This is a genomic window from Streptomyces sp. bgisy159 (assembly GCF_965341775.1).
Classification (GTDB): Bacteria; Actinomycetota; Actinomycetes; order Streptomycetales; family Streptomycetaceae; genus Streptomyces.
Genome location: NZ_CBDQZH010000006.1, coordinates 53,430 through 165,925, shown reverse-complemented (window position 1 = coordinate 165,925; position 112,496 = coordinate 53,430). Strand labels below are relative to the sequence as shown.

At 74.5% G+C, this 112,496-nt stretch carries 101 protein-coding genes, 2 pseudogenes and 1 riboswitch (1 of these 104 only partly in view); of the genes and pseudogenes, 59 read left to right on the top strand and 44 right to left on the bottom strand.

Annotation, left to right across the window (positions count from 1 at the left end; all coding sequences use genetic code 11):
* Nucleotides 1-301 precede the first annotated feature (301 nt).
* Complete coding sequence (locus ACSLTV_RS08995) at nt 302-532, top strand: hypothetical protein (protein ID WP_432138406.1); 231 nt, start codon at nt 302-304, stop codon at nt 530-532.
* A 133-nt stretch (nt 533-665) separates the two neighbouring features.
* Here the strand turns inward: ACSLTV_RS08995 and ACSLTV_RS08990 are convergent, their stop codons facing one another.
* The 4 genes from ACSLTV_RS08990 to ACSLTV_RS08975 all read right to left on the bottom strand — a co-directional run bounded on the left by ACSLTV_RS08990 (nt 666) and on the right by ACSLTV_RS08975 (nt 2,797).
* Nucleotides 666-1,184: a flavodoxin domain-containing protein gene (locus ACSLTV_RS08990; protein ID WP_432138407.1), complete on the bottom strand. Its 519-nt coding sequence runs from the start codon at nt 1,182-1,184 to the stop codon at nt 666-668.
* A gap of 38 nt (nt 1,185-1,222) precedes the next feature.
* Nucleotides 1,223-1,750, bottom strand: coding sequence for a universal stress protein (locus ACSLTV_RS08985; RefSeq protein WP_432138408.1), 528 nt, complete (start codon nt 1,748-1,750; stop codon nt 1,223-1,225).
* Between the two features lie 118 nt (nt 1,751-1,868).
* Nucleotides 1,869-2,492, bottom strand: coding sequence for a DUF4389 domain-containing protein (locus tag ACSLTV_RS08980; protein ID WP_432138452.1), 624 nt, complete (start codon nt 2,490-2,492; stop codon nt 1,869-1,871).
* A gap of 77 nt (nt 2,493-2,569) precedes the next feature.
* Nucleotides 2,570-2,797: a hypothetical protein gene (locus ACSLTV_RS08975; RefSeq protein WP_432138409.1), complete on the bottom strand. Its 228-nt coding sequence runs from the start codon at nt 2,795-2,797 to the stop codon at nt 2,570-2,572.
* A gap of 195 nt (nt 2,798-2,992) precedes the next feature.
* Between ACSLTV_RS08975 and ACSLTV_RS08970 the strand changes: the two genes are divergently transcribed.
* From ACSLTV_RS08970 to ACSLTV_RS08960, 3 genes are all read left to right on the top strand, one after another.
* Entirely contained in the window at nt 2,993-3,868 is an 876-nt protein-coding gene (locus ACSLTV_RS08970; protein ID WP_432138410.1) for a universal stress protein, read from the top strand.
* Nucleotides 3,869-3,943: 75 nt separating this feature from the next.
* A complete protein-coding gene (locus ACSLTV_RS08965; RefSeq protein ID WP_435611938.1) occupies nt 3,944-6,313 on the top strand; it encodes a glycoside hydrolase family 65 protein in 2,370 nt (789 codons plus the stop codon).
* A gap of 126 nt (nt 6,314-6,439) precedes the next feature.
* Entirely contained in the window at nt 6,440-7,429 is a 990-nt protein-coding gene (locus ACSLTV_RS08960; RefSeq protein ID WP_432138412.1) for an Acg family FMN-binding oxidoreductase, read from the top strand.
* Between the two features lie 73 nt (nt 7,430-7,502).
* Here the strand turns inward: ACSLTV_RS08960 and ACSLTV_RS08955 are convergent, their stop codons facing one another.
* Together ACSLTV_RS08955 and ACSLTV_RS08950 are read right to left on the bottom strand one after the other, a co-directional pair.
* Entirely contained in the window at nt 7,503-9,848 is a 2,346-nt protein-coding gene (locus tag ACSLTV_RS08955; protein WP_432138413.1) for a heavy metal translocating P-type ATPase, read from the bottom strand.
* A 19-nt stretch (nt 9,849-9,867) separates the two neighbouring features.
* On the bottom strand, nt 9,868-10,737 hold the full coding sequence (locus ACSLTV_RS08950) for a universal stress protein (RefSeq protein WP_432138414.1): 870 nt from the start codon (nt 10,735-10,737) through the stop codon (nt 9,868-9,870).
* A 261-nt stretch (nt 10,738-10,998) separates the two neighbouring features.
* Between ACSLTV_RS08950 and ACSLTV_RS08945 the strand changes: the two genes are divergently transcribed.
* Nucleotides 10,999-13,731 (top strand): cation-translocating P-type ATPase, encoded by a 2,733-nt coding sequence (locus ACSLTV_RS08945; protein ID WP_435611937.1) that lies wholly within the window; start codon nt 10,999-11,001, stop codon nt 13,729-13,731.
* Nucleotides 13,732-13,977: 246 nt separating this feature from the next.
* Here the strand turns inward: ACSLTV_RS08945 and ACSLTV_RS08940 are convergent, their stop codons facing one another.
* The 4 genes from ACSLTV_RS08940 to ACSLTV_RS08925 all read right to left on the bottom strand — a co-directional run bounded on the left by ACSLTV_RS08940 (nt 13,978) and on the right by ACSLTV_RS08925 (nt 17,059).
* The gene (locus ACSLTV_RS08940; RefSeq protein ID WP_435611957.1) at nt 13,978-14,976 is read right to left on the bottom strand and encodes an Acg family FMN-binding oxidoreductase; all 999 of its coding nucleotides are present in this window, start codon (nt 14,974-14,976) and stop codon (nt 13,978-13,980) included.
* A gap of 116 nt (nt 14,977-15,092) precedes the next feature.
* Nucleotides 15,093-15,803 carry a response regulator gene (locus tag ACSLTV_RS08935; RefSeq protein WP_432138416.1) on the bottom strand — a complete coding sequence of 237 codons (711 nt, stop codon included), beginning with the start codon at nt 15,801-15,803 and terminating at the stop codon, nt 15,093-15,095.
* 81 nt (nt 15,804-15,884) lie between these two features.
* On the bottom strand, nt 15,885-16,598 hold the full coding sequence (locus ACSLTV_RS08930) for a CBS domain-containing protein (protein ID WP_432138417.1): 714 nt from the start codon (nt 16,596-16,598) through the stop codon (nt 15,885-15,887).
* Nucleotides 16,595-17,059, bottom strand: coding sequence for a cyclic nucleotide-binding domain-containing protein (locus ACSLTV_RS08925; RefSeq protein ID WP_432138418.1), 465 nt, complete (start codon nt 17,057-17,059; stop codon nt 16,595-16,597). The genes ACSLTV_RS08930 and ACSLTV_RS08925 overlap by 4 nt, the downstream gene beginning before the upstream one ends.
* A 404-nt stretch (nt 17,060-17,463) precedes the next feature.
* On the opposite strand from ACSLTV_RS08925, the gene ACSLTV_RS08920 reads away from it, so the two are divergent.
* From ACSLTV_RS08920 to ACSLTV_RS08905, 4 genes are all read left to right on the top strand, one after another.
* Nucleotides 17,464-18,078: a hypothetical protein gene (locus tag ACSLTV_RS08920; protein ID WP_432138419.1), complete on the top strand. Its 615-nt coding sequence runs from the start codon at nt 17,464-17,466 to the stop codon at nt 18,076-18,078.
* A 121-nt stretch (nt 18,079-18,199) separates the two neighbouring features.
* On the top strand, nt 18,200-19,105 hold the full coding sequence (locus ACSLTV_RS08915; protein ID WP_432138420.1) for a universal stress protein: 906 nt from the start codon (nt 18,200-18,202) through the stop codon (nt 19,103-19,105).
* A gap of 69 nt (nt 19,106-19,174) precedes the next feature.
* Nucleotides 19,175-20,197 carry an alcohol dehydrogenase AdhP gene (gene adhP, locus ACSLTV_RS08910; RefSeq protein ID WP_435611936.1) on the top strand — a complete coding sequence of 341 codons (1,023 nt, stop codon included), beginning with the start codon at nt 19,175-19,177 and terminating at the stop codon, nt 20,195-20,197.
* Complete coding sequence (locus ACSLTV_RS08905) at nt 20,194-21,075, top strand: universal stress protein (protein ID WP_432138422.1); 882 nt, start codon at nt 20,194-20,196, stop codon at nt 21,073-21,075. The genes adhP and ACSLTV_RS08905 overlap by 4 nt, the downstream gene beginning before the upstream one ends.
* Before the next feature lie 10 nt (nt 21,076-21,085).
* On the opposite strand, the gene ppk2 is transcribed toward ACSLTV_RS08905, so the two are convergent.
* On the bottom strand, nt 21,086-21,889 hold the full coding sequence (gene ppk2, locus ACSLTV_RS08900) for a polyphosphate kinase 2 (protein ID WP_432138423.1): 804 nt from the start codon (nt 21,887-21,889) through the stop codon (nt 21,086-21,088).
* A gap of 134 nt (nt 21,890-22,023) precedes the next feature.
* Between ppk2 and ACSLTV_RS08895 the strand changes: the two genes are divergently transcribed.
* The 9 genes from ACSLTV_RS08895 to ACSLTV_RS08855 all read left to right on the top strand — a co-directional run bounded on the left by ACSLTV_RS08895 (nt 22,024) and on the right by ACSLTV_RS08855 (nt 36,100).
* A complete protein-coding gene (locus ACSLTV_RS08895; protein WP_432138424.1) occupies nt 22,024-24,765 on the top strand; it encodes a GNAT family N-acetyltransferase in 2,742 nt (913 codons plus the stop codon).
* Nucleotides 24,766-24,796: 31 nt separating this feature from the next.
* Nucleotides 24,797-25,528 carry a CBS domain-containing protein gene (locus ACSLTV_RS08890; protein WP_432138425.1) on the top strand — a complete coding sequence of 244 codons (732 nt, stop codon included), beginning with the start codon at nt 24,797-24,799 and terminating at the stop codon, nt 25,526-25,528.
* Nucleotides 25,529-25,550: 22 nt separating this feature from the next.
* The gene (locus ACSLTV_RS08885) at nt 25,551-26,078 is read left to right on the top strand and encodes a flavodoxin domain-containing protein (RefSeq protein ID WP_432138426.1); all 528 of its coding nucleotides are present in this window, start codon (nt 25,551-25,553) and stop codon (nt 26,076-26,078) included.
* Nucleotides 26,079-26,801: 723 nt separating this feature from the next.
* Nucleotides 26,802-30,512, top strand: a complete 3,711-nt coding sequence (locus ACSLTV_RS08880) for a nitrate reductase subunit alpha (protein ID WP_435611935.1) — start codon at nt 26,802-26,804, stop codon at nt 30,510-30,512.
* A 1-nt stretch (nt 30,513) separates the two neighbouring features.
* Entirely contained in the window at nt 30,514-32,061 is a 1,548-nt protein-coding gene (narH, locus tag ACSLTV_RS08875; RefSeq protein WP_432138428.1) for a nitrate reductase subunit beta, read from the top strand.
* Nucleotides 32,058-32,825, top strand: a complete 768-nt coding sequence (gene narJ / locus ACSLTV_RS08870; protein ID WP_432138429.1) for a nitrate reductase molybdenum cofactor assembly chaperone — start codon at nt 32,058-32,060, stop codon at nt 32,823-32,825. The genes narH and narJ overlap by 4 nt, the downstream gene beginning before the upstream one ends.
* Nucleotides 32,822-33,541 (top strand): respiratory nitrate reductase subunit gamma, encoded by a 720-nt coding sequence (gene narI, locus ACSLTV_RS08865; protein ID WP_432138430.1) that lies wholly within the window; start codon nt 32,822-32,824, stop codon nt 33,539-33,541. Before narJ ends, narI begins: the two co-directional genes overlap by 4 nt.
* A gap of 328 nt (nt 33,542-33,869) precedes the next feature.
* On the top strand, nt 33,870-35,537 hold the full coding sequence (gene ctaD, locus ACSLTV_RS08860) for an aa3-type cytochrome oxidase subunit I (protein ID WP_432138431.1): 1,668 nt from the start codon (nt 33,870-33,872) through the stop codon (nt 35,535-35,537).
* Between the two features lie 2 nt (nt 35,538-35,539).
* Nucleotides 35,540-36,100, top strand: a complete 561-nt coding sequence (locus ACSLTV_RS08855) for a hypothetical protein (protein WP_432138432.1) — start codon at nt 35,540-35,542, stop codon at nt 36,098-36,100.
* 263 nt (nt 36,101-36,363) lie between these two features.
* Here the strand turns inward: ACSLTV_RS08855 and hypE (ACSLTV_RS08850) are convergent, their stop codons facing one another.
* The 11 genes from hypE (ACSLTV_RS08850) to ACSLTV_RS08800 all read right to left on the bottom strand — a co-directional run bounded on the left by hypE (ACSLTV_RS08850) (nt 36,364) and on the right by ACSLTV_RS08800 (nt 46,994).
* On the bottom strand, nt 36,364-37,398 hold the full coding sequence (gene hypE, locus ACSLTV_RS08850) for a hydrogenase expression/formation protein HypE (RefSeq protein ID WP_435611934.1): 1,035 nt from the start codon (nt 37,396-37,398) through the stop codon (nt 36,364-36,366).
* On the bottom strand, nt 37,395-38,510 hold the full coding sequence (gene hypD / locus ACSLTV_RS08845) for a hydrogenase formation protein HypD (RefSeq protein WP_432138434.1): 1,116 nt from the start codon (nt 38,508-38,510) through the stop codon (nt 37,395-37,397). The genes hypE (ACSLTV_RS08850) and hypD (ACSLTV_RS08845) overlap by 4 nt, the downstream gene beginning before the upstream one ends.
* Entirely contained in the window at nt 38,507-39,145 is a 639-nt protein-coding gene (locus ACSLTV_RS08840) for a CBS domain-containing protein (protein WP_432138435.1), read from the bottom strand. Before ACSLTV_RS08840 ends, hypD (ACSLTV_RS08845) begins: the two co-directional genes overlap by 4 nt.
* Nucleotides 39,138-40,508 (bottom strand): Ni/Fe hydrogenase subunit alpha, encoded by a 1,371-nt coding sequence (locus ACSLTV_RS08835; protein ID WP_432138436.1) that lies wholly within the window; start codon nt 40,506-40,508, stop codon nt 39,138-39,140. The genes ACSLTV_RS08840 and ACSLTV_RS08835 overlap by 8 nt, the downstream gene beginning before the upstream one ends.
* Nucleotides 40,505-41,260, bottom strand: coding sequence for an oxidoreductase (locus ACSLTV_RS08830; protein ID WP_432138437.1), 756 nt, complete (start codon nt 41,258-41,260; stop codon nt 40,505-40,507). Before ACSLTV_RS08830 ends, ACSLTV_RS08835 begins: the two co-directional genes overlap by 4 nt.
* 1 nt (nt 41,261) lies before the next feature.
* Nucleotides 41,262-42,068 carry an FAD/NAD(P)-binding protein gene (locus ACSLTV_RS08825; protein WP_432138438.1) on the bottom strand — a complete coding sequence of 269 codons (807 nt, stop codon included), beginning with the start codon at nt 42,066-42,068 and terminating at the stop codon, nt 41,262-41,264.
* Nucleotides 42,065-42,529 (bottom strand): Crp/Fnr family transcriptional regulator, encoded by a 465-nt coding sequence (locus tag ACSLTV_RS08820; protein WP_432138439.1) that lies wholly within the window; start codon nt 42,527-42,529, stop codon nt 42,065-42,067. Before ACSLTV_RS08820 ends, ACSLTV_RS08825 begins: the two co-directional genes overlap by 4 nt.
* Entirely contained in the window at nt 42,526-43,671 is a 1,146-nt protein-coding gene (locus ACSLTV_RS08815) for a 4Fe-4S dicluster domain-containing protein (RefSeq protein WP_432157722.1), read from the bottom strand. Before ACSLTV_RS08815 ends, ACSLTV_RS08820 begins: the two co-directional genes overlap by 4 nt.
* 253 nt (nt 43,672-43,924) lie before the next feature.
* Nucleotides 43,925-44,182, bottom strand: coding sequence for a HypC/HybG/HupF family hydrogenase formation chaperone (locus tag ACSLTV_RS08810; protein WP_432138441.1), 258 nt, complete (start codon nt 44,180-44,182; stop codon nt 43,925-43,927).
* Between the two features lie 5 nt (nt 44,183-44,187).
* Nucleotides 44,188-46,494 (bottom strand): carbamoyltransferase HypF, encoded by a 2,307-nt coding sequence (hypF, locus tag ACSLTV_RS08805; RefSeq protein ID WP_432138442.1) that lies wholly within the window; start codon nt 46,492-46,494, stop codon nt 44,188-44,190.
* Nucleotides 46,491-46,994 (bottom strand): hydrogenase maturation protease, encoded by a 504-nt coding sequence (locus ACSLTV_RS08800; RefSeq protein ID WP_435611933.1) that lies wholly within the window; start codon nt 46,992-46,994, stop codon nt 46,491-46,493. Before ACSLTV_RS08800 ends, hypF (ACSLTV_RS08805) begins: the two co-directional genes overlap by 4 nt.
* A gap of 245 nt (nt 46,995-47,239) precedes the next feature.
* Here ACSLTV_RS08800 and ACSLTV_RS08795 point away from each other — a divergent pair, with 245 nt between their 5' ends.
* From ACSLTV_RS08795 to ppdK, 3 genes are all read left to right on the top strand, one after another.
* The gene (locus ACSLTV_RS08795; RefSeq protein WP_435611956.1) at nt 47,240-48,121 is read left to right on the top strand and encodes a fructosamine kinase family protein; all 882 of its coding nucleotides are present in this window, start codon (nt 47,240-47,242) and stop codon (nt 48,119-48,121) included.
* Between the two features lie 222 nt (nt 48,122-48,343).
* Nucleotides 48,344-49,267 carry a universal stress protein gene (locus ACSLTV_RS08790; RefSeq protein WP_432157724.1) on the top strand — a complete coding sequence of 308 codons (924 nt, stop codon included), beginning with the start codon at nt 48,344-48,346 and terminating at the stop codon, nt 49,265-49,267.
* 131 nt (nt 49,268-49,398) lie between these two features.
* Nucleotides 49,399-52,086 (top strand): pyruvate, phosphate dikinase, encoded by a 2,688-nt coding sequence (gene ppdK, locus ACSLTV_RS08785; RefSeq protein WP_432138445.1) that lies wholly within the window; start codon nt 49,399-49,401, stop codon nt 52,084-52,086.
* Nucleotides 52,087-52,194: 108 nt separating this feature from the next.
* On the opposite strand, the gene ACSLTV_RS08780 is transcribed toward ppdK, so the two are convergent.
* Together ACSLTV_RS08780 and ACSLTV_RS08775 are read right to left on the bottom strand one after the other, a co-directional pair.
* Entirely contained in the window at nt 52,195-52,545 is a 351-nt protein-coding gene (locus tag ACSLTV_RS08780) for a hypothetical protein (protein WP_435611932.1), read from the bottom strand.
* Between the two features lie 62 nt (nt 52,546-52,607).
* Nucleotides 52,608-52,973, bottom strand: coding sequence for a DUF6479 family protein (locus ACSLTV_RS08775; RefSeq protein ID WP_432138447.1), 366 nt, complete (start codon nt 52,971-52,973; stop codon nt 52,608-52,610).
* Nucleotides 52,974-53,109: 136 nt separating this feature from the next.
* Here ACSLTV_RS08775 and ACSLTV_RS08770 point away from each other — a divergent pair, with 136 nt between their 5' ends.
* Nucleotides 53,110-53,484, top strand: coding sequence for a ferredoxin (locus ACSLTV_RS08770; protein WP_432138448.1), 375 nt, complete (start codon nt 53,110-53,112; stop codon nt 53,482-53,484).
* A gap of 56 nt (nt 53,485-53,540) precedes the next feature.
* Here the strand turns inward: ACSLTV_RS08770 and ACSLTV_RS08765 are convergent, their stop codons facing one another.
* Nucleotides 53,541-54,125 (bottom strand): histidine phosphatase family protein, encoded by a 585-nt coding sequence (locus tag ACSLTV_RS08765; RefSeq protein WP_435611931.1) that lies wholly within the window; start codon nt 54,123-54,125, stop codon nt 53,541-53,543.
* Between the two features lie 538 nt (nt 54,126-54,663).
* Nucleotides 54,664-54,820, top strand: a riboswitch (cobalamin riboswitch).
* Between the two features lie 35 nt (nt 54,821-54,855).
* On the opposite strand from ACSLTV_RS08765, the gene ACSLTV_RS08760 reads away from it, so the two are divergent.
* The 5 genes and pseudogenes from ACSLTV_RS08760 to ACSLTV_RS08740 all read left to right on the top strand — a co-directional run bounded on the left by ACSLTV_RS08760 (nt 54,856) and on the right by ACSLTV_RS08740 (nt 57,618).
* Nucleotides 54,856-55,083, top strand: coding sequence for a CbtB domain-containing protein (locus tag ACSLTV_RS08760; protein WP_432138450.1), 228 nt, complete (start codon nt 54,856-54,858; stop codon nt 55,081-55,083).
* 26 nt (nt 55,084-55,109) lie between these two features.
* Nucleotides 55,110-55,868, top strand: coding sequence for a CbtA family protein (locus ACSLTV_RS08755; RefSeq protein ID WP_432157727.1), 759 nt, complete (start codon nt 55,110-55,112; stop codon nt 55,866-55,868).
* 164 nt (nt 55,869-56,032) lie between these two features.
* Complete coding sequence (locus ACSLTV_RS08750; RefSeq protein ID WP_432157729.1) at nt 56,033-57,211, top strand: acyl-CoA dehydrogenase family protein; 1,179 nt, start codon at nt 56,033-56,035, stop codon at nt 57,209-57,211.
* Nucleotides 57,212-57,333: 122 nt separating this feature from the next.
* Nucleotides 57,334-57,462: pseudogene (locus ACSLTV_RS08745) on the top strand (carbohydrate ABC transporter permease); the annotation flags it as partial.
* Nucleotides 57,457-57,618: an alcohol dehydrogenase catalytic domain-containing protein gene (locus tag ACSLTV_RS08740; protein WP_435611955.1), complete on the top strand. Its 162-nt coding sequence runs from the start codon at nt 57,457-57,459 to the stop codon at nt 57,616-57,618. The pseudogene ACSLTV_RS08745 and the gene ACSLTV_RS08740, both read left to right, overlap by 6 nt.
* 95 nt (nt 57,619-57,713) lie before the next feature.
* Here the strand turns inward: ACSLTV_RS08740 and ACSLTV_RS08735 are convergent, their stop codons facing one another.
* Nucleotides 57,714-59,387: a glycoside hydrolase family 13 protein gene (locus ACSLTV_RS08735; RefSeq protein WP_432138000.1), complete on the bottom strand. Its 1,674-nt coding sequence runs from the start codon at nt 59,385-59,387 to the stop codon at nt 57,714-57,716.
* Nucleotides 59,388-59,751: 364 nt separating this feature from the next.
* On the opposite strand from ACSLTV_RS08735, the gene ACSLTV_RS08730 reads away from it, so the two are divergent.
* From ACSLTV_RS08730 to hypA, 12 genes are all read left to right on the top strand, one after another.
* Nucleotides 59,752-61,320 carry a phytoene desaturase family protein gene (locus ACSLTV_RS08730; protein WP_432138001.1) on the top strand — a complete coding sequence of 523 codons (1,569 nt, stop codon included), beginning with the start codon at nt 59,752-59,754 and terminating at the stop codon, nt 61,318-61,320.
* Between the two features lie 164 nt (nt 61,321-61,484).
* On the top strand, nt 61,485-62,594 hold the full coding sequence (locus tag ACSLTV_RS08725; protein ID WP_432138002.1) for an NAD(P)H-dependent flavin oxidoreductase: 1,110 nt from the start codon (nt 61,485-61,487) through the stop codon (nt 62,592-62,594).
* Entirely contained in the window at nt 62,591-64,159 is a 1,569-nt protein-coding gene (locus tag ACSLTV_RS08720; RefSeq protein ID WP_432138003.1) for an acyl-CoA synthetase, read from the top strand. Before ACSLTV_RS08725 ends, ACSLTV_RS08720 begins: the two co-directional genes overlap by 4 nt.
* Before the next feature lie 912 nt (nt 64,160-65,071).
* Nucleotides 65,072-66,661: a hypothetical protein gene (locus ACSLTV_RS08715; RefSeq protein ID WP_435611930.1), complete on the top strand. Its 1,590-nt coding sequence runs from the start codon at nt 65,072-65,074 to the stop codon at nt 66,659-66,661.
* Nucleotides 66,662-66,685: 24 nt separating this feature from the next.
* Nucleotides 66,686-67,231: a hemerythrin domain-containing protein gene (locus ACSLTV_RS08710; RefSeq protein WP_432138005.1), complete on the top strand. Its 546-nt coding sequence runs from the start codon at nt 66,686-66,688 to the stop codon at nt 67,229-67,231.
* The gene (locus ACSLTV_RS08705) at nt 67,228-68,316 is read left to right on the top strand and encodes a hydrogenase expression protein HypE (RefSeq protein ID WP_432138006.1); all 1,089 of its coding nucleotides are present in this window, start codon (nt 67,228-67,230) and stop codon (nt 68,314-68,316) included. Before ACSLTV_RS08710 ends, ACSLTV_RS08705 begins: the two co-directional genes overlap by 4 nt.
* A 33-nt stretch (nt 68,317-68,349) precedes the next feature.
* Nucleotides 68,350-70,152, top strand: a complete 1,803-nt coding sequence (locus ACSLTV_RS08700; RefSeq protein WP_432138007.1) for a nickel-dependent hydrogenase large subunit — start codon at nt 68,350-68,352, stop codon at nt 70,150-70,152.
* Nucleotides 70,142-70,738 carry a NifU family protein gene (locus ACSLTV_RS08695; RefSeq protein ID WP_435611929.1) on the top strand — a complete coding sequence of 199 codons (597 nt, stop codon included), beginning with the start codon at nt 70,142-70,144 and terminating at the stop codon, nt 70,736-70,738. Before ACSLTV_RS08700 ends, ACSLTV_RS08695 begins: the two co-directional genes overlap by 11 nt.
* Entirely contained in the window at nt 70,735-71,373 is a 639-nt protein-coding gene (locus tag ACSLTV_RS08690) for a DUF5947 family protein (protein WP_432138009.1), read from the top strand. Before ACSLTV_RS08695 ends, ACSLTV_RS08690 begins: the two co-directional genes overlap by 4 nt.
* Nucleotides 71,340-71,546: a hypothetical protein gene (locus ACSLTV_RS08685; protein WP_432138010.1), complete on the top strand. Its 207-nt coding sequence runs from the start codon at nt 71,340-71,342 to the stop codon at nt 71,544-71,546. Before ACSLTV_RS08690 ends, ACSLTV_RS08685 begins: the two co-directional genes overlap by 34 nt.
* A gap of 47 nt (nt 71,547-71,593) precedes the next feature.
* Nucleotides 71,594-71,752 carry a hypothetical protein gene (locus ACSLTV_RS08680; protein ID WP_432138011.1) on the top strand — a complete coding sequence of 53 codons (159 nt, stop codon included), beginning with the start codon at nt 71,594-71,596 and terminating at the stop codon, nt 71,750-71,752.
* A gap of 5 nt (nt 71,753-71,757) precedes the next feature.
* Nucleotides 71,758-72,117 (top strand): hydrogenase maturation nickel metallochaperone HypA, encoded by a 360-nt coding sequence (gene hypA, locus ACSLTV_RS08675; protein WP_432138012.1) that lies wholly within the window; start codon nt 71,758-71,760, stop codon nt 72,115-72,117.
* Between the two features lie 118 nt (nt 72,118-72,235).
* Here hypA and hypE (ACSLTV_RS08670) read toward each other — a convergent pair whose 3' ends face one another.
* From hypE (ACSLTV_RS08670) to ACSLTV_RS08635, 8 genes are all read right to left on the bottom strand, one after another.
* Nucleotides 72,236-73,309 (bottom strand): hydrogenase expression/formation protein HypE, encoded by a 1,074-nt coding sequence (hypE, locus tag ACSLTV_RS08670; RefSeq protein WP_432157363.1) that lies wholly within the window; start codon nt 73,307-73,309, stop codon nt 72,236-72,238.
* Complete coding sequence (gene hypD, locus ACSLTV_RS08665; RefSeq protein WP_432157364.1) at nt 73,302-74,438, bottom strand: hydrogenase formation protein HypD; 1,137 nt, start codon at nt 74,436-74,438, stop codon at nt 73,302-73,304. Before hypD (ACSLTV_RS08665) ends, hypE (ACSLTV_RS08670) begins: the two co-directional genes overlap by 8 nt.
* Complete coding sequence (locus ACSLTV_RS08660; RefSeq protein WP_432138015.1) at nt 74,435-74,743, bottom strand: HypC/HybG/HupF family hydrogenase formation chaperone; 309 nt, start codon at nt 74,741-74,743, stop codon at nt 74,435-74,437. Before ACSLTV_RS08660 ends, hypD (ACSLTV_RS08665) begins: the two co-directional genes overlap by 4 nt.
* Before the next feature lie 3 nt (nt 74,744-74,746).
* Nucleotides 74,747-77,149: a carbamoyltransferase HypF gene (gene hypF, locus ACSLTV_RS08655; RefSeq protein WP_435611928.1), complete on the bottom strand. Its 2,403-nt coding sequence runs from the start codon at nt 77,147-77,149 to the stop codon at nt 74,747-74,749.
* On the bottom strand, nt 77,146-77,856 hold the full coding sequence (gene hypB, locus ACSLTV_RS08650) for a hydrogenase nickel incorporation protein HypB (protein ID WP_432138103.1): 711 nt from the start codon (nt 77,854-77,856) through the stop codon (nt 77,146-77,148). Before hypB ends, hypF (ACSLTV_RS08655) begins: the two co-directional genes overlap by 4 nt.
* Entirely contained in the window at nt 77,856-78,512 is a 657-nt protein-coding gene (locus tag ACSLTV_RS08645) for a hydrogenase maturation protease (protein WP_432138017.1), read from the bottom strand. Before ACSLTV_RS08645 ends, hypB begins: the two co-directional genes overlap by 1 nt.
* Before the next feature lie 51 nt (nt 78,513-78,563).
* A complete protein-coding gene (locus ACSLTV_RS08640; protein WP_435611927.1) occupies nt 78,564-80,279 on the bottom strand; it encodes an enoyl-CoA hydratase-related protein in 1,716 nt (571 codons plus the stop codon).
* Nucleotides 80,280-80,415: 136 nt separating this feature from the next.
* The gene (locus ACSLTV_RS08635) at nt 80,416-80,790 is read right to left on the bottom strand and encodes a low affinity iron permease family protein (protein ID WP_432138019.1); all 375 of its coding nucleotides are present in this window, start codon (nt 80,788-80,790) and stop codon (nt 80,416-80,418) included.
* A 315-nt stretch (nt 80,791-81,105) separates the two neighbouring features.
* Between ACSLTV_RS08635 and ACSLTV_RS08630 the strand changes: the two genes are divergently transcribed.
* Complete coding sequence (locus ACSLTV_RS08630) at nt 81,106-82,599, top strand: fatty acyl-CoA synthetase (RefSeq protein WP_432157368.1); 1,494 nt, start codon at nt 81,106-81,108, stop codon at nt 82,597-82,599.
* Nucleotides 82,600-82,625: 26 nt separating this feature from the next.
* Here ACSLTV_RS08630 and paaK read toward each other — a convergent pair whose 3' ends face one another.
* Nucleotides 82,626-83,921: a phenylacetate--CoA ligase PaaK gene (paaK, locus tag ACSLTV_RS08625; RefSeq protein WP_432138021.1), complete on the bottom strand. Its 1,296-nt coding sequence runs from the start codon at nt 83,919-83,921 to the stop codon at nt 82,626-82,628.
* A 181-nt stretch (nt 83,922-84,102) separates the two neighbouring features.
* Here paaK and ACSLTV_RS08620 point away from each other — a divergent pair, with 181 nt between their 5' ends.
* Nucleotides 84,103-84,966 (top strand): alpha/beta fold hydrolase, encoded by an 864-nt coding sequence (locus ACSLTV_RS08620; protein WP_432157369.1) that lies wholly within the window; start codon nt 84,103-84,105, stop codon nt 84,964-84,966.
* A gap of 153 nt (nt 84,967-85,119) precedes the next feature.
* On the opposite strand, the gene ACSLTV_RS08615 is transcribed toward ACSLTV_RS08620, so the two are convergent.
* On the bottom strand, nt 85,120-86,733 hold the full coding sequence (locus ACSLTV_RS08615) for an acyl-CoA synthetase (protein WP_432138023.1): 1,614 nt from the start codon (nt 86,731-86,733) through the stop codon (nt 85,120-85,122).
* A 210-nt stretch (nt 86,734-86,943) separates the two neighbouring features.
* Here ACSLTV_RS08615 and ACSLTV_RS08610 point away from each other — a divergent pair, with 210 nt between their 5' ends.
* The 8 genes and pseudogenes from ACSLTV_RS08610 (at nt 86,944) to ACSLTV_RS08575 (ending at nt 93,931) form a co-directional block, all read left to right on the top strand.
* The gene (locus ACSLTV_RS08610; protein ID WP_432138024.1) at nt 86,944-87,744 is read left to right on the top strand and encodes a crotonase/enoyl-CoA hydratase family protein; all 801 of its coding nucleotides are present in this window, start codon (nt 86,944-86,946) and stop codon (nt 87,742-87,744) included.
* Between the two features lie 121 nt (nt 87,745-87,865).
* The gene (locus ACSLTV_RS08605) at nt 87,866-88,807 is read left to right on the top strand and encodes a Zn-ribbon domain-containing OB-fold protein (protein ID WP_435611926.1); all 942 of its coding nucleotides are present in this window, start codon (nt 87,866-87,868) and stop codon (nt 88,805-88,807) included.
* On the top strand, nt 88,804-89,853 hold the full coding sequence (locus ACSLTV_RS08600) for a thiolase domain-containing protein (RefSeq protein WP_432138026.1): 1,050 nt from the start codon (nt 88,804-88,806) through the stop codon (nt 89,851-89,853). Before ACSLTV_RS08605 ends, ACSLTV_RS08600 begins: the two co-directional genes overlap by 4 nt.
* A complete protein-coding gene (locus tag ACSLTV_RS08595; RefSeq protein ID WP_432138027.1) occupies nt 89,850-91,016 on the top strand; it encodes a thiolase domain-containing protein in 1,167 nt (388 codons plus the stop codon). Before ACSLTV_RS08600 ends, ACSLTV_RS08595 begins: the two co-directional genes overlap by 4 nt.
* Nucleotides 91,017-91,122: 106 nt before the next feature.
* Complete coding sequence (locus ACSLTV_RS08590; RefSeq protein WP_432138028.1) at nt 91,123-91,365, top strand: DUF397 domain-containing protein; 243 nt, start codon at nt 91,123-91,125, stop codon at nt 91,363-91,365.
* Nucleotides 91,366-91,520: 155 nt separating this feature from the next.
* Nucleotides 91,521-92,423: a universal stress protein gene (locus ACSLTV_RS08585; protein WP_432157371.1), complete on the top strand. Its 903-nt coding sequence runs from the start codon at nt 91,521-91,523 to the stop codon at nt 92,421-92,423.
* 312 nt (nt 92,424-92,735) lie between these two features.
* A pseudogene (locus ACSLTV_RS08580) lies at nt 92,736-93,354 on the top strand (ABATE domain-containing protein).
* Nucleotides 93,355-93,433: 79 nt separating this feature from the next.
* Nucleotides 93,434-93,931: a hypothetical protein gene (locus ACSLTV_RS08575; RefSeq protein WP_432138030.1), complete on the top strand. Its 498-nt coding sequence runs from the start codon at nt 93,434-93,436 to the stop codon at nt 93,929-93,931.
* Between the two features lie 7 nt (nt 93,932-93,938).
* Here the strand turns inward: ACSLTV_RS08575 and ACSLTV_RS08570 are convergent, their stop codons facing one another.
* Nucleotides 93,939-95,885: an N-acetylmuramoyl-L-alanine amidase gene (locus tag ACSLTV_RS08570; protein WP_435611925.1), complete on the bottom strand. Its 1,947-nt coding sequence runs from the start codon at nt 95,883-95,885 to the stop codon at nt 93,939-93,941.
* 205 nt (nt 95,886-96,090) lie between these two features.
* Entirely contained in the window at nt 96,091-97,230 is a 1,140-nt protein-coding gene (locus ACSLTV_RS08565) for an aminoglycoside phosphotransferase family protein (protein ID WP_432157373.1), read from the bottom strand.
* A 269-nt stretch (nt 97,231-97,499) separates the two neighbouring features.
* Here ACSLTV_RS08565 and ACSLTV_RS08560 point away from each other — a divergent pair, with 269 nt between their 5' ends.
* Nucleotides 97,500-98,993, top strand: coding sequence for a DNA-binding protein NsdB (locus ACSLTV_RS08560; RefSeq protein ID WP_432157374.1), 1,494 nt, complete (start codon nt 97,500-97,502; stop codon nt 98,991-98,993).
* Nucleotides 98,994-99,017: 24 nt separating this feature from the next.
* Here the strand turns inward: ACSLTV_RS08560 and ACSLTV_RS08555 are convergent, their stop codons facing one another.
* Nucleotides 99,018-100,466 carry a PP2C family protein-serine/threonine phosphatase gene (locus ACSLTV_RS08555; RefSeq protein WP_435611924.1) on the bottom strand — a complete coding sequence of 483 codons (1,449 nt, stop codon included), beginning with the start codon at nt 100,464-100,466 and terminating at the stop codon, nt 99,018-99,020.
* 301 nt (nt 100,467-100,767) lie between these two features.
* Nucleotides 100,768-101,799, bottom strand: coding sequence for a Gfo/Idh/MocA family protein (locus ACSLTV_RS08550; protein ID WP_432157376.1), 1,032 nt, complete (start codon nt 101,797-101,799; stop codon nt 100,768-100,770).
* 146 nt (nt 101,800-101,945) lie between these two features.
* Between ACSLTV_RS08550 and ACSLTV_RS08545 the strand changes: the two genes are divergently transcribed.
* Complete coding sequence (locus ACSLTV_RS08545) at nt 101,946-102,719, top strand: alpha/beta fold hydrolase (RefSeq protein WP_432138036.1); 774 nt, start codon at nt 101,946-101,948, stop codon at nt 102,717-102,719.
* A 16-nt stretch (nt 102,720-102,735) separates the two neighbouring features.
* Here the strand turns inward: ACSLTV_RS08545 and ACSLTV_RS08540 are convergent, their stop codons facing one another.
* Nucleotides 102,736-104,370, bottom strand: coding sequence for an alpha/beta fold hydrolase (locus tag ACSLTV_RS08540; protein ID WP_435611923.1), 1,635 nt, complete (start codon nt 104,368-104,370; stop codon nt 102,736-102,738).
* A 197-nt stretch (nt 104,371-104,567) separates the two neighbouring features.
* Here ACSLTV_RS08540 and ACSLTV_RS08535 point away from each other — a divergent pair, with 197 nt between their 5' ends.
* Nucleotides 104,568-105,344 (top strand): GNAT family N-acetyltransferase, encoded by a 777-nt coding sequence (locus ACSLTV_RS08535; RefSeq protein ID WP_432138038.1) that lies wholly within the window; start codon nt 104,568-104,570, stop codon nt 105,342-105,344.
* 81 nt (nt 105,345-105,425) lie between these two features.
* Here ACSLTV_RS08535 and ACSLTV_RS08530 read toward each other — a convergent pair whose 3' ends face one another.
* The gene (locus ACSLTV_RS08530) at nt 105,426-105,866 is read right to left on the bottom strand and encodes an SPW repeat protein (RefSeq protein ID WP_432138039.1); all 441 of its coding nucleotides are present in this window, start codon (nt 105,864-105,866) and stop codon (nt 105,426-105,428) included.
* A 144-nt stretch (nt 105,867-106,010) separates the two neighbouring features.
* Entirely contained in the window at nt 106,011-106,706 is a 696-nt protein-coding gene (locus ACSLTV_RS08525) for a type 1 glutamine amidotransferase domain-containing protein (protein ID WP_435611922.1), read from the bottom strand.
* A 96-nt stretch (nt 106,707-106,802) separates the two neighbouring features.
* Here ACSLTV_RS08525 and ACSLTV_RS08520 point away from each other — a divergent pair, with 96 nt between their 5' ends.
* The 5 genes from ACSLTV_RS08520 (at nt 106,803) to ACSLTV_RS08500 (ending at nt 109,983) form a co-directional block, all read left to right on the top strand.
* On the top strand, nt 106,803-107,714 hold the full coding sequence (locus tag ACSLTV_RS08520; RefSeq protein ID WP_435611921.1) for a LysR family transcriptional regulator: 912 nt from the start codon (nt 106,803-106,805) through the stop codon (nt 107,712-107,714).
* Nucleotides 107,715-107,817: 103 nt separating this feature from the next.
* A complete protein-coding gene (locus tag ACSLTV_RS08515; protein WP_432138042.1) occupies nt 107,818-107,985 on the top strand; it encodes a hypothetical protein in 168 nt (55 codons plus the stop codon).
* A gap of 401 nt (nt 107,986-108,386) precedes the next feature.
* Nucleotides 108,387-108,551 (top strand): hypothetical protein, encoded by a 165-nt coding sequence (locus tag ACSLTV_RS08510; protein ID WP_432138043.1) that lies wholly within the window; start codon nt 108,387-108,389, stop codon nt 108,549-108,551.
* A complete protein-coding gene (locus tag ACSLTV_RS08505) occupies nt 108,548-109,120 on the top strand; it encodes a sigma-70 family RNA polymerase sigma factor (protein WP_432138044.1) in 573 nt (190 codons plus the stop codon). The genes ACSLTV_RS08510 and ACSLTV_RS08505 overlap by 4 nt, the downstream gene beginning before the upstream one ends.
* Nucleotides 109,117-109,983: a hypothetical protein gene (locus ACSLTV_RS08500; protein ID WP_432157378.1), complete on the top strand. Its 867-nt coding sequence runs from the start codon at nt 109,117-109,119 to the stop codon at nt 109,981-109,983. Before ACSLTV_RS08505 ends, ACSLTV_RS08500 begins: the two co-directional genes overlap by 4 nt.
* A 178-nt stretch (nt 109,984-110,161) precedes the next feature.
* Here ACSLTV_RS08500 and sph read toward each other — a convergent pair whose 3' ends face one another.
* On the bottom strand, nt 110,162-111,187 hold the full coding sequence (gene sph, locus ACSLTV_RS08495) for a sphingomyelin phosphodiesterase (RefSeq protein ID WP_432138046.1): 1,026 nt from the start codon (nt 111,185-111,187) through the stop codon (nt 110,162-110,164).
* 420 nt (nt 111,188-111,607) lie between these two features.
* On the opposite strand from sph, the gene ACSLTV_RS08490 reads away from it, so the two are divergent.
* Both ACSLTV_RS08490 and ACSLTV_RS08485 read left to right on the top strand, forming a co-directional pair.
* On the top strand, nt 111,608-111,991 hold the full coding sequence (locus tag ACSLTV_RS08490; RefSeq protein ID WP_432138047.1) for a VOC family protein: 384 nt from the start codon (nt 111,608-111,610) through the stop codon (nt 111,989-111,991).
* A 66-nt stretch (nt 111,992-112,057) separates the two neighbouring features.
* Nucleotides 112,058-112,496 carry the 5' portion of an adenosine deaminase gene (locus tag ACSLTV_RS08485; protein ID WP_432157379.1) on the top strand. 641 nt of this gene lie beyond the right edge of the window, so the window shows 439 of its 1,080 coding nt (coding positions 1-439); the start codon lies at nt 112,058-112,060; its stop codon lies off the right edge, out of view.

The window sequence follows — 112,496 nt, the reverse complement described above, 5'->3', positions numbered from 1 at the left end:
AGGTCGCTTCCCCGCGTCGTTCCGATCGGTCCTTCCCGTCGCTCCCAGCACACCACACAGACCCCCCGCGCGCCAGGGCCGAGCGGCCTCAACCGGAAAGGCGCCCGCCACGGCCACCGGCGGACACCTCCCGCACCCGTGTTCCGGTCGGCACGGGACCCCCGGCCCCGCTGCCGGGACCTGCGGCGGGCCGGTCGGCTCAAGTGCCGCCCCTCGGTGAGGAGTTCTATGGAAACGGGAAGACCGCACCGTTCTCCGCGCCATGTCGACCGGCCGGGAGGGCCGGGAAGGAGCGAGGACCATGGGCACGAGCCTCACACCGGAGTTCTGGGAGCGCCTCGCCGTGCTGCTGCTGGCGGCAACGGGCGTGACCTTCGTCCTGACCGCCGTGCTGGACGCCCTCGCCCTGCGCGTGGCCCGCCGGCGCGCCGCCCAGCTGCCGCCCACACCCCCGCCGCCCCTGCCGGACGCCCGGGCACCCCGCCCGCACCCGCGTGCCCCCTCGGACCGTCGCCCGCCGGTGCCGTGCTGACCCCGGCCGGTGCGCGGGACGCGGCGAGGACCGCCGCGCGGGGGCCGCGTCTTCTCCCGGCTCACCGACGGCGGCACCGTGACACCGGCCGAGCTGCGGCGGGCCCCCGGTCCACGGCGGCACCCCGTCGGCATCAGTGCCGTGTCCGGCCCGTCAGCTCCTCGGCTATCGCGTCGGCCCAGCGGTCCAGGGCGTCCCAGTCGCGGTAGTCGCCGTACCGTCCGCAGAACAGGTGGAACACGAACCGTCCGGTCAGCGAGAGGTGGGCGGGGCGGACGACGCCGGAGAACAGCCGGTGCTCCCGGAGGGGCAGCCCGCCGGGCAGGCTCTCCACGATCACCGGGGCCTCCTTGGGGCCCATCCGCCGCCAGGGTCCCCGCAACGCGTCCGGCATGCCCACGCTGAACAGCCACACGGGCCGCTCGCGCAGGACGTCCGCGCCACGCCGCAGGAACTCCTTCGCCGGATCGAGCCAGGTCTGCCCGTGCACGGCGCTGCCCAGGACGAACGCCGCGTACGCGCCCGCGTCGGGCACGCTCTCCATCGGTCTGGCCTCGGCCGTCAGGCCCGCCGCGCCGAGCCGGGCGGCGAGGCTGCGGGCGATCTCCGCCGTCGATCCGTGCGCGGTCGCGTATCCCACCAGGACGTCCATGGGATCACCTCCACGGGTCAGGTCCGGGCCGGGTGAGGTCACGCCACGCCCGCGCCGCTGGGCAGCCGCGCCGGTGGCGCCTGCACGATCCGCAGGTCCGGTTCCGCGCGGTCGGGGTCCGGGGCCGGGACGGTGACCACCGGCACCGCGGCGTGACGCAGGCACTCGCGGCTCACCGGCCCGACGGCCGGGAGGTCCTCCCGGCCGCGGGCGCTGTGGCCGAGGGCCAGCAGCAACGCGCCGTCGGTGTGGCGCAGCAGGACCCGGGCGGGCGGCCCCTCGGCCAGGACGGCGTGCACCGCGGGGTCCACGCGGGGGCCGAAGACCTCGCGGACGGAGTCGGCGAGCAGCGCGGCGGCCCGCTCGCGCTGCTGCGCGCGGGTCGGCCGGCCGGCGACGGGGGCGTACGGCGCGGCGTGCAGGGGGGCCGGTTCCCAGGCGTGCACGGCGAGGACCCGCGTGCCGAGCACGTGGGCCTGCCGCGCTGCCCAGCGCAGCGCGGCGCGCGACGCGTCGGAGCCGTCCACACCCACCACGATGCCGTTGCTGTCGGTGCGCTGGGTCATGGCTGCCTCCTTCGACGGTCCCTGTCTCCACCGTGCCCCGGCGCGGGCCCTGCCCGCGTGGGCCGCCCGGCACCCGTGCGGTGCCGGGCGGCCCCTGCGACGGGCCCGGCCCGCGTGCTCACGCATCGGGCTCGCGGCCGCCCTGGTCCAGGCGGAACGGCGGGTAGACGTCCGTCATCAGCGCCGCGTACGCCGCGACGCGCAGCACCCAGCGGTTCAACCCGACGACCAGGTCGAAGATGCCGCGCGGATAGCGCCCGGTGGCCGCCAGGGCCACCCCGGCGAACAGGACGAACAGGGCGATCAGCCCCACGTCCGCCCACGGCACGCGCGCCCCGCCGAGGAGGACGGCCAGCACCATGTAGTGGGGGATCGCCAGCAGCCACCACTTGACCAGGACCAGCCCCCGGGACAGCTCGTCCGGGTAGTCGAGTTCGAAGCGGGCCGGGTAGTCGGGCACGTCCGCCAGGGTGAACGGCGGATAGCGGTCGGTGCCGAGCCCGCCGTAGGCGTAGTACGACACCCGCCAGCTCCAGCGCAGCACGCCGGTGTTGAACTCGAACAGGGCGCGCGGGTAGCGGCCCGTGAAGAGGATGGCGAAGAAGGCCACCACGCTCACCACCACGAACGCCACCCACAGGAAGCACAGGACGACGTAGTGGGGGAGGGCGAGCAGCCACTTCACCAGCCACAGCCAGCGCGACAGCGGCCGGTCCAGCTCGGCTGTCACGCGTACCGGCATGTCCGGCGCGCGGGGCCCGCCGGTGCCGGTGTCGGTCTCGGTGTACGGGGCGGTCTTCACAGCGCCTCCTTCGTCCGTCAGCCACGGAATCGGCGATGGTCGTCGTCGCTGCGGCCGATGTAGTGCCGTTCCTCGATGACGGTCTCGTTCTCGCCGGGACGCTGGTGACCGGCGACCGTACCCATGAACATCAGCAGGCCCAGCAGCCCGGCGGCCATCAGGACGAGTCCGAGGACGACCGTGTTCTGGAACACCAGCCAGGTCCCGAGCCCGAGCGCGATCAGAAGCAGGAACGGAGCGGTCATGGCCGGTCCTCCCTAACCATTTGTCCTGTCTCAAGCGTCTGCCCGGCAGGCCACCCGCCCCAGGGGCCGTTCGGCCCGTCCGGGGGCCGGTGCACCCCTGTCCCGCGCCGGTACCCGGTGGCAGAGTGACGATGGAGTGAGGGGTGCCCGCCCGGCCCGGTGCCGCGCGGACGAGCCTGGGAGGCGGTGAGGAGCATGAACCTGCCCGTGGTCGTGGGCGTCGACGGATCCCCGGACGCCCTCACGGCGGTCGAGTGGGCGGCCGACGAGGCCGCCCGGCACGGCCTGCCGCTGCGCCTGCTGTACGCCTCCCTGTGGGAGCGCTACGAGGGCGACCGGTCCCCCGAGGAGCCCGGCCCGGCTTCGGAGCAGGTGATGGCCGACACCGTCGTCGCGACCGCGGCGGACCACGCCCGCCGGCGGGCCCCCGGCCTGAAGGTCCTGACGGACATCGTCCCGGAGGAGGCGGTGCAGGCGCTGCTGTACGCCGGCCACAACGCCACGCTGCTGGTCACCGGTTCCCGCGGCCGCGGCGGACTGCGCGGCCTGCTGCTCGGCTCGGTCGGCCTGGCCGTCGCCGGGCGCGCCCACTGCCCCGTCGTCGTGGTCCGCGGCGACCGGGCCGCGCTGGCGGGCACCCACGAGCGGATCCTGCTCGGCGCGGGCGACCCCGACAGCTGTGAGGAGGCCGTCCGGTTCGCGTTCGGCGAGGCCAGGGCGCGCGGCTGCGTCCTCGACGTCGTGCGCGCCTGGCGTCGGCCCCTGCACGACCCCGCCGGTCATCCGCTGCTCATCGGCGACCCGGCCCACGAGCAGGAACTGCAGGCCTCCGAACAGCTCGACGCGGTGCTGCGGGAGGCGGCCGAGGACCATCCGGAGATCCGGCTGCGCCGTGCCACCGCCGAGGGACCCGCCCGGCGGGTGCTCCTCGATCGCTCGGCCGCCGCCGACCTGGTGATCGTCGGAGCCCGGCGTCGCACCGGTCTCGTCGGCCTGCAACTGGGCCGGGTCGCCCACACCCTGCTGCACCACGCCCCCTGCCCGGTGGCGATCGTGCCGCAGCGGGTATGAGTGGCCGCAGGGCTACGGCGTAGCGCGGCGGAGCCGGGGAACCCGGACCCACCGCCGACGGGAGGGAGTGCCGCAGTGACGGGCTGGACCTGGGAGTACGAGGGTTACGAACCCGAGGACGAACGCCTGCGCGAGTCACTGTGCACGCTGGGCAACGGCTGCTTCGCCACCCGGGGAGCGCTGCCCGAGTGCGCCGCCGACGACGTCCACTACCCCGGCACCTATGTCGCCGGCTGCTTCAACCGGCTCACCTCGGACGTCTCGGGCCACGAGGTCGAGAACGAGGACATGGTCAACATGCCGAACTGGCTGCCGCTGCGCTTCCGGCTGCCCGGCGGCGAGTGGCTCACCCCGGACACCGCGCCCGTCCTCGAACACCGCCTGAGACTGCAGCTGTCCGCCGGTCTGCTGGAACGGCACACCCGCTACGGCCTCGGCGACGGACGGGAACTGACGGTGCGCCAGGAACGCCTGGTGCACATGGCCGATCCCCATCTGGCAGCGCTGCGCACCCAGTTCACCGCCACCGGCTTCTCCGGCACCGTGGAGGTGGAGGCCGCGCTGGACGGCGGGGTTGTCAACGCCGGCGTGGCCCGCTACCGCCGGCTGGACGGCCGTCACCTCGAACACGTGCACACCGGCGACACCGGACCGGACACCGTGTGGCTGCGCTGCCGCACCCGCACCTCGGGCATCCGCGTCGGCCTGACCGCCCGGCTCACCGCCGACGCGCCCGTCACCGCACGGCACGAGAGGACGCGCGTCCTGCAGCGGCTGGACCTGGAACTGACCGAGGGCCGCCCGGCCGTCGTCGACAAGACGGTCGCCGTGCACACCTCGCGCGACCCCGCCATCAGTGACCCCCTGCACGCCGCACTGCACCGGGTCGAACGCGCCCCGGCCTACGACGACCTGCTGGAGTCCCACCTGACGGCCTGGGACCAGCTGTGGCGCCGCGCCGACCTCGACGTGCCCGGTGAGTCCGGCCCCATCCTGCGCCTGCACCACTTCCACGTCCTGCAGACCCTCTCCCCGCACACCGCCGACCTCGACGTCGGCGTGCCCGCCCGGGGACTGCACGGCGAGGCCTACCGGGGCCATGTCTTCTGGGACGAGCTGTTCGTCCTGCCCTACCTCAACCTGCACTTCCCGGAGGTGTCCCGGGCCCTGCTGCGCTACCGCCACCGCCGTCTGGAACAGGCCTGCGTCGCCGCCCGGGAGGCCGGCCGGCGCGGCGCGATGTACCCGTGGCAGAGCGGCAGCGACGGCCGCGAGGAGACCCAGCAGCTCCACCTCAACCCCAACTCCGGACGCTGGCTGCCCGATCACTCCCGCCTGCAGCACCACGTCGGCTCCGCCATCGCGTACAACGTCTGGCAGTACTGCGAGGCCAGCGGCGACAGCGAGTTCATGCACACCAAGGGCGCCGAGATGCTGCTGCGGATCGCCCGGTTCTGGGCGGACAGCGCGGTCTGGGACGACACCCTCGGCCGGCACCGTATCAAGGGCGTGGTCGGCCCCGACGAGTACCACGACGCCTACCCCGACGCCGCCGAGCCGGGCCTGGACGACAACGCCTACACCAACGTCACCGCCGCCTGGGTGCTCACCCGCACGCTGGAGCTGCTGCGCTCGCTGCCCGAGCCGCGCCGCCGCGAACTCGTCGAGCGCACCGCGCTGGACGGCGGCGAACTCGAACAGTGGGAGGACGTCTCCCGCACCCTGCACGTGCCCTTCCACGAGGGCGTCGTCAGCCAGTTCGACGGATACGGCGACCTCGCCGAGCTGGACTGGGAGGGCTATCGGGAGCGGTACGGCGACATCCGGCGGCTGGACCGGATCCTGGAGGCCGAGGGCGACACCGTCAACCGCTACCGGGCCTCCAAACAGGCCGACGTCCTCATGCTCGGCTACCTGTTCTCCCCGGCCGAGCTCACCGGCCTCTTCCGCCGCCTGGGCGTGCGCCTGGACGACGACACCTGGCGCCGCACCGTCGACTACTACCTGCACCGCACCAGCCACGGCTCCACCCTCAGCGGCCTGGTGCACGGCTGGGTACTGGCCCGCGCCCGCCGCGCCGAGGCCTGGACGTTCTGCCAGGAGGCCCTGCAGGGCGACATCGCCGACGTCCAGGGCGGCACCACCGGCGAGGGCATCCACCTCGGCGCCATGGCCGGCACCCTCGACCTGGTGCAGCGCGGCCTGACCGGCCTGGAGACCCGCGGCGGAGCCCTCTGGCTCGACCCGGTCCCGCTGCCCGAGCTGTCCTCCTACGGGTTCTCCCTGCGCTACCAGGGCCACTGGGGCATCCGGCTGCGCCTGGAGCGCGGCTGGCTGGAGATCGCCGTACCGTCCTCCGACGAGTCCCCCATCGATGTGCGCCTCCCCGACCGGGCGGTGTGCCTCCAGCCGGGCGAGACCGTGAAGCTGGCGCTCCCCGACTGAGGCCCGCGCCGGCCCGGGGGCCGGACGGCCCCCGGCGCCGGCCCGACGGCCCCTGGCATCCGCCGCCGCACCGAGGGACGCTGGCTGCGAGGAACCCTGCCGTCCGCCTCCGAGGGGAGGTGCGCCATGCCGGCGCGACCACTCGACCCGATGACCGTGCGGGCCCTGGTGGCGGCCGCCACGGCCGCTCCCTCGCTGCACAACGCCCAGCCCTGGCGCTTCCGCTACCGCAGCGCCGACCACGTCCTGGAACTGCGCGCCGACTTCGAGCGCGCCATGCCGTACACCGACCCCGACCACCGCGCCCTGCACATCGGCTGCGGCGCCGCCCTGTTCAACCTGAGGGTCGCCGCCGCCCACCACGGACTGGGCGCCCCCGTGCGGCTGCTGCCCGACGCCGCCGAACCCGGACTGCTCGCCGCCGTCCGCCCGGCCGCCACCGACCAGCCCGACCACTCGCTCGCCGTGCTGCACCCGGCGATCCCGCGCCGGCACACCAGCCGCCACCCGTTCCGCGACGAACCCGTGCCGTTCGACGTACGGGACGAACTGTCCGCCGCCGCCCGCGCGGAGGGCGCCCAGCTCTTCTTCCCCGACCCCTGGCACGTGGCGGCGCTGCTGAACCAGATCCACGACGCCGAGGGCCGCGACCTGGCGGACCCGGAGCGGACCGATGAGGTACGGCGGTGGACCCGGGTCGGCCCCGAGGCCGCCGACGCGGCCGTCGACGGGATCCCCGAGTACGCCTTCGGACCGTCCAAGTACGACGGCGGCGCCCCGGTCCGGGACTTCGCCGGCCGACGGCACCTGGCCGACCGCACCTGGGCGACCTTCGAACCGGCTCCCAACATGGTCCTCCTCGGCACCCGCCACGACCGCGCGGCCGACTGGCTGACGGCCGGGCAGGCCCTGGAGCGCGTCCTGCTCCTGGCCACGCTGCACGGCCTGGCCACGGCCCTCGCCTCCCACTCCCTGGAACGCTCCGACCTGCGCGAACTCGCCCGCGACCCCGCGTCCGACATGGGCTACGTCCACATGATCCTGCGCATCGGGCACGGCCCGGCGGGTACGGCGTCACCGCGCAGGCCGGTGCCGGACGTCCTGGACATCGTCTGACCGGCACCGGCACCCGCCCTGGACCTTCCGGACCACCGGCCCGGACCGTCCGGCCCACCTGCCCGCGCCTTCCCTACGCCGACGGGCCGGGGGCCGGGTCAGGGGCCAGGGAGAAGTAGCTCTCCTCCTCCTGCACGAAGTGCAGGCGCAGCACCGTGTGCAGCCCGTACAGGCAGGCGCGCAGGTCGTCGAGCTGCTCGGGGGCCAGGCCGGCCGGTCCGGCGAGCGCCAGATGGGTGGCGACACGCCGGGCCAGCCGGTCGATCTCCGCGTGGGCGCGGCTCATCGTCGCCGTCGCCTCGGGGCCGCCCAGGGCCGGTGCCAGCGCCGGGTAGAGCTCGTGCTCCTCGGCGTGCTCGTGCGGCAGCAGCCGCTCGGTCAGCAGCCGGTGGACGCCCGCCACCGCCGCCAGGGCCTCGTCCGGGTCCGCGTCGGCGGAGAGGCGGTCGGCGGCGTCCCGGACGGCGTCGAGGACGTCCCGCAGATCGTCGTGCTCGGCGGCGAACCGGCGGACCAGCTCCGCCGCGCGCGGCTGGAGCGCCGGCCCCACCGCGCGGTCCGCGCCGAGGGCCCGCAGCGCGTTGAGGATCACCGCCGCGTCGATGCCCTCCTGCAGCAGCGCCCCGGCCGCCGGGGGCAGCAGCCCGAAGGCCGCCGCGACCATCGCGGCCAGCGACAGCGCCATCCCGCCGAGCGCGCTCTGCACGGCGATCCGCCGCGCCCGCACGGCGATCTGGACGGCGTCGGCCAAGCGGTCCACGCGGTCGGTGGTGAGCACCACGTCGGCCGCCTCCGAGGACGCCGTGGAACCGTGCGCGCCCATCGCCACGCCGACGTCGGCGGCGGCCAGCGCGGGCGCGTCGTTCACCCCGTCGCCCACCATCACGGTGACCGCCCGCTCGCGCTCGGCACGCACCTCGGCGACCTTGCCGGCCGGGGAAAGCCCGGCGCGCACCGCGTCCAGCCCGAGCACGGCGCCGACCTCGCGGGCGGGCTCCGCCCGGTCCCCGGTGAGCATCACCAGACGCCCGAACCCCGCCGTCCGCAGCCTGCGCAGCGCCCGCGGCGCGTCCGGCCGTACGGGGTCGCGCAGCAGTACGGCCCCCACCGCCCGCCCGGCAACGGTCAGCCACGCCACCGCCGCCCCGTCCAGCAGCGCCCGGTTGTCCACGGCCCGCACCCAGGCCGGGAGCGGCGATCCCGGGGCCGCCGAAGCGCCCGGCTCCTCGGCGAGGCGGCCGACCGTGACCCGCCGGCCCTCGACGACACCGGTGGCGCCCCGGCCGGGCTCCTCGGTCACTCCGTCCGGCGCCGACAGCTCCAGGCCGCGTTCCCGTGCCGCCTCCACCAGCGCCCGGGCCAGCACGTGCGGGGAGTACTGGTCGACGGAGGCGGCCAGCCGCAGCACCTCGCCCGGCGGTGTGCCCGGCGCGGCGAACACGTCCAGGACACGGGGCCGGCCCCCGGTGAGCGTTCCCGTCTTGTCCAGCAGCAGGGTGCGGGCCCGGCCCAGCGTCTCCAGCGCGCCGCCGTCCCGGACCACCACCCCGAGCCGCGACGTCCGTGACAGACCCGACACCACGGCCACCGGAGCCGCCAGCAACAGCGGGCAGGGCGTCGCGACGACCAGCACGGCCACCGCCCGCACCGGGTCGCCGCTCAGCAGCCAGGCGATTCCGGCCACGGCGAGGGACAGCGGCAGGAACCAGGCCGCGTACCGGTCGGCCAGCCGCACCACGGGCGCCGACCGCTCCCCGGCCTCCCGGGCCAGCCGGACGATCCCGGCGTAGGTGCTGTCCGCCTCGGTCGCGCTGGCCCGCAGGTCGAAGACGCCGCCCGCGTTGACGACACCGCTGCGCACCGCTTCTCCCGGCGCCCGCCGCACCGCGAGCGGCTCCCCGGTGAGCGCCGACTCGTCCAGCACGGCCGTGCCGCCGGTCAGCCGCCCGTCCACCGGGACCACCTCGCCCGGCCCGACGACCACCGTGTCCCCGACGCCGATCTGGTCGCACGGCACCGTACGCACCTCGGCGCCCGCACGCAGCCGGGCGGTGCGCGGCGCGCGCTCCAGCAGCGCCCGCAGGTCACGCGTCGCCCGCCGCCGAGCCGCCGCCTCCAGCGTTCGGCCGGTGGCCAGCATCAGCGCGATCAGCGCCCCCGCCAGGTACTCGCCCACGGCGAGCGTCCCGCCGAGGGCCAGTACGGCGATCAGGTCCACGCCGGCCTGCCCGCGCCGCAGCGCCGACAGCACCCAGCCGAGCGCGGGCACCACGGCGATCCCCGCGCAGGCCCCCCACAGCAGGTCCGCGAGGCCGGCGGCGCCGGCCCAGCGGGCCACGCCGCCGGCCGCCACCAGAACCGCCGTCACCACCAGCAGCACGGGCTCCAGCCGTGCCGTGCGGGAACGCAGCACCTCCATGGCGGCACCCGGCCGGTGTTCAGTCGTGCGGTACGACGGCGACGGGGCAGGGCAGGTGGTGCAGGGCCGCGTGCGCGACCGGCCCGAGCTTCCACATCAGCGGCGACGGGTGCCGGCGGCGGCCCACCAAGGCCAGCCGGGCGTGTGCCGACGCGGTCAGCAGTACCTGGGAGGCGGAGCCGTGCGCGGTCTGCTGCACGACGTCGACGCCCGGGAACTTGTCCTGCCACGGCGCGAGAACGGCGGCGAGCCGCTCCCGCTCGCGCTCCAGTTGCCCGTCGGTGCCCGGGTCCCCGGCCAGAGTGGACAGCGCCAGCGCCCGCACGGCGCGCAGCGCCACCCCGTGGACGTCGGCGGTGGCGAAGGCGAACTCCAGCAGCGGATCGACGGCCGGGGCGACATCCTGCACACCGACGACGACCTCGTCGCGGCCGGTGACCGCCGGACGGCCGAAGCCGGTCTCCACGGCCGGGTCACCGGCCCGCACGGTCACGGCGGGGCAGTGGCTCAGTCCCAGCACGTGCAGACTGATGGAGCCGAGCAGGAAGCTCGACACCGAGCCGTACCCGCGCGAGCCCAGCACCAGCAGCTCGGCGCTCTCGCTCAGGTCCACCAGGGCCTGGGAGGCCGGCGCCGAGACCAGCTCCGCGGTGACGGCCAGCGTGTCGTAGCGGTGGAGCAGCTCCGCCTCCGTCCGCCGCAGCACCTGCTCGCCGTAGCGTCGCTTGCTGTGCGCGGCCTGCGCGATGGGTACGTTGAGGGGCTGCGTGGTCCACGAGTGGAGCAGCAACAGGGGCAGTCGCCGGTCCACCGCCTCGCGGGCGGCCCACCACGCGGCCGTCACGCTGGCGGGGGAGCCGTCGAGCCCGACGACGACGGGTCCGGTCATGGCGCACCTCCGGGGTCGGCACGGCGACGGGGCGGGGAGTCCCCGCCGCGCGTCTTTTCCTCCCACCTCCAGACTGGCCGCCCCGCCCCCGCCGGGGGAGGGCCGGACGGTGCGGGCTTGAGGCCCGGACGGCCCACTGCGGCGGCTCCCGGCCCGGCCGAGGCTGGGAAGCGGGCAGCGGACGGGCGGCTGCCCGCCGCGCCGCGCCGCCCACGGCACCGGCGCTCCCGGACGCCCGGGGAACCCGGAACAGGAGAGGCCATGACGGTACCGAGGACGGTCGAGGAGACCGCCGCTCGTCTCGGAGTCGACCCGCGCACCGGACTGACCGCCCGGGAGGCCGCCGAACGCGCCGCCGCGCACGGGCCGAACCGGCTCGCACAGCCCGCCCGGCGGCCGGAGTGGCTCAGGTTCCTCGACCAGTTCCGCAACTGGCTCATCGGCATCCTGCTGATCGCCGCCGTCGTCGCCGCCGCGATCGGCGAGGTGCGGGACGCCGTCGTGATCACCGTCGTGCTGCAGATCAACGCCGTCCTCGGCTACCTCCAGGAACGGCGTGCCGAGCGCAGCCTGGAGGCGCTGCGCCGCATGCTCGTCCCGACGGCCCGGGTCCGCCGCGACGGCACCGAACGCGAGGTCGCCGCCGAGGCCCTGGTCCCCGGCGACGTGGTCCTGCTGGAGGCCGGTGACCGTGTCCCCGCCGACGGACGGCTCCTGGTCGCGGAGTCCGTCGAGGTCGCCGAAGCGGCCCTGACCGGCGAGTCCCAGCCCGTCCCCAAGACGGCGGACCCGCCACCCGCGCCCGCCGGAACCGGTCCCGTTCCCCTTGCCGAGCGGACCGGCGAGCTGTTCATGAACACCGCCCTGACGCGCGGGCGGGCCGAGCTGGTCGTCACCGCGATCGGCATGGACACCGAACTCGGCGCGATCGCCGAGGCGCTGCGCTCGGGCGGCGAGCCGCCGAGCCCGCTCCAGGTGCAGCTGGACAGCCTGGGGCGGCGGCTCGCGGTGCTCAGCGGCGTCGCGGTGGGCCTGTACGCGGTGCTCGCGCTGCTGCGCGGCGAGGCGCCCTCCGACATCGCCCTGCGGGCGGTCGCGCTCGCCGTCGCGGCGATCCCCGAGGGACTGCCCGCCGTCCTGGCGCTGACCCTGGCCCTCGGCGTGCACCGTATGGCCCGCCGGGGCGCCGTAGTCCGGCGCCTGGCCTCGGTGGAGGCGCTGGGCTCGGCGACGGTGGTGTGCAGCGACAAGACCGGCACCCTCACCCTCAACGAGATGACCGTGCGGTCCGTGTGGACCGCCGGCCGCCGCTACGCGGTCACCGGCGAGGGCTACGGCACCCGCGGCACCGTCGTCCGCGCCGACGGCAGCCCGGCGGACTCGGCCGAAGTGCGCGCCGGGGTCCTGCCGTTCGCGCTGTGCAACGACGCCCGCCTGACCGGGGACGGCTTCGTCGGCGACCCCACCGAGGCCGCCCTGCTCGTCCTCGCGGCGAAGGCGGGCACCGACCCCGACGCCCTGCGCGCCGAGCGGCCCCGCACCGGCGAGCTCCCCTTCGACGCGGCGACCAAGTACATGGCGACCTTCCACACCGAACCCGGCGGCCGCACCCGCGCCTACGTCAAGGGAGCCGCCGACGTCCTGCTCGACCGCTGCGCCACCGTGCTCACCGAAGACGGTGTGCGGCCCCTCGACGAGCCACGCCGCGCCGCCGTCCGCGCGGTCACCGCCGGACTGGGCCGCTCGGGACTGCGGGTGCTCGCGGCGGCCACCGCCCTCGTGGACGGCCCTGCCGGCCCCGTCGGCCAGGGCGGCGTGGACGGCCACGAGGGCCCGACCGGACTGACCCTGGTGGCCGTCGCCGGCCTCGCCGATCCGCCCCGCCCGCAGGCCCGCGCCGCGATGGACCTGTGCCGCACGGCCGGCGTCGCCGTCAAGATGATCACCGGGGACCACGCGGACACCGCGGCCGCCGTCGCCCGCGAGGTCGGCATCACCGGCGAGGTGGTGACCGGCGCGGACCTCGACCGGATGCCGGAGGGGGAACTGACCCGCCGCGTCGAGGGGATCGGCGTCTTCGCCCGCGTCGCCCCCGAGCACAAGGTGGCCGTCGTCCGCGCACTCACCGCCCGCGGCCACGTCGTGGCGATGACCGGCGACGGCGTGAACGACGCGGCCGCGCTGCGCGCCGCCCACATCGGCGTCGCCATGGGCCGCACCGGGACCGACGTGGCCAAGGAGGCCGCCGACCTGGTCCTCACCGACGACGACTTCTCCACCATCGTGCGGGCGGTGCGCGAGGGACGCGCCATCTACGCCAACATCGTGAAGTTCGTCCGCTTCCAGCTCGCCACCAACATCGGCGCCCTGCTCACCCTGCTCGGCGCCTCCGCCGCCGGGCTGCCCGCGCCGCTGACCGCGACCCAGCTGCTGTGGGTCAACATCATCATGGACGGGCCGCCCGCGATGGCCCTGGCCGTCGACCCGGCCGGCGAGGACATCATGCGCCGCCCGCCCCGCGACCCCGCCGAGCGGATCCTGAACGCCCGCCGCCTGCTCGCCGTCGGCCGGGCCGGCGCGGTCATGGCCGTCGGTACCGTCACCCTGTTCGCCCTCGCCCGCCCCCGGACCGGCGACGCCACGGCGGCCACCATGGCGTTCACCGCGTTCGTCCTGTTCCAGCTGGTCAACTCGCTCTGCGCCCGCGCGGAGGACAGCCCCCTGCTGGGCCGCCACCAACTGACCAACCGCACCCTGTGGCTGTGCCTGGCGGGCGTGCTGGCCGTCCAGGTGGCCGCCGTGCACCTGCCGTGGGCGCGCTCCGTGTTCGGCACCGTCCCGCTCACCGCCGCCCAGTGGGCGGTGTGCACGGCCGTCGCCTCGACGGTCCTGCTGGCGGAGGCAGCGGTCCGCGCGGCGACGGCCGTCCGGGGCCGACGGCACGTCCCGGACGGGCAGCCGTCGGGTGGTGCGGGTGCAGCAGCGGCGCGGTGACAGGGTGGCGGAGGGTGGTGCGGGTGCGGGTGCGGGTGCGGGTGCCTTGGGGAGTCCCTGAACCGTCGCGGTGAGCGCGGGCGGGGCCCGGGCGGGCAACCGTCGGTGCGGGTGCGGGTGCGGGTGCGGGTGCGGGTGCGGGTGCAGGCCGGTGCTGGTGGGGGGGCGGGTGCGGATGGATGCGGGTGCGGCGCCGATGTGGTGGCCGGGTACGGGCCTGGCACGGGCTTCGGGGGCCGCGAGCGGTCAGGGCTGCGGGCGGGGCGGGGAGCCCTGGGCGGGCAGCCGCCAGACGGTGCGGCGTGGCGTCGCGGCGCCTTCGGGGCCGTAGCCGAGCCGCAGCACCATCTGCACGTGGCGACGGCCCTGCTCCGGCGGGGACGTGAGTTCCGTGCGCAGGTCAGGCCACTCCAGCGCCTGGTGCAGCAGCGAGGCCCGCAGACCGTGCGCGGTGGCCACCAGCAGGACCCGCTCCAGGGCCTGCCCGGCCCGCAGCCAGTCCGCGCGGCGGTCGTGCTGCGTGGTCAGCACCGCCAGCCGGGGCCGGACCTCGAAGGAGCGGGCGGGCAGCGCCGCCGTACGGCGGTGGGCGCCGAAGTCACGCATCGGGAGCCGTTCGCGGTAGTCCTGCGGTCCGACCGCCGTCGGCGGGATGCCGAGCGCGGAGACGTACGGTGCCCGCAGCCAGCGGCGGCTCTCCTCCGCCCGGTCGGCGTCCACCCGGTTGCGCTGCTCGCCCTCCCAGGTCAGCCGCAGCAGCCGGTCGGTGCCGTCGGCGTCGGGCAGGACCAGCCCGGCCCCTTCCGTGAGGGCGGCCTCGACGAGCTCGGCGGGCAGCCCGGTGGGCAGCCGGCGGTCCGTGTACGGCAGCCGGCTGCTGCGCCGGCGCCACAGCGCGTCGTACAGCCCGGTCGGCTCCGGCGAGTGCGGCGGCCCGCCCAGCCGCACCCGGGCCAGCAGGCCGGGATCGTCCGGGCGGGGCAGCAGCCGGACCGCCGGCTCCCGGCCGCTGTGCGCGGCGGCGATCCTCAGATTGAGCAGCGCACACCCCACCGACAGGTGCAGGGCGCGCCCCGCAGGGTCGATGTGGCGCAGTCCGCGGTCGGCCGCCGCCCGGATCTCCAGCGCGGGGGCGTGCGGGTCGAAACGGAACCGCCAGGGCTGGGTGTTGTGGATCGAGGGAGCGGCCGCGGCCGCCGACAGCAGCGTCCGCAGCGTCGTGACGTCGAGCACCGCCGTGACCATCGAGGACTCCTCCCCGCCCGGCACCGGGACGACGCCGGGCTGTTCGCAGCCCATGATCGTCCGGGCGCGGCGCCCAGCCCAGGGGCCGTACGTCCTTGGGGCCCGCCGGAGGGCCCTCAGCGCACCAGCGGGGCGCGGGGCGCGGGCTCGGGCTGCTGGTCCAGCTGGGAGGCGAGGACCGCCGCCTGCACCCGGCGCTGGACGCCCAGCTTCGACAGGAGCCGGGAGATGTGGTTCTTGACGGTCTTCTCCGACAGGTACAGCTGCTTGCCGATCTCCCGGTTGGTCAGCCCGTCACCGATCAGCGCCAGGATCTCCCGCTCGCGCGGCGACAGGCTCGCCAGCTCGGGCGCGCCCTCCGGCGCCTCGGCGGGCTCGGTGCGCAGTGAGCGCATCAGCCGGGCGGTGGTGGCCGGGTCGAGCATCGACTGCCCGGAGGCGACCGTACGCACCGCCGAGACCAGGTCGGAGCCGCGGATCTGCTTCAGCACGTAGCCGGACGCGCCGGCCATGATCGCGTCCAGCAGGGCGTCCTCGTCGTCGAACGACGTCAGCATGAGGACGGACAGCTCGGGCATCCGGCTGCGCAGCTCACGGCAGACGGAGATGCCGTCGCCGTCGGGCAGGCGGACGTCGAGGACGGCCACGTGCGGCCGGACCGCGGGGGCGCGCACCAGGGCGTGCGCCACGTTCTCGGCGTCACCGACCACGGTGATGTCCGGCTCGGCGTCCAGCAGGTCCGCCAGTCCGCGCCGGACGACCTCGTGGTCGTCGAGCAGGAAGACGCGGATCGGGTCCTGCGTCGAAAAGGTGCGTGCGTCGGTCATGTGGACCCCTTGTCGTTCCCCGGTGGTGGCGGACTGCGGGCCGCCCCTGCCGACGATCCTGAGCCAGCGCCGACCCGCGCACTAGGGCCGACCGGCCCCTTCCGCCCCCGGGCCCGGCTCCGCGTCGCCCGTCAGCTCGAACCGGACGTCCACCACCCCTTCGACGGACCGCACCAGCCGCGCGGCCACCGGCACCAGGGAGCGGTCCCGGACCCGGCCGGACAGCACCACGACCCCCTCCTGGACCGCCACCCGCACCGACGACGCGGGAGCGGGCAGCAGGTAGGCCACCACCTCGCGGCGCACCTCCTCGGCGATGTCCTCGTCCTCGCGCAGGAACACCTTCAGCAGATCGGCCCGGCTGACCACCCCCACGAGCAGGCCCGCCCCGTCGACGACGGGCAGCCGCTTGACCCGGGCCCGCGCCATGGTCCGCGCGGCCTGCGCCAGAGTGGTGCCGGCGGTGACGGTCAGCGCCGGTGACGTCATCAGCTCGGCCGCCGTCAGCGAGCCCGCCTTGGCGAGGTCGGACAGCCGGCGCAGCTGCGTGTACCGGTCGGGGTCGCTGTCGCGGAACTCCTCCTTGGGCAGCAGATCGGCCTCGGAGACCACCCCGACGACACGACCCTCCCGGTCCACGACGGGCAGCGCGCTCACCTTGCGGCCGTGCAGGACCCGCACGATCTCCTTGAACGCGGCGCGGCGGCCGACGCGGGCCACCGAGCGCGTCATCACGTCCGCCACGATGTGCGGCGCCGCGGGCCGGCCCGTCGCCGCCTCGGGGGCGGTGCTCATCGCCCGGCCCCGCTGCCGTAGGGACCGTACAGGTCGAGCAGGCGGGTGCGTGCCGCGTGCAGCCGGTGGGCCACGACGCCGCCCACCCATTCGGCGACCGCCCGGCCGAACAGCGGGTCGCTCTCGCACAGCGACCGCACCGCGTCCGCGTCGAACTCGTACGCCCGGACCGGGCTCGCCGCCTCGGCGCCCAGGTGCCAGGTGTGCGGCGGGAACAGCCAGGACCAGCCGACCAGGTCGTTGTGGCCCAGGGACTCGATCACCGCGGCGCGGCGGCCGGGTACCCGCATGTCCAGATCGACCGTGCCGGTGCGCACGATCCAGAACCGGTCGGCGCGGCCGCCCTCCTCGAAGAGACGGGCGCCCGGGGGGAACGCCACCTCGTGGGCGATCCCCATGAGCCGCTGCCGCTGTTCGGGGGACAACGCCCGCGGCATGCTCGTGGTGGCGGGAGCGTTCATGGCGTGCCTCCAGGAAGGCGCGTACGGAAGGACACCTCCAGCGTGTGCGGGCACCCGCCCACGGGCCATGGGCCACCCGGCCCCGGCGGCGGGCCGCCCGGCTGCGCCGGCGAGCCCTCGCGGCCCCGTACCGGCGGCCCCGCGAGCGCACCGGCCCCGACACGGCGCGCGGCATTCCGTACGGCCGTACGGGCACCCGTGCCCCCCGGACCGGACGGGGCCCGACCGCCGTCGGTCGGCCCGCGGCCCGGTCGGTCCCGCGGAAGGGGCCGTTCAGCCCCCTGGACGCCGACTTTCGGCATCCGGCGCGCCACGCTCGGTGAGACCAGATTGGGCGGTGCGAGAACAGCACGGAACGAGCCGCAGACAACCACTGACGCACCACTCCCGAAGGGAACACGACCATGGCCGTTCACGACCACCCGCACCGCCACACGGGGTTCCGCCTTCCGTCCCTGCGCCGGACGCACACGGACGGCACCGTCACCGACACGGCCACCACCGCGGTGAGCGCCTACGCCTTCGCCGCACTGCGGCTGCTGACCGGGTTCGTCTTCCTGTGGGCGTTCCTGGACAAGACCTTCGGTCTCGGATACGCCACCCAGTCGGGCAAGGGCTGGATCGACGGCGGTTCGCCCACCCAGGGCTTCCTCAGCCACGTCGCGGCCGGCCCGATGGAGTCCACGTTCCACGCCTGGGCCGGGGACGCCTGGGCGGACTGGCTGTTCATGCTCGGCCTGCTCGGCATCGGCGTCGCCGTGATGAGCGGCGTCGCGCTGCGGCTGGCCGCCGTCGCCGGCACCGCCATGATGGCGCTGATGTGGATCGCCGAGTGGCCGCCCGCCAAGCACCTGTCCGACGGCGCGCTCAGCATGTCGACGAACCCGTTCGTCGACTACCACGTGATCTACGCCGCCGCCCTGATCGCCCTCGCGGCCGTCGGCGCCGGCGCCACCTGGGGACTGGGCCGCGTCTGGGCCCGGCTGCCCCTCGTCGGCCGGCACCCCTGGCTGCGGTGAACCGCCCCGGTACGGCGGGCCTTCGGCGGGCCCGCCGCCACCGGGTACCCACCCGTGAGCCGACCCCCCAGCCCCCCGTCACCGGGCTCCCACCACACCATCCGATCCGGAGGCAGACACCATGGTCCGCACAGTTGTCGTAGGACTCGACGGCTCACCCGAGAGCAAGGCCGCCGCGGCCTGGGCGGCCCGCGAGGCCGCGGAGCGCCGGCTCCCCGTCACCGTCCTGCACGTGTGGCAGCCCGTCCCCGAGGCGATGACCCAGACGCCGCCGCTCGGCGCCGAGACCCAGCAGCACTGGACCGAGCGCATCCCGCGCGAGACCGCCACCGTCCTCAAGGCCCGCCACCCCGGCCTCCAGGTCACCGCGGAGCAGCGGCACGGCTCGCCCTTCGACGTCCTGGTGGACGCCGCGAAGAACGCCGAGCTGCTGGTCCTGGGCTCGCGCGGGCTCAGCGGCCTCGGCGGGTTCGTCGTCGGCTCGGTCGGCATGTACGTGGTCGCCCACGCCCAGTGCCCCGTCATCCTCGTCCGCGCCGGGGAACAGGCCGCCGACGAACACCGGCCCGACCCGTCGGGCGCCCCCACCACCGCCACCCCGTACCGGCCCGTCGTGCTCGGCCTGAACCCGGCCGGCGCCGCCGACGCGGTCGTCGAGTTCGCCTTCGAGGCCGCCGCCCGCCGCGACACCACCCTGCACGTGGTGCACGGCTGGACCCTGCCGCCGTACTACACCTACGGCCTGGGCACCGACGCGTCCCTGCACGAGGAGCTCACCCGGCAGCAGACCGCCGCCCTCAACGAGGTCCTCGCACCCTGGCGGGAGAAGTACCCGACGGTGGAGGTCGTCGCGGACGCCCGCTCGGGCAGCGCCGCAAGCCACCTCATCGACGCCTCCCGCGACGCCTCGCTGGTGGTCGTCGGCCGGCGCGTCCGCCGCACCCCGATCGGTGCCCGCACCGGCCCCGTCGCGCACGCCGTCCTGCACCACGCCACCGCCCCCGTCGCCGTCGTCTCGCACAGCTGACCCCCCGACCGAACCCGCCGATCCCGATCGGCCGGTACCGATCCACGCACCACCCGAGGAGTTGACCCCATGAAGGCAGCGGTCGTACGAGCGTTCGGCGAGCCCCTGGTCATCGAGGAGCGCCCCGACCCCGTGCCCGGCCCCGGCCAGGTCCGGGTCCGCGTCGAGGCCTCCGGGCTCTGCCACACCGACATCCACGCCGCGCACGGCGACTGGCCCGTCAAGCCCAGCCCCCCGTTCGTCCCCGGTCACGAGGGCGTCGGCCTGGTCGAGGAACTCGGCGAGGGCGTCACCCACCTGAGCATCGGGCAGCGGGTCGCCGTGCCGTGGCTCGGCCGCGCCTGCGGCCGGTGCGAGCACTGCCTGTCCGGCTGGGAGACGCTGTGCGAGCAGCAGATCAACACCGGCTACGGCTGCGACGGCGGCTACGCCGAGAAGATGCTCGCCTGGGCCGACTTCGCCCAGCCGGTGCCCGACGGCGTGACCCCCTTCGACGCCGCGCCGCTGACCTGCGCCGGCGTCACCACCTACAAGGCCCTCAAGGTCGCCGACGTCCGGCCCGCCCAGCTCGTCGCGGTCTCCGGCGTCGGCGGCCTCGGCCACCTCGCCGTCCAGTACGCGAAGATCGCCGGGGCGACCGTAGCCGCCGTCGACGTCACCGACGACAAGTTGGAACTCGCCCGCGAACTCGGCGCCGACATCGTCATCGACGCCCGCAAGGAGGACGTCGGGGCGACCCTCAAGCAGCACGGCGGTGCCCACGCGGCCATCGCCCTCGCGGTCGACGAGGCCGCCTTCGCCGCCGCCAACGCCGGGCTGCGCCGCGGCGGGAAGCTGGTCATGGTCGCCCTCCCGGCACACGGCACCGTCCCGGTGCCGATCTTCGACACCGTGCTCAACGGCACGTCCGTCATCGGCTCCATCGTCGGCACCCGCCAGGACCTCGCCGAGGTGTTCCAACTGCACGCCGCGGGCCGCACCAAGGTCATCTACGAGACCCGCCCGCTGGAGACCGTCAACGACTCGATCCACGCCGTCCTGCACGGTCAGGTCAAGGCCCGCATCGTCTTCGACCTCGGCGCGGGGAGGTGAGCACCGTGACGACACCCCTGCTCGTCGGAGTGGACGGCTCCGAGCCGAGCCTGCGCGCCGTCGACTGGGCGGCCGACGAGGCCGCCCTGCGCACGGTGCCCCTGCGCGTGGTCTACGCCTCCCTGTGGGAGCGGTACGAGGGCAGGTCCCTCACCCCCGACCTCGCCAAGCCGGCCGAGGAGGTGCGCGCGGACGACATCCTCGACGTCGCCGTCCGACGCGCCCACCGCCGCCACCCCGGCCTCGACGTCGTCGCCGAGGCAATCGCCGAGGAACCGGAGTACGCCCTCGTCCACGAGGGCCGCGACGCCGGTCTGCTCGTGGTCGGCACGAGAGGCCGCAGCGGCATCGTCAACCTGCTGCTCGGCTCGGTCAGCCTGACCGTCGCCGCGCACGCCCCCTGCCCGGTGGTCGTGCTGCGCGGCAGCCACGACAACCAGACCGCCGCACCGGTCCACGGCCGGGTGGTCGTCGGCGTCGGCGACGACCCCGGCGACGGCACGGTGCTGCGCTTCGCCTACGAGGAGGCGCGGCGGCGCGGCGCCGTCCTGGAAGCGGTACGGGTCTGGCGGTGCCCGGCGCACGAGACGGCCGGCCACCCGCTCCTCGCGGGCGAGGCCGTGGTGGTGCACCGGGAGCGGGCCGCGGAGGTCCTGGAGGCGGCCCTCGCGGACGCCCCGCCGGACGTGAAGGTGCACCCCCGTACGGTCGAGGGCCACGCCCGGCGGGTCCTGGTGGACGTCTCGCACCGCGCCGACCTGCTGGTCGTCGGCGCCGAGCGGCGCGAGGGGCGGCACGGGCTGCAGCTCGGCCGGGTCGCGCACACCGCGCTGCACCACGCCGCCTGCCCCGTGGCCGTCGTACCGCACCCGGCGTGATGCGGGCCGCTCACAGGTCCGCCGCGCGGTCGGGGACGTACGTCTGCAGATCGCGCGGCGGGCGCACATAGCCGGTCGACTCCGGCCGCTCGGGCAGCTCCAGCACGGGAGGCGGCACGTCGTGGTAGGGCAGCGTGTCCAGCAGATGGGCGATCATGTTCAGCCGGGCCCGCCGCTTGTCGTCGCTCTCCACCACGTACCAGGGCGCCTCCCTGATGTCGGTGTGCACCATCATGTCGTCCTTGGCCCGCGAGTACGCCTCCCAGCGGGTGATCGACTCCAGGTCCATCGGCGACAGTTTCCACCGCCTGAGCGGGTCCTCCAGTCGCCGCCGGAACCGCTCCTGCTGCTCGGCGTCGCTCACCGAGAACCAGTACTTGCGCAGCAGGATGCCGTCCTCCACCAGCATCCGCTCGAAGATCGGGCACTGCCGCAGGAACAGCTGGTGCTCCTCCTTCGTACAGAAGCCCATCACGTGCTCCACGCCGGCCCGGTTGTACCAGGACCGGTCGAACAGCACGATCTCGCCGGCCGCCGGCAACTGCTCGACGTACCGCTGGAAGTACCACTGGGTGCGCTGCCGCTCGGTCGGCGTCGGCAGCGCCGCGATCCGCGCCACACGCGGATTGAGATGCTCGGTGACCCGCTTGATGGTCCCGCCCTTGCCGGCCGCGTCCCGCCCCTCGAAGATCACCACCAGTCGCGCCCCCTCGGCCCGCACCCACTCCTGGACCTTGACCAACTCCGTCTGCAGCCGCAGCAGTTCGCGCTCGTAGACCTTCCGCGACAGCCTGTCCGTCGTGTTGTCCGCCATGCCGTCCTGACTCCCCTCGCCGAGGCCGCGGAGCCGAGGGCCGACCGGCCCCCCGGCCACCGCCGGACAGCCCATGGGATCCCGCCGCGTTCCGCTGGACGCTCGAAGTGTAGAAAGCATGGAGGTAATCCGCGATGTTGGACGCTCCGCTCTCCCGACCGCCGGTCCACGGCCTGCTCGCGGACGGCACCACCGTGTGCATCCGCACGGTCCGCCGGAGCGACCACGACCAGCTGCGCGGCTTCTACGAGGAGATGTCCCCGGAGAACCTGCGGCTGCGGTTCTTCTCGGCCGGCCGCCGCTCCGCGGAGATGGCCGCCGACCGAGCCTGCGCACCCCCGCGTCCCGGCTACCGGGCGCTGGTCGCCGAGACCCAGGAGCGGATCATCGGCCTCGCCGAGTACGACGCCGGGACACCGGGCGCCGACGACGATCACACCGCCGAGATCTCCATCGCCGTCGCCGACGGACTCCACCACCGGGGCGTCGGCACCCTCCTCGTCGAACACCTCGTCTCCGCCGCCCGCGCCGAGGGCATCACCCGCTTCACCGCCGACGCGCTCGCCGAGAACCACGAGGTGCTGCGCCTCTTCGCCGGCCTCGGACTGCGCACCGCCCGCCGCTTCGAAGGACCTGAGGTGCGGTGCTCCATCGCCCTCGACCAGGACGACACCTACCTGAGCGCCGTGGAGGAACGCGGCCGCGCCGCCGACGTCGCCAGCCTGACACCGTTGCTGCGGCCCCGGACGGTCGCCGTCCTCGGCGCCGGACGACGCGCCGGCTCCATCGGCCGGGCCGTGCTGCACCACCTCAAGGACGGCGGCTTCACCGGCCGGCTCTTCGCCGTCAACCCGGCGGCCCGCTCGCTTCTCGGCGTGCCCTGCCACCCCTCCGTGGCCGCCCTGCCCGTCACGCCCGACCTCGCCGTGCTCGCCGTCCCCGCCGCCGCCGTCCCGGCCGCCGCCGAGGAGTGCGGCAAGGCCGGCGTGCGCGCCCTGCTCGTGCTCACCGGCGGTCTCGCCACCGACCGGGCCCGCGACCTGCTGGCGACCTGCCGCAGCCACGGCATGCGCCTGGTCGGACCGAACTGCCTCGGCCTGTCCAACACCGACCCCGCGCTGCGCCTGGACGCCACCTTCGCCGCCGGCCACCCGCTGCCCGGCACCGCGGGCGTCGCCGTCCAGTCCGGCGGCGTCGGCATCGCCCTCCTCGACGGCCTGTCCCGGCTCGGCGTCGGGGTGTCCTCCTTCGCCTCCCTCGGCGACAAGTACGACGTCAGCGGCAACGACATGCTCCAGTGGTGGGAGAGCGACGGCCGCACCGACCTCGCCCTGCTCCACCTGGAGTCCTTCGGCAGCCCCCGCGCCTTCTCCCGTACCGCCCGCCGCGTCACCCGCCGGATGCCGGTCCTCACCGTCGACGCGGGCCGCACCGAGGCCGGCCGGCGCGCCGCCGCCTCGCACACCGCGGCCGCCGCCCCCCGCGCCGTGACCCGCGGCGCCCTGTTCACCCAGGCGGGCATCACCGCCACCCGCTCCTGCGGCGAGCTCATCGAGACCGCCGCCCTGCTGCACTCCCAGCCGCTGCCCGCCGGACCGCGCGTCGCGATCGTCACCAACGCGGGCGGTGCCGGCGTCCTCGCCGCCGACGCCTGCGCCGAGGCCGGGCTCAGCCTGCCCGCGCCCGGCCCCGACCTGAGCGACGACCTGCTCGACGTGCTGCCCGAGGGCGCGACCGTCGGCAACCCCGTCGACGCCGGAGCCGCCGTCTCCGAGGAACAGCTCGCCGGATGCGTGGAACGGATCGTGCGCCACGACGGTTTCGACGCCGTCCTCGTCGTGCTGGTGCCCACCGCGGTCGCCGCCGCCACCGGCGACGACCTGGTCCGCGCCGTCACCGAGACCGCCGCCCGGCGCACCAAGCCCCTGGTCGTCGTCCGCCTCGAACAGGCCCTGCCCGTCCAGCTGCTGCCCGCCGCCGAGGGCCGCACCCTGCCCGCGTACGCCGAACCCCAGGCGGCCGCCCGCGCCCTCGCGCACGCGGGACGCCGCGCCGCCTGGCTCGACCGGCCCGCCGGCACCGTGCCCGGCCTCGGCGGCGTCGACACCGCCCGCGCCCACACCGTCGTCGACGCCTATCTCGACGCCCACCCCGACGGCGGCCGGCTCGACCCGCGCGTGTGCGCCGAACTCCTCGACTGCTACGGCATCCCGCAGCTCCCCTGGGCGTGGGCGGACAGCGAGGACCGCGCCGTCCTGGCCGCCGAGCGGCTGCGCGGCGCCGACGGCCGCGTGGTGATGAAGGGTCACTGGCCCGGCCTGCTGCACAAGAGCGCCGAGCACGCCGTCCACCTCGACCTGCGCGGCGACGCCCAGGTCCGCGCCGCCTACCGCGACCTGGAGACCCGGTTCGCCGGGCTGCTCACCGGCGTCGTCGTCCAGCCCCTCGCCGACCGCGGTGTGGAACTCTTCGCCGGAGTCGTCCAGGACGAGGTGTTCGGGCCGCTCGTCCTGTTCGGCCTCGGCGGCACCGCCACCGAGGTCCTCGCCGACCTCCCCCGGTCTCGGCTCCGCTCGACCGGGGGGACACCCATGGCCCGTCTCGCCCCTCTCACCGACCACGACGTCCACGACCTGATCACCGACCCGAGCTGCGCGCCCCTGCTGTTCGGCCCACAGGGCGGCGGCCCCGTCGACCTGGCCGGCCTGGAACAGCTGCTGCACCGGCTCTCCCGCATGGCGAGCGACCTGCCGCAGCTCGCCGAGGCCGACTTCCATCCCGTCCTGGCCACCGCGGGCCGGGTGACCGTGCTCGACGCCCGGGTGCGGCTGCTGCCGCGCACCGCCCAGGACCCCTATCTGCGCCGGCTCCGCTGAGGAACCGCGCCGACCGCCGAGGAGGAACCCCATGAAGCACAACAAGGTCGGCTCCGTGATGACCACGGACGTCGTCCGCGCCACGTACGGCACCCCGTTCAAGGAGGTCGCCCGGCTGCTCGGTGAGCACGACATCAGCGGACTGCCCGTGGTCGACGACGACGAACGGGTCGTCGGCGTGGTCTCCGAGACCGACCTGATGGTGCACCAGGCCGGGATGCCCGACCCCTACCAGGCACACCGGCGTCCGCGTCTCGCCGACCTCACCCCCGCCGCCCGCCGGCGGGCCGCCAAGGCGCGCGCCCGCACCGCCGGGCAGCTGATGACCGCGCCCGCGATCACCGTGCACGCCGACGACACCCTCGTCGCGGCCGCCCGGACCATGGCCGCCCACGGTGTGGAGCGGCTGCCCGTCCTCGACGAGGACGACCGGCTCGTCGGCATCGTCACCCGCCGAGACCTGCTCACCGTGTTCCTGCGGCCCGACGGCGAGATCCGCGCCGAGGTGATCGACGAGGTGCTGGTCCGGGCCCTGTGGCTGACGCCGCGCGCCATCGACGTCTCGGTGACGGACGGCGTGGTCACGCTCAGCGGCGAACTGGAACGCAAGAGCGAGACCGAGATCGCGGTGTCCATGGCCCGCCGGATCGACGGGGTCGTCGCGGTCGTCGACAAGCTGACCCACCGGCTCGACGACGCCCGGATCCAGCCGGCGGGACAGACCGTGCACGGCGTGGCCGACGAATGGCTGCGCCGGCTCTGACCCAGCGAGGAGGCGGACCACCATGACCGTGAACCCGTCGGACCCACCACACGTACTGGTCGCCTACGGCTCCAAGAGCGGTTCCACCGCGCGCATAGCGCGGACCGTCGCCGAGACCCTGAGCAGGCACGGCTGCCCGGCGGAGGCGGCACCGGGCGGCCGCGTCAAGGACGTCACGCCGTACGACGCCGTCGTCGTCGGCGGCGCCCTCTACGCGGGGCACTGGCACCGCGACGCCCGCCGCTTCGTGCACCGGCACCGCCGCGAGCTGGAGGAGCGCCCGCTGTGGCTGTTCAGCAGCGGCCCCCTCGACGCGTCCGCCGGCGAGCGGGAGATCCCGCCCGTGCCCGGCGTGCGCCGGACCATGGACCGTCTGGACGCCCGCGGGCACGTCACCTTCGGCGGCTCCCTCCAGGAGGGCGCCAAGGGGCGGATGGCCCGGATGCTGCTGCGCAACGGCAAGGGCGGGGACTTCCGTGACGACGCGGCCATCGAGGCGTGGGCGTCGCGGGTCGCCGCCGAACTCACGGCCCCGCCCGAGGCCGCGTGACCGCCCCGGCCCGTACCCGCCCCGCTGCGAGGCCCCGTACCGCGCGTACGGGGCCTCGGCGGGGCCGGCCGTCGCCTGCGCCCTGCGCCCGCATCCGTCCACCGGGGCGGCGGCTGTGGGGGCGGTGGCGGCTTCGGCAGGACCCCGCCGCGCCCCGGCCCGTGCCCGGGCAGGCCACCGTCCGGGCGGCGTCCCCGGCAGCGTGCCCCGCGCCCGGCGGGACCCGCACCCGCACCCTTGCGCCGGGCCGGTTCACTCTCCGTCCGGCGGGGGACGCGGCATCGGACGATCCGCGACGGCACGGGCTCCCGGTCCGGACGTCCGGCCGTCCGGGCGTGACCGCACGGCGGGCGGCCGGACGGTGACCGCACGGACGGTGACCGCACGGACGGTGACCGCACGGACGGTGACCGCACGGGCGGCGAGGGCGCGCCGCGGCGGCTGCGCCCGGGACGGGGAGTGGAGGCGGGGACGGGGACGGGGGAGTGGAGGCCGGGGCGGGGGAGCGGAGGCCGGGGCCGAGGCCCGGCGCGGTCGTGACGCGCCGTCGCCCGCGGTCACCGTCAGCCTGCCCCGCCCGAAGCGCCCCCCTCCCCGGCCGACCGGCCCCACCACCGGGACCAAGGGTCCCTGCCCCGGTGGTGCGGGCCCGGGCCGGTAAGTCGTCCGCCGGGGACCGGTCGACCCAGGTTCCGCGCGCCCCGCGCCCTCTACGTTCGCCCCATGGAGAACGACGAGACCGCGCGCCGCCCCGACGACCGGCGCGCAGCCGAGGGCTGGCCGCTGGCCGCGCGCCGCCTGCTGACGCGCCGTGAGGTGTCCGCCGACGGCCGGGCGGTGTACGGGCAGGGCGACCCCGCGTGGGAGGGCTTCTACCGGGACCGCTGGGCCCACGACAAGGTCGTGCGCTCCACGCACGGCGTGAACTGCACCGGGTCCTGCTCGTGGATGGTGTACGTCAAGGACGGGATCATCACCTGGGAGCACCAGGCCACCGACTACCCGTCGATCGGCACCGACTGCCCGGAGTACGAGCCGCGCGGCTGCCCGCGAGGCGCCTCCTTCTCCTGGTACACCTACTCGCCCAGCCGGGTCCGCTACCCGTACGTGCGCGGCGCCCTGCTCAAGCTGTGGCGCGAGGCCCGCCGCCGCCTCGGCGACCCGGTGGCCGCCTGGGCCGAGATCACCGGCGACCCGGCCAAGGCCCGCGCCTACAAGCGGGCCCGCGGCAAGGGCGGCCTGGTCCGCGCCGACTGGGACGAGGTCAGCGAGCTGATCGCCGCCGCCCACGTCCACACCGTCAAGCGGTACGGCCCCGACCGCGTCGCCGGCTTCTCCCCGATCCCCGCGATGTCGATGGCCTCCTTCGCGGCCGGCGCCCGCTTCATGTCGCTGATCGGCGGCACCCTGCTGTCCTTCTACGACTGGTACGCCGACCTGCCCGTCGCCTCCCCGCAGGTGTTCGGCGACCAGACGGACGTGCCCGAGGCGGCCGACTGGTGGAACACCGGCTACCTGATCATGTGGGGATCCAACATCCCCGTCACCCGCACCCCCGACGCCCACTTCCTCACCGAGACCCGCTACAACGGCACCAAGGTCGTCGCGGTCAGCCCCGACTACGCCGACAACGTCAAGCACGCCGACGAGTGGCTCAGCCCGCACCCCGGCACGGACGGTGCCCTCGCCATGGCCATGGGCCACGTGATCCTGCGCGAGTTCCTCGTCGACCGCGAGGTGCCCTACTTCCGGGACTACCTGGGCAAGTTCACCGACGCCCCCTTCCTGGTCACCCTGCGCGAGCACGCCGACGGCCTGGTCCCGGACGGCTTCCTCACCGCCGCCGACCTCGGCGGCGACGAGGCGACCCAGGAGAACGCCGACTCCAAGACCGTCCTCGTGGACGGCGCCACCGGCGAACCCGTCGTCCCCAACGGCTCCCTCGGCCACCGCTGGGCCAAGGAGGACCAGGGCCGCTGGAACCTCGACCTCGGCGACGTGGTGCCCGAGCTGAGCCTGCTGGAGCGGGCCGAGGAGTGCGCGCCCGTGGTGCTGCCCCGCTTCGACGAGGGCACCACCGAGGGCGGTAGCACCATGGTCCGCGGCGTGCCCGTGCGCACGATCGGCGGACGCAAGGTCACCACCGTCTTCGACCTGATGCTCGCCCAGTACGGCGTCGGACGGCCGGGCCTGCCCGGCACCTGGCCCACCTCCTACGACGACGCGGAGCAGCCGAACACCCCGGCCTGGCAGGAGACCATCACCTCCGTCCCCGCCGAGCAGGCGGCCCGTATCGCCCGCGAGTTCGCCCGCAACGCGGAGCGCACCCGGGGCCGCTCCATGATCGCTCTCGGTGCCGGCACCAACCACTGGTTCCACTCCGACACCATCTACCGCGCCTTCCTGGCCCTGCTCACCATGACCGGCTGCCAGGGCGTCAACGGCGGCGGCTGGGCCCACTACGTCGGCCAGGAGAAGGTCCGCCCGGTCACCGGCCTGCAGCACCTCGCCTTCGCCTTCGACTGGCAGCGGCCCACCCGGCACATGGCGGGCACCTCCTACTGGTACCTGAACTCCGACCAGTGGCGCTACGAGGCGTTCGGGCCCGAGGAACTGGCCTCCCCGCTGGGCGAGGGCCGGTTCGCGGGCAAGGGCTTCGCGGACTGCCTGGCCCAGGCCGTCCGGCTGGGCTGGACGCCGGGCCACCCCGGCTTCAACCGCAACCCGCTCGACCTGACGGACGAGGCGAAGGCGGCGGGCCGCCCGGTCGCCGACCACATCGTCGACGAGCTGAAGTCCGGTCGGCTCCGGTTCGCCGCCGAGGACCCCGACGACCCCGCCAACTTCCCGCGCGTGCTCACCGTGTGGCGGGCCAACCTGCTCGGCTCCTCCGGCAAGGGCAACGAGTACTTCCTGCGCCACCTGCTCGGCGCCGACGCCGCCGTCCGCTCCGCCGAGACCCCGCCCGAGGACCGGCCCAAGGACGTGGTGTGGCGCGAGGAGGCCCCCGAGGGCAAACTCGACCTGCTGGTCACCATGGACTTCCGGATGACCTCCACCGGACTGCTGTCCGACGTGGTCCTGCCGGCCGCGACCTGGTACGAGAAGGACGACCTGTCCAGCACGGACATGCACCCCTTCGTGCACGCCTTCACCCCGGCCATCACCCCGCCCTGGCAGGCCCGCACCGACTACGACGCCTTCCTCACCATCGCCGACCGGTTCAGCGAGCTGGCCGGCGAGCACCTGGGCAGGCGCACCGACGTGCTTCCCGTGCCGCTGCTGCACGACACCCCCGACGAACTCGCCCAGCCGGGCGGCGTCGTACGGGACTGGAAGACCGGGGAGTGCGAGCCGGTCCCGGGGCGCACCATGCCCAAGCTGGTCGTCGTCGAACGGGACTACGCCGCCACCGCGCAGAAGATGCGCGCCGTCGGCCCGCTGCTGGACACCCTCGGCACCACCACCAAGGGCGTCACCGTCCACCCCGGCAAGGAACTCGACGACCTGCGGCGCCGGTGCGGCACCGTGCGCGACGGCATCGCCGCCGGGCGGCCCTCCCTGGCCACCGCCTCCGACATGTGCGAGGCCATCCTCGCCCTGTCCGGCACCACCAACGGCCGCCTGGCCACCGAGGGCTTCCGCGAACTGGAGCGGCAGACCGGCAGCGAGGGCCTGGTGGAGCTGGCCGCCGAACGCGAGGCCGAGCGGATCACCTTCGCCGACACCCGCACCCAGCCCCGCTCCGTGATCACCTCCTACGAGTGGTCCGGCTCGGAGACCGGCGGCCGCCGCTACTCGCCGTTCGTCATCAACACCGAGCACTTCAAGCCCTGGCACACCCTCACCGGCCGCCAGCACTTCTTCGTCCAGCACGACTGGATGACCGAACTCGGCGAGCAGCTCCCCGTCTACCGGCCGCCGCTGAACACGCCCCGCCACTACGGCGACGAGCACTTGCGCGAGGACGGCCGCGCCGAGGTCACGGTCCGCTACCTGACCCCGCACTCGAAGTGGTCCATCCACTCCAACTACCAGGACAACGCGCACATGCTCGCCCTGTCCCGGGGCGGCCCGGTCATCTGGATGTCCCGGGAGGACGCCGAGAAGATCGGCGTCGGGGACAACGACTGGATCGAGGCGTACAACCGCAACGGCGTCGTCGCCTGCCGGGCAGTGGTCACCCACCGCATGCCCGAGGGAACCGTGTACATGTACCACGCCCAGGACCGCAACGTGAACGTGCCGAAGACCGAGGTCACCGGCAAGCGCGGCGGCATCCACAACTCGCTCACCCGGCTGCTGCTCAAGCCCACCCACCTCGCGGGCGGCTACGCGCAGTTCACCTACGCCTTCAACTACTACGGCCCGACCGGAAACCAGCGCGACGAGGTCACGGTCATCCGCCGTCGCTCGCAGGACGTGGAGTACTGACATGCCCCGTGGCAAAGCCCCCATCGGACGCGTGATGGCCCAGATCGCGATGGTGATGAACCTCGACAAGTGCATCGGGTGCCACACCTGCTCGGTCACCTGCAAGCAGACGTGGTCCAACCGGCCCGGCGTGGAGTACGCCTGGTTCAACAACGTCGAGACCAAGCCCGGCGTCGGCTACCCCCGCCGCTACGAGGACCAGGAGCACTGGAAGGGCGGCTGGATGCTGGACAGGCGGGGCCGGCTGGTCCTGCGCTCCGGCGGCCGCGTCAGGCGCCTGCTGTCGCTGTTCTCCAACCCCGACCTGCCCGCCATCGAGGACTACTACGAGCCGGTCACCTACGACTACGACAACCTCGTCAGCGCCCCCGCCGGCGACGACATGCCGGTCGCCCGCCCGCGCTCCGTCCTCACCGGCCGGCCCACCGACATCACCTGGGGCGCCAACTGGGAGGACGGCCTCGGCGGCGCCCCCGAACACGCCGGCGCCGACCCCAACCTGACGGGGGAGTGGGCCGAGAAGGTCAGGTTCGAGTTCGAGCAGACCTTCCTCTTCCACCTGCCCCGGCTGTGCGAGCACTGCCTGAACCCGGCCTGCGTGTCCGCCTGCCCGTCCGGCGCGATGTACAAGCGGGTCGAGGACGGCATCGTCCTGGTCGACCAGGACAGGTGCCGCGGCTGGCGCATGTGCGTCACGGCGTGCCCGTACAAGAAGGTGTACGTCAACCACGCCACCGGCAAGGCCGAGAAGTGCACCTTCTGCTTCCCCCGCATCGAGGCCGGCCAGCCCACCGTCTGCTCCGAGACCTGCGTGGGCCGGCTGCGCTACCTCGGCCTGCTCCTCTACGACGCCGACCGCGTCGGCGAGGCCGCCGCCACCCCGGACGAGAAGGACCTGCTGGACGCCCAGCGCGACGTCTTCCTCGACCCGCACGACCCCGAGGTGGCCGCCGCGGCCCGCGAGTCCGGCATCCCCGAGGACTGGCTGGCCGCCGCCCGCCGCTCCCCGGTGTACGACCTGGTCTCCCGCTACAGGGTGGCCCTGCCGCTGCACCCGGAGTACCGCACCCTGCCCATGGTCTGGTACGTGCCGCCGCTCTCCCCCGTGCTGGACGCGGTCGACGCCGCAGGCGGCGACCAGGACGACCCCGACCACGTCTTCGCCGCCGTCACCCGGCTGCGCATCCCGCTGGAGTACCTGGCGAGCCTCTTCACCGCCGGCGACACCGACGTCGTCGCCGGGGTGCTGATGAAGCTCACCGCGCTGCGCTCCTTCATGCGCGAACGCATCCTCGGCGAGAGCGGCGACGAGGCCGCCCTGAAGGCCGTCGGGCTCACCGCCCGCGAGGCCGAGGACCTGCACCGGCTGCTCGCCGTCGCCAAGTACGAGGACCGCTACGTCGTCCCCGCCGCCCACAAGGAGGACGCCGCCGCGCTCACCGCGATGGAGAACCGCTGCCCGGTGGAGTCCTCCGGCGAGCCCGCGGAACGCCGCGTGATGCTCGGCATCCCCACCCTGCGCCGCTCCACGACGGGAGACACCGCATGAGCCCCCTGCCGGCCACCGTCCCGGGCATCGTCCGCACCCGGGTGCGCGCCGCCGTCCGCCGCCACCGCCCCGAGGCCGCGGCGGACCCCGCCCAGGGCGAGCACCGCGCCCTGCTGCTGCGGCTGATGTCGCTGACGCTCCAGTACCCCGACGACGAGCTCGCCGCCGCCCGTCCCGCCGTGGCCGCCACCGTCGCCGCCCTGCCCGACTCCCCGGCCGGCGCCGAACTCGCCGCGTTCGCCGAGTGGTTCACCGGCGAGGATCCCGACGCGCTGACCCGGCACTACGTCGAGACGTTCGACCTGCGCCGCAGGAGCAGCCTCTACCTCACCTACTACCTGCACGGCGACACCCGCCGTCGCGGCATGGCCCTGCTCGCCCTCGCCCAGCGCTACCGGGCGGCCGGCTGGGACGTCGGCGGCGGCGAACTGCCCGATCACCTGCCGGTGGTGCTGGAGTTCGCCGCGCTGTGCGGGCCGGGCGCCGGCGAGGCGCCGCTGCGCCAGCACCGGCGCGGCATCCAGCTGGTGCACCGGGCGCTCACCGACGCCGGCTCGCCCTACCGGCACGTCCTGGCCGCCCTGCTGGCCCTGCTGCCGCCGCCCACCGAGGAGGACCGGAGGGCGGTCGCCGAACTCGCCGCACAGGGCCCGCCGAACGAGGACGTCGGCCTCGACCCGTACGCCGGAGACCTGTTCGCCCCGCCCGGCGCCTTCGTCCCGCCCGCCCCCGCCCCGCCGACCACCGTGGAAGAACACCGATGAACGTCTCAGGCACCGACCTGCTGCTGTGGGTCGCCTTCCCCTACGTCTGCCTCGCCGTGTTCGCCGTCGGCCACGTCTGGCGCTACCGGCAGGACCAGTTCGGCTGGACCTCGCACACCAGCCAGCTCCTCGAACACCGCTGGCTGCGCTGGGGCAGTCCGCTGTTCCACCTCGGCGCGTTCATGGTGATCGCCGGACACGTGGTCGGCCTGGCCGTCCCCGCCTCCTGGACCGAGGCCGCCGGGATCTCCGAACACGCGTACCACACCACGGCCGTCGTCGCCGGCTCGGTGGCCGGCGTCGCCATGGTCCTGGGCCTCGGGATGCTGTGCGCCCGCCGGCTGCTGACCCGCCGGATCCGCATCACCACCGACCGCAGCGACAAGGTCCTCTTCCCGCTGCTCTCGGCCACCGTGCTGCTCGGCATCACCGCCACCGCCGCGCACAACGTCTTCGGCGGCGGCTACGACTACCGCGAGACCGTCTCCGTCTGGTTCCGCGGCGTGTTCACCCTCCAGCCCGAGCCGGAGGCCATCACGGGCGCGCCGCTGCTGTTCCAGCTGCACGCCCTCACCGCCTGCCTGCTCTTCGCGGCCTGGCCGTTCACCCGCCTGGTCCACGTGTGGAGCGTGCCGGTCGGCTACCTGGTCCGGCCGTACATCGTCTACCGGCGCCGCGCCACCACGGCACCGGCGCGGCAGCACGCCACCCGGTGACCCCGCCGGCCGGCCCCCGCGGGGGCCGGCCCACGGTCCCGGGCACCACCGACGGCTCGGGCGGAGTCCGTCTTCTCCTCCGCCCGAGCCGTCCGTCCGCATGCCCGCCGGCCGGTCCGCGGACCGCCCCCGCCGTCCGCCGACCGCCGGGCCGAACAGGGCCCTTGGGCCCTGTTCACGGGTCCCACGGCCCTACCGGCAGGGGGGCACCCAGCCACGATCATGAGGCGGCGGCCGGAAGGGCCGGGTACGACATGATCGGGAGGGACACCGTCCGGTGGACGAGGTACAGACACAACACGCGGGACCCACGGCACCCACGCCGCCGGTGACCGGGAGCCCGCAGACGGCGGCGAGGGCGGCGGCCCGACCGCCCTGGACGGACTGGCTGACGACCACGGACCACAAGAAGATCGGGACGATGTACCTGGTCTCCGCGTTCGTGTTCTTCATCGTCGGAGGCCTGCTGGCGCTGCTGATGCGCGCCGAACTCGCCCGGCCCGGACTGCAGATCGTGTCCAACGAGCAGTTCAACCAGGCGTTCACCATGCACGGCTCGATCATGCTGCTGCTCTTCGCGATGCCGCTGTTCACCGGCTTCGCCAACTGGATCATGCCGCTGCAGATCGGCGCCCCCGACGTGGCCTTCCCCCGGCTGAACATGCTGGCCTACTGGCTGTTCCTGTTCGGTTCCCTGATCGCCGCGGGCGGCTTCCTCACCCCGGACGGCGCGGCCGACTTCGGCTGGTTCCTGTACGCGCCGCTGTCCGACGCCGTGCACTCGCCGGGCGTCGGCGCCGACATGTGGATCATGGGTGTGGCGCTGTCCGGGTTCGGCTCGATCCTCGGCGCGGTCAACTTCATCACCACCATCATCTGCATGCGCGCCCCCGGCATGACCATGTTCCGCATGCCGATCTTCACCTGGAACGTGCTGCTGACCGGTGTCCTGGTCCTGCTGGTCTTCCCGGTGCTGGCCGCCGCGCTGTTCGCCCTGGAGTGCGACCGCAGGTTCGGCTCCCACGTCTTCGACCCGGCCAACGGCGGGGCCCTGCTGTGGCAGCACCTGTTCTGGTTCTTCGGCCATCCCGAGGTGTACATCCTCGCCCTGCCGTTCTTCGGCATAGTCTCCGAGGTGATCCCGGTCTTCTCCCGCAAGCCGATGTTCGGCTACGTGGGCCTGATCGGCGCCACCATCGCCATCGCCGGCCTGTCGGTGACCGTGTGGGCGCACCACATGTACGTCACCGGCGGTGTGCTCCTGCCGTTCTTCTCCTTCATGACGTTCCTGATAGCCGTGCCGACCGGCGTGAAGTTCTTCAACTGGATCGGCACGATGTGGAAGGGCTCGCTGTCCTTCGAGACACCGATGCTGTGGGCGACCGGCTTCCTGGTCACCTTCACCTTCGGCGGCCTGACCGGCGTCATCCTGGCCTCCCCGCCGATGGACTTCCACGTCTCCGACACCTACTTCGTCGTCGCGCACTTCCACTACACGCTGTTCGGCACGGTGGTCTACGCGATGTTCGCCGGATTCCACTTCTGGTGGCCGAAGATGACCGGCAAGATGCTCGACGAGCGGCTCGGCAAGGTCACCTTCTGGACGCTGACGGCCGGTTTCCACCTCACCTTCCTGATCCAGCACTGGCTGGGCGTGGAGGGCATGCCGCGCCGGTACGCGGACTATCTCGCGGCGGACGGCTTCACCGTCCTCAACACCCTGTCCACCATCGGCTCGTTCGTCCTCGGCCTGTCGCTGCTGCCGTTCTTCTACAACGTCTGGAAGACCGCCCGGTACGGCGAGCCCGTCGGCGTCGACGACCCGTGGGGCTACGGCCGTTCCCTGGAGTGGGCGACCTCCTGCCCGCCCCCGCGCCACAACTTCGCCCGGCTGCCCCGCATCCGCAGCGAGTCCCCGGCGTTCGACCTGCACCACCCGGAGATCGCCGAGTTCGAGGCGGCGCGCCGGGCCGAACTCGAAGCGGCGGTGAGCTAGTCGTGGCACACGCCGTCCTCGCCCTGGGAGCCACGACGCTGACCGCCTCCGGCTGTGTCTGGTACGTGCCGGCGCTGGCCGACCTGCGCGCCGGAGCCGACCGTCCGGTCTCCCGCCGTACGGCCGCCGCCTCCTGTGTCACCGGATGGGGCGCGACCGGCGCCCTGGCCGTGCTCCTGCTGCTGGTCGACGCCTGGTGGATCCACGGCACCTGGGCCGCCGCCGGGGCCGCCACCGCGGTGGCCCTGCGGGCCCGGGCCGTCGTCCAGCGGCGCCGCGAGCTGCGGGAGGCGGCACGCGGGTGGGACCGCCTGGGGGGCGGGCCGCTCCCGGCGGACCCCACCCGCTCCCGCCGCACAGTGGCCGTCCTCGTCGTCACCGGGCTGCTCACGGCCACGGCCGCGGCGCTCCTGGCGACCGCCCGCCCCGGCACCCCGGGGTCCTGGCCGGCGACGGCCGGCGCCCCGGCGGCCGTCCTGGCCGTCTTCCTCGTCATCGCCCTCACCCACGCCCACACCGTCCGCCACCGTGCCGCCCAACGCGATCCCGGCCGCCCCGGCTGAGTCCCCGGCCGGCTTTTCCTCCCGCCCCCGCCCGCACACGGCCCCGCGCCGGCACCTGCGGGGCGGGGGCGGAGACCGGAAGGGCATGCGGCAGTCCCACGTCTACGGGCCCCGCGGACCGGTGACCGCGGGAGCCCGTGTCACCCGTCCCGGGGCGGCCGGACCCCGTCCGGTGCCCGGCGCAGGCAGCCGGGGCCGGAGCCCGCGGGAGCCCGTGCCGGCAGCCCCGGAGAAGCCGTGACCGCGGGACGGGCGGGGCGACGTCAGCAGATCCGGGGCAACTGCTCGCCCAGCGGCATGTCCACGATGCGCCGCGCCCCGACCAGCGTCCGCAGCGTCACCCGCCCCGGCGCGCCCCCGGCCGGCACCTCCCCGATCCGCACGGCCCCGGCCCCCTCCGGCAGCGACCGCAGCGCGGCCAGCGCCTCCTCGGCCCGCTCCGGTGAGACGAACGCGACCAGACACCCCTCGTTGGCGACCACGAGCGGGTCCAGGCCCAGCAGATCGCAGGCCGAGGCCACCGCCTCCGGCACGGGCACCGCGGCCTCCTCGATCTCCACCGCCACCCGCGAGTCCCGGGCGATCTCGTTCAGCGCGGCGGCCAGCCCGCCCCGGGTCGGATCGCGCAGCACGTGCACCGCCTCCCCGACCGGCGCCAGCGCCCTGACCAGCCGGTGCAGCGGCCGGGTGTCCGAGGCGATGCCGGTCTCGAAGCCCAGCCCCTCCCGGGTGGACAGCACGGTGGTGCCGTGCAGCCCGACCGGCCCCGACAGCAGCACCGTGTCACCCGGCCGGGCCAGCGCCGCGGACGGGCGCAGCGTCTCGTGCCGCCGGCCGACGCCCGTCGTGGTGACGAACAGCCGGTCCGCCGCCCCCCGGCCCACCACCTTGGTGTCCCCGGTGACCACCGGCACCCCGGCGTCCTGCGCCGCCTTGCCCAGGGACGCCATGACCGCGCGCAGTTCGGCCAGCGGCAGCCCCTCCTCCACGATCAGCGCCACGGACAGCGCTAGCGGCCACGCCCCCCGCATCGCCAGGTCGTTCACCGTGCCGTGCACCGCCAGCGACCCGATGTCCCCGCCGGGGAAGAACAGCGGGCTGACCACGAAACCGTCGGTGCTGATCACCAGGTCCGGATGCCCGGGCAGCAGCGCCGCGTCCTCCAGCGGGCCGGTGTCCTCGGCCACGGCGGGCAGGATCAGCCGGTCCAGCAACTCGGCGGTCAGCCGCCCGCCGGCACCGTGGCCCAGCAGCACCACCTCGTCGTCATGACGGGGGAGGGGACAGTCGAAGGTCATGCCGGACTCCTCACCTGATCGCGGGCGGCGGTACGCCCCGCCGCGTAGAAGGCGGCACAGGTGCCCTCCGACGACACCATCGGCGCACCGAGCGGATGCCGCGGCGTGCAGCGCACCCCGTACGCCGGGCAGTCCGTGGGCAGCTTCGCCCCGGTGAGGACCGCCCCCGCGATGCACTGGGCGTCCTCCACCGGCCGCAGCCCGCCCACGTCGAACCGCCGGGCCGCGTCGAAGCGCTCGTACCCCTCGGTGAGCTCCAGCCCGCTGCCGGGCAGCGGACCGATGCCCCGCCAGGCCCGGTCGGTCACCCGGAACACCTCCCGGACCGCGTCCTGCGCCGCGGTGTTGCCCGAGCGGCGCACGGCCCGCACGTACTGGTTCTCCACCTCGTGCCGGCCCGCCTCCAGCTGCCGGACCGCCAGGAGGATCCCCTCCAGCAGGTCCAGCGGCTCGAACCCCGTCACCACGATCGGCACCCGGTACCGGGCGGCGATCGGCTCGTACTCCCGCCACCCCATCACCGCGCACACGTGCCCGGCCGCCAGGAACGCCTGCACCTCGCAGTCCGGGTCCTGAAGCAGTGCCGTCATCGCGGGCGGCACCAGCACATGGCTGACCAGCAGCGAGAAGTTCGTCAGCCCCAGCCGGGCCGCGTGCAGCACCGCCGTGGCGTTGGCCGGCGCCGTCGTCTCGAAGCCGACCGCCAGGAACACCACCTCGCGCTCCGGGTGCCGCGCCGCCAGCCGCACCGCGTCCATCGGCGCGTACACCACGCGCACGTCCGCGCCGCGCGCCCGCAGCGACAGCAGGTCGGTGTCCGTGCCGGGCACCCGCAGCATGTCGCCGAAACTGGTCAGGATCACCTCCGGGCGGGCCGCGACGGCCATCGCACGGTCCAGGGTCTCCAGGGGGGTCACACAGACCGGGCAGCCCGGACCGTGGATCATCCGCATCCCGGCGGGCAGCAGCTCGTCGATGCCCTGGCGGACCAGGGTGTGGGTCTGACCGCCGCACACCTCCATGATCCGCCACGGGCGCGTCGCGGCTCCCCGCAACTCGTCCAGCAGGCGCCGGGCGAGCACCGGGTCGCGGTACTCGTCGAGGTACTTCATCGGTGGGTCAGATCCAGCCGGATGTCCACGACACCCTCCACGGCGCGCACCGCCCGCGCCACCACCGGGACCAGGGCGCGGTCCGGCAGGACACCGTGCACGGTGACCACGCCGTCCGCCACGGACACCGTCAGCGCGGTGGTCAGCGGCATCCGGGTCAGCACGTCGTGCCGGACCTCCTCGGCGATCTCCTCGTCGGAGCGCAGGAACACCTTCAGCAGGTCACCGCGGCTGACCACGCCCTCCAGCAGACCCACCCGGTCCACCACGGGCAGCCGCTTGACGTGCCGGCGCGCCATGATCCGGGCGGCCTCGCCGAGCGTGGCGTCCGCGTGGACGGTCACCGCGGGGCTGCTCATCAGGTCGCCTGCCGTGGTCCCGCCGGCCTTGGCGCGCTCCATCAGCTGCTGCGCGTCCAGGACGAGGCCGTCGTCGGTGGCCCGGAACTCCTCCTTGGGCAGCAGGTCCGCCTCTGACACCACGCCGACGACCCGGCCCTCGCCCTCCAGCACCGGCAGGGCGCTGACCTTCCACTGGTCGAACAGCTCGACGATCTCCTTGAAGGGGGCGTCACGGCCGACGGCGACGACGGTGTGCGTCATCACGTCGCTCACTCGGTACGGGGATTCAGGCATCGCTACCTCCCGAGGGGTGCGCTGAGGTACGGACGACCGTCAGGTCGAGGAAATGGGTGGAACAGGAGATGCACGGATCGTGGTTGCGGATCGCCCGCTCGCACAGATCCGTCAGCTCCGCGTCGGTCGGTTCACCGTCGGCGCGCGCGTCCAGCGCCCGCTGCGCCAGGCGCAGCAGGTCGGCCTCGATCGCGCCCTGGTTCTGCGCGGTCGGCGGGACCAGCAGAGCGTCGGCCACCAGCCCCGCCGCGTCCAGCCGGTAGCGGTGGTACAGCGTCCCGCGCGGCGCCTCCGTCGCCCCGTGCCCGGTGCCCGCGACCGGCGGCACCTCGACGTACGGGCGCTCCGGGGGCTCGTAGCCCTCGACGATGCGCAACGCCTCCTCCACCGCGTACACCGCCTCCACCGCCCGGACCAGGATGGACCGGAACGGGTTGCGGCAGCCGGTCCCCGCGTGGGGGTCGCCCAGCCCGGCCTCCAGGGCCGCCTGGCGGGCCACCGGCGTCAGCTGCCGCCCGTTGACGGAGTACCGGGCGAGCGGCCCGGTCAGATGAGGCCGGCCGTCCAGGCGCGAGTGCAGCGCCGTCGAGTGCGGCACCTGTGTCTCGGTGATCCGCTCGGTGAAGTCGCGCACCGGGAAGGAGAAGCGCTCGCCGTCGGCCCGCAGCGCGGTCGGCGTGCCGCCCTCGATGGCGTACGTGTCCGGCGCGGCCAGCGCCAGCAGGTCGGCGCCGGTGTCCGCGTCCGGGAAGTCGAACCCGGCCACCCAGCGCACCGTGCCCCAGGCGTCGTCCAGCGCCCGCCGCAGCTCCTCGGCCCACGGGCGCAGCTCGTCCGGGGCCGGGGCCCGGTGGAAACCGCCCAGCCGCACGTTGACCGGGTGCACGGCCCGCCCGCCCAGCAGTTCCATCAGCCCGTTGCCCGCCTTCTTCAGGCGCAGCCCCCGTTCCACCTCCGCCCGGTGGGTGCGCGCCAGGTCGATGGCGCTCGGCCGGCCCAGGAAGTCCGGGGCGTGCAGCAGGTGGATGTGCAGCGCGTGGCTCTCGATCCACTCGCCGCAGTACAGCAGCCGGCGCAGCGCCCGGACCGGCTCGGGGACCTCCACCCCGCACGCGTCCTCGACGGCCGCGCACGCGCTCATCTGGTACGCCACCGGGCAGATGCCGCACACCCGCGCCGTGATGTCCGGCGGTTCGGTGTAGGAGCGGCCGCGCAGGAACGCCTCGAAGAACCGCGGCGGTTCGTAGATGTCCAGGCGGGCCCCGGTGACCGTACCGTCGCACACGTCCAGCCGCAGCGCGCCCTCGCCCTCCACCCGGGTCAGCGCCCCGACGTGCAGTACCCGTGATCCGCGGTGTGTCATCGGTCCTGCTCCTTCGCGAAGGCGGCGGCGTTGAAGGTTGTCAGGAGGCGTTCCACGGCGGCGTCGTCGAGGCCGTCCGAGCGCAGCACCGGGATCAGCGCCGGCAGGTTCACCGACCCGGACGGGCCGAAGCAGCCGTAGCAGCCGCGCCCGTAGGCCGGACACAGCGCCCCGCACCCGGCGTGCGTCACCGGCCCGAGGCAGGGCTTGCCCTCGGCGACCATGACACAGACCGCGCCGCGCCGCTTGCACTCGAAGCACACACTGTGGTTCGGCACGTCGGGCTTGCGGCCGACCAGGAACGCGGTGATCACCTCCAGCAGCTGCCGCTTGTCGATCGGGCAGCCGCGCAGCTCGAAGTCGACCTGCACATGGTCCGACACGGGCGTGGAGGTCGCCAGCGAGGAGATGTACTCCGGGTGCGCGTACACCACCCGCCGGTACTCCTCGACGTCGGCGAAGTTCCGCAGCGCCTGGATGCCGCCGGCCGTGGCGCAGGCACCGATCGTCACCAGGCGGCGGGCGGCGGCCCGGATCTCCCGGACCCGCTCCGCGTCCCGCTCCGTGGTGACCGAGCCCTCCACGAGCGCCAGGTCGTACGGCCCGCCCGTCACCGCGCTGGACGCCTCCAGGAAGTGCGCGATGTCGACCCGTCCGGCCAGCGCGAGCAGTTCGTCCTCGCAGTCCAGCAGGGTGAGCTGGCAGCCGTCGCAGGAGGCCAGCTTGTACACGGCCAGCTTGGGCGTGTTCATCTCACAACTCCCTCACCGACAGGAGCGGTTCGGCCCGGTCCCAGCCGACGACCGGCCCGTCCCGGCACACCAGCAGCCCACCGAGCTGACAGTGCCCGCAGTGCCCGGTCGCACAGCGCATGTTGCGCTCCAGCGACACCCTGATCCCCTCCGCGGGGACACCCAGCCGGGACAGCTCACGGGCGGTGGCCCGGATCATCGGCTCCGGCCCGCAGACGAACGCGACCGTGCGGGCCGGGTCGAACGGGGCGCGGCCCAGCAGCTGCGTGACCACGCCGACGTCGCCGCGCCAGTGCGGGGTGGGCCAGTCGACCGTCACCCCGGTGTACGCCGTCGGCCAGCCGGCCGGCTCCGCCGCGAAGACCAGGTCGGCGGGGGTGCGGGCCCCCACGACCACGCTGACCCGTCCGTACGCACCCGGCTCGGCCAGGGCGCGCAGGATCAGCGGCCGCAGCGGGGCCAGCCCGATGCCGCCGGCCACCACCAGCACGTCCCGGCCGCGGGCCCGCTCAAGGCCCCAGCTGGTGCCGTACGGGCCGCGCAGCCCCACGACGTCGCCGACGCGAGCCGCGCACAGGCCCTCGGAGACCGCGCCCACCGCCCGCACCGTGTGGGCGAGGCCGCCCGTGGCCTGCACGGAACTCACCGACAGCGGGATCTCGCCCCGCCCGAAGCAGTGCACCATCGCGAACTGCCCCGGCGCGAACTCGGCCAGCGGCTCCGCGAACGGCTCCAGCCGCAGCGTGACCGTCTCCGCGGTCTCCCGCACCCGGTCGGCCACGCGGTGGGGGACGGGCACGGCGGTCATCGCGGGCCCCCCGTCACATGCGCCCCGTACAGGTCCACCAGCCGGGCCCGGGCCGCGTTCAGCCGGTGCGACAGCACCCGGCCGACCCAGTGACCGACGGCCCGACCGAACGCGGCGTCGTCGGCGCACATCCCGCGCACGGCGACCGCGTCGAACTCCCACGCGGACACCCGGTTGACCGCCTGCGCGCCCAGGTGCCACACATACGGCTCGTACAGCCACGACCAGCCCACCAGGTCACCCTCGCCGAGGGTCTCCACCACGGGTGTCGGATGGCCCGGTACGTGCATGTCCAGCGCCACCGTCCCCTCGCGCAGCACCCAGAACCGGTCCGCCGCGCCGCCCTCGTCGAACAGGCGTGTGCCCGGGGCCAGTTCGACCTCGCGGGCCATGCGCAGCAGCACCTCGCGGTGGTCCGGCGGCAGCGCGTTCGCCAGCCGCAGCGTGCTCCGGGGAGTCATCGCCCGCCCTCCGTCCTCGCCGCGAGCTCGGTGTGCAGGGCGTCGGCCTCCTCGGTGATGTCGATGCCGGCCGGGCACCAGGTGATGCAGCGTCCGCAGCCCACACAGCCCGACGAGCCGAACTGGTCGTACCAGGTGGACAGCTTGTGGGTGAGCCACTGCCGGTAGCGGGCACGGCCGGAGGAACGCACCGGGCCCTCGTGCAGATAGGAGAAGTCGAGGTCGAAGCAGGAGTCCCATTGCTGCCAGCGCTCGGTGTGGTCACCGGTGAGGTCGGTGACCTCCTCCGTGGTCACGCAGAAGCACGTCGGGCACACCATCGTGCAGTTCCCGCAGGTCAGACAGCGGGCGGCGACGTCGTCCCAGCGGTCCGCGTCAAGGCTCGCGCCCATCAGCTCCCGCAGGTCGACCGGGGGCATCGACCGCCCCATCCGCTCCCGGGCCCCGTCCACCGCCGCTCGCGCGCTCTCGCGCGTACCGGCGCCGGCCCGCTCGTGCGGCACGTGGGCCATCAGCTCCGCGCCGTCGGCGCTGCCCACCCGCACCAGGAACCGGTGGCCCTCCTCGTCCACCGTCTCGGTCAGCGCCAGGTCGAAACCGGCGTCGGCGGCCGGCCCGCCGCCCATCGACACACAGAAGCAGGTCGCGCCCGGCTCGGTGCACTCCGCGGCGATCAGGAACGCTCCGCGCCGCCGCGCGCCGTAGCCGGTGTCCTCGTACCGGCCCCCGGTCAGCACCCGGTCCTGGATCGCGATGGCCCGCAGATCGCAGGGCCGCACCCCGAGGAACGCGTACGACGGCGCCTCGGGCTCCTCGGCCCGGAACTCGACGGATCCGTCGGCCGTCCGGTCGGCGCTCCACAGCCGCTCCCGGGCCGGGTGCAGGAAGGTCTTCCAGGACTGCGGTCCCGCGCTGTGCGCGAACGCTGCCCCGTCGGCCCGCCGCACCAGCCGGTAGCGGCCGGCCTCCAGCTCCACCCCCCAGCCGTACGGCAGTTGCTCCGCCGAGGTCAGCTCCGCCAGTACCACGGCCCCGTCCCGCACGGTGGGCCCGATCACCGTCCGCCCCCGCCCCACCAGGACCCTGACCAGCGCGTCCAGTCCCGCGCGATCGATGACCAGTTCGTCTCGGGCGACGTCCATGAATGACGCTCCTCCCAGGTCCCGGGAAACTACGGGTGCCTCCACCGTCAGGTTCGTCCCGGGCACCCGGTCCGCGGCAGGGGCTGACCGGCCCTGGCCGGGGGGCCGACCGGTGCCTGCCGGGCCGTGCCGGGGCCGCGCGCCGCCGGCACGACCGGTGCCCACGCCGACGCGACGCCGCTACCGACGCCGAGCCGGGAGCGGGGAAGGCACGGAGGCGGTGGTGACGCCGGGCCGGGCCATGCCGCCGGCCCTACGGCAGCGGTTCGCCCAGCTCGCCCTCGACCGCGCCCGCCATGGCCCGCAGCACCGCCAGCGTCCGCTCGGCCTCCGCCTCGTCGACCCGGCTGATGGCGAAACCGACGTGCACGATCACATAGGCGCCCACGCCCGCCTCGGGCGTGCAGCTCAGACAGGCCTCGCGCCGGATGCCCCCGAAGTCGACGGTCGCCATCCGCAGCCCCGCCTCCTCGTGGACCTCGACGATCCGGCCCGGAACACCCAGACACATCGCCCTCATCCTTCCCGTGCCGACCGCGCCAACCGCGCCGCGGCGACCGCGGCCTGCCCGAAGCTGATTCCGCCGTCCCCCACCGGTACCTGCCCCCCGACCAGCACCCGCAGCCCCTGCGCGTGCAGCCGCCGCCGTACGTCGGTCAGCAGCCGGCGGTTGACGAAGCAGCCCCCGCCCAGGCACACCGTCCGCGGCCCGCCCTCGGCCACCACCCGGCCGACCAGCTCGCCGGTCACCACCGCCAGGGTCTGGTGGAAGGCAGCCGCCAGCGACCCGGCCGGCTCGCCGCGCCGCCGCCTGCGCAGCAGGTCGACGAGGGTCGGCCGGGGGTCGTACACCCACAGCCCGGCCACCCGCGCCAGCCGGTGCTCCAGCGGCACGGCCCGCTCCTCGCCGGCCGCCGCCTCCAGCCGCACGGCCGCCTCCCCCTCGTACGACATCCGCCCGCCGGCGAGGCCGAGCAGCGCGGCCACCGTGTCGAAGAGCCGTCCCGCGCTGGAGGCGCGCGGGCAGTTGACGTCCCGCTCCACCATCGTCCGCACGGCACGGAACTCGGCCGGGTCCAGGCCGTCCAGGAAGGGCCGCAGCAGCCACGGCCCGGGAGGCGGGGAGCCCAGCGGCTCGCCGCCCAGCACCTGGCCGAGGGCCGTGCGGGCCGGATGGCGCACGGCCGCCTCGCCGCCGGGCAGCGGCGCGGTCGCGAAGCGGCCCGCACGGCGGTACCCGGCCAGATCGGCGACCAGGATCTCCCCGCCCCACAGTGTGCCGTCGTCGCCGAGCCCCAGCCCGTCGTACGCCACTCCGAGGAACGACCCGCGCACCCCGTGCTCGGCGGCGCACGCCGCGACGTGCGCGTGGTGGTGCTGCACGGCGATGCGGCGCAGCGGCCGCTCCTGCGCCCACTGCGTCGACAGGTAGCCGGGGTGCAGATCGTGGGCGACGACGGCCGGCTCGATGCCGGTGAGCCTGCGCAGATGGTCGTACGAGGCCTGGAACGCCTCGTGCGTCGCCACGTCGGAGAGGTCGCCGGTGTGCGGGCCCAGATGGGCCCGGCCGTCGGCGGCCAGCGTGAACGTGTGCTTCAGCTGGGCCCCGACCGCGGCGAGCGGCACCGGCGACTCCAGCGGCAGCGGCGCCGGGGCCAGACCGCGGGCCCGGCGGACGGTCACCCGCACCTGCCCGGCGAACTGCACCACCGAGTCGTCGTAGCGGGAGCGGATCGGCCGGTCGTGGGTGAGGAAGCCGTCCGCCACGGCCGCCAGGTCCCGCCGGGCGGCCTCGTCGTCGACGGCGATCGGCTCGTCGGAGAGGTTGCCGCTGGTCACCACCAGCGGCCGGGCCAGCTCGTCCAGGAGCAGCTGGTGCAGCCCGGTGGTGGGCAGGAACAGACCCGCCCGGGACAGCCCCGGGTGCACCCCGGCCGCCAGCGGCGGGCGTCCGCGGCCGCGGTGCGGCCGGCGCGCCAGCAGGACGACCGGGCGCTCCGGCGCGGTCAGCGCGCGCTTCTCCGAGGTGCTGATCCGGGCGAGCCGGGTGGCCGCCGGCAGGTCCGCGACCATCACGGCGAACGGCTTGGCCGGCCGCCCCTTGCGCCGCCTGAGCTCGGCCACGGCCCGCTCGTCGGTCGCGTCGCACACCAGCTGGTAGCCGCCCAGGCCCTTCACCGCGACGATCCGGCCGGCCGCGACGGCCGCCACCGCGGCGCGCAGCGCCCGCTCGCCGCGCAGGTCCTCCCACGCCGGCGTCGGGCCGCACACCGGGCAGGCCACCGGCTCGGCGTGGAAGCGCCGGTCGCCCGGATCGGCGTACTCGGCCGCGCAGCGCGCGCACAGCGGGAAGCGGCGCATGGTGGTGCGGACCCGGTCGTAGGGCAGGTCCTCGATGATCGTGGCGCGCGGCCCGCAGTCGGTGCAGTTGATGAACGGGTAGCGGTAGCGCCGGTCGGCCGGGTCGCGCAGCTCCCGCAGACAGTTGTCGCACAGGGCCGCGTCCGGCGGCACCTCGCGCGCGGACGTGTCCCCGGGCACCGGCGTGCTGCGCCGCACCTGGAACCCGCGCGCGTACGACGGCTGCCCCGCGCCCGGGGTCAGCCGCACCCGGCGCACCCGGGCCAGGGCCGGCGCGTCGGCGCGCAGCCGGCTCGCGAACTCCTCGATGGCTGCCGGGGCACCGGCCACCTCGCCCTCCACGTGCCCGTTGATGTTGGCGACCCATCCGGCCAGGCCCAGGCCCGCCGCCGTGCGGTACACGAACGGCCGGAAGCCGACGCCCTGCACGGTCCCGTACACCTCGAAGTGCCGCACGCTCATGCCGGCCTCCCGGGCGCCACCGCGCGATACCGGGCGATCTCGTCCTCGACGGCCTCGGCCAGCGGTTCCACGGCCGCGGCGACCGCCGGGCTCAGTCCGGTCCCGAAGTCCGTCCGGGCGCCCTCCACCGCGTACACCACCAGCCGCTCGGGCAACAGGTCCAGTGCGCCGGCCAGTTCCACCGCCTCACCCAGGCCGAGCCCGTGCGAGCTGGTCGACGACGGACGGGCCGGGCCGCCCGCGGCCAGCTCCAGCCGGTGCACGCGGCCCGGACGGCCCGGATGGGCGTGCGCCGCGTCCACCACCACGGCGAGCGAGGCCCCCGCCCACAGTCCGATCAGCCGCCCCGGATCACCGTCGCAGGTGGCGAGGACCGGCCCGGCCGTCGGACCGTCGCCGGCCCGCTCGCGCAGCCGGGTCACCACGGCCCAGCCCACCCCGTCGTCCTGCCGGAAGTCGTTGCCGACGCCGACGACGACGATCGAATCCCGCGCCCTCATACCCGCCACCCTCCGCCCCGCGGCCCCCGCACCACAGGGGCCGAAAGACCCCGGTCCCAGGGCTGAAGCGCCCGCACCCCCGGCCGCCCCCTGTGTCCGGTGGCGGGTGGCGCGTCCCTGGGCGCCGAGTGGCCCGCCGCCGGGATGGTCGTACGCTGGGCGTCGTGCCCGCGGCCCGCCCACCCTCCGACGACGGCCCGTCCGACGACGACGCCTTCACCGACGGCCCGTCCGACGACGACGCCTTGACCGACGGCCCTTCCACCGACGACCCCTCCGGCAACGGCCCTTCGGCCGCCGCGGCCCGCTTCGCCGGCGCCCCGGCCGTCCGCCTGCGACCGCTGTCCGGCGAGCTCGCCGAAGTCACCCTCGCCGACGGCCGCACCGTGATCGTCAAACGCGGTGACGCGCCGCGCGCGGTACGGGCCGAGGCGGCCGGGCTGCGCTGGCTCGCCGACGCCGACACCGTCCCCGTACCGGCGGTGCACGGCCACGACGACCGGTGGCTGGTGACCGACCGGGTGCCCGGCGGCCGACCGAGCCCCGAGGGCGCCGCACGGTTCGGGCGGGAACTGGCCGCGCTGCACGCGGCAGGCGCCCCCGCCTTCGGCGCGCCCCCGCCCGACGGGCCCCGGGAGGCGTACATCGGGCGGGCCCCGATGCGCAACGTCACCGGCGACGACTGGCCCCGCTGGTACGCGGACCACCGGGTGCTGCCCTACCTGCGCACCGCCGTCGACACCGGCACGATCCGCGCGGGCGAGGCGGCCGTCGTGGAACGGGTCTGCGAACGGCTGCCCGAGCTGGCCGGCCCACCGGAACCGCCCGCACGGCTGCACGGCGACCTCTGGAACGGCAACGTCCTGTGGGACGGTGACGGCCGCGCCTGGCTCATCGACCCCGCCGCCCACGGCGGCCACCGCGAGACCGACCTCGCGATGCTCCACCTGTTCGGCTGCCCCCACCTGGACGACGTCCTGGACGGCTACCGGTCGGTCGCCCCGCTGTCCGCCGGCCGGCCCGAACGCGTGGGCCTCCACCAGCTCTTCCCGCTCCTGGTCCACGCGGTGCTCTTCGGCCGGTCCTACGCCGAACAGGCACTGAGGACGGCGCGGCGCCTCGCGTAGCCCACCGCCGGGCAGCACCGACGCCGCACGCCGTACCGCGCGTACGTCCACGCGTTCCACTCCCGCCGCGGCCGTCCCGTCCCGTCCCGTCCCGTCCCGTCCCGCAGGGCCGAACGGACCCCGCCCGGAGCCCTGGCGGCCCCTACCTGCCGCCCCGGCCGCGGGACGACGCTGGCAAGCGGAGACAACGACCGAGCGCAACGGAGCGCAGGAGGTGCGCGCATGCTGCCACCCGTCATCGCCGGAGTGGACGGATCGCCCGAGAGCCTGGCGGCCGCCGAGTGGGCCGCCCGCGAGGCCGTACGCAGGGACCGGCCGCTGCGGCTGGTCCACGCGTGGAACTGGCACCCGCGACCCCACGACGCCCCGACCGGCGCCGCCGTGCGCCATCTGGCCCGGCGGGCCCTGCGCCAGGCAGAGGACCGCATCCGCCGTACCTGCCCGGGCGTCGTCGCCCTCCAGGACCGGCAGGTCGAGGGCCCGGCCACCGGCGCCCTGCTGACCGCCTCGCACGGCGCCGAGCTGCTGGTACTGGGCTCGCGCGGCCTGAGCGGCTTCACCGGCTTCCTCGTCGGCTCGGTCGCGCTGGGCGTCGTCGCCCGCGCCGAGCTGCCCGTCGTGCTGGTCCGCGCGGGCGAGGAGGCCGCCGACGAGCACCTCCCGGCCGCCGACGGCAGCCCCGGCGTCCGCACGCCCTACCGCGACGTGGTGCTGGGCCTGGACGTCGGGGACCCGTGCGACGAGGTCATCGCCTTCGGCTTCGAGACCGCCCGTGCGCGCGGCGCCCGCCTGCGGGTGCTGCACGCCGTCCCGCAGCCCGCGGCCTTCGGACCGGTCGCGGCCACCGCGGGACTCGGCCCCGGCGAGATCGCCCTGGCCGACGGGCCCGCGCGGCTGGCGGAGTGGCAGGAGTTCGTGACCGCCGTGCTCCAGCCCTGGCGCGAGAAGTACCCCGAGGTCGACGTCGAGTCCACCCTCACCGAGGGCCGCGCCGCGTCGCCGCTGATCCGCGCGGCCTCCTCGGCCGGGCTCCTGGTCGTCGGCCGCCGCGTCACCGACCGCCCGGCCGGCCCGCGCACCGGACCCGTCACCCACGCGGTCATCCACCACGCAGGGTGTCCCGTCGCCGTGGTACCCCACACCTGAGAGCCGGCCGCACCGAGCGCCCGCCGGACCCCCGGCGCCGGCCCCCGAGAGCCACCCGCCCACCCCCCGAGAGAGCCGCCCCACCCTCGTCCGAGAGCCGTCGTAGCGCACATCCGAGAGGTCGAGTCCTGATGACCACGTCCACGCAGTACGTGTACACCTTCGCCCAGGGCAGCCGGGAGATGGCCGCCCTGCTCGGCGGCAAGGGGGCCGGACTGGCCGAGATGACCCGGCTCGGGCTGCCCGTGCCGCCCGGGTTCACCGTCACCACCGAGGCCTGCCGGGTGTACCTCGCCACCGGTGCGGAGCCCCCCGAGCTCGCCGCCGAGGCCGCCCGCGCCCTCACCGGCCTGGAGCACGCCATGGGCCGGAGCCTGGGCGCCGCCGGCGACCCGCTGCTCGTGTCCGTCCGCTCCGGTGCCCGGTTCTCCATGCCCGGCATGATGGAGACCATCCTCGACATCGGCCTCAACGACGACTCCGTGCACGGTCTGGCGAAGGCGTCCGGCGACGAGCGGTTCGCCTGGGACTCCTACCGCCGCCTCGTGCAGATGTTCGGCCGCACGGTGATGGGCGTGGACGGCGATCTCTTCGAGCACGCCCTCGCCGCCCACAAGGCCCGGCGCGAGGTGACCGCCGACGACGAGCTGGACACCGAGGAACTGGTCCTGCTCACCGAGGAGTACAAGGACATCGTGCGCCGGGAGACCGGTGAGGACTTCCCGCAGGACCCCGCCGAACAGCTCTCCCGCGCCATCCGCTCGGTCTTCGAGTCCTGGAACGTCGAACGCGCCCGCGTCTACCGCCGCCGCGAACACATCCCCGACGACCTCGGCACCGCCGTCAACGTGCAGGCCATGGTCTTCGGCAACCTCGGCCACGACTCGGGCACCGGCGTCGCCTTCACCCGCGACCCCGCCACCGGCGAACGCGGCGTCTACGGCGACTACCTGCCCGACGCCCAGGGCGAGGACGTCGTCTCCGGCGTCCGCGACGCGCTGCCCCTGCACGCCCTGAAGGAACTCGACCCGCGCGCCTACGTCGAGCTCGGCGACCACATGCGCACCCTGGAGCACCACTACCGCGACCTGTGCGACATCGAGTTCACCATCGAGCGCGGCAAGCTGTGGATCCTGCAGACCCGCGTCGGCAAGCGCACCGCGGAGGCCGCCTTCCGCATCGCCCACGACCTGCGCGAGGAGAGCGCCATCAGCGCCGACGAGGCCCTGATGCGCGTCGACGGCACCGCGCTGACCCGCCTGATGTTCCCCCGCTTCGACACCACCTCCGCGCAGGAGCCGCTCGCCCACGGTGTCCCCGCCTCGCCCGGCGCGGCGGTCGGCGCCGTCGTCTTCGACTCCGCCGAGGCGGTACGGCGGGCCGCCGACGGCGAGGCCACCGTGCTGGTGCGCCGCGAGACCACGCCCGACGACCTGCCCGGCATGATCGCCGCGCAGGCGGTGCTCACCAGCAGGGGCGGCAAGACCAGCCACGCCGCCGTGGTCGCCCGCGGCATGGGCAAGGTGTGCGTGTGCGGCGCCGAGCAGCTCGCCGTCGACACCGAGGCCCGGCGGTTCACCACCGCGGCCGGCCTCGTCGTCCGCGAGGGCGACGTCGTCTCCGTCGACGGCACCGCCGGCACCGTCCACCTCGGCGCCCTCCCGCTCACCGACTCCGAGGTGGCGGGCGCTCTGGAGACCGGAGCGGCCACCGGCAGGCTCACCGCCGCCGTCCTGGAGGCCCTGGACCACGCCGACGCCGTGCGCCGGCTGGAGGTGCGGGCCAACGCCGACACCCCGGAGGACGCCGTCCGCGCCCGCGCCCTCGGCGCCCAGGGCATCGGACTGTGCCGCACCGAGCACATGTTCCTCGGGGAGCGCCGGGAACTCGTCGAGGCGATGATCCTGGCCCGCGACGACACCGCGCGCGAGCAGGCGCTGGCCGCCCTGCTGCCGCTGCAGCGCGACGACTTCACCGCCATCCTGGAGGCGATGGACGGCCTGCCGGTCACCATCCGCCTGATCGACCCGCCGCTGCACGAGTTCCTGCCCGACCGCACCGAACTCGCCGTCCGCATCGCCAGGGCCGAGGCACCCGACCCCCACGACCTCGACCTGCTGGAGGCCGTCGAGCGCATCCACGAGCAGAACCCGATGCTGGGCCTGCGCGGTGTGCGGCTGGGCCTGGCCGTGCCGGGCCTGATGGCCATGCAGGTGCGGGCCATCGCCGAGGCGGCGGTACGGCGGCTCGCCGCCGGCGGCCGGCCCCGCGCCGAGATCATGATCCCCCTCGTCGGGACCGTCGAGGAGCTGCGGCTGGCGCGCGCCGAGGCCGAACGGGTCCTCGCCGAGGTCGCCGCGGAGACCGGCACCGCGCTGGACTGCCCGATCGGCACGATGATCGAGCTGCCGCGGGCCGCGCTCACCGCCGGCCGGATCGCCCGGTCCGCCGACTTCTTCTCCTTCGGCACCAACGACCTCACGCAGACCACCTGGGGCCTGTCCCGCGACGACGCCGAGGCGTCCTTCTTCCCGCTCTACATCGAGAAGGGCGTGTTCGAGGTGTCGCCGTTCGAGACCCTCGACCAGGAGGGCGTGGGTCGGCTGGTGGAACTGGGCGTCGACGCCGGCCGGGCCGTCAACCCCGGCCTGGAGACCGGGGTGTGCGGCGAGCACGGCGGTGACCCGCGGTCGATCCACTTCTTCCACCGGGCGGGCCTGGACTACGTCTCCTGCTCGCCGTTCCGCATCCCGGCCGCCCGGCTGGAGGCCGGCCGGGCCGCCCTGACCGACACGACGGACACCAGCGACAGCCGGTGACCGGGCGCCGGTGCGCACACACCCCGGGCGCGGAGGCCGAAGGGCCCCGCGCCCGGGGTACGCGCCCGTACTCCCTCCGCACGGGCGCGCCGGGCGGAGGGTCTCACCTCAGACGCGGTCGCCCTTGGGCTTGCCCCGCTGGTCCGGGGTGCCGTGCGGCGGTGGGCTGAAGGGCTGCGGAGAGGTCGCCGGCGACACCGGGGAGCCGGTCCGCCGCTCGTACTGCTCGGGACGCAGGGCGCCCGGATCGCCGGACGTCGGCTCGGCACCCGCGTCCGACCGCTCCAGCCGGGACGTCAGCACCTCGGTGATCGGAAGCCGGTCGGCGTGCGTCCGCTCGTACGCGAGGAGTTCCTCCACCTCGCCGGCGGACAGGGAGCGCACCCGGCTCTCCAGGCCGCCGATCGGCAGATGGTCGTAGTCGGGCAGTGGCAGGCTGCTGCGGCCGGGGCCGGCCATGCATCTCACTTCCGTTCCGCGGGGTGGGCGAGGGGTACCGGCCGCGGGGCCGGGCGCGCGGCTCAGTGCGCGCCGAGGCCGCCGCCGCCGAACGAACCGCTGGAGCCCTTGCTCCAGCGCGGCCGTTTCGTCGACGTGCCGGGCCGGGTCCTCATGTTGGACAGTTCGTAGGGCGTCAGTGGACGACCGCCCTCGGGAGTAGGGGGCACGTCCTCGGGCTCCCGGCTCTCCCGGATCTCGTGCACCGGGCCGCCCGGGGGCACGTGCGGCTGTTCCTCGGGGCGCGGGCACGGCGGCTCCCGCAGCTTGATTCGCGAGCCCAGCCAGAAGGCGCCGCCCAGCATGGCCAGCAGGGCCACGCCGACCGCGAACAGCGCCAGGCTGAGCAGGCCGCTGGTGGCGGCCATCTGCATGGATGCGCTACTCATATCAGGCGAATACCCCTGCAACCGGACGCGAACCACGCCGTGGTGCACCCTCACCGACCGTCGCCGCGCCCGTGCGGGCCGTACCGGGGGAGGGAACCGGGGGTTTGGCGCGGGGGCGCGGGGCTACCCGTGCGCCGTGACTACGTCGCCTTCCCAACAGGAGCTCTACCGGTTCCTGGAGGAACGCTTCGCGTGTGCGCAGGCGTGCACCGAGTGTGCGCGTGTCTGCGCGACGCGTGCGAGCCTCGTGGACCCGAGTGGATCCGGACAGCACGAGCCCGCCCGACGCAAGGGGATCATGTGCGCCGAGGCCTGCGACGCGACCTGCCGGGTGCTCGCCGAGCAGACCCACCTCGACGAGAGCGGCCTGCGAGCCCAGCTCGAATGGTGCCGCGCCGTCTGTCTGGAGAGCGCCCACGTCTTCGACGCGGAACCGGGCGCCGAGGAGGCCGCCAGAGCCTGCCGCACCTGCGCCCGCGCCTGCACCGACTTCCTGGACACGCTGGTCTAGTTCCTGACGGGCGGGCGTCCGGGGCCCCTGTGGGGGGCAAGGACGGCGCACGCTCGCTAAGTGTCCCCGTCGAGCGGGGCCAGGGGCCGTCCCATCCGTACGTTCCACCGCCCCGCCCGGCCGCTGAGTTCCACCGCCGTCAGCGGCGGGACGTCGGCACGCCAGAAGGCCTCGTCCGGTGCGCCCAGGGCGCGTACCACCGCCGCCCGGACCAGCTCGGGTTCGATCACCGCGACCGCCCGCCCCACCCGCTCCGGCAGCGCGTCCAGCCAGGCCGCCGTCCGGTCGCACACCGCCCGCACCGACTCCCCGCCGTGCGGCGCGGCCCCGGGGTCGCCCAGCCAGGCGGCCAGCGCCGCCGGCTCACGCGCCCCCACCTCCGCGAGGGTCTCCCCGCGCCAGCGCCCCGCGTCCAGCGCCGCCAGTGCCGGATCCTCGACCGCGTCCAGCCCCATCGCGGCGGCCGTCTCGCGGCACCGGACGGTGGGCGAGGCAAAGGCAGGCCCGGCCCCGGGCAGCGTGCCCGCCGCCTCCCTCGCCCGTCGTAGCCCCACCGGATCCAGGGGGCGGCCGTCGTCGAAGCGGGCCTCGCGCAGGGCCTCGCTGAGCGCGGGTGACACCAGGACCAGCCGGACCGTCACAGGGCACCTCTCCTCACCGAGCACCTCTCTCGGCGACCGACGGTCTCACAGCGCTCGGCACCCCGGCCGACGAAGTGATCTTCGTCTCGCCGGGGAGGCCGAACGGGCAGGAACGTGACGCCGCTTCGATACGACCCCACCGCTCCGGCGACGCCCCGTCGGCCCGCCGCACCGGCCCCCGGTTCGGCCGTACCGGAGAGGGTCGCGACACCGTCGCGGCGGCGCGCGTCGGCCCGCCGAGCCGGTCGAGCCCGTCGCCCTCCCGCGCGCCAACTCACCCTGTGCGAAGCCTACTTGCGCCTTCCGTCGACCCTCCTCACTGCGACCGGAGACCCGATCCGGCCGTCCTCGGCCGGCCACCGCCCCGGCCGGCCCGACGTCCCCTCGGTACCCGCCCCGCCCCCTCGGGTACGCCCGCACCATCTGCCCTCGGTCCGGCGGCGGTTCGCCCTCCTCGCCGCCCGGAGCCGCCGCCGCGGCCCGTCCACTGCGTCGCGCGCGAAGGGGGCGCGTCCGCCGTCACGCCACGCGCCCTTGGCCCGAACTGCGGTTTCGCGGTACGGTCTCGGGCGATATCGACGACGGTCACGCGGAAGCCGGTGGAAGTCCGGCACGGTCGCGCCACTGTGAGTCCGCTGTCGCACGCGCGTGCGGAGGCGGATGAGTCAGACCCGCGCCGTCGTCCTGTGCACCACCGAGCCGGGACGCGAGTTCCCCAGGAGGTCCTGCCATGGCGCAGTCCGCTGTCCAGCCCAGCGTCACCCCCACCCCCGCCGCCGTACCCGCCAAGCTGCCGCTCTCGGCGATCGCCCCCTGGGCGGTCTTCTTCGGCATCCTGATGCTGGTGCTGCTCTACTTCGTCGGCGCCGAGCAGGGCGCCACCGCGCTGACGTCCGGCGACGGCGTCCACGAATGGGTGCACGACGCCCGCCACCTGCTCGGCTTCCCGTGCCACTGACGGCCGCGAAGGAAACCGGCATACCGATGAACTCGGCAACCGTGCGCACCCTCCTGGTGCGCGGCATGCTCGCGGGTCTCGCCGCGGGCCTGCTCGCCCTCGTCGTCGCCTACTTCCTCGGCGAGCCGCACGTCGACGCGGCCATCGCCTTCGAGGAGGCGCACCCCCACGAACACGGCGGCGGCGAACCCGTCAGCCGCACGATGCAGTCCACCGCGGGCCTGTCCACCGGCGTCCTCGTCTACGGTGTCGCGTTCGGCGGCATCGCCGCCCTCGCGTTCTGCTTCGCGCTCGGCCGGACCGGACGCTTCGGGCCGCGCGCGAGTGCGCTGCTGCTCGCGGCCGCCGGCCTGCTCGCCGTCTACGTGGTGCCGTTCCTGAAGTACCCCGCCAACCCGCCGGCGGTCGGCGAGGCCGACACCATCGGCCGGCGCACATCGCTGTACTTCCTGATGGTGGTACTGAGCGTGCTGCTCGCCGTCGGGACCGTCATCCTGGGCAGACGTCTGGCGCCACGCCTCGGGAACTGGAACGCGACGGTCGCGGCAGGGGCGTTCTTCGTCCTCGCCGTCGGCCTCGCCTACGCCTTCCTGCCGTCCTTCAACGAGGTGCCGGACCATTTCCCGGCCCTCCTGCTGTGGAAGTTCCGCCTCGCGGCCCTCGCCGTGCAGGCCACCCTGTGGACCGCCTTCGGACTGGTCTTCGGGGAGCTGGCGGAACGGGCGCTCGCGCCCAGGCCCGCACGGACGGCATCCGTCACCCGGGCGACACCCGTCGCCCACTGACCACGCCCAACCCCCCACCCGCACCGAGCGGACGGCCCCCGGCGCACGCCGGGGGCCGTCCGCGTGCCCGCACCCTTCCCGCCTCCCCGGCATTCCCAATTTCTGCAACACGTTCTACGGTGGGCGCCGTCAGGAGACCGGCCTTGGGCCCCGCAGGAGGCGCCGTGCACCTCGACCACACCCCCGAGCAACTCCGGCTCCGCGCCGAACTGCGCGACTACTTCGCCGAGTTGGTGCCCGACAACGCCTACGCCCGGCACGTCGACCCGGTCGCCGCCAAGCGCTTCTACCGCACCACGATCCGCCGCCTCGGCGCCGACGGCTGGCTCGGCGTCGGCTGGCCGAAGGAGTACGGCGGACGCGGACTGACCCCCGTCGAGCAGTTCGTCTTCTTCGACGAGGCCGCGCGGGCCGGCGTACCGCTGCCGCTGATGGCGCTCAACACCGTCGGCCCCACGATCATGCGGTACGGCACGGACGAGCAGAAGGCGTACTTCCTGCCCCGCATCCTCTCCGGCGAGATCGACTTCGCCATCGGCTACAGCGAGCCCGGCGCCGGCACCGACCTGGCGGCCCTGCGCACCCGGGCGGTGCGCGACGGCGACACGTACGTCGTCGACGGGCAGAAGATCTGGACGACCAACGGCGACACGGCGGACTGGGTGTGGCTGGCGGTGCGCACCGACCCGGACGCCCCGCCGCACAAGGGCATCACCATGCTGCTGGTCCCGACCACCGACCCCGGCTACTCCTGCACCCTGATCCACACCCTCGCCTCGCACGACACCACCGCCAGCTACTACGAGAACGTCCGCGTCCCCGTCTCCCGCCGCGTCGGCGCCGAGAACGAGGGTTGGCGACTGATCACCAACCAGCTCAACCACGAGCGCGTCACCCTCGCCGCGCACGGCACCATGGCCATCCGCGCCCTGCACGACGTGCAGCGCTGGGCCGCGGAGACCAAACTCGCCGACGGCCGCCGGGTGCTGGACCTGCCGTGGGTGCGCCGCCTGCTGGCCCGGACCCACGTCCGCCTCGACGCCCTGAAACTCCTCAACTGGCGGATGGTCGCCGCCCTCCAGAACGGCACCCTCACCCCCCAGGAGGCATCCGCCGTCAAGGTCTACGGCTCCGAGGCGCGCCGTGACGCCTACGCCTGGCTCCTGGAGGTCGTCGCCGCACCCGGCGCCCTCCAGGAGGGCTCGGCCGGCGCCGTGCTCCACGGCGAACTGGAACGCGGCTACCGCTCGGCCGTGATCTTCACCTTCGGCGGCGGCAACAACGAGATCCAGCGCGAGATCATCTCCTGGATCGGCCTGGGCATGCCCCGCGTACGGCGCTGACGCGCGACAACCCTGTTTCCCGGCCGCCGGGCCGGACACCGTGTGCCCGGTGACGACGCCGGGCATCGCGCATCCCCGCGTGGGACGATGGTGGAGGTCGGCAGAGGCGCAGTGCCGATCACGTAAGGATGGTGCGGTCCTTCCTCGCCGAGGTGCCCCGGGAGATCCTGGAGGCGGCCGAGGTCGACGGTGCGGGACTGCCCACGGTGCTGCTGCGGATCGTCGCCCCCGTTGCCACGCCGGGGATCGCCGGATTCGACACCCACGCCGCCGGACACCATCCGTTCATCGGTCTGCCCTACCACCCCGGCCACGAGGCGGTGGGCGTCGTGGTGGCCACCGTCGGGGGGCCGCGGACTTCGCCCCCCGGCGACGGGGTGATCGTCGAACCGGGCCCGGCTCGGTGAGTGTGCCCCGTGCGCGATCGGACGGCTCCTCGCGGCCGACGGCTCCCTCGCGAAGACCGGACGGGCCCTGGCGGACAGGCGGGCAGGTGGGACGGCTACGCCGAGAGCCAGACCGCCTCGTCAGGTGAGAGCAGCCCGTCCTCCACGGTGTCGCTGGCCAGAAGGACCGATGCGTGGTCGGGGAGCCGGTAGACCTCGGTCGAGAGGTTGACCACGCAGATGAATCCCGGGTCCCGGCGGAACACCAGGACGCCCCGGGGGGCGTCGATCCAGGCGAGGTCGCCGTCGCCGAGTGCGGGGTGCTCGCGGCGCAGCCGCAGGGCACCGCGGTAGAGCTCGAGCATGGAGGTCGCGTCCCCGGTCTGCGCCTCCACGGTGCGCTCGGCCCAGTCCGCCGGCTGCGGAAGCCAGGGGGCCGCCGAGGCGTCCTCGGGGCTGAATCCGTACGGTGCCGCCTGCCCGGACCACGGAACGGGCACGCGGCAGCCGTCACGGCCCCGGTCGGTGTGCCCGGACCGCTCCCAGATGGGGTCCTGGAGCACGTCCTCCGGCAGGTCCTCGACCTCGGGGAGCCCGAGTTCCTCACCCTGGTAGATGTAGGCGCCGCCGGGCAGGGCCAGCATCAGCAGGGCCGCCGCGCGGGCGCGGCGGACGCCCAGGTCGAGGTCGAGGGGACCTTCGGGACGGTACGGCTCGTTCACGGCCCATCGCTTGACCGTCGTGCGGCCGTAGCGGCTGGTGTGGCGCATGACGTCGTGGTTGGAGAGCACCCAGGTGGCCGGTGCGTCGACCGCACCGAGCATCCGGAGCGAGTCGTCGATGACCGTGCGAAGGTCCTGCGCATCCCAACTCGACATCAAAAAGTCGAAGTTGAACGCGGTGTGCAGGGCGTCCCGACGGACGTACGCGGCGAGTCGTTCGGGGGTCTCGGCCCACGCCTCGGCGACGAAACACCGGTCGCCGGGGAACTCGTCGGCCACCTTGCGCCAGGCGCGGTAGATGTCGTGGACCTCGTCGCGGTCCCAGTGGGGGTGGTCGACGTGCTGCCGGGGCCGCCCCTGAGCGGCGGCGGGGGGAACGACGGCACCCGGCACGCCGAATTCCTGGCGGGGCGGCAGGTCGGGCAGTTCGGGGTGCTTGACCAGACCGTGCGCGACGTCGATGCGGAAGCCGTCCACACCCCGGCCGAACCAGAAGCGCAGGATCGACTCGAACTCCGCCCGTACCTCGGCGTGCTCCCAGTTGAGGTCCGGCTGCTCGGGGGCGAACAGGTGCAGGTACCAGTCCCCGTCGGGCAGCCGGGTCCACGCCGGGCCGCCGAAACAGGAGACCCAGTCGTTGGGCGGTTCCGCGCCGTCGGGTCCCCTTCCGGGCCGGAAGACGTAGCGCTCACGTTCCGGGCTCCCGGGGCCGGCCGCCAGCGCGGCCCGGAACCAGGCGTGCTGGTCTGAGGTGTGGTTGGGGACGATGTCGGGGATGACGCGGATGCCGTGGAGGTGCGCCTCGGCGATGAGCTGTTCGGCATCGGCCAGAGTGCCGAACAGGGGGTCGATCTCACGGTAGTCGGTCACGTCGTAACCGTGGTCGGCCATCGGCGACTTGTACCACGGGTTGATCCAGATGGCGTCCACACCGAGCGACTTCAGGTACGGAAGGCGGGAACGGATGCCGGCGATGTCGCCGATGCCGTCACCGTTGCCGTCGGCGAAGCTGCGGATGTAGACCTGATAGATGACGGCGTTGCGCCACCACGGTGCGGTACCGGACATACTCTGCGTTACTCCTTCGAGGATCGAGGATCGAGGGCGGGGCGCGTACGGCCCCGGTGTCTACTTCACCGCGCCGGCGGTGAGTCCGGCGACGATGCGGCCTGGAAGAGCAGCACCATCACCACCAGGGGAACGGTGACCAGGACTCTGCCGCCACCCCGGCACGTGCTGCGCGCGATCGGCCGCCTCGGTCCGGACGCCCGTCCGAGTCGGTCCGGCCTCCGGCTGACGACGCCGGACGCCTCCTCTTGAGGGCCCCCGCCGGACTTGGGCCCCGCGCCCCGCCTCCCGGTGGCGATCGCGCGCCGACGGCCACCCGCCCGGCCACCTGGCCCCTGTCGATCGCCCCGTGCTACCAAGAACCATGTCCGCACACGAGGCGACCCGCAGCCATGACGTCGTGATCATCGGCGGAGGCCACAACGGGCTGGTGGCCGCCGCCTACCTGGCCCGGGCGGGCCGGTCCGTGCTGGTGCTGGAACGGCTGGGCCGCACCGGGGGCGCCGCCGTCTCCACGCGCCCCTTCACCGGCGTGGACGCCCGACTCTCACGCTACTCCTACCTGGTCAGCCTGTTGCCGCGGAAGATCGTGCGCGATCTGGGGCTGGACTTCCGGGTGCGGGCCCGGCAGATCTCCTCCTACACGCCGGTCGAGCGCGGCGGACGGGCCACGGGGCTGCTGGTCGGCGGGGGCGAGCGGCGCACCCGGGAGGCGTTCGAGCGACTGACCGGCGGGGAGCGCGAGTACGCCGCGTGGCAGAGCTTCTACGGCCTGACCGGGCACGTCGCCGAGCGGGTCTTCCCGACACTGACCGAACCGCTGCCCACCCGCGCCGAGCTGCGCCGCCGCGTCGACGACGAAGAGGCCTGGCGGGTGCTGTTCGAGGAGCCGATCGGCGCCGCGATCGAGGACCGGTTCGCGGACGACGTGGTACGGGGCGTGGTGCTCACCGACGCCCTCATCGGCACCTTCGCCGACGCGCACGAAGCCTCCCTCGCCCAGAACCGCTGCTTCCTCTACCACGTGATCGGCGGGGGCACCGGCGCCTGGGACGTGCCCGTCGGCGGGATGGGCGCCCTCACCGACGCGCTCGCGTCGGCGGCCCGCGGGGCAGGCGCGGTCCTCGCCACCGGCCACGAGGCGCTGCGTGTGCACACCGACGGCCGCCGTGCGGAGGTCACCTACCGCACCGCCGACGGCGAGGGCCTGGCCGCCGCCCGGCACGTGCTGGTCGGCGCCTCCCCGCAGGAGCTGGCGGCGCTCACCGGCGACACCCCGCCGGAGCCGGCCGAGGGCGCCCAGCTCAAGGTGAACATGCTGCTCAGGCGGCTGCCCCGGCTGCGGGACAGCTCCGTCGACCCGCGCGAGGCGTTCGCCGGGACCTTCCACATCGCCGAGGGGTACCGGCAGCTGGCCACCGCCCACGCCCAGGCCGCCACGGGGCACCTGCCGGCCGTGCCGCCCTCGGAGATCTACTGCCACTCGCTGACCGACCCGACGATCCTCGCCCCCGACCTGGTCGCCCGGGGATACCAGACCCTCACCCTGTTCGGCCTGCACACCCCCGCCCGGCTCTTCCGGCGGGACAACGACGCGGTCCGTGCGCGGCTCCTCGACCTGACCCTCGCCCAGCTCGACGCCCATCTGGCGGAACCGCTCGCCGACTGCCTGGCCACCGACGCCGACGGCCGGCCCTGCGTCGAGGCCAGGACCCCGCTCGACCTGGAGCGCGACCTGCGGCTGCCCGGCGGCAACATCTTCCACCGCGCGCTGTCCTGGCCGTACGCGCAGGAGGGTACGGGCCGTTGGGGTGTGGAGACGCGGCACGGCAATGTCCTGCTGTGCGGGGCGGGCGCGGTGCGTGGCGGCGGGGTCAGCGGGGTGCCCGGCCACAACGCCGCGATGGCCGTGCTGGAGCGGGACGGGACCTGACCGGGGCGGCCTGAAGAGGACCACTTCGACGGGCCGAACGAGGTGGAAGAAGGCGGTGTTCCACCAGTAGGGCGGGTGCCGGACGGCGGGACCGCTCCCCAGATAACTGACGGAGCATCAGAAAAGCTCTTCCGTCGTACGGGGGTCTCGGGCATCCTGCGCGCATGCAGACGGAGCTGAGCAAGAGACTGGGAGTCGAGCACGCCCTCTTCGGCTTCACACCGTTCCCGGCCGTCGCCGCGGCGATCAGCCGGGCCGGCGGGTTCGGCGTGCTCGGCGCGGTCCGCTACACCGCCCCCGACGACCTCAAGCGCGACCTCGACTGGCTGGACGCCCACACCGGCGGCCGGCCCTACGGCCTGGACGTCGTCATGCCGGCCAAGAAGGTCGAGGGCGTCACCGAGGCCGACGTGGAAGCGATGATCCCGGAGACCCACCGCGCGTTCGTCCGCGACACCCTCGCCCGCTACGGGGTCCCCGACCTGCCCGACGGGGAGGCGTCCGGCTGGCGCATCACCGGCTGGATGGAGCAGGTCGCCCGTACCCAGCTCGACGTGGCCTTCGACCACCCGATCGCCCTCCTCGCCAACGCCCTCGGCTCCCCGCCGGCCGACGTGATCGCGCGCGCCCACGACCAGGGCGTCCTGGTCGCCGCGCTGGCCGGAAGCGCGCGCCACGCGGTGAAACACGTGCGGGCCGGCATCGACATCGTCGTGGCGCAGGGCTACGAGGCCGGCGGCCACACCGGGGACATCGCCTCCATGGTGCTGACGCCCGAGGTCGTCACGGCGGTCGCCCCCCTGCCCGTGCTGGCGGCCGGAGGCATAGGCAGCGGCGAGCAGGCCGCGGCCGCCCTCGCCCTCGGCGCCCAGGGCGTCTGGCTGGGCTCGGTCTGGCTGACCACCGCCGAGGCCGAACTCACCTCTCCCGCCCTGACCCGCAAACTCCTTGCCGCGGGCTCCGGCGACACCGTGCGCTCCCGTGCCCTGACCGGCAAGCCGGCCCGTCAGCTGCGCACCGAGTGGACGGACGCCTGGGACGACCCGGCCGGCCCCGGCACCCTACCCATGCCCTTGCAGGGACTCCTGGTCGCCGATGCCCTCTCGCGCATCCAGCGGTACGAGGTGGAACCCCTCCTCGGCACGCCCGTCGGCCAGATCGTCGGGCGGATGAACGAGGTCCGCGACGTCCAGGCCGTCGTCGACGACCTGACCCGCGGCTTCGAACGGGCCGTCGACCGGCTCGACCGCATCGCCGGAAGGAGCGCCCGGTGACGACCACCCCCGCTCGGCCCGCGCCTCCCGCCGGCTTCTGGGCGCAGGCCACCGCCGACCCCGGACGTACCGTCCTGATCGCCCCCGACGGCGAGGAATGGACCGCGGGACGCCTGCACGCCGCCGCCAACCGGCTGGTCCACGGCCTGCGCGCCGCCGGACTGGCACGCGGGGACGCGTTCGCCGTGGTGCTGCCCAACTCGGCGGAGTTCCTCACCGCCCACCTCGCCGCCACCCAGGCCGGCCTCTACCTCGTCCCCGTCAACCATCATCTGGTCGGCCCCGAGATCGCCTGGATCATCGCCGACTCCGGCGCCAAGGTCCTCATCACCCACGCCCGTCACGGCGACGCGGCCCGCCGGGCCGCCGACGAGGCCGGCCTGCCCGCGGACCGGCGGTACGCGGTCGGTGACGTCGCGGGCTTCCGGCCGTACGCCGAACTCCTCGACGGACAGCCCGAGTCGCCCCCGGCCGAGCGCACCCTCGGCTGGGTGATGAACTACACCTCCGGTACGACGGGCCGACCGCGCGGCATCCGGCGGCCCCTGCCCGGCACCCTTCCCGAACAGGCCCACCTCGGCGGCTTCCTCGGCATCTTCGGCATCCGGCCGTTCGACGACAACGTCCACCTCGTCTGCTCGCCCCTGTACCACACGGCCGTGCTGCAGTTCGCTTCCGCGTCCCTGCACATCGGCCACCGGCTGGTCCTGATGGACAAGTGGACGCCCGAGGAGATGCTCCGCCTCGTCGACACCCACCGGTGCACCCACACCCACATGGTGCCCACCCAGTTCCACCGCCTGCTCGCCCTGCCCGAGCCGGTCCGCCGGTCCTACGACGTGTCGTCGATGCGGCACGCCGTCCACGGCGCCGCGCCCTGCCCCGACCACGTCAAGCGGGCCATGATCGACTGGTGGGGGAGCTGCGTGGAGGAGTACTACGCGGCCAGTGAGGGCGGCGGCGCCTTCGCGACGGCCGAGGACTGGCTGAAGCGTCCCGGCACCGTCGGCAGGGCCTGGCCCATCAGCGAACTCGCGATCTTCGACGACGACGGCAACCGGCTGCCGCCCGGGCGGCTCGGCACGGTCTACATGAGGATGACCACCGGCGGCTTCAGCTACCACAAGGACGAGCAGAAGACCCGCAGGAACCGCATCGGCGACTTCTTCACCGTCGGCGACCTCGGCTACCTCGACGAGGACGGCTATCTCTTCCTGCGCGACCGCAAGATCGACATGATCATCTCGGGCGGGGTCAACATCTACCCCGCCGAGATCGAATCGGCCCTGCTCGCCCACCCGGCCGTCGCCGACGCCGCCGCTTTCGGCATCCCGCACGACGACTGGGGCGAGGAGGTCAAGGCCGTCGTCGAACCGGCCCCCGGCCACACCCCGGGGCCGGACCTCGCCGCCGCCCTGCTCGCCCACTGCGCCGACCGCCTGGCCGGCTACAAACGCCCGAGGAGCATCGACTTCGTCCCCGAGATGCCCCGCGACCCCAACGGCAAGCTGTACAAGCGGCGGCTGCGGGACCCGTACTGGGCGGGCCGCACCCGCGCCGTCTGACCGTACGGCGGCTCGGTCGTGCACCAGCCCCGTCGGCCGCTCGGCGGAGCGTCGGCACGGGGGCGGGCGCCCCGCGCCTGCGGGCACGTGAGCGGCACGCCGGGCAGGCCGGGCAGGCCGGCCCGCTCATACCGAGTACGCCGGGTGGGCCGAGTGCGGCGGCCGCGCCGTGGCCGCCGGCGCCGACAGCCGCCGTCGGCACCGAGGCGGCGTCCCGCACCGGTGCCCCCGCGGGGCGGCGATGCCGCCCGCCACCACCCGCGACGCCCCGGCCCTGAGAGCCCGGCCGTCCCCCCGTGCCGTGCCGCCCCTGCCCGCACCCGTCTGCGCCGCCGCCCCGTGACCTGGCCGGCCAGGTCCGGGACCTCGCTGGCCAGGTCCGGCCCGTCGTCGTCCTTCCGCCTCGCCGTGGCCGCGTCCCCGCCTCGGCCAGGGCTGGCACCTGCCGGATCCGCAGCACGCCATGCCCGCGCGCCGACAGACCGGCGCGCACTCCGACGTGGAACGCACCGCGCGGGGCCGCGGCCCGGCGCCCCGTTCCGGCGAAGGCGCGCTCCCGAAGTGGCGCCCCCAGCGGCGCCCCCGAAGCGGGCGTGCCCCAGGGGCCCCCGGGGGACGTCACACAAAGGGATGCGCGGCATCCGTGCCCGGCACGGATCGCCCGCGCGTCGTACGGATGCCCCTCCGACCAGCGTGCCCGTCCGCCGGCGAGCGGGCCGCGGGCCCGACGGCCGTCGCCCGACCGGCTCAGCGGCGGTGCGTCGTGAGAGGCGCCGAGGTGTGAAGCGTGTGACCGTCGTGGAACGGATGGCCGGCGAAGGCCCCGGACGGTCGACCTACGCCACCGGGAGGCCGCACACCACCCCGGGCGGTCACCGAGTACCCGGGAGCCCACGGCACGAGGAGACGCCGATGACGGTCGACGGAGCAGGGACGCGGACGGGAGTCGGGGCCGCTGACGCCTTCGGCCGGCTGCGCGCGGTGGCCGACGCCGTCCTCTACGAGGGCTATCTGCTGTACCCCTACCGCAGGTCCTCCCCGAAGAACCGGGTGCGCTGGCAGTTCGGCGTCCTCAGCCCGCGGGACTGGGCGGAGCGGGACGGGCCGGTGCCGCCAGGCCTCTCCGGCTCGGTGGACTCCTGGTACCAGCAGACCCAGTGCCTGCTGCGGGCCGCCCCGACCACCGTGCTCCGTGTACAGGTCCGCTACCTGCAGCTCCAGTACAAGCAGATCGAGCGACGGGAAGCCGACGGCCGGTACCGGCCCGTGGAGTCGCTGGCGGCCGGTGACGCGGTCCACCTCACCTTCGACGAGGCCGTGCCCCGCGAGGTGGACATCGTCGTCCCGCTCGAACGGCTGCTCGACCACGAGTACCGGGTGCCCGCGGGCGCGCCGGCCGGGGAGGACACCGAGCCGCTGCCCGGCGGGATCGGCCGGGTGGTGCGCCGGCGCCATCCCAGCGAGGCGGTGACCGCACTGCGCGCCGAACGCGTGCGGGACGGCGCCCCGGCGCTCTACCGGCTCACCGTGCGCACCGAGAACACCGGCGCGTCACCCGGCGCCGGCGTCCCCCGCGCCGAAGTCCTGCGTCACGCGCTCCTGGCCACCCACACCCTCGTCGGCGCGGACGACGGGACCGAGTTCCTGTCCCTGACCGATCCGCCGCCCCCGTACCAGGACCTCGCCCGCACCTGCCGCAACCTGCACACCTTCCCCGTCCTCGGAGGCGAACCCGGCGGGGGCCGCGAACACCCGGCCCCCGGCGTGTCCGGCGTCCTGCTGTCCGCGCCCATCCTGCTGCCCGACCACCCCCAGGTGGCGCCCGAGAGCCCCGGCGACCTGCACGACGCCGCCGAGATCGACGAGATCCTCTCCCTGCGCACCCTGCTCCTCACCGACGAGGAGAAGCGCGAGGCACGGGCCACCGACCCGCGCGCCGCCGACATCCTCGACCGGGTGGAGGGCATGCCCCCGGAGATGTTCGCCAAGCTGCACGGGGCCATCCGATCCCTGCGGCCGGCCGCCCCCACCGCGTGCTCCACCCCGGCGGCCGCCCCGGCACCGGTCACCCCGGTCACCGCCCCCGCCCCGGTCTCCGCCCCCGCGCCCACCCCGGGACCGCTGCCCGGCGTCCCCTGGTGGCACGACGGCGGCGACGACGGACTGTCCCCGACGACCGACACCGTCCTCGTCGACGGGGTGCCCGTCGCCGCCGGCAGCGCCGTGCGGCTGCGCCCGGCCGGGCGGGGCGCCGACGCCCAGGACATGTTCCTGGCGGGCCGCACCGCCACGGTGGCCGCCGTCCTGCACGACGTGGACGGCAGCCTGCACGTCGCCGTCACGCTCGACGACGACCCGGCGGCCGAGCTCCACGGCTGGTACGGCCGCTTCCACTACTTCCGCCCCCACGAACTCACCCCCCTCACCCCGGCAGCGCCCCCCGCCGTGCCCCCGCCGGGTCAGCAGCCGCGTCCGCCCCGCGCACCCCGACCACACCCCTGACCACCACAGACGAGGCAGGACGCGATGGACGCCCTTGAGGTACTGGTCCACGACCACCGCATGGTGGAACAGCTGTTCCGCAACTACCACGCCGGCGCCTCCGACGCCCAGCGCCGGGCCGTCGTCGAGCTGCTCGTGCGGGAACTGTCCAAGCACGCCGCCCTGGAGGAGATGCTGATCTACCCGCTCGCCCGCGAGGTGCTCCCCGACGGCGCCCGCGAGGTCGACGACCGCCTCGGCGAGCACATGGCCCTGAAGAAGACCCTCCTCGCACTGGACCGGCTCTCCGCGGGCGACGACCGCACCGACGCACTCGTCGCCGAGCTGCGCCGGGAGGTCGAGGAGCACGTGCACGAGGAAGAGACCGAGTTCATGCCCCGCCTGCGCGCGGCCGTCTCCCAGGAGCGGCTGGACCGGCTCGGCGAGGAGCTGGCCAAGGCCAAGCGGGGCGCGCCCACCCGGCCCCACCCGCACGCTCCGGACCGCCCGCCCGGCCTCACCCTGGCCGCGCCGATGGCCGCCGCGTACGACAGGGCACGGGACCGACTGCAAGGGAGGCCGAGGACATGACCGTTGAGAGCGGCACCACCGACGTGAGCAAGGAACCCGACCGTGCGCAGGCGCGCGAAGGGTTCGACGAGATCCACATTCTCTGGATCTCCGAGGGGATGAGCTGCGACGGCGACACCGTCTCGCTCACCGCCGCCGGACAGCCCTCCATCGAGGACCTCATAGAAGGGCTGATCCCCGGCCTGCCGAAGGTGCACCTGCACAACAAGGTGCTGTCACCGAGCCTCGGCGGCGAGGACTTCCTCGCCCCCTACCGGGCCGCGGCGCGCGGCGAACTCGCCCCGTTCATCCTCGTCCTGGAGGGGTCCGTCCCCAACCAGAACATCATCGAGGGCGACGGCTACTGGACGTCCTTCGGCAACGACCCGGAGACCGGCGAACCGCAGACGCTCAACGAGTGGATCGACCAACTCGCCCCCAGGGCGTGGGCGATCGTCGCCGCCGGCACCTGCGCCACCTACGGCGGTATCCACGCCATGGCCGGCAACCCCACCGGTGCCATGGGACTCTCCGACTACCTGGGCTGGGACTTCAGGACACAGGGCGCGCTGCCCGTCGTCAACGTACCCGGCTGCCCCATCCAGCCGGAGAACTTCATGGAGACCCTGGTCTGGGTGCTCCACCACGCGGCCGGCGCCGCCCCGCCGCCCCCGCTGGACCACATGCTGCGCCCGCAGTGGCTGTTCGGGAGAACGGTCCACGAGGGCTGCGACCGGGCCGCCTACTACGAGCAGGCCGACTTCGCCAAGGACTACAACGCCCCCAAATGCCAGGTGAAAGTGGGCTGCTGGGGCCCGGTGGTCAACTGCAACGTGCCCAAGCGCGGCTGGATGAACGGCGTCGGCGGCTGCCCCAACGTCGGCGGCATCTGCATCGGGTGCACCATGCCCGGCTTCCCCGACGCGTTCATGCCGTTCATGGACGAGCCCACCGGCGGCAGCCTGTCGTCGATCCTCATCAAGCCCTACGGGGCGTTCATCCGCCGGATGCGCGGCATCACCAGTGTCGCCGTGAACCGCGAACCCAAGTGGCACCACAACGAGCCCGAACTCACCAGCGGCTACGACCCCTACTGGCGGCCGTGACCCCCGCCGGCACCCCACACATCAGGAAGTGACATGACACAGACCGAGGACCGGGCCGGGACCGGCGAGCGCAAACCCGCTCAGCTCGTCGACATGTCCTGGGACCCGATCACCCGGATCATCGGCAACCTGGGCATCTACACGAAGATCGACTTCGCCAACCGCGAGGTGGTCGAGTGCCACAGCACCTCGTCGCTCTTCCGCGGCTACTCGGTGTTCATGAAGGGCAAGGACCCCCGTGACGCCGGTTTCATCACCTCGCGGATCTGCGGCATCTGCGGCGACAACCACACCACCTGCTCCAACTACGCGCAGCAGATGGCCTACGGGATCAAACCGCCGCCGCTCGCCGAGCACATCGTCAACCTCGGCGAAGCCGCCGAGTACATGTTCGACCACACGATCTTCCAGGACAACCTGGTCTTCGTCGACTTCTGCGAGGCCATGGTCAAGGCGACCAACCCGGGCGTCCTGGCCCGCGCCGAGCGCACCGACGCGCCGAGGGCGCAGATCCACGGCTTCCGCACCATCGCCGACATCATGCGCTCGTTCAACCCCTTCGAGGGCGAGACGTACAAAGAGGCGCTGAAGGTCAGCAGGCTGACCCGGGAGATGTTCTGCAAGATGGAGGGACGCCACGTCCACCCGTCGACCCTGTACCCCGGCGGCGTCGGCACCATGGCGACCCCCACCCTCTTCACCGACTACCTCTCCGCCCTGATGAAGGTCCTGGACTTCGTCAAGCAGTCCGTCGCGATGAACGACGACGTCTTCGACTTCTTCTACGAGGCCCTGCCCGGCTACGAGGAGGTCGGCCGCCGCCGTATCCTGCTGGGCTGCTGGGGCGCGTTCCAGAACCCCGACGTCTGCGACTACCGCTACGAGACGATGAACGACTGGGGCAAGGCGATGCACGTCACCCCCGGCATCATCGTCGACGGCGAACTGGTCACCAACAACCTGGTCGACATCAACCTCGGCATGCGCATCATGCTCGGCAGCTCCTACTACGAGGACTGGCGGACCGAGGAACCCTTCGTCACCCACGACCCGCTCGGCAACCCCGTCGACATGCGCCACCCGTGGAACCAGACCACCGTCCCGGTGCCGCAGAAGCGCGACTTCGACGGCAACTACAGCTGGGTGATGAGCCCCCGCTGGTACCACCAGCAGACCGACCGGCACCTGGCCCTGGACACCGGCGGCGGCCCCCTCGCCCGGCTGTGGTCCACCGCCCTCAACGGCCTCGTCGACACCGAGTACGTCAAGGCCACCGGCCACAGCGTGCGCATCACGCTGCCCAGGAGCGAGAAGCTGCCCGAGCAGACGCTGGAGTGGAGCATCCCGCGGTGGAGCAACACCATCGAGCGTGACCGGGCACGCCCCTACTTCGTCGCGTACGCCGCCGCCATGGCCCTCGACTTCGTGGAGAAGGCGATGAACCTGGTCCGGGCCGGCGAGACCAAGGTGTTCGAGAACTTCGAGGTGCCCGAGGAGGCCATCGGCTGCGGCTTCCACGAGGCCGTGCGCGGCGTCCTCTCCCACCACCTCGTCATCAAGGACAAGAAGATCGCCAACTACCACCCGTACCCGCCCACCCCGTGGAACGCCAGCCCGCGCGACAGCTACGGCACCCCCGGCCCCTACGAGGACGCCGTCCAGGGCCAGCCCATCTTCGAGGAGAACGGGCCCGACGACTTCAAGGGCGTCGACATCATGCGCACCGTGCGCAGCTTCGACCCCTGCCTGCCGTGCGGCGTCCACATGTACCTCGGCAAGGGCAACACCCTCACCACGGTGCACTCGCCGACGTACGGGGCCGGCCATGGCGGCTGACACCCCCGCGGCCGGGACTCCCGCCGCCGAGCCGGCCACGGCCGGGGCCACCCGGCTCGGCGCCGACGCCGTGGCCGCCCGCCTGGCCCGCGTCGACGACCTGCTCGAACGCCTGGAGAGCAGTCCCGGGCCCACTTCCCGGGACGCCCTGGCGGCGGTACGCGCCCTGACCGAGGTGTACGGCGAGGCCCTGGCCCGCGTCCTGGACCGCGCCGACCCGGCCCTGGCGGCGGCGCTGGCCGACGACGAACTCCTCGGGCACCTGATGGTGCTGCACGACGTCCACCCCGAGCAGGTGCTGCCCCGGCTGGACCGCGCCGTCGAACGGCTGCGCGGCCCCCTGCGTGAGCGCGGCGGAGACCTGGAACTGGTCGGCGTCGACGAGGGAGTGGCGCGGGTACGGCTGCGCGCCGGCGGCTGCGGCTCGACGGCCGCCGGCGTCATGGACGCCGTCCGCGACACCCTCCTCGCCGTCGCCCCCGAACTGCACGGCGTCGAACGCGCCCCCGAACCCGGCGGCACCGCCGCCTTCGTACCGCTGGACACCCTCACCCTCGCGCCCGGCCGCCGGCGGGGGACGCCATGAACACCGGCGGCGCGCTCGCCCGGGTCATCCGCTCCGGCGCCGACCTGCGCACGGCGGCCGAGGAACGCTGCGAGCTGTGCGCGGCCCCCGTGCCGCAAGGCCACCGCCACCTGTACGACGGCGAACGGCAGGAGGTGCTCTGCGCCTGCCGCCCCTGCTCGCTGCTGTTCGTCCGGGACGGAACGAGCGGGGCCCACTACCGGCTGATCCCGGAACGCCGTTTGCGGCTGCCCCCGCTGGACACCGCCCCACTCGGCGTCCCCGTCGGCCTGGCCTTCTTCGTCCCGCACGCCGACGGCACCGTCGTGGCCCACTACCCCGGGCCCGCCGGCGCCGTCCACGGGCAGGTGGCCGCCGCCGCGTGGCGGGAGGTGGCCACCGGGTGTCCACTGGTGGGAAGCGTGGCCCCCGACGTGGAGGCCCTGCTGATGAACACCGCGCGCGGGGCCGGCCACCACTGGATCGTGCCGGTCGACGACTGCTTCCGGCTGGTCGCTCTCGTACGGCGGGAGTGGCGCGGACTGTCCGGCGGCACCCGCGTGTGGCCGGCCGTCGAGCGGTTCTTCACGGACCTGGCCGACAGCACCGAAGGGAGTACCACATGGGAAGCATCCGGGTCGGAAGACCGGCCGTGAAGCCGGACACCCCCACCCACGTCTTCGGCCTCCACCAGGGCAACAAGGGCCCTTACGGACACCAGGCCGGCCACCACAAGGACGGCACCGCCGACGCGCGCCGCTCCACCGGCATCCACTGGAAGAAACACAACGCGATCCTCAAGGCCATGCCCAACATCCCCCCGGGCTGAGCCGGGGCGGGACCGGGACCGGCCCCAGGAAGCAGAAAGAAGGAGAGATGGCACAGCTGACGGCCCGGCGGGTCCTGACCGCCCAGGCGGCGCTCGTCTCCGCCGCCGCCCTGGCCCTGCTGATCAGGGAGATGCCCGGCCTCGTGCGCGAGATCAGGATCTGGCGGATGGTGGGTTCCCCGGCCGGCTCCCACCACTCAGGGTGACGGCCGTGCACGAACTGTCGATCGCCACCGCGATCGTCGAACAGGCCGACGAGGCGGCCCGCGCACACGGCGCGGGCCGCCCCGTGTCCGCGGTGAACGTGCGCGTCGGCGAACTCTCCGGCGTCGTCCCCGACGCCCTCGCCTTCGCCTTCGACGTGGCCCGCGACGGCACCACCCTCGCCGCGGCCGACCTGGTCGTGCAGGAGGTGGCCGCCGTCGCCCACTGCGCGCCCTGTGACACGGAGTTCGCGGTCGGCGTACCGCCCTTCTTCTGGTGCCCGCGCTGCGACCGGCCCTCCGACGGGCTGCGCAGCGGACGGGAACTGGAGATCACCGGCATCGAGTTCGCCGAGACGGCGCACTGAGAACCGACGGCCCGCGCCGTGCGCGGCGCGGGCCGTCGGCCGTGCGGGGACACGGGACACCCGGCGGTAGGCCGCGAGCGGCCGGCCGGACCACGCGTCCCCGGTCCCGGTACCGGCCTCAGCAGATCCGGGGCAGCTGCTCACCCAGCGGCAGGTCCACCACCCGTGTCCCGCCCAGGCCGGTCGACGCCACCACCATCCCGGGGTGCTCGGCGACACACTCGCCGATGACCGCCGCGCCCGCCCCCTGCGGATGCGCGCGCATCGCCGCGAGCACCGCCTCCGCGTGCTCCGGCGGCACGAAGGCCACCAGCCGCCCCTCGTTGGCGACGTACCACGGGTCCAGCCCGAGGAACCCGCAGGCGTTCGCCACCGCGTCCGGCACCGGGACGGCGCGCTCCGACAGCCGCACACCGGTGCCCGAGGCGCGCGCGATCTCGTTGAGGGCGGCGGCCAGGCCGCCCCGGGTCGGGTCGCGCAGCGCGTGCAGGTCGGGGGTCACCGACAGCATCGTCGCCACCAGCGCGGCCAGCGGGGCGGTGTCGGAGGCGATCTCGACACCGAACTCGATGCCCTCGCGCACACTCATGATGGCCACCCCGTGCAGGCCGACCGGCCCGCTGACGATCACGACGTCGCCGGGCCGCGCCCGGTCGGGGCGGATGTCGACGCCGTCCGGGACGAGCCCGACGCCCGACGTCGTCACGTACACCCCGTCCCCGTGGCCGGCCTCCACCACCTTGGTGTCCCCGGTGACGACGGTGACGTCCGCCGCCCGGGCCGCCGCACCGACCGCCCGGGCGACCCGTTCGACGACGTCCATGCCGACGCCCTCCTCCAGCACGAACGCCGTCGACAGGTACGCGGGCACGGCACCGCTCATCGCCAGGTCGTTGACCGTGCCGTTGACGGCCAGGTCGCCGATGCTGCCGCCGGGGAAGAACAGGGGCCGCACGACGTGGGAGTCGGTGGCGAAGGCCAGGCGGGCGCCGCCGAGCCGGACCACCGCCGAGTCGGCCAGCGCGGCCAGCGTGGCGTTGCCGTAGGCGGGTGCGAAGACGGTGTCGACGAGCTCCGCCGACAGTGCGCCGCCGCCCCCGTGCCCCATGACGACGACCGGTTGGTCGCGCAGCGGCGCGGGGCAGGACCAGACGGACGGGTCCACAGGTGCCGTGACGGTCGGGTCAGCCAACGGGGTTCATCTCCTTGGGGGCGGTCGCGGCCGGTGCGGTGCCGTCCATGCGCCGGTAGAGGTGGTACGCCGCGCACGCGCCCTCGCTGGAGACCATCGTGGCGCCCAGCGGGGTGCGCGGGGTGCAGGTGGTGCCGAACGCCGGGCACTCGGTCGGCTTGATCAGCCCCTGCAGCACCTCGCCGCTGCGGCACACGGCGGACTCCTCGGTGCGGATGCCGCTCACGTCGAAACGGTGCTCGGCGTCGTGGGCGCGGAAGGCCTCGGTCAGCCGCCAGCCGCTGTCCGGGATGCGTCCGATGCCCCGCCAGGAGCGGTCGGTGACCTCGAACACCTCCTCGATCATGCGCAGTGCCGCCGGGTTGCCGGCGTCCCGCACGGCCCGCGGGTAGGCGTTCTCCACCCGGTGCTCCCCGCGCTCCAGCTGGTGCACGGCGCGGCGGATGCCCTCCAGGATGTCCAGCGGTTCGAACCCGGTGACCACGATCGGCACCCGGTGCCGCTCGGCGAGGTCCGGGTACTCGGCGGTGCCCATCACGCTGCACACGTGTCCCGCGGCCAGAAACCCCTGCACCCGGCAGGCCGGTGCGGTCATGATGGCCTCGACGGCCGGCGGCACCCGCACGTGCGACACCAGCAGGCTGAAGTTGCCGACGCCGAGCCGGCGGGCCTGGTGGACGGCCATGGCGTTGGCGGGCGCGGTGGTCTCGAAGCCGATACCGAAGAACACCACCTCCCGGTCGGGGTGCCGGCGGGCGAGGTCGAGGGCGTCCATGGGGGAGTACACGACCCGGACGTCACCGCCCTCGCTGCGCACCCGGAACAGGTCGCGGTCGGTGCCCGGCACCCGCAGCATGTCCCCGAACGAGCAGAAGATCACCTCCGGCCGGGCGGCGATGGCCAGCGCCCGGTCGATGACCTCCAGCGGCGTCACACACACCGGACAGCCCGGACCGTGGATCAACTCCACCTGCTCGGGCAGGAGTTGATCGATGCCGTGCCGGATGATGGAGTGCGTCTGACCGCCGCACACCTCCATCAGCGCCCACGGCCGGGTCACCGTCGCGTGGATCTCGTCGAGCAGCTTGCGGGCCAGCTCCGGATCGTTGAACTCGTCGATGTACCTCACCGGGCTCCTTCCTCCTCAGCGGTACGGGGCTGACCGGCCTCCTGCGCCGCACGCCCCCAGGCGTCTCCGAACTCCTCCTCCAGCAGCCCCAGTTCCTCGAAGAGCCGCAGCGACGCCTGCGCCGACTCCTCGTCCAGCCGCTGCAGGGCGAACCCGACGTGGACGATCACGTACTCGCCGACCGCGACCTCGGGGACGTACTCCAGGCAGACGCGCTTGTGCACGCCGCCGAAGTCGATGAGCCCGGTCAGGGGGTCGCTGCCGTCCTCGATGGCCAGGACCCGGCCGGGCACTGCCAGACACATATGTCACTCCGTGTTGTCGGCGTGGGAGGTGGGGGAGGCGGGGAAGGCGGGGGAGGCGGGGGAGGCGGGGGAGGCTGGAGAGGTGGGGCAGGGGCGGTGGGCCGCCACCGCGAGCTGGCCCAGGGCGAGTCCGCCGTCGCCCGGCGGGACCTCCCGGTGCCGCAGGACCGTGAAGCCGTCCTCGGACAGCAGGGCGTGACTCGACTCCTCCAGCAGCGCGTTGGCGAACACTCCGCCGGTCAGGGCCACCGTCGCGATGCCGGTGTCCTGGCGCGCCCGCCGGCACACGGCCGCGACCGCCGCCGCCAGCGCGTGGTGGAAGCGGGCCGCGACCACGGCCGTCGGAGTGCCGTGCCGCAGGTCCGCGACGAGCGCCCGCAGCACGGGCGCCGGGTCGACGAGCACCGGGGCGCCCGCCGACAGGGCGAACGCGTAGCCACCGGTGTCCGCCGCCCCGGCCCGGCCGGCCGCCGCCTCCAGCGCCAGCGCGGCCTGCGCCTCGTGGTCCGCCCGGTGGCACAGACCGGTCAGCGAGGCGACGGCGTCGAACAGCCGGCCCGCGCTGGAGGTCGCCACACAGGCCAGGCCGCGCTCCAACTGCCGTGCCAGCACCCGGCGTTCCGCGGGCGAACAGGCCGCGGCGCTCGGGAGTTCCTCGTCCCACGGGATGCCTGCCGCGAACAGCCGGGCCAGGGCGGTCCGGCGGGGATGGGCCACCCCGGCGTCCCCGCCGGGCAGCGGAGCGGGCGCCAGATGCGCGAACCGGCGGTGGCGGCGGTAGTCGGCGATCAGCACCTCGCCGCCCCACACCGTGCCGTCGTCCCCGTAGCCGGTGCCGTCGAAGGCCACCCCGATCACCGGAACGGTGCCGTCCAGCCCGTGCTGGGCCATGGCGGAGGCGACGTGGGCGTGGTGGTGCTGGACCAGCCGCACCGGCCGGCCGTCCGCGTACCGGCGCGCCCACCGCGCCGAGTGATAGCCGGGGTGCCGGTCGGCGGCGACCACCTCCGGCCGGATGCCGGTCAGCCGCCGCAGCGTGCCCTCGACCCGCCCGAGCGCGTCCAGGCACGCCAGGTCGCCCAGGTCGCCGACGTGCGGTCCGAACCACGCCTGTGCGCCCGCGCCGAGACAGGGCGCGTTCTTCAGGTCACCGCCCGCGGCCAGCACCGGCGGCGCGGTGAACGGCAGCGCCAGCGGCCGGGGGACATAGCCCCGCGCACGGCGCAGCACCTGCTCGGTGCCGTCCGGCCGCACCCGCAGCACCGAGTCGTCGCAGGGCGACGTGATGGCGCGGTCGTGGGCGAGCCAGGCGTCGGCCAGACCGGCCAGCCGGGTCAGGGCCTCGGCGTCGTCGGTGACCAGGGGCTCACCGGAGCGGTTGCCGCTGGTCATCACCAGCAGCCGGGGGCCCGGCGGATCGCCCGGCAGCCCGAACAGCAGCGTGTGCACCGGGGTGTACGGCAGCACCACCCCCACATGCGGGCTGCCCGGGCACACCCCGGGGGCCAGCGGGCCGCCGCGCGGACGCAGCAGCACGATGGGGCGGCGGGGACCGGCCAGCGCGGCCCGCTCCGCCTCCCCGGCCTCCGCGATCTCCGCGACGGCGGCCAGGTCGGCGGCCATCACCGCGAACGGCTTGCCGGCGCGCCGCTTACGGGCCCGCAACTCGGCCACGGCCCGTTCGTCGGTGGCGTCGCAGGCCAGGTGGTAGCCGCCGAGACCCTTGACGGCGACGATCCGCCCGGCCGCCAGCAGCCGGCGTGCCGCCGTCAGCGCGTCGGCCCCCTCGACGGGCCGCAGTCCCAGCCCGGGAGCCGGGACCAGCCGCAGCCGGGGGCCGCAGTCCGGGCAGGCCACGGGCTGGGCGTGGAAGCGGCGGTCGCCCGGGTCGCCGTACTCCGCCGCGCACGCCGCGCACATCGGGAAGCCGCCCATGGTGGTCGTCGCCCGGTCGTACGGCAGCGCCGTGACGATGGTGAAGCGGGGCCCGCAGTGGGTGCAGGTGATGAACGGGTGGCGGTGGCGCCGGTCGGCCGGATCGGCCAGCTCACGCAGACACTCCGCGCAGGTCGCGGTGTCCGCCGGGAGTACCGTACGGCCCTCGCCCGGCTCGGAGGGCCGGATCGTGAAGCCGGTGTCCGCGCCGGTGGCGGGGACGGGCGCTCGGTCGACGCCGGTGACACAGGCGAGCGCGGGCGGCTCGGCCACCAGCCGGGCGCAGAACCGGTCCACGCCGTCGGGCGGCCCCTCGACCTCGATCAGCACCCCGCCCGAGTGGTTGGTCACGAAGCCGCCGAGTGCCTCCTCGGTGGCCAGCCGGTGCACGAACGGCCGGAACCCGACTCCCTGCACCACGCCCCGCACCCCTACCCGCAGCCGGACGGCCGCCGCGGCGGGGGCGGTCACGACGCGGCGTGCCGGTGCTCGGGCGCGGCCAGCGCGGGCCGATGCGGCGGGGCGCCGTCCCGTGCGGCGAGGACCCGCTCCAGCAGCGCGTCCACGCCCTCCCCGGTGCGCGCGCTGGTCCGTACGACGGGCACCCCCGGGTTGACCCGCTCGACGTTGCCCGCGAAGCCGTCCTCGTCGAAGCCGGCCGCGACCGCCAGGTCGGTCTTGGTCACCACCACCAGATGGGCGGAGCCGAAGGCGGTCGGGTACTTCAGCGGCTTGTCCTCGCCCTCGGTGACCGCCATCAGCACGATCCGCAGCGCCTCGCCGAGGTCGTAGGCCGCCGGGCAGACCAGGTTGCCGACGTTCTCCACGAAGAGCAGCTCGGCCGTCGGCGGCAGCCACCCGTCCAGATGGCCGCGGACCTGCTGCGCCTCCAGATGGCACAGGCCGCCCGTGAGCAGCTGTTTGACGGGGGCGCCCGAGCGGGCCAGCCGCCGGGCGTCGTTCTCCGTCGCCAGGTCGGCGGTGAGCGCCGCCACCGGGATCTCCCGTCGCACCGCCCGGGTCAGCACCTCCGTCAGCAGCTCGGTCTTGCCGCTGCCCGGACTCGACAGCAGATTGACGACGGTGACGCCCTGGCGGCCGAGATCGGTGCGCAGGGCGGCGGCCAGGTCGTCGTTCTTCGCCATCACGGCCTGCCTGACGTCCACGGACCGGCACATCATGCGTGCTCCTTGCTGGGCGGGAAGGTGAGGGGCGGGGAGTCGAGCGCGGAGCCGGCGGGCCGGGCCCCGCCCCGATCCTGCGCTCCGGGAGCCGCGGATCCCCGGGGACCGGCCGGAGGCGGGGCCCCGGATTCCTCCGCCCGGCCGAACACCAGTGGGGCGGCCGGGTCGGCGAGCAGCCGCCCCACCACGGTGTGCAGCAGCGGCACGGCGGCCGCGACGGCCGCCCGTACCGGATCGCTCAGACCGCCCACCACGTCGGCGTCGTGGTCCGGCAGCCGCTCCGGCTCACAGGCCAGCAGCACCACCCGGGGCAGCGGACCGTCGGTCAGCCGCGCGGCCAGGGCCAGCACCTTCACCGGGTCCATGCCGTGCGCCTCCGGGGCGGTGTCGGCGGCGGCGGGCGGCTCCGGGTCGACCACGGAGAGGGTGCCCGGGCGGTGGCCCCGCGGGGCGGCGTCGACCAGCACCACGGCGTCCCAGCCGTCGAGCAGGGTGTAGGCCAGGTCCAGCCCCCGGATGCCGAAGTCCCGCACCGTCACCCCCGCGGGCAGCGGGTGGTCGCGCAGCGCGACCACGACCTCCGGGCCGAAGGCGTCGTCGCCGAGGAAGATGTTGCCGACTCCGGCCACCAGCAGACGGGGAAAACTCAACGGACACTCCTCCACGCGGACGGGGTCGTCATGACGGCGGTGACGCGCCGGCTACCGGCCGGCGGCGCCACCCGGCTCCGGCACCGGGGCCAGCGGCCGGGGCGAACCGCTCGGCACCTTGCGGACGAACGCCGAGCGCAGCGCGTGGTACGGCGCCGCGGGGTCGAAGAACACGCGGCGCATCCGGGCCAGTTCGTCGCGCCGGTACTCCGCGAGCGGCCGCCGCGCCTCGTCGCGCTCGCGGGCCGCCCGCTTCGCGGCGATCCGCTCGGGCAGCCGCGGGTCGGCGGCGAGCGCGCCGGCCAGGCGCTCCACCTCGGGGCGGAACGCGCCGGGCGCGACCGGCACCAGCCGGTCGGCCAGCCCCAGCCGGACCGCCGTGGCCGCGCTCACCGGCAGCGCCTCCTCGGTCAGCCGCGCCGCCTCCGCCTCGCCGACCCGCCGGGGCAGGCTGTACGTCCACAGCTCCGACCCGTACAGCCCCATGCGCCGGTAGTGCGGATTGAGTACGACACCGGCACGGCACCACACCTCGTCCGCCGCCAGCGCGAGCATCGCCCCGCCCGCCGCCGCGTTGCCGCCCAGGGCCGCGACCACCAGCCGGTCGGTGGTGCGCAGGACCGCCTCGGCGAGGTCGTCCATGGCGTTGAGGTTGGTCCACGACTCGCCGGCCGGGTCGGCGGCCGCCTCGATGACGTTCAGGTGGATGCCGTTGGAGAAGAAGTCCCGCCCGCCGCCGAGCACCAGCACGGACGTCGGCCGGGCCAGGGCGTAGCGGTAGGCGGCGAGCAGGCGCCGGCACTGGTCGGTGCTCATCGCGCCGCCGGGGAAGCCGAAGCTGAGCAGACCGACGTCGCCGAGCCGCCGGTAGCCGATGTCCGCCCAGGTGCGCCGCTCGGCAGGCAGCTCCAGCGGCACCAAGTCCTCGGGCAGGCCCCGCACCCGGTCGCCGAGCACGTCGGTGGCGGGCCGACGGAAGGGGGCCGGGTCGCCCGAGCCGCGCCGGGGCCGCAGCTCGGGGATCCAGACCGCGCCGTCGCGGGTGGCCCGGCACACCCCGCCGTTCCGGGTGGCCAGCAGTTCGCCGGGGCGGCCGCGCAGCCGGTCCTCGGGGTGACCGCCGTGCAGGAAGACCTCCTGGCCGAGGAGTTCGTCGAGCACACCCGGCTGCGAGTCGGCCCCGCGCAGCTTGCGCAGGACCGTCGCCGTGTCGTCGGCCGCCCAGTCGACGCGCCGCCGCTCCTGCCGGAAGAAGTCCCGCCACACCACGCCGATCGACGGGTCGCTCTGCGGGCGTGGTTTGAACGACCCGCCCGCGTACCGCTCGACCGCCTGCCGCACGGCGGCCAGCGCGGCGTCGGACACCTCCTGCCGGTACAGGTCGCTCTTGCCGACGGGCGCCACGGTGAACGGGACCGAGGCCCAGACGTCCCCGGCGTCCATCGCGGCCTCCGCCTGCAGCACGGTCACCCCCCAGCGGGGCGCCCCCTCGGCGACGGCCCAGTCCAGCGAGGACGGACCCCGGTCGCCGGGCGGTCCCGGATGCACGATCAGACAGGGGCGCGTGCGCCACACGTCCTCCGGTACGGCCGTGCGGAGCATCGGCGCCACGATCAGCTCGGGGTCGGTCTCCCGCACGGCGGCCCGGACCGCGTCATCGCCGTGCGAGGCGAGCACCACCTTCACGCGGTGCCCGAGGTCGGAGAGCTCGACGTAGGCTCGCTGGCACAGGCTGTTGAACGCGCTGGCGACGAGGAGGATGTCCATACGGCCCCTTGGCGAGGTTCTGGCGGAGCGGAATCCGGGTCTGCAGAATCGTCTCTCGCCCGGCGCCCGCCGGGGAGCGCAACGGCCGAGCGCACCAGGTTCCACCGGATGGCCGCCCGGGGCCCGGTGATCCGTGCTACGTCTCCTCCTCCATACGGATCGACTTCCGCAGGTCCCGCAGTGCTCCGTCCCGGTCCTCGCCCTCCAGTTCCAGGGCCAGCAGGACCCGGGCGATGGCGTCGAGCTTGCGCTGGATGGCGTGCTCGGCGCGCCTCTCGGAGTTCTTCAGCAGTGCGAGCAGCAGCAGGGTGACCGCGGTCATCGACTCGCCGGCGAGGAGCAGCCAGGGAACGGACAGGTGAGCGGCGTGCGCGGCGACGAAGAAGGCGACGAGGCCGAGGCAGATCACGAAGAAGAGCGGGGAGCTCGTCAGATTGGACGCGTTCTCGGCCGGACGTTCGAACCGGCCCCGCTCGGGGCCGCCGCGCTGGACCGGGCTCTGAATGGTCATGGGGCCAGCCTGGGGCCGCCGTCGGCGGTCACGCACCCGGACCGGTCGGCCGGGGGCCCGGCACGGTCCGCACCGGGTCACCGCGGCCGATGACACTTCCGGGACGGTCCCCGCACCCGCGAGCAGCCGGACCCACGGCAAGGGCGGCCGCCCGTCGCGGTCGCTGCGGTGCTCGGCGGGATCACCGCGAGGAGGCGGCCGTGGCCGGCGGCGGCGTGTGCGACGGCCGTGCCGCGGGAGACGGTCCCGCGGCCCGACGGCGGCCGGACGCCGGTGACTTGACCGGCACCCGCGCCCGGCTGAGGATCGTGGGTCATGAGGCCCGGACACGGCAGTACGGTCGACGGGGTGCTGCGGCGCAGCGCCCGGCGCTCCCCGGCGCGGGTCGCGGTCGAGTACCGCGACCGCTCCTGGACCTACGAGGAACTCGACGACGCCGTCTCCCGGGCGGCGGCCGTCCTCCTGGCGCAGGGCCTCGCCCCCGGTGACCGGGTCGGCGCCTACGGCCACAACAGCGACGCCTACCTCATCGCCTTCCTGGCCTGCGCACGCGCGGGCCTGGTGCACGTGCCGGTCAACCAGAACCTCACCGGCGACGACCTCGCGTACATCGTCCGCCAGTCGGGCAGCGCGCTGGTCCTCGCGGACCCGGCACTCGTCGGCCGGCTGCCCGCCGGCACCCGCGTGCTCCCCCTGCGCGACACCGACGACGCGCTGCTCGCCCGGCTGCCAGGGACGGCGCCGTACGACGGTCCGGAGGCGCGGGGCGAGGACCTCGTACAGCTCCTGTACACCTCGGGCACGACCGCCCTGCCCAAGGGCGCGATGATGACTCACCGGGCGCTGGTGCACGAGTACCTGAGCGCCATCACCGCCCTCGACCTGAGCGCCGGCGACCGGCCCGCGCACGCGCTGCCCCTCTATCACTCGGCGCAGACGCACGTGTTCCTGCTGCCGTACCTCGCGGTCGGCGCCACCAACATCGTCCTGGACGCCCCGGACGGCGACCTGCTTTTCGACCTGATCGAACAGGGGCGCGTGGACAGCCTGTTCGCCCCGCCCACCGTGTGGATCGGCCTCGCCGGCCGCCCCGACTTCGCCGAACGCGATCTCGGCGGCCTGCGCAAGGCGTACTACGGGGCGTCGATCATGCCGGTGCCCGTGCTGGAGCGGCTGCGGTCCCGGCTGCCGGGGCTCGCCTTCTACAACTGCTTCGGCCAGAGCGAGATCGGCCCGCTGGCGATGGTGCTCGGCCCGGACGAGCACGAGGGCCGCCTCGACTCCTGCGGCCGGACCGTCCTCTTCGTGGACGCCCGGGTGGTCGACGAGGACGGCAAGGACGTGCCGGACGGCACACCCGGCGAGATCGTCTACCGCTCACCGCAGTTGTGCGAGGGCTACTGGGACCGGCCCGAGGAGACGGCCGACGCCTTCCGCGACGGCTGGTTCCGCTCGGGCGACCTCGCGGTGCGCGACGCCCAGGGCTACTTCACGATCGTCGACAGGGTGAAGGACGTCATCAACTCCGGTGGGGTGCTGGTCGCCTCGCGGCAGGTCGAGGACGCGCTGTACACGCACGAGGCCGTCGCCGAGGCCGCGGTGATCGGCGTGCCCGACGAGAAGTGGATCGAGGCGGTCACCGCGGTCGTCGTGGCGCGCGGTGAGGTGACCCAGGACGAGCTGGCCGACCACGTCAGGGAGCGGCTGACCGCGTTCAAGGCGCCGAAACGGATCCTCTTCGTGGACGCCCTGCCGCGCAACGCCAGCGGCAAGATCCTCAAGCGGGAGCTGCGGGAGCGGTTCGGCTGACCGCTCCCCCTGGCGCGGAGCGCGGGTCAGCGGGGGCGTTCGTCCACGATCCGGCGCAGCTTGCCGAGGGACCGCTCCAGCGACTCCGGGTCCACGATCTCCACGCCGACCGACACCCCGACGCCCTCCTTCACGGCCGCCGCGATGGCGCGGGCGGCCCGCTCCCTGTCCTCCGGCGTCGCGCCGGGTCGGGCCTCCGCACGCACCGTGAGGGCGTCGAGGCGGCCCTCGCGGGTGAGCCGCAACTGGAAGTGCGGGGCCACTCCCGGCGTGCGCAGAACGATCTCCTCGATCTGTGTGGGGAACAGGTTCACCCCCCGCAGGATCACCATGTCGTCGCTGCGGCCGGTCACCTTCCGCATCCGCCGGAAGGCGCGGGCGGTGCCCGGCAGCAGCCGGGTCAGATCACGGGTGCGGTAGCGGACGACCGGCATCGCCTCCTTGGTGAGCGAGGTGAAGACCAGCTCCCCCTCCTCGCCCTCCGGCAGCACCTCCCCGGTGACCGGATCGACGATCTCGGGGTAGAAGTGGTCCTCCCACACGTGCAGCCCGTCCTTGGTCTCCACGCACTCCTGCGCCACGCCCGGCCCGATCACCTCCGACAGCCCGTAGATGTCGACCGCGTCGATCGCGAACCGCTCCTCGATCTCACGGCGCATCTCCTCCGTCCAGGGCTCCGCCCCGAAGATCCCGGCCTCCAGCGAGGTGGAGCGCGGGTCGACGCCCTGCCGCTCGAACTCGTCGAGGAGGGTGAGCATGTAGGACGGGGTGACCATGATGATCCGGGGTTCCAGGTCCAGGATCAGCCGCACCTGGCGGGCCGTCATGCCACCGGACGCGGGGACGACCGTGCAGCCGAGCCGCTCGGCGCCGTAGTGGGCGCCGAGGCCGCCGGTGAACAGGCCGTAGCCGTACGCCACGTGGACCGTGTCGCCGGGCCGGCCGCCCGCCGCACGGATCGAACGGGCCACCATGTCCGACCACATCGACAGATCGGCGTCCGTGTAGCCGACCACCGTCGGCAGGCCGGTGGTGCCGCTGGAGGCGTGGATGCGGCGGATCCGCTCGCGGGGGACGGCGAACATGCCGTACGGGTAGTTGTCGCGCAGGTCCGCCTTGGTGGTGAACGGGAAGCGGGCCAGGTCGGCGAGGGAGCGGCAGTCGTCCGGGTGGACGCCGGCCCGGTCGAAGGCGCGCCGGTAGAACGGCACGTCGGCGTACGCGTGCCGCAGCGCGGAGCGCAGCCGCTCCAGCTGCAGCGTCCGCAGCGCGTGCGCGTCCAGCCGCTCACCCGCGTCCAGCAGGTCCCTCGCCTCCGCCATGGGCACTCTCCCTCGCCGACCGGCCGTTGGTTCCCGTCGACCGATCATTCGGTCGTGGTGCTGGGGATCAGTTATTCAGGCGGGTGCGGCTCAGGCAAGGGTCCGGCGGCGATTTCCCGGGACGGGTCACCGCCGGAAACCTCGTTGCCGTGAGCGGCGGTGGGCCGCCAGGATCGTGGACATGCCGACTTTTCCCGCGGCCGACGGAACCCGGCTCGCCTACCACGTCAGAGGCGAGGGCGAGCCCCTCGTGGTCCTGCCCGGAGGACCGATGCGGGCCTCCGCCTATCTGGGCGACCTCGGCGGGCTCACGTCCCACCGCCGGCTGTTCCTCCTCGACCTGCGGGGCACCGGCGACTCGGCGGTCCCGGCGGACCCGGAGACCTACCGCTGCGACCGGCAGGTCGACGACGTGGAGGCCCTGCGGGCCCGTCTCGGACTGGAGCGGACCGCCCTTCTGGGGCACTCCGCCGGCGGCAGCCTCGCCGTGCTGTACGCGGCCCGGTACCCCCACCGGGTGTCCCGGCTGGTGCTCGTCACCACCGCCGTGCGGCCGCTGGGCCTGCGGGCGACGGCGGACGACCGGCTCGCCGCGGCCCGGCTGCGGCAGGACGAACCGTGGTTCGCCCGGGCGTACCCCAAGCTGGTGGCCTGTCTGGCGGGGGAGGGGGCCTACGAGGACGACATCACGCCCTTCTTCCACGGCCGCTGGGACGCCGCCGCGCAGGCGCTCGCCGCGGCGGACGCCGCGCAGACCGCAGAGGAGGCGCACGACCGCTACTACGCCGGCGTCGAGAGCGCGGTCGACCCGGCCCAGCTCCGGGCCCGCCTGGCCCGGCTGACCGCCCCGGTGCTGCTGCTGGCCGGCTCACTCGACGGCGGCCCCCGCCCGGAGCTGGCCCGCCGTACCGCCGCGGCCTTCCCGCGCGCCGAGGTCGCCGTCCAGTCCGGCGCCGGGCACTACCCCTGGATGGACGACGCCGACCGGTTCGTCCGCCGCGTCACCGCGTTCCTGGACGGGGCCGCTGCACCCTCGGCGGGATGAGGCGCGCGGACACGGCCGGGTGCCGCTGGAGGGCGGGCGGACACCGTGGCGGAGCGCCCGCCCACGCGGGCCGCGAGGGGCCGGCGCGGGCGGACGCGGCCCGACGGCTTCCGGTAGGGGCGAACGGTCCCCGACGGTGTGGCGGGCGGCCCCTCAGGCGTCCGCCTCCGGCGCCGTCTCCGCCGCCACCTCCCGTGCCCACCGGTAGTCCGCCTTGCCGCTGGGGGAGCGGCGGACCGCGTCCGTGAGAACCAGCTGGCGGGGGATCTTGTAACCGGCGAGCCGCGCCCGGCAGTGCCGCTGGATGTCCGACAGGGAGGGGCGCGGCGCACCCGGCCGGAGCTGGACGACCGCCGCCACGTGACTGCCCCAGCGCGCGTCCGGCACCCCGGCCACCAGCGCGTCGTACACGTCCGGGTGGGCTTTCAGCGCCTGCTCGACCTCCTCCGGGTACACCTTCTCGCCCCCGGTGTTGATGCACTGGGACCCACGCCCGAGTACGGTCACCACCCCGTCCTCGTCGACCGTCGCCATGTCGCCCAGCAGCACCCAGCGCTCGCCGTCCCGCTCGAAGAACGTCTCGGCGGTCTTCGCCGGGTCGTTGTAGTAGCCGAGCGGCACGTGCCCGTGCTGCGCCACCCGGCCCACCTCGCCGGGGGGCACCGGCTCGCGGGTCACCGGGTCGACGACCGCGGTCCGGGAGTTGACACGGATGCGGAAACCGCGTTCCGGACCGGCGTCCTGGGCCGCCGTGCCGTTGAAGCCGGACTCCGAGGAACCGAAGTTGTTGAGCAGCGCCGCGTTCGGCAGCAGCTCCTGGAACTGGCGCCGGACCGTGTCCGACATGATCGCCCCGGACGAGGACACGCTGAACACCGACGAGCAGTCCGTGCCCTTCATCGGCCCCGCCAGGGCGTCGATCAGCGGCCGCAGCATCGCGTCGCCGACCAGGGAGACGCTGGTCACCTTCTCCTTCTCGACCGTCCGCAGCACCTCCTCGGGCACGAACTTGCGGTGCAGCACGACACGCTGGCCGAAGTGGAAGCCGACGAACGCGGTGAGCGTGGAGGTGCCGTGCATCAGCGGGGGAGTGGGGAAGAAGGTGATCCCCGCGCCGCCCGCCGCCACCCGCTCGGCCAACTCCTCCGGCCTGCACACCGGCTCCCCGGTCGGCGCGCCGCCCCCGAGGCCCGCGAAGAACAGGTCCTCCTGACGCCACATCACCCCCTTCGGCAGACCGGTCGTCCCGCCGGTGTAGATGATGAACAGGTCGTCTCCCGACCGCGCCGGGAAGCCACGCTCCGGCGACCCGCCCGCCTCGGCGTCCGCGAAGGGCACGCCCGGTCCGCCCGGACCCACCCGGATCAGGTGCCGCAGGCCGGGAGCGCTCGCCCGCGCCGCCGTCACCCGGTCCGAGAACTCGCCGTCGAAGACCAGCGCCACGAGATCGGCGTCCCGGTAGAGGTACGCCAGCTCCTCCTCCACGTAGCGGTAGTTGACGTTGACCGGCACGACCCGTGCCTTCAGGCAGCCCAGTACCGTCTGCAGGTACTCCACCCCGTTGTACAGGTGCAGTCCCAGGTGCTCGCCGGGGCGGATCCCGCGGTCGAGGAGGTGGTGGCCGATCCGGTTCGCGGCCGCGTCCAGCTCGGCATACGTCAGCCGGCGGACGGCGCCGGTGCCGGGGTGGTCGACGTACACCAGCGCCTCGCGGTCCGGGACCACGTCGACGACCGACTCGAACAGATCGGCAAGGTTGTACTCCACCGCTCCTCCTGGCCCCGTGACGGTCCGGCTCCCACGACGGTTCGCCGGTCATCAGAGCAAAGGGCGCCGCAACTGGGAAGGGTCCCGGCCCCACCAATCTGACTAGCCATCAGAAAATCTCTGACTGACTGTCAGAAAACCCTTGAAGTGACCCCGCGCCTCCTGCAACCTGTTCTCGTCCTGCCGGCCGCGCGGAGACGGGAGACGGCGATGGGCGGAACCGAACACCTCACCGTGCGACGCGAGGGCGCCACCCTCGTCCTCACCCTCAACCGGCCCGACGCCAGGAACGCGCTCTCGCTGCCGATGCTCGTCGGCCTCCACGACGGCTGGCTTCAGGCCGACGCCGACGACGGCGTCCGCTCCGTCGTCCTCACCGGCGCGGGCCGGGACTTCTGCGCCGGCATGGACCTCAAGGCCCTGGCCGGCCGGGGCATGACGGGCGAGGAGTACCGGGACCGGCTCAAGGCCGACCCCGACCTGCACTGGAAGGCCATGCTGCGCCACCACCGCCCCCGCAAACCGGTGATCGCCGCCGTCGAGGGGCACTGCGTCGCCGGTGGCACCGAGATGCTCCAGGGCACCGACATCCGCGTCGCCGGCGAGTCCGCCGTCTTCGGCCTGTTCGAGGTACGCCGCGGACTGTTCCCCATCGGCGGCTCCACCGTCCGCCTCCAGCGCCAGATCCCGCGCACCCACGCCCTGGAGATGCTGCTCACCGGACGGCCCTACAGCGCCCGCGAGGCCGCGGACATCGGCCTGATCGGCCACGTCGTACCCGACGGCACCGCCCTCGACCGGGCCCTGGAGACCGCCGACCGGATCAACGCCTGCGCGCCGCTCGCCGTCGAGGCCGTGAAGGCGTCCGTGTACGAGACCGCCGACCTGTCCGAGCGCGACGGGCTCGCCGCCGAACTGGAGCGTGGATGGCCGGTCTTCGACACGGCCGACGCCAAGGAGGGGGCCCGGGCGTTCGCCGAGAAGCGGGCCCCCGTCTACCGGCGCGCGTGACGCCGCGCCGGCTCGCGCGGTGGTTCGGTGCGGCTTGTCCTTGGCCGGCCGCGCAGCCCCCGGCCCCCTGAGAGGGCTTCGCCCCCTCCGCCCCCCGATCTCCCAAGGAGGCACGCCCCCGATGACCGAAGCCCTCAAGGCCCCGCTCACCGTCGAGTTCCCGTTCACCCGCTCCCTCGGCCCCGTCCAGAGCGCCTTCCTCACCGGGCTTCGGGAACGCGTCGTCCTCGGTGTGCGGGGCGTCGACGGACGCGTTCTCGTACCGCCCGTCGAGTACGACCCCGTCACCGCCGACGAGATCGGCGACCTGGTCGAAGTCGCGCCCACCGGAACCGTCACCACCTGGGCCTGGAACCACGCCCCGCGCCGTGGCCAGCCCCTCGCCACCCCCTTCGCCTGGGTGCTGGTCCGGCTCGACGGCTCCGACACCGCCCTGCTGCACGCCCTCGACGTCCCCGGGTCCGAACACGTACGCACCGGCGCCAGGGTCCGCATCCGCTGGGCCGACCAGCGGACCGGCGCCATCACGGACATCGCCTGCTTCGAGCCCCACGACGGTGAACCGGCCGGAACCGCGGGACACACCGGCGCCTTCCACGACCCCGTCACCGGCATCGTCGCCCCGGCACGCCTCGACTACACCTACTCGCCCGGCCGGGCCCAGTCCGCCTACATCCACGCGCTCGCCGAACACCGGACCGTCGGCGAACGCTGCCCCGCCTGCCGCAAGGTGTACGTACCGCCGAGGGGCGCCTGCCCCACCTGCGGTGTCGCCACCTCGGAACAGGTCGAGGTCGGCCCGCGCGGCACCGTCACCACCTTCTGCATCGTCAACATCAAGGCGAAGAACCTCGACATAGAAGTGCCCTACGTCTACGCGCACATCGCCCTCGACGGCGCCGACCTCGCCCTGCACGGCCGGATCGGCGGCATCCCCTACGACCAGGTCCGCATGGGCCTGCGCGTCGAACCGGTGTGGACCGAGGACGGCCGGTACCCCGACCACTACCGGCCGACCGGCGAACCCGACGCCGCCTACGACACCTACAAGGAGCTCCTGTGACACGGGACATCGCGGTCGTCGCCTTCGCGCAGTCCGACACCCGGCGCACCACCGACGAGCTCTCCGAGGTGGAGATGCTCATGCCGGTCCTGCACGACGTCCTCGCCCGCACCGGCCTCAGGACCGCCGACATCGGCTTCACCTGCTCCGGCTCCAGCGACTACCTCGCCGGCCGCGCCTTCTCCTTCACCCTCGCCCTCGACGGCGTCGGCGCCTGGCCGCCCATCTCCGAGTCCCACGTCGAGACGGACGGCGCCTGGGCCCTGTACGAGGCGTGGACCAAACTGCTCACCGGCGACGCCGACACCGCGCTCGTCTACGCCTACGGCAAGTCCTCGCCCGGCTCCCCCCGCGACGTCCTCACCCGCCAGCTCGACCCGTACTACCTCGCCCCGCTGTGGCCCGACTCCGTCGCCCTCGCCGCGCTCCAGGCCCAGGCCCTGATCGACGCCGGCCTCACCGACGAGCCCGCGCTCGCCGCGATCGGCACCCGCAGCAGGCGCGCCGCCACCCTCAACCCGCACGCCCAGCTCAGGGGTTCGGTACCGCACGGCGACTACGTCGTACGCCCCCTGCGCACCGGCGACTGCCCGCCCGTCGGCGACGGGGCCGCCGCCGTCGTCCTCGCGGCCGGCGAGCGCGCCCGCGAACTGTGCGAGCGGCCCGCCTGGATCCGCGGCGTCGACCACCGCGTCGAGGCCCACTCCCTCGGCGTGCGCGACCTCACCGACTCGCCCTCCGCACGGCTCGCCGCCGAGAACGCCGGCGCCTTCCGACGGCCCGTCGACACCGCGGAGTTGCACGCGCCCTTCAGCTCCCAGGAGGTCGTGCTGCGCCGGGCGCTGCGGCTCGACGACAGCGTGCGCGTCAACCTCTCCGGCGGCGCCCTCGCCGCCAACCCGATGATGGCCACCGGGCTCGTCCGCGTCGGCGAGGCCGCCGCACGCATCCACCGCGGCGACTCCGACCGCGCCCTCGCCCACGCCACCTCCGGCCCCTGTCTGCAGCAGAACCTGGTCGCCGTCCTCGAAGGGGATCCCCGATGAGCAAGGAGCCCGTGGCCGTCGTAGGCATCGGCCAGACCAAGCACGTGGCCGCCCGCCGGGACGTCTCCCTCGCCGGACTGGTCCGCGAGGCCGCCCGACGCGCCCTGGACGACGCCGAGTCGACCTGGGCGGACATCGACGCCGTCGTCATCGGCAAGGCACCCGACTTCTTCGAGGGCGTCATGATGCCCGAGCTGTACCTCGCCGACGCCCTCGGCGCGGTCGGCAAACCCCTGTTGCGGGTGCACACCGCCGGCTCGGTGGGCGGCTCGACCGCGCTGGTGGCGGCCGGCCTCGTCGCCGCCCGCGTCCACCGCACCGTCCTCACCCTCGCCTTCGAGAAGCAGTCCGAGTCCAACGCCATGTGGGGGCTGTCCCTGCCGATCCCCTTCCAGCAGCCGCTGCTGGCCGGCGCCGGCGGCTTCTTCGCCCCGCACGTGCGCGCCTACATGCGGCGCAGCGGCGCCCCCGACACCATCGGCGCGCTGGTCGCCCACAAGGACCGGCGCAACGCCCTGAAGAACCCCTACGCGCACCTGCACGAGCGGGACCTCACCCTGGAGAAGGTGATGGCCTCGCCCATGCTGTGGGACCCCATCCGCTACTCCGAGACCTGCCCGTCCTCCGACGGCGCCTGCGCCATGGTCCTCACCGACCGCGCCGGAGCCGCCCGCGCCACCCGCCGGCCGGCCTGGCTCCTCGGCGGCGCCATGCGCAGCGAGCCGACCCTGTTCGCCGGCAAGGACGCCGTCTCGCCCCGCGCCGGCCGGGACTGCGCCGCCGACGTCTACCGGCAGGCCGGCGTCGGCGACCCGCGCCGGGACATCGACGCCGTCGAGATGTACGTGCCGTTCTCCTGGTACGAGCCGATGTGGCTGGAGAACCTGGGCTTCGCCGCCGAGGGCGAGGGCTGGAAGCTCACCGAGTCCGGGGCGACCGCGCTCGACGGCGACCTGCCCGTCAACATGTCCGGCGGGGTGCTGTCCACCAACCCCATCGGCGCCTCCGGCATGATCCGCTTCGCCGAGGCCGCCCTGCAGGTGCGCGGCCAGGCCGGCGAACACCAGCTGGCGCGGGCCCACCGGGTCCTCGGGCACGCCTACGGGGGCGGCTCCCAGTTCTTCGCCATGTGGCTGGTGGGCGACCGGCCCCCGGACTCCTGAGCCGGTGCCGGGGGCCCCGGCCGAAAGGTCTCTCACGTGACCTGTCGGCGTCCCGGGCCGATCGCTAGGCTGGCCCGCGGACGACGGAACCGGGAGGAGCACGGACGTGGCCGAGAGCACCATCCAGCAACAGCGGCTCGCGGGCTGGGACAAGCCGGAGCTGGACCTCAGCAACGCCGACTGGCAGTCCAGCAGCCGAGGCCTGGGAGATGTCCAGATCGCCTTCGTCGAGGGGTTCATCGCGATGCGCAACAGCCGCCGCCCCGAGAGCCCTTCCCTGATCTTCACGCCCGCCGAGTGGGGCGCCTTCGTCTCGGGCGCACGGGAAGGGGAGTTCGACCTCACCTGAGCCCGCCGCGGCGGGCCGAACGGGGGTGCCGGACCCCTTTTTCCGGACACGCGACCGCGCACCGCCCTGCCGGGCCGGACACCTGCGGGAAGGTGGCACCGGGGGCGCACCGGCCCCTTTCGCAGGAGCGAGGTCGTAATCCGGAGGTGAGGACCATGACCGGACTGCCGGTCGTCGCGGCGGTCGACGGTTCCGAGGACAGCCTGCGCGCCCTCGACTGGGCCGCCGACGCCGCACGCCGCCGCGGCGCACCCTTGCGCGTGGCGCACGTACGCCAGTACATCGCCTGGACACCGCCCGGCGCGCCCCTCGTCGTGCCGCCGCCACCGGAGCAGGATCCGGTCCTGGACGCCGCCCGCGCCCACGTGGAGGCGCTCGGCGACCTGCCCGAGACGGAGTACGTCGGACTCGACGGCGCGCCCGGCGTGCTGCTGCCCGGGCTCGGCGGCGAGGCCCAGCTGCTCGTCCTCGGCTCGCGCGGGCGCGGCGGATTCGCCCGCCTGCTGCTCGGCTCCAACAGCCTGACCGCCGCCCGGGACGCCGAGTGCCCGGTCGTGGTGGTGCCCCGGCCCGACGCCGCGCGCGACGAATCCCCGCCCGCCGAGGGCGGCCCGCGCGTCGTCGTCGGCCTGAAGACCGACAGCCCCGACGACGCCACCCTCGACCTCGCCTTCACCGAGGCCGCCCTGCGCGGCTTGCGTGTCCAGGTGATCGCCGCCTACCCCTGGCCGGTCCAGACCTGGGCCGCGCCCGCCGAACTCGCCCCGCAGGGCGTCGACCAGGCGGCCGTCGAACACGAGGTCCGCACCCTGGCCGAAGGGTTCCTCGCCCCCCACCGCGCCCGCCGCCCCGGCGTCCGAGCCGACGCCCACCCGGTTCCCGGCGACGCCGCCGGCCGACTGGTCGAGGCCTCCCGAGGCGCCGATCTGCTGGTCGTCGGCCGCCACCGGCGTCGGCTCCTCTCCCCGGCCCGCCTGCTCGGCTCGGTGACCCACGCCGCCCTGCTGCACGCGGCGTGCCCGATCGTGGTGGTTCCCCCCGCGCCGGTCCAGGAGTGAGGGGGCGGTGCGGCGCCGAGCCACCCGCGGCGGTCCTCGTGCGCACGGGGCCGCGGTGAAGGCCGCCGGATCGTGCGGCCCGGCCGTGCCGGGTTCCGGTGGGGCCGTCGCGTGGTGCCGCCGGACCAGGAACCCGGTTCTCCGGCCCGTCCCCGGCCCGTCCCCGGCCCACAGCTTCCACGGCGCCCCGCCCCAGCCGGGCGCCGCGCTGGCCGGACGGGTGCGCACGGTCGCGGCGCACCGCCCCGAGTCGCGGCCGCACCGGGCGGCTGCACCGGTGGTCCGGCCCGGCCCGCGGTTGTCGTCGGGGCCATGCAGCACCCGCAGAGCGCACCCGGTGACAGCGGTGCGCGCGACCGGGACAGCCGGCTCGTACTCGATCTCGCGCTGACCGTCCGGCACGACGGCCACGGCGGCGTCGCCGACGACCTCGCCGACCCGGCCGGGCTCACGGACCGGGTCCGCGCCCACCACGACGCCCTGCCGGGCACCACCGGCTTCGCCGCGGACGCCGACGGGCTGAGGGCCGTACGGGACCTGCGCGCGGCCGTCCGCGCCCTGCTCACCCACGCCGTGCGGCCCGCCGCCCCCAGCCCCGCCGACGCCGCCCGGCCGCTGCCCGTACCCGAGGCGTTCGCCCGGCTCAACCCGGCCGCCGCGCGCACCCCGACCGTGCCCGTCCTGACCTGGGACGACGACACCGAACCGGTGCTCGACCGGCGGGCCGCCCGCACTGTCGGCCGCCCTCGCCGAGGCCCCGATCGCCTTCCGCGCCGGCCCCGGCCTCCGACGCCTGCGCGCCTGCCACGCGCCGCGCCGCGTCCGCCACTTCCTCAAGGACCGCCCCCGCCAGGAACGGTGCCGCCCGTCCTGCGGCAACCGCGCCTGCGCCGCCCGCCACCACGAGCGCCGCCGGACCGGCCCCGCCTGACGCCGGCCGCTGCCCCCGGACCCCGGCTCGGGACCGGCCCGCACGGCGTTCGGGGGCTTCGGCCACGTACCATGGCGGCATGTCGTTCCTCCGCCGCCGCAGCGCCACGCCCGCCGGGCCCGACTTCGACGTCCTGGCCATGGACCCGGGTGACTGGCCCGGCAACCTGGGCGCCGGACTGCTGCCCGCGCCCGACGGCAGCTGCCAGGGCGTCTTCCTGCGCTACGACCTCTTCGGCGGCCGCGGTCCCGCGATGATCATCGGCAATCTGCCCGAGCGCTCCCCGGCCCGCGAGGTCGCCGACGGAGAGGTCCCCTTCGAGGTCGCCCAGCTGCTGCTGGCCCTGGAGAACGAGGAGGAGGTGACCGTCGTCGGTACCGAGGACGTGCCGGTGATGCAGGGCGACAACCTCCTGATCGTGCGCCGCCTGAAGCTCTCGGAGAGCCGGATCTCCTGCGTGCAGTTCGACCGCAGCGACAACGTCCTGGTCACCATCGCGGCCTGGGACCGCCCGATCACCGACGACCTGTACGCCCTGCTGAAACCGCTCCCGGCGGAACTGTTCCAGCAGGGCTGATCCCCGGCTACGCCGACGGCAGCAGCGTCACGTCCGCGGCCCGCACGAACGCCACCCGATGGCCGTACTGGATCTCGTAGTACAGGTCGTCACCGACGACGACCCGGTGCGAGTCCTGCGTGAAGGTCACCGAGTAGTAGTACTCGCCGGGCACCCTGTCGCCGACCACGTACCGCTGCCCCGCCGGCAGGGTGTACGGCAGCGGTGACACCGTCTGGACCGGCACCCCCGGCGGGTACGCGGCGGCCTCCGGGTAGGCACGGCCGTAGACGGGAACGCCGTCCCGGCCCTCCTTCGGCGTGACCACCAGCCCGGAGGCCGGTACCGCCGTCGGCTGCTCCGCCGGATTGCGGAACCACGCCTTCTGCCCCAGGTACCAGATCGCCGTCCAGTCGCCCCACCGGTCCGCGACCGCGTACTGCTGGCCCGTCGAGACCCGCGAGGAGATGTCGTTGACGCCGGTGGTCGGGGCGGTGCCGCGGCCGATGTCCTCGATCAGGGGCGCGCCCTCGTCGTGGTCCGCGTACAGCCGCACCTCGCTGGAGCCGTGCGCCGGACACGGCTCGCCCGCGCTGACGCAGCCCGTGTACACGGGCCGGTTGGCCGCGTAGTCCGGGCGGATCGTCACCAGCCCGCCGCCCGCGCGGGCAGAGGCCCGCACCGGGTTGCCCAGCAGCTCGAAGTAGTGCCGCCAGTCCCAGTACGGGCCCGGGTCGGTGTGCATCCCGGCGACCGTCGCCGCGGTCGGTCCCGGCACGGTGTCGTGCCCCAGGATGTGCTGCCGGTCCAGCGGGATGCCGTAGGTGGCGGCGAGGTGGCGCACCAGACGGGCCGAGGCGCGGTACATCGCCTCGGTGTACCAGGCGTCCGGCTGGGCGAGGAAACCCTCGTGCTCCAGGCCGATCGACTTGGCGTTGACGTACCAGTTGCCCGCGTGCCACGCCACGTCCTTGGCCTTCACGTGCTGGGCGATGTGGCCGTCCGTGGAGCGCAGCGAGTACTGCCAGGACACGTAGGTGGGGTCCTGCACCATCTTCAGGACCCCCTCCCAGCCGCCCTCGGTGTCATGGATGACGATGTAGTCGATGCCTTGCGAGGCCGGCCGGTCGCCCAGGTCGTGGTTGCCGTAGTCGTCGTCCCCGAACCGCTCGTAGGGCGCCGGGATCCACTCGCAGGACACCGACGCGGGGCACTCGGTGCCCGCCGCCGACGCCGCCCGCAGACCCGTCCGCGCCAGCTGGGCGGTGTCGGGCACCACGTCCGGCCGAGCCGCCAGCGCGACCGGCTGCCCGGCGTCCGTGGTGCGCCGCCGCCCGGTCCGGATCACGTCGAAGACGTCGCGCGCGTACGCCGCCGCCGTCGCCCGGTCGTCGGCGCCGGAGAACCGGGCCACCGCCCCGTACCAGTCGGCCGGGTCGGCGCTCGGCGGCTCGCCCAGCTCCCGCTGCGCGGCGGCCAGCAGGGCCGCGCCGCCCGCGATGTTCGCCGCCGGGTCGGCGCGCAGCTCCTCGGGGTCGGCGCCGGTCAGCTGCGCAGCCCTCGGCAGTGTCCTCAGCCGGGCGGGCAGCTCGGTGTCCGCCGGAAGGTCCGCCCGCGGGTGCAGCGCGGCGCGGGCGGAGTCGCCCCGGGGGTCCTCGCTGGCCCCGCCGTGGTGCTCGGCGCCGGCCAGCGCGGTGCGGGCGTCGGTCAGGTGCATCGGCCCGTAGCCGCCGACCACGCTCGGCGCGCCGCCGTGCGCGTCCCAGCGGGACTGCAGGTAGGAGACGCCCAGCAGAACGCTGCCGGGCACGTGGTACTCGGCCGCCGCGGCGGCGAACGCGCGCTGCAGCGCGCCGCCGTCCGGTGGCCCGGCGTCGGACGGGGCCGCGCCGAGCAGGGGCAGCAGCAGCGCCGCCGACGCCACGGCTGCCGCACCTCGGCGGGTGCGCCCGGACACGGTGACGGAACCTCGCAAGGCGGCCTCCTGGGACACGAGAGGTGGGGGGAAGGTGCGGGGCCGGACGTGACCTCAGTGGTACCGGTCGGCCGACACCCCGTCAATCATGCCCACGGACTGCCCATATCCCCGGACGGCAGGCGCTTCGGCGCGTTCCGCACCCGGACATGCGAAGGTCCTCGGCGCACCGCGGAGCACGGTGCGCCGAGGACCTCCGCTCCCCTCAGCGAGTGCCGACCGCCGCGCGCACGGCCCGACGGGCCAGCTGGCAGTCGTCGTGCAGCCGCCGCAGCAGCAGCCGCTGTTCCTCGCCGGACGGCGCGGCGCCCGGGTGGGCCGACCCCGGGGCCGTCGGGGCCGCGTCGTGCATCGAACGCTGCACGGCCGTCTCGTAGGTGCGGATCTCCCGGGTCAGCACCAGCATCAGGTTCACCAGGAAGGCGTCGCGCGAGGCCGGGCCCGCCGACTGCGCGATCTGGCTGATCTGACGGCGCGCCACCGCGGCGTCACCGAGCACCGACCACAGCACCGCCAGGTCGTACCCCGGCAGGTACCAGCCCGCGTGCTCCCAGTCGACCAGTACGGGACCGGCCGGTGACATCAGGAGGTTCGCCAGCAGGGCGTCGCCGTGGCAGAACTGGCCCATGCCCTGGCGGCCCGCGCTCGCCGCGATACCGCGCAGCAGCTTCTGCAGGTCGCCGAGGTCCCGGTCGGTGAGCAGCCCCAGCTCGTGGTAGCGGGCGATCCGGGCCGCGTAGTCCAGCGGCGCGTCGAAGGTGCCCGCCGGCGGCCGCCAGGCGTTGAGCCGGCAGATCGCGCCGAGCGCCGCCCGGATGTCCGCGCGCGGCGGGGCCTCGACGGGGTGGCGCTGGAGCGCCGCCGGCCGTCCCGCCATCCGCTCCACGACGAGCGTGCAGTGGTCCGGATCCGCCGCGATCAGTCTCGGTACCCGCACCGGGGGGCGGTGCCGGACGAACGTGCGGTACGCCGCTATCTCGTGCCCGAACCGCTCGACCCACGCGGGGGAGTGGTCCAGTAAACACTTGGCGACGGCCGTGCTGCGTCCGGTCGTGCCGACCAGCAGCACCGAGCGGCCGCTGCGGCGCATCACCTGGACCGGCGCGAACTCCGGGCAGATGCGGTGCACCGACGCGATCGCCGTGCGCAGCTGTGCGCCCTGCGGGCCCGACAGGTCGATCCTCCCGCTGAGCGGCTGCGGGCCGAGCCCCGGAGCGCGCAGGGGACGGCCGGCGCCGAGCACGGAGCCCGCCGTCCGCACGGTCGGGTCGAGGTAGGGGCCGCCGCCCTGACGGGGGCGCAGCGGCCGGGGCGGTGCGGACACGGAGGACGATGCTGCGTACATGGGCGAAACAGATCCCTTCGTGTGCCTGCGACGACGTTGCGCGGCCCGGCCCGGTCTCCCGGGTGCACCCTGGGGAATGCACCGGCCGTACTGCCTGTACCGCGAGCTGTACCGCGAGGAGGGCGACCGGGTCGGGGTGGCGCGTTCCTACCTGACACCCGATGGCCCGTGGCACACCATCTAGCGCACCCTGGCGAAGCCTGGCGAATAGTCGCCCGGCAACTCTCCCGGGGCTACTGTCAACTCAGCCGAGAACCTGGGGGCTTGACGTGAGCGGAGAACCAAACACCCGACTTTCGGACCTGTTCGGCCTGACCGGCTGGTCCAAGGGCGAACTCGCGAGGCTGGTCAACAAGCAGGCGGCGGCCATGGGCCACCCCCAGCTGGCGACCGACACCTCTCGGGTGCGGCGGTGGATCGACACGGGAGAGATCCCGCGCGACCCGGTGCCGCGGGTGCTGGCGGTTCTGTTCACCGAGCGTCTCGGCCGTGTCGTGACCATCGAGGACCTTGGTCTGGTCCGGCACGGGCGTACGGGGAAACGGCAGGGCGGCGGGAGCGTGGAGCATCCCGACGGTGTGCCGTGGGCGCCCGAGCGGACCGCCGCGGTCCTCACCGAATTCACGGGAATGGACCTCATGCTCAACCGACGCGGCTTGGTGGGCGCGGGTGCCGCGCTCGCCGCGGGACCAGCACTCAGCAACGCCATGTACGACTGGCTGCACACCGACCCCACCCTCTCCGCCGACGCACCCGTCCTCGACCACCCCCTGGGCGCCGATCCCGCCGGCTTCGACCGCTACGAGGCCGCTCCCGTCGGAACGGAGGAGATCGAGGAGCTGGAACGCTCGGTCGAGGTGTTCCGTGCCTGGGACGCCGCCCGTGGCGGGGGACTCCAGCGCAAGGCCGTGGTGGGCCAGCTCAACGAGGTGGGCGGCATGCTCGCCTATCGCCACCCCCACCATCTGCAGCGCCGCCTGTGGGGCGTCGCCGCCAACCTCGCCGTGCTCGCGGGCTGGATGTCGCACGACGTCGGCCTGGAGCCCACGGCCCAGAAGTACTTCCTCATCGCCGCCCACGCGGCCCGGGAGGGCGGCGACCGTCCGCGCGCCGGTGAGGCCCTGTCCCGCGCCGCCCGGCAGATGGTGCACCTGGGCCGGCCCGACGAGGCCCTGGACCTGATGAAACTCGCCCAGTCCGGTTCCGGCGAGGCGGTGCTGCCGCGCACCAAGGCCATGTTCCACACCATCGAGGCCTGGGCGCAGGCGTCGATGGGCAAGGGGCAGGCCATGCGCCGCACCCTGGGACAGGCCGAGGACCTGTTCGTCTCCGACCGGGGCGACGTGGCGCCGCCCAGCTGGATGCAGCTGTTCAACGAGGCGGACCTGTACGGCATGCAGGCCCTGTCCTACCGCACGCTCGCGGAGTTCGAACCCGGCGCCGCCGTCCACGCCCGGTACTACGCGGAGAAGGCCCTCGCCCTGCGTGTGGACGCCCAGGAGCGGTCGAAGATCTTCGACTTCCTCTCCATGGCCTCGGCCTGCTTCATCGCCGACGACCCCGAGCAGGCCGACAGCTTCGCCCGGCTGGCCCTGGTGTCGATGGGGCAGAACTCCTCGCGCCGCACCTGGGACCGGCTCCGCCAGATGTACCGGCTGACCGCGGAGTACGCCGACTATCCGCGGGTCAGCGAACTGCGCGAGCAGATCCGGGTCGCACTGCCCAGGGCGAGGGGGGGCAAGGGCGGCACCGCGCAGGCGTGAGCGCCGGCCGGCCGGCGGGGAGGGTCAGGACGTCACCCGTGCGACGAGCACGCAGGCGTCGTCCTGGCGCTCGGCCGCGCCGAACTCCTTCACCACCAGGCGCACGCAGTCCGCGGCGTCGCGCGCCTCGTCGAGGCGCGCGGCCAGCGCGAGGAGGCGGCCCGTTCCGGCCGCGCCCGCGTCGCCGGCCCGGCCCGGGTCACCGGTCACCAGCCCGTCGGTGTGCAGCAGCAGCAGGTCGCCCTCGCGCAGGATCTCCTCGGCGTGGCCGTAGGAGCCACCGGGGGCGGCGCCCAGCAGCGCTCCCCGCGGCGTGTCCAGCCGGCGTCCCGTCCCGTCCCGGAACAGCAGCGGGGCGGGGTGTCCGGCCTGAGCCCATGTCAGGGTGCGCTTCCCGGGGCGGTACTGACAGCACAGGGCGCTGGCGAGGGCCGGCCGGCCGGTGGCCTCCAGCATCTGGTTGAGCAGTGTCATCAGCGGGCCGGGCCGGGTGCCGGCCATCGCCATGCCGCGCAGCGCGCCCAGCAGCATGGCCATGGACGAGGTGACGGTGGGGCCGTGTCCGGTGAGGTCTCCGACGCTCAACAGCGTCGCCCCGCCGGGCAGTTCCAGCGCGTCGTACCAGTCGCCGCCGATCATCGAGCCGCTCGCGGCGGGCAGATAGCGGCCGGCGACGTCGAGTGGCCCGGGCTCGCCGTGCGGGAGCCGCAGGGCACCGCGCCACGGGGGCAGCACGGCTTCCTGCGCCTCCACCGCGACCCGGTGCTCGGTCTGCGCGCGGTCGTGGTGGCGCTGGAGCGAGTCGAGGGTCTCGCTGACCGTCCGCTCGCTGCGCCGCAGGGCGCTCACGTCCCGCAGCACCGCCCACATGGCGGCGGTGCCGCCGTCCGCGTCGAGTACGGGTTCGCCCATCATGTGCACGGTGCGGACCTCGCCGTCGGGACGCGCCACCCGGAACTCCCCGTCGATGGGGCGGCCGTCGACGAGACAGCCGGTGACCATCGCCGTCAGCTTCGGCCGGTCCTCCTCCGGTACGACGGAGGGCAGTTCGTCCAGGGTGAGCGGAGGTGCGGCCGGGTCTCGGCCCAGGATCCGGTAGAGCTCGGCGGACCACACGGCCTCGTCGGTCAGCAGGTTCCACTCCGCGCTGCCGACCCGGCTGAGCAGGGAGCCGCGCCAGGGGCCGGCCGCCGCGGCGGCGCGGGGGAGCGCGGCGCCGTCGGCGGCCGGCGGGGTCGGCGGCCCCTCCCGCAACTGCGCCAAGTGGGCGTCCAGGTCGTCGAGCTGATGGAGCGCCAGGTCGCACAGGGCGCGCTGCCAGCGGTCCCCGGGGTCCGACCCGTCGCCGCCGGCGTCCCGTCGCACGGCGTCCACGTCGCCCTTGAGTCGCCGCGTCTGCGATATCAGCGCGTCGACCGAGCCGCCGCCGGGCGGCTGGGCGGCTGGGCGGTCCGCGGACAAGTGGGACGGCATGACGCACTCCGGTGTGAGGGGTTCCCCCGGCTCGACCAGGGTCGAGGGCGGGAAGGTGCGGCGGGGCGGACGGAAGGGCCGTTACGACTGTTGCACAGCCCGCGACGCCGTGTAAGGGATTCGGCCACACACGATACGGTGATGCGTCGGGCATATGCCAGAGTCTTCGCGGACCGTCCCCACCCCGCCTCCCGCGTACCCCGGGGCCCGGCCAAGTCGTAGGAGACGTACGTGACTTGAGGGGCGCGTGAGGGGCGCACCCCGGCGGCCCGGTCTGGCGTTCGGAGAGCGAACGAGTCCGCTACCGCACCGCGGCGCCGGGCGTGTAGAGCGCCGGACGCGGCGCGAGGGAGACCGCCGCGCGGGTGCCCCCGGTCAGGGAGCGCACCCCGGCCTCGGCGACCACCGAGGCGGCGTAGCCGTCCCAGGCGGTGGGACCGGTCACGCGGCCCCGCCGGGCGGCGTCGACCCACGCCCGCACCTCACGGTCGTAGGCGTCCCGGAACCGCACCAGGTAGTCCCGCGGCACCTCCCGCCCGGCGAGGCCGCCCGTGCTCACCAGCGGCCCCGGCTCCTCGCCGACGCGGACGCCGCCCGCCTCGCACACCGCCTCGCACCGCACCTCGTAGCCGAAGCCGCAGTTGACGAAGACCTCGACGTCGACGAGGGCGCCCCCGTCGGTCTCCAGCAGCACGAACTGCGGGTCGTGCAGCCCCGCCGGCGCGCCGGAGGAGGCGCGGGGCCGTACCACGGTCACCGCGGTCACCTCCTGCCCGAGCAGCCAGCGGGCCGCGTCGATCTCGTGCGACAGCGAGCTCTCGATCAGCATGGCGCTGGTGAAGCCGGGCGGCGAGGAGACGTTGCGGTGGACGCAGTGCAGCATCAGCGGCCGGCCCAGCCGCCCCTCGTCCAGCACCCGCTTGAGGCCCTGGTACTCGCTGTCGTAGCGCCGCATGAACCCGATCTGCGCGAGCCGCCGCCCCAGCCGCGCCTCCGCCTCCACCACGCGCAGCGCCCCGGCGGAGTCCGGGACCATGGGCTTCTCGCACAGCACCGGCAGGCCGCGGGCGAAGGCCGCCAGCAGCGCCTCCTCGTGCGCCTGGCCGGGGGAGGCGATCAGCACCGCCTCGACGCCGGGCGCGTCCAGCGCGGCCTCGGTCTCCGTGTGCACGGTGACGCCGTCGATACCGGCGACGGCCTCCGCGGCCCGGTCGGCGTCCGGGTCGGCCACCGCGGCCACCCTGGCGCCGCTCACCACCCGGTCGATACGTCGTATGTGGTCGGCCCCCATGTGGCCGGCCCCCAGCACCGCGACACCCAGCAGCTTCGACACGATCCGTCGGCTCCTCTCCCTGGACGGCCCCCAGCGTTTCACGGCCGGCCGGGACCCGCGGAACGCTGGCCGAGGCCCCCCGCGGCCGGTTACCGTACGCGTCAGTAACCTCAGTGACCGGCAGCAGCACACCGCAGGAGGCCCCCATGCCGCAGCTCGACGTCGCCGGAGCGACACTGGCGTACGACGACGAGGGCCCGCGCGACGGCGGCGGGCTGCCCCTGGTCCTGGTGCACGGCTGGACGGCGAACCGGCACCGCTGGGACCACCAGCTCGCCCACTTCGCCGAACGGCGCCGCGTGGTGCGGCTGGACCTGCGCGGTCACGGCGAGAGCACCGGGGCCGGGGTGCGCACCGTCGACGAGCTGGCCCGGGACGTCCTCGCCCTCCTCGACCACCTCAAGATCGAGCGGTTCGTGATCGTCGGCCACTCGATGGGCGGGATGATCGCGCAGACCATCGCCCTCGCCCACCCGGAACGGGTCGACCGCATGGTGCTGGTCAACTCCATCGGGCGGATGGCCTACAGCCGGCCCCGCGCCCTGCTGATGGCCGCCTCCACCCTCGCCCCCTTCAAGCTGTTCGTCGCCGCCAACATCCAGCGGGCCTTCGCCCCCGGCTACCCCCGCGCGGAGATCCGGCGGTACGTCAAGGAGTCCGCCGGCACCCCGCGCGAGGTGGTCATGACCCTCTACGGCGCCATGCGCGCCTTCGACGTCCTGGACCGGGCCGGCGAGATCACCGCACCCACCCTGATGATCCACGGCTACCACGACATCCAGCTGCCGCCGCAGCAGATGCTCAGGATGGCCAAGGCCTACCCGGACGCCACGGTCCGCGTCCTCGACGCCGGTCATGAGCTGCCCGTCGAGAAGCCGGCCGAGCTGACGGCCGCCCTCGACGCTTTCATCACCGGCTGAGGCCGGCGGCGCCCGGTCACTCCTGAGGGTCGGCCCCGCAGGAGCTGCCGTCCGGCGGCAGCGACCCGTAGAGCAGGAAGTCGTCCACCTTGCGGTGCACGCACCGGGACGTCCCGTAACCGGTGTGCCCCTCGCCCTTGTTGTCCAGCACGACGGCCGACGACCCGAGCCGTTCGGCCGTCTCCACGGTCCAGCGGTACGGCGTGGCCGGATCGCCCCGGGTGCCGACCAGCAGCATCTTCGGGGTGTCGACGTCCTTGACCGCCTGCCGGACGAAGTCGGTGCCCGGGGGGCGGCCGTAGCACATCAGCACCTGGGCGAGGCGGTAGCGCCCGAACACCGGGGACGCCGCCTCGTACCGGGCGCGCAGCCGGCGCAGGTCCGCCGCGATCCGCTCGGCGCCGGGCCGGTCCGGGTCGTCCGCGCAGTTGATCGCCATCAGCGCCGCCGGGAGGTTGTCCACGGGGACGTCCTCCGGGTCGACCAGCGCGCCCGGCGTCTGTGTTGCGCCGTCCCCGGGCTCGGGATCCTCCTCGTCCGGCGCGGCCCGGTTCGCGAGGGGGGCCGTGACGCCGCCCGTCGCGAAGTCCAGCACCCCGCTGGTGTCGCCCTCCTCCACCAGCCGGGCCAGGGCCCGCTGCAGGGACGGCCACCACTGCCTGCTGTAGAGCCCCTGCCCGAGTGCGGCGACCAGGTCCTGACCGGTGAACGGCTCTCCGAAGCCGGTCGGCACGGGATCCTCGTCCAGCGACCGCACCAGCCGTACGACGGCCTCGCGGGCGGAGCGCGGATCCGTCCCGAACGGGCAGGCGATGTCCTCGGTGCACCAGGTGACGAAGTCGTCCAGGGCCCTCTGCTGTCCCGCCGCGCCCGCGAGGCCCTGCTCGGCCAGCGGTTCGGTCAGGGTGTCCACGCCGTCCAGCGCCAGCCGGCCCACCCGCTCGGGGAACTGGGCCGCGTACACCGCGCCGAGTCGGGTGCCGTAGGAGAAGCCGAGGTAGTTCAGCTTCTCGTCGCCGAGGGCCGCGCGGATCACGTCGAGGTCGCGGGCGGCGTGCACGGTGCCGATGTACGGCAGCACCGGCCCCGAGTGCTCCGCGCACGCGGCGGCAGCCTTCTTGAGCCGCTCAAGCACGGCACGCGGGTCGGAGAGGTCCACGGCGGCGTCGTCGAGGGTGGCAAGGCCCTCCTCCTCTCCCTCGCCGCAGCTGACGGGTGAGGAGCGGCCGACGCCGCGCGGGTCGAAGGACACCACGTCGTAGTGGTCGGTGAGTTCCATGAACTCCTTGCCGCCGTAGGCGAGCCCGGGCACCCCGGCACCGCCGGGGCCGCCGAAGTTCAGCACCACCGAGCCCCGCTTCTCGCCGGTGGCGCGGTAGCGGGCCAGCGCCAGGTCCAGGGTGCCGGACTCCGGGTGGGCGTGGTCGAGGGGAACGGTCACCCTCGCGCACTGCAGGTCGTCGGGCGTCTCCAGTCCCACGCACCGGGACCAGGCGATCTTCTGGTCGTAGAAGCGGGCGAGCCCGGACGGGCGGTCGCCGTCCCGGCCGGAGAAGGCCGCGGGCAGTCCGGCGCCGAGCAGGGTCAGCGCGGCGGCCGCGGCACACGCGCAGCGCAGGGGTGCGGTGCGCGTCGACAGCATGGCCAGCATCAGTGCCTCCCAGGGCGCCCCGCCGTCGCTCGGGAACCGGCGCCCCGGAACACGATAGGCGGCCCGCGGCCCGTCCGCCTCCGGGCGTGCGGGGGCGCCGGCGGCCCCGTACCCTGCGGGTTCGCGGCGGCCGGGCACCATGGCGGCGGGGGCGAATTCCTTTGAGGGAACGGGGCGCGGGTGGTGAGGTGTCCCCCATGGACCATGCCGCTGTGCTCGCCCGCTACGACCGGGACATGCGCGAGGAAGCCCACCCCGACGGCCCCGGCGCCCGCGTCGAACGGACCGGGGGCGTAGTTCGCCAGACCGCCCCCGGCGGCGGATGGAACGGCGTCCTGTGGTCGGGACTCGACGAGACGGACGCCGACGCCGCCATCGCCGCGCAGATCGCGTACTTCGGGGGGCTCGGCCGGGAGTTCGAGTGGAAGGTGTACGGCCACGACCGGCCGGCCGACCTCGGCCGGCGGCTGACGGCGGCCGGCTTCGCAGCCGAGCCCGAGGAGACGCTGATGATCGGCGAGACCGCGATGCTCCCCCTCGACACCGAGCCGCCCGAGGGGGTACGGATCGTCCCCGTGACCGACCGGGCCGGGGTGGACCTCATGGTCGAGACGCACGAGAGGGTCTTCGGCAGGGACGGGTCCCGGCTGCGGGAACAGCTCCTGAACCGGCTCGCCGGCGCCCCGCGGACCCTGGTCGCCCTGGTCGCCCTCGCCGGGGACGCCCCGGTCAGCTCAGCGCGGATGGAACTGGTGCCCGGCGCCCGGTTCGCCGGCCTGTGGGGCGGCGGTACCGTCCCGGGCTGGCGTGGCCGGGGCGTCTACCGGGCGCTCGTCGCGCACCGCGCCCGGATCGCCGCCCAGCGCGGCTACCCCTACCTCCAGGTCGACGCCTCCGACCGGAGCCGGCCCGTCCTCGGACGCCTCGGCTTCGCGGCGCTGAGCACGACGACGCCGTACGTCCACCGCCCCTAGTGCCGAGCGGGACGTGGACGGCCGGCCCGCGGGGGAGCGGGCCGGCCGGGGTGGAGAACGGTGCCGCGAGGGGGCGTGCGGTTACGGCTGGGCAGTGGTCTTCGCCGCCGTGCCGGCGCACATCAGCCCCAGGACCACCGCCAGGGCGCCGATGATGATGTTGTTCAGCGCGACGCCGGTGTCCGGGCTGTCGCCCACGACCCACGGAGCGATGATCATCCACACGCCGACCGCGCACATGGCCCAGCTCAGCCCGTACATGCGCTCGGGGGCGCGGGTGAAGCCGAGGGCCAGCAGGGCGATGGCGATGCCGACGACGAGGTTGTGGGTCACCAGCGGGGGCTGGCTGGTCGTGTAGTGGAGGATCCACGGGGACACGGCGCAGTACAGACCGAGCAGGAACACCGGTCCGTCCACGAGTGCCACGTCGCGGCCGCCGAGCATGCGGGCGTACCGTTCCCGCATTTCGTAGGTGTCGGGGTGAGTGGACATGTCACCCCGGGTGCGCGAGACGTCGGCCATGACTCGTCTCCTTCGACTGGCAGGCCACCGCCGCCTGCAGTGACGTACGGCAAATGCCGTGCATGTCTTATTTTGCTCTTATTTCCCTTTTATGTGTAGAGGTCGGGCGTGTGCGGCTCGGCAGATCCGCACACGCAAACCCGTTCAGCCGAGCCGCTGCAGCAACCCGTCCGCCACCGCGGCCGACGAAGCCGGGTTCTGCCCGGTGATCAGGGTGCGGTCGACGACCACGTGCGGGGCCCACTCCGGGCCGACCCGCACCTCGACGCCCGCCTCGGTCAGCCGGTCCTCCAGCAGCCACTTCGCCCGCGGGGCCAGACCGCCCTGGATCTCCTCGGCGTTGCTGAACGCCGTCACCCGGTACCCCGCGAACGCGTTGGAGCCGTCCTGCGCCACCGCCGCGAGCAGGGCGGCCGGGCCATGGCAGACCACACCCAGCGGCACGCCGGAGTCCAGCGCGGCCGTCAGCAGCCGGCCCGAGTCGGCGTCGACGGCCAGGTCCTCCATGGGGCCGTGCCCGCCCGGGTAGAAGACGGCCGCGTAGTCGGCGAGGTCCACGGCCGACAGGGGCAGCGGGTGCTTCAGCTCGGTCATCGAGGCCAGCTCGCGGGCCACCCGGTCCGCCCCCTCCGCCCCGCCGTTGACCTCGGGGGCCAGGCTCGCCCGGTCCACGACGGGCACGACCCCGCCCGGGGTGGCCACGACGACCTCGTGACCGGCGTCCTTGAACGCCCGGTAGGGGGTGACCGCCTCCTCCGCCCAGAAGCCGGTGGGGTGCTCGGTGCCGTCGTCCAGCGTCCAGTGGTCGGCGCCGGTCATCACGAAGAGAATCTTGCTCATGGCCCCGAGCCAACCACGCACAACCCACGGAAAACCAATGGAAACCCCGATGCCCGGCATAGGGAAACCTATGGCCGCAGGGGCGATACTGGGCGTGTGGACGGACCCGCGAACATCGATCTGAACCTGCTGCGCACCTTCCTCGCGGTCCACCGCTCCGGCTCCTTCACCGGAGCCTCACGGCTGCTGGGGCTGTCGCAGCCGACGGTCACCACCCAGATGCGCGCGCTGGAGCGGCAGACCGGCCGCGAGCTGTTCCAGCGGCTCCCGCGCGGCGTCGCCCCCACGGCCGTCGCCGACGAACTCGCCGCGCGCGTGGCCGGGCCCCTGGACGACCTCGCGGCGGTGGCGGGCCCCGGGCCGGCCCCGGACGGCCGGCCCGCCGACCCCGTCCACCTGGCCGGCCCCGCCGAACTGCTGGCCGTCCGGGTCCTGCCCGCCCTGGCCCCGCTGGCCGCCGAAGGGGTACGGCTGCGGGTGGCCACCGGCCTGACCGACCCCCTCCTGGAGGAACTGCGGGCAGGGCGCCACGACCTGGTCATCGCCACGACCCGGCCGCGCGGCCGGACGCTGTCGGCCACCGCGCTGATGGACGAGGAGTTCGTGCTGGTCGCCGCCCCCGTGTGGGCCGAGAGGATCAGCGGGAGGCCGGCAGCGCAGGGACCCACTGCGCTCCACGGGGTGCCGCTGGTCAGCTACGCGGAGGACCTGCCCATCGCCCGGCGCTACTGGCGGCACGTCTTCGGCCGGCGGTTGACCCTTCCGGCCGCCGTGACCGTCCCCGACCTGCGCGCGGTGCGCTCGGCGCTCGTCGCCGGCGCGGGGTTCAGCGTTCTCCCGCGCTATCTCTGCCACGCCGAGCTCGCCTCGGGCGCGCTCGTCGCGCTGCACGAGCCGGAGGACCCGCCGATCAACACCGGGTTCCTCGTCCAGCGCCCCGGCGCCGCCGACAACCCGGACGTCCCCCGGGTGCGCGCCGCGCTGCTGCGCGCCGCACGCGCCTGGTAGTGAGCTTCCGTCGACCGACATGTCCGTGCCGATCCCGGGCACGCGAAAGGAGAGGGCCGCCGGCACGGGCCGGTGGCCGCGGACCAGGGGAGGTGGCGCCGCCATGCGCACCAAGGTGATGCGGCGGTTCCCGGCGGGGGCTCCGCGCGGCTCGTGGCCGGCCGAGGAATACGCGGCGGCCCTGCGGGCCGAGGGCAAGCCCGCGACGGTGGTGATGGACCTCAAGCAGGACGCGTTCCTCGTCGTCGTGCCGGTGCGCAGGGACAAGTGAGCCGAGGCGAGGGACCGGCAGGGGACTGCCCCGGCAGACCGTAGCCACCCGGGGCTGTCGTGCGCCCCGGGACTGCCTTGCGCGCTCGGGAGCACAGCCGCGCCCGCCCTCTCCGGAAGCATGTCCGTGCCTGCCCGGTACCGACGGACGCCGCGGATCCGGCCGGGAACGGGCGCATTCGGTCGCCCAACCGGCCGCAGAATCACGCTTGTTAGTCCACAACGGCACCGGTGTTAGTCCGGAACGACACACTCCGTAGTCCGAACCGACCAAATACACCCGGCTTTCGAACCGGGCATGCACGAAAAACCGTCGGCGGACGCCGTTGAGGCAGAAGGTGTAACCGTCGCCTTCCGGGGCTGCCGCGCCCCGACCAGCCAACGGAGAGGACCGAAGGGTCCGTGAACGACCAGTTCGTACAGCTCGCCCGGGACGGGGCGCTGGCCCTGCTCGCCCTGCGGGTCTTCGGCCCCGGCGCCGTAGCCCTCGCGCGCCGGGTCGTCGCCGCCCTGGTGCGGGTGGGCGTCCGGGAGATGGACCACCGGCTGCCGGGAGGCGACCGGTGACCCAGGAGGAATCGAGACTGAGCCCGGCCGGCCGCCCCCGGGCACCCGAGAAACTGCCTCTGGACTTCGCCGCCTTCCACCAGATGCACCGGCCCCGCTACGTCCGCGAGGCCGAACGCTGCCTGCGCTGCCGCGCCGACGCCGAGGAGGCCGTCGACGAGGCGTTCGTCCAGCTCGCCCGCGACTGGCGGCAGACCCTGCGCACCGAGAACCCCGCCGCCTACGCCTGGCGGGTGGTCAGGAATCGCATCATCGACCACGCCCGCGCCCGCGGCCGGCGCCCCACCCTGATGGACACCGCGGTCTTCGAGACGGTCACGCTGCAGGGCGCCGAGGACGCCTTCGAGGTGATCGAGCAGAATCTGCGCCTGTTCCGCGCCATATCCACCCTGCCCGAGCGCCAGCGCGACGTCATCCGGCTGCGCTACTGCGAGGGCTACAGCACCGCCGACGTGGCCTTCCACCTCGGCATCACCGAGGCGGGCGTACGCTCCACCGAGCGCTACGCCAAACGCCGGCTGAAGGAGATCTACGCATCGTGCGCCGAGGAGGAGGCGGAGCGCTCATGACCCACGACACCGTGAGCGATGTGGACACCCTGCTCGCCGGGGCCCGGCTGGTACCCACCGCCCCCTACACCCGCTCCGATATCGAGGCGGCCGAGGCCCGTATCGCCGCCCGGGTCGCCGCCCACGGCGACGAACCCTTGGCCGGCCCCGCCAACCGGCCCGCCCCGCGGGGCCTTCGGCCCGCGCAGCCCCACCCGGCGGCCCGCGACCTGCGCGCGCTGTGCGAGGCGCTGCTGCTGCGCCCCGGCGCCCTGCGCGGACTGGGCGCCTTCCTCGGCAGCTGCCTGCCCGAACCCTCCGGCGCCCGCGTCCTCGGCGCCCTGCTCCACCTGGCCGGTTGCGAGGACAGCGCCCGCTTCTGGTGGCAGTACGGCGCCGGCGGCTCCGACACCGTCTCCTCGTACTGCCTCTACCTCCACCACCGCTCCCTGGGGGAGGACCAGGAGGCCGACTGGTGGCTGCGCCACACCGACATCACCCCCGCCACCCTCAACCGCGAGGCCACCGAGGTGGAGATCGCCACCGCCCTGCACGTGCTGCGCGGGCTGCGGCGCGGCGGACGGGGGCTGCCCCGGACGCTGCGGTCGCTGGTGGAGTACGTACCGGCCGTGATCGGCTTCGTCGACGACGACCTCGAACTGCCCCTGCCGGACGGCGACCTCACCGGCCTCCTCGACCAGGTCTGCGGCCGGGGACCGGACCACGACCCCGAGCGGCGGCCCGGCACCCGCCCCGGCGACCTGCCCGAGCGCAAGGAGCCCGGCGTACACACCGTGTCGACCGCCTCCCCGCCCGCGCCCCGCCCGTGGAGCCGTGACGTCCAGGAGGCGCTGCGCAAGTGCGAGGAGACGATGGCCTGTTGAGAGTCGTCGCGGTGGGCGTGGGTGAGACTGCGCGGTGCGTACGAAGCGGCCACCGCACCGACGACCTGGCGGCCGACGCCCTTCCCCCGACCATCGACGCCCTTACCCCGACCGCTGAGGCCCTACGCCCGACCGCTGACGAACCGCGCCGGCTCGACGAAGTGCCCGAGCGGGTGGGTCAACCCGCCAGACCTGCCACCGGGTAGTGGTCGGAGAGGTTGGTGTAGGTGTAGTCCGTGCCCCAACTGGACACCGTCCAGGGCGCCGACTCCTCCCGCACGACGTCGTTCTTCCACACGGCCGGCCGTATGTGCCCCGCGCGGTGCAGGACATGGTCCAGGTCCTCGCGCGGGTCGTCCGGGTACCGGTACCGGGCGACGGAGTTCTCGGCGGTGTCGAAGGAGTACGGGTGCCCGGTGCGCGTGTCGGCCCCCACCAGCCCGGCCGCGGCCAGCATCGAGGCGTACTCGGGCGAGCGGGAGTCGACGTTGAGATCGCCGGCGACCAGCACCTGCTCGTCCGACGGGATGTCCTTGGCGTCCAGGAAGGCGTCGATCGCCGCGAACTGCCGGCCGCGCGTCGCCGCCGCCTCCCCGGCGGCGCACCCGGGGTCGGTGGACTGCGCGTGTGTGCCGACGACGTGCACCCGGCTGCCGTTCACGTCCAGCACCACGTACGCGAAGCCCTTGTTGGACCACCAGTCGGCGCCGCAGGCATCCTTGTAGACGTACTGTTCCCTGTGCAGGACGGGCCACTTGCTGAGTACGGTCACACCGCCGTCCTCCGGTGTCAGCGCGGAGTACGCCCCGCCGGTGGCGTCCCAGCCGTCCCTGCTGCGTCCCACCACGGGCGTCTGGTACGGGTACTCCCCGGCGGCCGCGCGCTTCAGCGCGTCCGAGGAGGAGTTGTCGAACGCCTCCTGCAGTACCACCACGTCGTTCCCGTGGAAGAAGGGCGCCTTCGGGATCTGCGCCGCCCGGTGGTCCTGCCCCCAGTTGGGGTACAGGCTCTTGCTCATCAGGAACACGTTGTACGTCAGCACCCGTACCGGTACGACCGGTTCGGCGGCCTCAGCGGGTGCCGCACCGGTGAACGGCACGGCGGACAGAGTGAGGGCCAGCACGACGGTGCCCCGGGTGCGGCGCGGTGCGGTGAGCGTCACCGGATCTCCCTGAGGGTGAGGAGGACTGAGCGGCGCAGACATCAAAGCACCGGTAATTACTGACAGGTAACCCCCGCGTCGCGGTGGACGATCCGCCTCGTGAACAACGCCCGCCCTTGCGTCCCGCCGGCCGACTCGGCCCGGTCGGCAACCACTGCTGTGTGCCGTCCCGCCGGAACGGCAACGGGGCCGGCCGGGGCGGCCCGCGGCCCCCGGGCGTGGCGGCCCCCCGGCCGACGTCCCGTTCCCGGCGGCCCGGCCGCCCCTGCACGCGGCCTCGTTCCGGCAGGTTGCCTCCACGCCGGTCTCCCCGCCCGCTGCCGTAGCCCCCGCCCGACCGCGCGCCTCGCCCCCGCCGTCGACCTCGTCCTTCCTCCGTCCCGGGCCTCCCCGAGGAGACTGGCGTATCGCACGTTTTACGTATAACCTCTTCTGCTGATCAGCCCTCCCGGAAAGGCCCCGATGAGACGCGTCGCCCTGGTCACCCTCGTCGTCGACGACTACGACGAGGCGATCCGCTTCTACACCGAAGCCCTCGGGTTCCGGCTCGTCGAGGACGCCCCGCGTCCGGACGGCTCGCGCTGGGTCGTCGTCGCGGCCGACGACGGCAGCGCCCTGCTGCTGGCCCGCGCCAAGGGCGGGACGCAGCGGGCCCGGATCGGCGACCAGACCGGCGGGCGTGTCGGCTTCTTCCTGCACACCGACGACTTCGCCCGCGACCATGGCCGGATGCTGGCCGCCGGCGTCACCTTCCTGGAGGAGCCGCGCCACGAGCCCTACGGCTCGGTGGCCGTCTTCCAGGACCTCTACGGCAACCGCTGGGACCTGCTCCAGCCCGCCGGCTGACCCCTTTCCCGTCACCCCGTCCCTCCCCCGCTCGCCCGGACCGCCCCGCTCAAGGAAAGACCCGCCATGACTGCTACGCGCGTAGACGCCGACCTGATCCGACGCCTCCCCAAGGCCGTCCTGCACGACCACCTCGACGGCGGCCTGCGCCCGGCCACCGTGGTCGAACTGGCCGAGGCGGTCGGGCACACCCTGCCCACCACCGACCCCGACGAACTGGCCGCCTGGTACTTCGAGGCCGCCAACTCCGGCGACCTGGTCCGCTACATCGCCACCTTCGAGCACACCCTCGCCGTGATGCAGACCCGCGAGGGCCTGCTGCGCACCGCCGAGGAGTACGTCCTCGACCTCGCGGCCGACGGCGTGGTCTACGGCGAGGTCCGCTACGCGCCCGAGCTGAACACCGCCGGCGGCCTGAGCCTCGCCGAGGTCGTGGAGACCGTGCAGGAGGGCCTCGCCGCCGGCATGGCGAAGGCGGCCGCCGCCGGGACCCCGGTCCGGGTCG

Bases quoted from the DNA above. Each gene is read 5' to 3' on its own strand.
- ACSLTV_RS08995 (WP_432138406.1), top strand. From the start codon at position 302: ATGGGCACGAGCCTCACACCGGAGTTCTGGGAGCGCCTCGCCGTGCTG.
- ACSLTV_RS08990 (WP_432138407.1), bottom strand. From the start codon at position 1,184: ATGGACGTCCTGGTGGGATACGCGACCGCGCACGGATCGACGGCGGAG.
- ACSLTV_RS08985 (WP_432138408.1), bottom strand. From the start codon at position 1,750: ATGACCCAGCGCACCGACAGCAACGGCATCGTGGTGGGTGTGGACGGC.
- ACSLTV_RS08980 (WP_432138452.1), bottom strand. From the start codon at position 2,492: ATGCCGGTACGCGTGACAGCCGAGCTGGACCGGCCGCTGTCGCGCTGG.
- ACSLTV_RS08975 (WP_432138409.1), bottom strand. From the start codon at position 2,797: ATGACCGCTCCGTTCCTGCTTCTGATCGCGCTCGGGCTCGGGACCTGG.
- ACSLTV_RS08970 (WP_432138410.1), top strand. From the start codon at position 2,993: ATGAACCTGCCCGTGGTCGTGGGCGTCGACGGATCCCCGGACGCCCTC.
- ACSLTV_RS08960 (WP_432138412.1), top strand. From the start codon at position 6,440: ATGCCGGCGCGACCACTCGACCCGATGACCGTGCGGGCCCTGGTGGCG.
- ACSLTV_RS08955 (WP_432138413.1), bottom strand. From the start codon at position 9,848: ATGGAGGTGCTGCGTTCCCGCACGGCACGGCTGGAGCCCGTGCTGCTG.
- ACSLTV_RS08950 (WP_432138414.1), bottom strand. From the start codon at position 10,737: ATGACCGGACCCGTCGTCGTCGGGCTCGACGGCTCCCCCGCCAGCGTG.
- ACSLTV_RS08945 (WP_435611937.1), top strand. From the start codon at position 10,999: ATGACGGTACCGAGGACGGTCGAGGAGACCGCCGCTCGTCTCGGAGTC.
- ACSLTV_RS08940 (WP_435611957.1), bottom strand. From the start codon at position 14,976: ATGGTCACGGCGGTGCTCGACGTCACGACGCTGCGGACGCTGCTGTCG.
- ACSLTV_RS08935 (WP_432138416.1), bottom strand. From the start codon at position 15,803: ATGACCGACGCACGCACCTTTTCGACGCAGGACCCGATCCGCGTCTTC.
- ACSLTV_RS08930 (WP_432138417.1), bottom strand. From the start codon at position 16,598: ATGAGCACCGCCCCCGAGGCGGCGACGGGCCGGCCCGCGGCGCCGCAC.
- ACSLTV_RS08925 (WP_432138418.1), bottom strand. From the start codon at position 17,059: ATGAACGCTCCCGCCACCACGAGCATGCCGCGGGCGTTGTCCCCCGAA.
- ACSLTV_RS08920 (WP_432138419.1), top strand. From the start codon at position 17,464: ATGGCCGTTCACGACCACCCGCACCGCCACACGGGGTTCCGCCTTCCG.
- ACSLTV_RS08915 (WP_432138420.1), top strand. From the start codon at position 18,200: ATGGTCCGCACAGTTGTCGTAGGACTCGACGGCTCACCCGAGAGCAAG.
- adhP (WP_435611936.1), top strand. From the start codon at position 19,175: ATGAAGGCAGCGGTCGTACGAGCGTTCGGCGAGCCCCTGGTCATCGAG.
- ppk2 (WP_432138423.1), bottom strand. From the start codon at position 21,889: ATGGCGGACAACACGACGGACAGGCTGTCGCGGAAGGTCTACGAGCGC.
- ACSLTV_RS08895 (WP_432138424.1), top strand. From the start codon at position 22,024: ATGTTGGACGCTCCGCTCTCCCGACCGCCGGTCCACGGCCTGCTCGCG.
- ACSLTV_RS08890 (WP_432138425.1), top strand. From the start codon at position 24,797: ATGAAGCACAACAAGGTCGGCTCCGTGATGACCACGGACGTCGTCCGC.
- ACSLTV_RS08885 (WP_432138426.1), top strand. From the start codon at position 25,551: ATGACCGTGAACCCGTCGGACCCACCACACGTACTGGTCGCCTACGGC.
- ACSLTV_RS08880 (WP_435611935.1), top strand. From the start codon at position 26,802: ATGGAGAACGACGAGACCGCGCGCCGCCCCGACGACCGGCGCGCAGCC.
- narH (WP_432138428.1), top strand. From the start codon at position 30,514: ATGCCCCGTGGCAAAGCCCCCATCGGACGCGTGATGGCCCAGATCGCG.
- narJ (WP_432138429.1), top strand. From the start codon at position 32,058: ATGAGCCCCCTGCCGGCCACCGTCCCGGGCATCGTCCGCACCCGGGTG.
- narI (WP_432138430.1), top strand. From the start codon at position 32,822: ATGAACGTCTCAGGCACCGACCTGCTGCTGTGGGTCGCCTTCCCCTAC.
- hypE (WP_435611934.1), bottom strand. From the start codon at position 37,398: ATGACCTTCGACTGTCCCCTCCCCCGTCATGACGACGAGGTGGTGCTG.
- hypD (WP_432138434.1), bottom strand. From the start codon at position 38,510: ATGAAGTACCTCGACGAGTACCGCGACCCGGTGCTCGCCCGGCGCCTG.
- ACSLTV_RS08840 (WP_432138435.1), bottom strand. From the start codon at position 39,145: ATGCCTGAATCCCCGTACCGAGTGAGCGACGTGATGACGCACACCGTC.
- ACSLTV_RS08835 (WP_432138436.1), bottom strand. From the start codon at position 40,508: ATGACACACCGCGGATCACGGGTACTGCACGTCGGGGCGCTGACCCGG.
- ACSLTV_RS08830 (WP_432138437.1), bottom strand. From the start codon at position 41,260: ATGAACACGCCCAAGCTGGCCGTGTACAAGCTGGCCTCCTGCGACGGC.
- ACSLTV_RS08825 (WP_432138438.1), bottom strand. From the start codon at position 42,068: ATGACCGCCGTGCCCGTCCCCCACCGCGTGGCCGACCGGGTGCGGGAG.
- ACSLTV_RS08820 (WP_432138439.1), bottom strand. From the start codon at position 42,529: ATGACTCCCCGGAGCACGCTGCGGCTGGCGAACGCGCTGCCGCCGGAC.
- ACSLTV_RS08815 (WP_432157722.1), bottom strand. From the start codon at position 43,671: ATGGACGTCGCCCGAGACGAACTGGTCATCGATCGCGCGGGACTGGAC.
- ACSLTV_RS08810 (WP_432138441.1), bottom strand. From the start codon at position 44,182: ATGTGTCTGGGTGTTCCGGGCCGGATCGTCGAGGTCCACGAGGAGGCG.
- hypF (WP_432138442.1), bottom strand. From the start codon at position 46,494: ATGAGCGTGCGGCACTTCGAGGTGTACGGGACCGTGCAGGGCGTCGGC.
- ACSLTV_RS08800 (WP_435611933.1), bottom strand. From the start codon at position 46,994: ATGAGGGCGCGGGATTCGATCGTCGTCGTCGGCGTCGGCAACGACTTC.
- ACSLTV_RS08790 (WP_432157724.1), top strand. From the start codon at position 48,344: ATGCTGCCACCCGTCATCGCCGGAGTGGACGGATCGCCCGAGAGCCTG.
- ppdK (WP_432138445.1), top strand. From the start codon at position 49,399: ATGACCACGTCCACGCAGTACGTGTACACCTTCGCCCAGGGCAGCCGG.
- ACSLTV_RS08780 (WP_435611932.1), bottom strand. From the start codon at position 52,545: ATGGCCGGCCCCGGCCGCAGCAGCCTGCCACTGCCCGACTACGACCAT.
- ACSLTV_RS08775 (WP_432138447.1), bottom strand. From the start codon at position 52,973: ATGAGTAGCGCATCCATGCAGATGGCCGCCACCAGCGGCCTGCTCAGC.
- ACSLTV_RS08760 (WP_432138450.1), top strand. From the start codon at position 54,856: ATGGCGCAGTCCGCTGTCCAGCCCAGCGTCACCCCCACCCCCGCCGCC.
- ACSLTV_RS08755 (WP_432157727.1), top strand. From the start codon at position 55,110: ATGAACTCGGCAACCGTGCGCACCCTCCTGGTGCGCGGCATGCTCGCG.
- ACSLTV_RS08735 (WP_432138000.1), bottom strand. From the start codon at position 59,387: ATGTCCGGTACCGCACCGTGGTGGCGCAACGCCGTCATCTATCAGGTC.
- ACSLTV_RS08730 (WP_432138001.1), top strand. From the start codon at position 59,752: ATGTCCGCACACGAGGCGACCCGCAGCCATGACGTCGTGATCATCGGC.
- ACSLTV_RS08725 (WP_432138002.1), top strand. From the start codon at position 61,485: ATGCAGACGGAGCTGAGCAAGAGACTGGGAGTCGAGCACGCCCTCTTC.
- ACSLTV_RS08715 (WP_435611930.1), top strand. From the start codon at position 65,072: ATGACGGTCGACGGAGCAGGGACGCGGACGGGAGTCGGGGCCGCTGAC.
- ACSLTV_RS08710 (WP_432138005.1), top strand. From the start codon at position 66,686: ATGGACGCCCTTGAGGTACTGGTCCACGACCACCGCATGGTGGAACAG.
- ACSLTV_RS08705 (WP_432138006.1), top strand. From the start codon at position 67,228: ATGACCGTTGAGAGCGGCACCACCGACGTGAGCAAGGAACCCGACCGT.
- ACSLTV_RS08700 (WP_432138007.1), top strand. From the start codon at position 68,350: ATGACACAGACCGAGGACCGGGCCGGGACCGGCGAGCGCAAACCCGCT.
- ACSLTV_RS08695 (WP_435611929.1), top strand. From the start codon at position 70,142: ATGGCGGCTGACACCCCCGCGGCCGGGACTCCCGCCGCCGAGCCGGCC.
- ACSLTV_RS08690 (WP_432138009.1), top strand. From the start codon at position 70,735: ATGAACACCGGCGGCGCGCTCGCCCGGGTCATCCGCTCCGGCGCCGAC.
- ACSLTV_RS08685 (WP_432138010.1), top strand. From the start codon at position 71,340: ATGGGAAGCATCCGGGTCGGAAGACCGGCCGTGAAGCCGGACACCCCC.
- ACSLTV_RS08680 (WP_432138011.1), top strand. From the start codon at position 71,594: ATGGCACAGCTGACGGCCCGGCGGGTCCTGACCGCCCAGGCGGCGCTC.
- ACSLTV_RS08660 (WP_432138015.1), bottom strand. From the start codon at position 74,743: ATGTGTCTGGCAGTGCCCGGCCGGGTCCTGGCCATCGAGGACGGCAGC.
- hypB (WP_432138103.1), bottom strand. From the start codon at position 77,856: ATGTGCCGGTCCGTGGACGTCAGGCAGGCCGTGATGGCGAAGAACGAC.
- ACSLTV_RS08640 (WP_435611927.1), bottom strand. From the start codon at position 80,279: ATGGACATCCTCCTCGTCGCCAGCGCGTTCAACAGCCTGTGCCAGCGA.
- ACSLTV_RS08635 (WP_432138019.1), bottom strand. From the start codon at position 80,790: ATGACCATTCAGAGCCCGGTCCAGCGCGGCGGCCCCGAGCGGGGCCGG.
- ACSLTV_RS08630 (WP_432157368.1), top strand. From the start codon at position 81,106: ATGAGGCCCGGACACGGCAGTACGGTCGACGGGGTGCTGCGGCGCAGC.
- paaK (WP_432138021.1), bottom strand. From the start codon at position 83,921: ATGGCGGAGGCGAGGGACCTGCTGGACGCGGGTGAGCGGCTGGACGCG.
- ACSLTV_RS08620 (WP_432157369.1), top strand. From the start codon at position 84,103: ATGCCGACTTTTCCCGCGGCCGACGGAACCCGGCTCGCCTACCACGTC.
- ACSLTV_RS08610 (WP_432138024.1), top strand. From the start codon at position 86,944: ATGGGCGGAACCGAACACCTCACCGTGCGACGCGAGGGCGCCACCCTC.
- ACSLTV_RS08605 (WP_435611926.1), top strand. From the start codon at position 87,866: ATGACCGAAGCCCTCAAGGCCCCGCTCACCGTCGAGTTCCCGTTCACC.
- ACSLTV_RS08595 (WP_432138027.1), top strand. From the start codon at position 89,850: ATGAGCAAGGAGCCCGTGGCCGTCGTAGGCATCGGCCAGACCAAGCAC.
- ACSLTV_RS08585 (WP_432157371.1), top strand. From the start codon at position 91,521: ATGACCGGACTGCCGGTCGTCGCGGCGGTCGACGGTTCCGAGGACAGC.
- ACSLTV_RS08575 (WP_432138030.1), top strand. From the start codon at position 93,434: ATGTCGTTCCTCCGCCGCCGCAGCGCCACGCCCGCCGGGCCCGACTTC.
- ACSLTV_RS08565 (WP_432157373.1), bottom strand. From the start codon at position 97,230: ATGTACGCAGCATCGTCCTCCGTGTCCGCACCGCCCCGGCCGCTGCGC.
- ACSLTV_RS08555 (WP_435611924.1), bottom strand. From the start codon at position 100,466: ATGCCGTCCCACTTGTCCGCGGACCGCCCAGCCGCCCAGCCGCCCGGC.
- ACSLTV_RS08545 (WP_432138036.1), top strand. From the start codon at position 101,946: ATGCCGCAGCTCGACGTCGCCGGAGCGACACTGGCGTACGACGACGAG.
- ACSLTV_RS08540 (WP_435611923.1), bottom strand. From the start codon at position 104,370: ATGCTGGCCATGCTGTCGACGCGCACCGCACCCCTGCGCTGCGCGTGT.
- ACSLTV_RS08535 (WP_432138038.1), top strand. From the start codon at position 104,568: ATGGACCATGCCGCTGTGCTCGCCCGCTACGACCGGGACATGCGCGAG.
- ACSLTV_RS08530 (WP_432138039.1), bottom strand. From the start codon at position 105,866: ATGGCCGACGTCTCGCGCACCCGGGGTGACATGTCCACTCACCCCGAC.
- ACSLTV_RS08525 (WP_435611922.1), bottom strand. From the start codon at position 106,706: ATGAGCAAGATTCTCTTCGTGATGACCGGCGCCGACCACTGGACGCTG.
- ACSLTV_RS08515 (WP_432138042.1), top strand. From the start codon at position 107,818: ATGCGCACCAAGGTGATGCGGCGGTTCCCGGCGGGGGCTCCGCGCGGC.
- ACSLTV_RS08500 (WP_432157378.1), top strand. From the start codon at position 109,117: ATGACCCACGACACCGTGAGCGATGTGGACACCCTGCTCGCCGGGGCC.
- sph (WP_432138046.1), bottom strand. From the start codon at position 111,187: ATGTCTGCGCCGCTCAGTCCTCCTCACCCTCAGGGAGATCCGGTGACG.
- ACSLTV_RS08490 (WP_432138047.1), top strand. From the start codon at position 111,608: ATGAGACGCGTCGCCCTGGTCACCCTCGTCGTCGACGACTACGACGAG.